Origin of the sequence: Paenibacillus tyrphae (genome assembly GCF_024158745.1) — a bacterium.
In the GTDB taxonomy this organism is placed as follows: domain Bacteria; phylum Bacillota; class Bacilli; order Paenibacillales; family NBRC-103111; genus Paenibacillus_G; species Paenibacillus_G tyrfis_A.
Window position 1 is genome coordinate 1 of record NZ_JAMZAW010000032.1, and the last position, 92738, is coordinate 92738.

65 protein-coding genes, 1 other RNA gene and 5 pseudogenes are annotated in these 92738 nt (G+C 45.8%); 19 read left to right on the forward strand and 52 right to left on the reverse strand.

Translation table 11 applies throughout. The features are described 5' to 3' along the window. The first annotated feature begins 160 nt into the window (after positions 1-160). From NI000_RS32060 to NI000_RS32070, 3 genes and pseudogenes are all read left to right on the forward strand, one after another. Positions 161-565: a DUF6223 family protein gene (locus NI000_RS32060; RefSeq protein WP_253415392.1), complete on the forward strand. Its 405-nt coding sequence runs from the start codon at positions 161-163 to the stop codon at positions 563-565. A gap of 167 nt (positions 566-732) precedes the next feature. Continuing rightward, the gene (locus NI000_RS32065) at positions 733-975 is read left to right on the forward strand and encodes a VOC family protein (RefSeq protein WP_253415393.1); all 243 of its coding nucleotides are present in this window, start codon (positions 733-735) and stop codon (positions 973-975) included. 324 nt (positions 976-1299) lie between these two features. After that, positions 1300-1380: pseudogene (locus NI000_RS32070) on the forward strand (VOC family protein); the annotation flags it as partial. A gap of 52 nt (positions 1381-1432) precedes the next feature. On the opposite strand, the gene NI000_RS37240 reads toward NI000_RS32070, so the two are convergent. From NI000_RS37240 to NI000_RS32095, 7 genes are all read right to left on the reverse strand, one after another. Continuing rightward, positions 1433-2056: a polysaccharide deacetylase family protein gene (locus tag NI000_RS37240; protein ID WP_375541027.1), complete on the reverse strand. Its 624-nt coding sequence runs from the start codon at positions 2054-2056 to the stop codon at positions 1433-1435. Next, positions 2047-2322: a glycosyltransferase family protein gene (locus NI000_RS37245; protein ID WP_375541025.1), complete on the reverse strand. Its 276-nt coding sequence runs from the start codon at positions 2320-2322 to the stop codon at positions 2047-2049. The genes NI000_RS37240 and NI000_RS37245 overlap by 10 nt, the downstream gene beginning before the upstream one ends. A gap of 119 nt (positions 2323-2441) precedes the next feature. Next, positions 2442-3107 (reverse strand): polysaccharide deacetylase family protein, encoded by a 666-nt coding sequence (locus NI000_RS32080; RefSeq protein ID WP_253415395.1) that lies wholly within the window; start codon positions 3105-3107, stop codon positions 2442-2444. Continuing rightward, positions 3104-3343 carry a glycosyltransferase family protein gene (locus NI000_RS37250; RefSeq protein ID WP_375541026.1) on the reverse strand — a complete coding sequence of 80 codons (240 nt, stop codon included), beginning with the start codon at positions 3341-3343 and terminating at the stop codon, positions 3104-3106. The genes NI000_RS32080 and NI000_RS37250 overlap by 4 nt, the downstream gene beginning before the upstream one ends. A gap of 186 nt (positions 3344-3529) precedes the next feature. Continuing rightward, a complete protein-coding gene (locus tag NI000_RS32085) occupies positions 3530-4132 on the reverse strand; it encodes a glycoside hydrolase family 75 protein (protein WP_253415396.1) in 603 nt (200 codons plus the stop codon). Positions 4133-4446: 314 nt separating this feature from the next. Next, positions 4447-4794, reverse strand: a transfer-messenger RNA (tmRNA) gene (ssrA, locus tag NI000_RS37350). Positions 4795-4902: 108 nt separating this feature from the next. Then, complete coding sequence (locus NI000_RS32095) at positions 4903-5241, reverse strand: winged helix-turn-helix transcriptional regulator (protein WP_253415397.1); 339 nt, start codon at positions 5239-5241, stop codon at positions 4903-4905. Between the two features lie 166 nt (positions 5242-5407). Between NI000_RS32095 and NI000_RS32100 the strand changes: the two genes are divergently transcribed. Genes NI000_RS32100 through NI000_RS32110 form a run of 3 tightly spaced genes read left to right on the forward strand, consistent with a single transcriptional unit; the run spans position 5408 to position 7933 of the window. Beyond that, complete coding sequence (locus NI000_RS32100) at positions 5408-6625, forward strand: MFS transporter (RefSeq protein ID WP_253415398.1); 1218 nt, start codon at positions 5408-5410, stop codon at positions 6623-6625. A 17-nt stretch (positions 6626-6642) separates the two neighbouring features. Further along, positions 6643-7191 carry an NAD(P)H-dependent oxidoreductase gene (locus NI000_RS32105; RefSeq protein WP_253415399.1) on the forward strand — a complete coding sequence of 183 codons (549 nt, stop codon included), beginning with the start codon at positions 6643-6645 and terminating at the stop codon, positions 7189-7191. A gap of 28 nt (positions 7192-7219) precedes the next feature. Next, positions 7220-7933, forward strand: coding sequence for an SDR family oxidoreductase (locus NI000_RS32110; RefSeq protein ID WP_253415400.1), 714 nt, complete (start codon positions 7220-7222; stop codon positions 7931-7933). Between the two features lie 532 nt (positions 7934-8465). Here the strand turns inward: NI000_RS32110 and NI000_RS32115 are convergent. Both NI000_RS32115 and NI000_RS32120 read right to left on the reverse strand, forming a co-directional pair. Then, positions 8466-8630 (reverse strand): GH36 C-terminal domain-containing protein, encoded by a 165-nt coding sequence (locus NI000_RS32115; protein ID WP_253415401.1) that lies wholly within the window; start codon positions 8628-8630, stop codon positions 8466-8468. 270 nt (positions 8631-8900) lie between these two features. Next, positions 8901-10190, reverse strand: a complete 1290-nt coding sequence (locus NI000_RS32120) for an MFS transporter (protein ID WP_253415402.1) — start codon at positions 10188-10190, stop codon at positions 8901-8903. 89 nt (positions 10191-10279) lie between these two features. Here NI000_RS32120 and NI000_RS32125 point away from each other — a divergent pair, with 89 nt between their 5' ends. Continuing rightward, positions 10280-11155 (forward strand): AraC family transcriptional regulator, encoded by an 876-nt coding sequence (locus tag NI000_RS32125; RefSeq protein WP_253415403.1) that lies wholly within the window; start codon positions 10280-10282, stop codon positions 11153-11155. 5 nt (positions 11156-11160) lie between these two features. Here NI000_RS32125 and NI000_RS32130 read toward each other — a convergent pair whose 3' ends face one another. Further along, positions 11161-11610 (reverse strand): HIT family protein, encoded by a 450-nt coding sequence (locus NI000_RS32130; RefSeq protein WP_253415404.1) that lies wholly within the window; start codon positions 11608-11610, stop codon positions 11161-11163. Beyond that, positions 11576-12595, reverse strand: coding sequence for a zinc-dependent alcohol dehydrogenase (locus NI000_RS32135; RefSeq protein ID WP_253415405.1), 1020 nt, complete (start codon positions 12593-12595; stop codon positions 11576-11578). The genes NI000_RS32130 and NI000_RS32135 overlap by 35 nt, the downstream gene beginning before the upstream one ends. A 246-nt stretch (positions 12596-12841) precedes the next feature. Between NI000_RS32135 and NI000_RS32140 the strand changes: the two genes are divergently transcribed. Continuing rightward, on the forward strand, positions 12842-13387 hold the full coding sequence (locus tag NI000_RS32140) for a D-lyxose/D-mannose family sugar isomerase (RefSeq protein WP_301292790.1): 546 nt from the start codon (positions 12842-12844) through the stop codon (positions 13385-13387). A gap of 263 nt (positions 13388-13650) precedes the next feature. Here the strand turns inward: NI000_RS32140 and NI000_RS32145 are convergent, their stop codons facing one another. From NI000_RS32145 to xylA, 9 genes are all read right to left on the reverse strand, one after another. Then, the gene (locus tag NI000_RS32145) at positions 13651-15927 is read right to left on the reverse strand and encodes a beta-glucosidase family protein (RefSeq protein WP_253415406.1); all 2277 of its coding nucleotides are present in this window, start codon (positions 15925-15927) and stop codon (positions 13651-13653) included. Between the two features lie 30 nt (positions 15928-15957). Continuing rightward, positions 15958-17292: a glycoside hydrolase family 30 protein gene (locus NI000_RS32150; RefSeq protein ID WP_253415407.1), complete on the reverse strand. Its 1335-nt coding sequence runs from the start codon at positions 17290-17292 to the stop codon at positions 15958-15960. A 46-nt stretch (positions 17293-17338) separates the two neighbouring features. Next, positions 17339-18151 (reverse strand): carbohydrate ABC transporter permease, encoded by an 813-nt coding sequence (locus NI000_RS32155; protein ID WP_253415450.1) that lies wholly within the window; start codon positions 18149-18151, stop codon positions 17339-17341. Positions 18152-18159: 8 nt separating this feature from the next. After that, complete coding sequence (locus NI000_RS32160) at positions 18160-19044, reverse strand: carbohydrate ABC transporter permease (protein ID WP_253415408.1); 885 nt, start codon at positions 19042-19044, stop codon at positions 18160-18162. 91 nt (positions 19045-19135) lie between these two features. Continuing rightward, positions 19136-20446: an ABC transporter substrate-binding protein gene (locus tag NI000_RS32165; RefSeq protein WP_253415409.1), complete on the reverse strand. Its 1311-nt coding sequence runs from the start codon at positions 20444-20446 to the stop codon at positions 19136-19138. Between the two features lie 110 nt (positions 20447-20556). Next, positions 20557-21627: a response regulator transcription factor gene (locus NI000_RS32170; protein ID WP_253415410.1), complete on the reverse strand. Its 1071-nt coding sequence runs from the start codon at positions 21625-21627 to the stop codon at positions 20557-20559. Continuing rightward, positions 21624-23408, reverse strand: coding sequence for a sensor histidine kinase (locus tag NI000_RS32175; protein ID WP_253415411.1), 1785 nt, complete (start codon positions 23406-23408; stop codon positions 21624-21626). Before NI000_RS32175 ends, NI000_RS32170 begins: the two co-directional genes overlap by 4 nt. Before the next feature lie 169 nt (positions 23409-23577). Further along, positions 23578-25068 (reverse strand): xylulokinase, encoded by a 1491-nt coding sequence (gene xylB, locus NI000_RS32180; RefSeq protein ID WP_253415412.1) that lies wholly within the window; start codon positions 25066-25068, stop codon positions 23578-23580. 35 nt (positions 25069-25103) lie between these two features. Beyond that, on the reverse strand, positions 25104-26417 hold the full coding sequence (gene xylA / locus NI000_RS32185) for a xylose isomerase (RefSeq protein WP_253415413.1): 1314 nt from the start codon (positions 26415-26417) through the stop codon (positions 25104-25106). A gap of 155 nt (positions 26418-26572) precedes the next feature. Here xylA and NI000_RS32190 point away from each other — a divergent pair, with 155 nt between their 5' ends. Further along, a complete protein-coding gene (locus NI000_RS32190; protein WP_253415414.1) occupies positions 26573-27775 on the forward strand; it encodes an ROK family transcriptional regulator in 1203 nt (400 codons plus the stop codon). Positions 27776-27861: 86 nt separating this feature from the next. Here NI000_RS32190 and NI000_RS32195 read toward each other — a convergent pair whose 3' ends face one another. Beyond that, entirely contained in the window at positions 27862-32298 is a 4437-nt protein-coding gene (locus tag NI000_RS32195) for an S-layer homology domain-containing protein (protein ID WP_253415415.1), read from the reverse strand. A gap of 289 nt (positions 32299-32587) precedes the next feature. On the opposite strand from NI000_RS32195, the gene NI000_RS32200 reads away from it, so the two are divergent. Both NI000_RS32200 and NI000_RS32205 read left to right on the forward strand, forming a co-directional pair. Beyond that, positions 32588-35638, forward strand: coding sequence for a hybrid sensor histidine kinase/response regulator (locus NI000_RS32200; RefSeq protein WP_253415416.1), 3051 nt, complete (start codon positions 32588-32590; stop codon positions 35636-35638). 26 nt (positions 35639-35664) lie between these two features. Continuing rightward, positions 35665-36789: a response regulator gene (locus NI000_RS32205; protein ID WP_253415417.1), complete on the forward strand. Its 1125-nt coding sequence runs from the start codon at positions 35665-35667 to the stop codon at positions 36787-36789. A gap of 17 nt (positions 36790-36806) precedes the next feature. Here NI000_RS32205 and NI000_RS32210 read toward each other — a convergent pair whose 3' ends face one another. The 5 genes from NI000_RS32210 to NI000_RS32230 all read right to left on the reverse strand — a co-directional run bounded on the left by NI000_RS32210 (position 36807) and on the right by NI000_RS32230 (position 39870). Beyond that, positions 36807-38015 (reverse strand): MFS transporter, encoded by a 1209-nt coding sequence (locus tag NI000_RS32210; protein WP_253415418.1) that lies wholly within the window; start codon positions 38013-38015, stop codon positions 36807-36809. 69 nt (positions 38016-38084) lie between these two features. Continuing rightward, positions 38085-38690, reverse strand: coding sequence for a TetR/AcrR family transcriptional regulator (locus NI000_RS32215; protein WP_253415419.1), 606 nt, complete (start codon positions 38688-38690; stop codon positions 38085-38087). A 120-nt stretch (positions 38691-38810) separates the two neighbouring features. Next, positions 38811-39092, reverse strand: a complete 282-nt coding sequence (locus tag NI000_RS32220) for a TIGR03943 family putative permease subunit (protein ID WP_253415420.1) — start codon at positions 39090-39092, stop codon at positions 38811-38813. A gap of 76 nt (positions 39093-39168) precedes the next feature. Continuing rightward, positions 39169-39492 carry a permease gene (locus NI000_RS32225; RefSeq protein WP_253415421.1) on the reverse strand — a complete coding sequence of 108 codons (324 nt, stop codon included), beginning with the start codon at positions 39490-39492 and terminating at the stop codon, positions 39169-39171. A gap of 33 nt (positions 39493-39525) precedes the next feature. Continuing rightward, entirely contained in the window at positions 39526-39870 is a 345-nt protein-coding gene (locus tag NI000_RS32230) for a hypothetical protein (RefSeq protein ID WP_253415422.1), read from the reverse strand. 144 nt (positions 39871-40014) lie between these two features. On the opposite strand from NI000_RS32230, the gene NI000_RS32235 reads away from it, so the two are divergent. Together NI000_RS32235 and NI000_RS32240 are read left to right on the forward strand one after the other, a co-directional pair. Continuing rightward, positions 40015-42618 (forward strand): LamG-like jellyroll fold domain-containing protein, encoded by a 2604-nt coding sequence (locus NI000_RS32235; protein WP_253415423.1) that lies wholly within the window; start codon positions 40015-40017, stop codon positions 42616-42618. Continuing rightward, entirely contained in the window at positions 42539-45298 is a 2760-nt protein-coding gene (locus NI000_RS32240; RefSeq protein ID WP_253415451.1) for a cadherin-like beta sandwich domain-containing protein, read from the forward strand. Before NI000_RS32235 ends, NI000_RS32240 begins: the two co-directional genes overlap by 80 nt. Before the next feature lie 229 nt (positions 45299-45527). Here NI000_RS32240 and NI000_RS32245 read toward each other — a convergent pair. The 21 genes and pseudogenes from NI000_RS32245 to NI000_RS32345 all read right to left on the reverse strand — a co-directional run. After that, a pseudogene (locus NI000_RS32245) lies at positions 45528-45902 on the reverse strand (sigma-70 family RNA polymerase sigma factor); the annotation flags it as partial. A gap of 34 nt (positions 45903-45936) precedes the next feature. Beyond that, positions 45937-47442 (reverse strand): recombinase family protein, encoded by a 1506-nt coding sequence (locus tag NI000_RS32250; RefSeq protein ID WP_253415424.1) that lies wholly within the window; start codon positions 47440-47442, stop codon positions 45937-45939. A 375-nt stretch (positions 47443-47817) separates the two neighbouring features. Further along, positions 47818-50682, reverse strand: a complete 2865-nt coding sequence (locus tag NI000_RS32255) for a helicase-related protein (protein WP_253415425.1) — start codon at positions 50680-50682, stop codon at positions 47818-47820. 529 nt (positions 50683-51211) lie between these two features. Beyond that, entirely contained in the window at positions 51212-52045 is an 834-nt protein-coding gene (locus NI000_RS32260; protein ID WP_253415426.1) for an endonuclease domain-containing protein, read from the reverse strand. A gap of 738 nt (positions 52046-52783) precedes the next feature. Next, positions 52784-55000, reverse strand: a complete 2217-nt coding sequence (locus tag NI000_RS32265; protein ID WP_253415427.1) for an AAA family ATPase — start codon at positions 54998-55000, stop codon at positions 52784-52786. A gap of 112 nt (positions 55001-55112) precedes the next feature. Continuing rightward, positions 55113-58469 carry a DEAD/DEAH box helicase family protein gene (locus tag NI000_RS32270; RefSeq protein WP_253415452.1) on the reverse strand — a complete coding sequence of 1119 codons (3357 nt, stop codon included), beginning with the start codon at positions 58467-58469 and terminating at the stop codon, positions 55113-55115. 9 nt (positions 58470-58478) lie between these two features. Beyond that, complete coding sequence (locus tag NI000_RS32275) at positions 58479-59648, reverse strand: restriction endonuclease subunit S (RefSeq protein WP_253415428.1); 1170 nt, start codon at positions 59646-59648, stop codon at positions 58479-58481. Next, the gene (locus tag NI000_RS32280; protein WP_253415429.1) at positions 59645-61099 is read right to left on the reverse strand and encodes a type I restriction-modification system subunit M; all 1455 of its coding nucleotides are present in this window, start codon (positions 61097-61099) and stop codon (positions 59645-59647) included. The genes NI000_RS32275 and NI000_RS32280 overlap by 4 nt, the downstream gene beginning before the upstream one ends. A gap of 66 nt (positions 61100-61165) precedes the next feature. Beyond that, positions 61166-62503 (reverse strand): McrC family protein, encoded by a 1338-nt coding sequence (locus NI000_RS32285; protein WP_253415430.1) that lies wholly within the window; start codon positions 62501-62503, stop codon positions 61166-61168. 8 nt (positions 62504-62511) lie between these two features. After that, on the reverse strand, positions 62512-64455 hold the full coding sequence (locus NI000_RS32290) for an AAA family ATPase (protein ID WP_253415431.1): 1944 nt from the start codon (positions 64453-64455) through the stop codon (positions 62512-62514). Positions 64456-64473: 18 nt separating this feature from the next. Further along, positions 64474-67815: a UvrD-helicase domain-containing protein gene (locus NI000_RS32295; protein WP_253415432.1), complete on the reverse strand. Its 3342-nt coding sequence runs from the start codon at positions 67813-67815 to the stop codon at positions 64474-64476. Then, positions 67808-70219: a PD-(D/E)XK nuclease family protein gene (locus tag NI000_RS32300; RefSeq protein WP_253415433.1), complete on the reverse strand. Its 2412-nt coding sequence runs from the start codon at positions 70217-70219 to the stop codon at positions 67808-67810. Before NI000_RS32300 ends, NI000_RS32295 begins: the two co-directional genes overlap by 8 nt. A gap of 593 nt (positions 70220-70812) precedes the next feature. Further along, positions 70813-71766 carry a helix-turn-helix transcriptional regulator gene (locus NI000_RS32305; RefSeq protein WP_253415434.1) on the reverse strand — a complete coding sequence of 318 codons (954 nt, stop codon included), beginning with the start codon at positions 71764-71766 and terminating at the stop codon, positions 70813-70815. Between the two features lie 80 nt (positions 71767-71846). Then, complete coding sequence (locus NI000_RS32310; protein WP_253415435.1) at positions 71847-72203, reverse strand: HIRAN domain-containing protein; 357 nt, start codon at positions 72201-72203, stop codon at positions 71847-71849. 127 nt (positions 72204-72330) lie between these two features. After that, on the reverse strand, positions 72331-73452 hold the full coding sequence (locus tag NI000_RS32315) for a Fic family protein (protein WP_446030840.1): 1122 nt from the start codon (positions 73450-73452) through the stop codon (positions 72331-72333). Positions 73453-73531: 79 nt separating this feature from the next. After that, positions 73532-74107 carry a ribonuclease H1 domain-containing protein gene (locus NI000_RS32320; protein WP_253415437.1) on the reverse strand — a complete coding sequence of 192 codons (576 nt, stop codon included), beginning with the start codon at positions 74105-74107 and terminating at the stop codon, positions 73532-73534. Next, the gene (locus NI000_RS32325) at positions 74104-74313 is read right to left on the reverse strand and encodes a hypothetical protein (RefSeq protein ID WP_253415438.1); all 210 of its coding nucleotides are present in this window, start codon (positions 74311-74313) and stop codon (positions 74104-74106) included. The genes NI000_RS32320 and NI000_RS32325 overlap by 4 nt, the downstream gene beginning before the upstream one ends. Next, on the reverse strand, positions 74310-75263 hold the full coding sequence (locus NI000_RS32330) for a 3'-5' exoribonuclease YhaM family protein (protein ID WP_253415439.1): 954 nt from the start codon (positions 75261-75263) through the stop codon (positions 74310-74312). Before NI000_RS32330 ends, NI000_RS32325 begins: the two co-directional genes overlap by 4 nt. Before the next feature lie 15 nt (positions 75264-75278). Further along, positions 75279-77756 (reverse strand): pPIWI_RE module domain-containing protein, encoded by a 2478-nt coding sequence (locus NI000_RS32335; protein ID WP_253415440.1) that lies wholly within the window; start codon positions 77754-77756, stop codon positions 75279-75281. Beyond that, a complete protein-coding gene (locus tag NI000_RS32340) occupies positions 77731-80820 on the reverse strand; it encodes a pPIWI_RE_Z domain-containing protein (protein ID WP_253415441.1) in 3090 nt (1029 codons plus the stop codon). The genes NI000_RS32335 and NI000_RS32340 overlap by 26 nt, the downstream gene beginning before the upstream one ends. Further along, complete coding sequence (locus tag NI000_RS32345) at positions 80817-81881, reverse strand: restriction endonuclease-related protein (protein WP_253415442.1); 1065 nt, start codon at positions 81879-81881, stop codon at positions 80817-80819. Before NI000_RS32345 ends, NI000_RS32340 begins: the two co-directional genes overlap by 4 nt. A 795-nt stretch (positions 81882-82676) precedes the next feature. On the opposite strand from NI000_RS32345, the gene NI000_RS32350 reads away from it, so the two are divergent. Genes NI000_RS32350 through NI000_RS32360 form a run of 3 tightly spaced genes read left to right on the forward strand, consistent with a single transcriptional unit; the run spans position 82677 to position 86223 of the window. Beyond that, entirely contained in the window at positions 82677-84185 is a 1509-nt protein-coding gene (locus tag NI000_RS32350; protein WP_253415443.1) for a tyrosine-type recombinase/integrase, read from the forward strand. 4 nt (positions 84186-84189) lie between these two features. Further along, positions 84190-85284 (forward strand): tyrosine-type recombinase/integrase, encoded by a 1095-nt coding sequence (locus NI000_RS32355; protein ID WP_253415444.1) that lies wholly within the window; start codon positions 84190-84192, stop codon positions 85282-85284. 12 nt (positions 85285-85296) lie between these two features. Continuing rightward, complete coding sequence (locus NI000_RS32360; protein ID WP_253415445.1) at positions 85297-86223, forward strand: tyrosine-type recombinase/integrase; 927 nt, start codon at positions 85297-85299, stop codon at positions 86221-86223. A gap of 55 nt (positions 86224-86278) precedes the next feature. Here NI000_RS32360 and NI000_RS32365 read toward each other — a convergent pair whose 3' ends face one another. The 5 genes and pseudogenes from NI000_RS32365 to NI000_RS32385 all read right to left on the reverse strand — a co-directional run bounded on the left by NI000_RS32365 (position 86279) and on the right by NI000_RS32385 (position 90652). Continuing rightward, positions 86279-86902 carry a hypothetical protein gene (locus NI000_RS32365; protein WP_253415446.1) on the reverse strand — a complete coding sequence of 208 codons (624 nt, stop codon included), beginning with the start codon at positions 86900-86902 and terminating at the stop codon, positions 86279-86281. A 575-nt stretch (positions 86903-87477) separates the two neighbouring features. Further along, entirely contained in the window at positions 87478-87771 is a 294-nt protein-coding gene (locus NI000_RS32370; RefSeq protein WP_253415447.1) for a hypothetical protein, read from the reverse strand. A 221-nt stretch (positions 87772-87992) separates the two neighbouring features. Beyond that, a pseudogene (locus tag NI000_RS32375) lies at positions 87993-88340 on the reverse strand (sigma-70 family RNA polymerase sigma factor); the annotation flags it as partial. 953 nt (positions 88341-89293) lie between these two features. Then, positions 89294-89674, reverse strand: coding sequence for a hypothetical protein (locus NI000_RS32380; RefSeq protein ID WP_253415448.1), 381 nt, complete (start codon positions 89672-89674; stop codon positions 89294-89296). Between the two features lie 279 nt (positions 89675-89953). Further along, positions 89954-90652 carry a DUF4386 domain-containing protein gene (locus tag NI000_RS32385; RefSeq protein ID WP_010500212.1) on the reverse strand — a complete coding sequence of 233 codons (699 nt, stop codon included), beginning with the start codon at positions 90650-90652 and terminating at the stop codon, positions 89954-89956. A 114-nt stretch (positions 90653-90766) separates the two neighbouring features. Here NI000_RS32385 and NI000_RS32390 point away from each other — a divergent pair. From NI000_RS32390 to NI000_RS32400, 3 genes and pseudogenes are all read left to right on the forward strand, one after another. After that, a pseudogene (locus NI000_RS32390) lies at positions 90767-90964 on the forward strand (ArsR family transcriptional regulator); the annotation flags it as partial. Between the two features lie 85 nt (positions 90965-91049). Next, a pseudogene (locus NI000_RS32395) lies at positions 91050-91415 on the forward strand (arsenic resistance protein); the annotation flags it as partial. 669 nt (positions 91416-92084) lie between these two features. After that, positions 92085-92606: a GNAT family N-acetyltransferase gene (locus NI000_RS32400; RefSeq protein ID WP_088831618.1), complete on the forward strand. Its 522-nt coding sequence runs from the start codon at positions 92085-92087 to the stop codon at positions 92604-92606. The last annotated feature ends 132 nt before the right edge of the window (positions 92607-92738 follow it).

The following is a 92738-nucleotide window of genomic DNA, read 5'->3' on the forward strand; positions in this document are numbered from 1 at the left end:
AGTAAAAATATAATCACCATGAAAAAAGGATATGTTCTCCACAAGTCCTTAACATAGGCTTGATAAGCTATGTTTAGCTTGGAAGGAACGCGGTAACAGGGTGTACATAAATAGAAAATTCAACCCATTCATTATCAAACGAAGGAGGAGTGATTAACAAATGAAAATGAAGCTAGTTTCATTCGTAATACTTTGTGCAATTCTATTTGTTCCAACTATTGCCTCTGCTGAAGTGACCAGCGGTACTGTCGGATACGGATTAACCGCCGGGCGACTCTGGGCCACGATGGATGCGGTAGTGGGGCTGATCAGCGCGGTCATCGGTGGGCTGTCTCTGGCCCGCTCCACTGGTCGCTTCGGAACCGGCTCCGGGCGACGCGGAGCCATCGTGGCCGGGGTGATGGCGCTGATCGTCATAGTCTACGCTGGGCTACATCTGGCCAACTTCACCGGTGGTTTCGGCACCGGCAGTGGGCGAGCCGGGGCCATCGTGGCCATCGTGATGGGGCTGACCGGCATGGTCCTCGCTGGGCTAACTCTTGCCCGCTCCCGCCGCGCCGGCTGACCCGACTATGGTGTCGGGTTCTGCACAGTTATTGCTTACGGACGAGTGTTCTGACAGTTGGAACGTCTACGCCAGAAAAGAGAATCTAGGAGGAGAAGAATACCCCCTATCAAAGCACATCCTGCACTCGGTTTTGCCCTTTGCAGCGAGGTGACTCGAATCTTCTTGTGAATGCCAAAAATGGTCAAGGTAGAGCCGCTCAAGCCATGCCGGATGGGCGAAAACCGGAACCCGGCGGCTGGAATCGGATTCAAATCGAGGTCGATGACCTGGGCGGCTTTGTCGAGACCCTACGTAAAGTAGGCCTACGCTTCCGAAATGATATTGTCACAGGTTTTGGTGGTAAGCAGATCTTACTAGATGACCCAGCAGGTAATCCTATCAAACTCTTCGAGCCTCCAAGCAAATGATGGAAAGAACATTATCTCTGTAAAGGCCGTGTAAATCGCGGCTTTTTTTAATATATAAGAAATTATAAGTTTGAGGGGTTCCCCTTTAAAAACAAAAGCATATTTCTATCCAGTACGGAAAAAAAATATGCTTTAGCTTTTTGTATGGAGCCGAACCGTGGCTTTGCAAATCCACAATTCGCCGCCGCATGATGATTGGGATGTTCGGGGAAGCGGCTTACACGACACTAAATCGAATAATTTGCTATATTTACTACAGTAATGAAGAAGGAGAATCAAAAACATAATAATAGATTTACGGAAATTAAAAATTAGGAGGAGAACATGGGCAGATTAGTTCATTTTGAAATTCATGTAGATTACATGGAGCGTGCTAAGAAGTTCTATGGAGAGATATTTGGATGGAAACGAGGCATAGCGCAGCAACCCCGCAACCCGTAAGGTATCGTCTTTTATTTCACCGAAATCGAACGGTGAAAGAATTTTTAGATAGCGCTCGGAATATAAAGCATTGCCGTCTCAGCCCTTTGATTACAGCCGGCAAGCATTTGGGCGTACTTGGATTGAAATCATGGAAAAGTACGATGATTTTTCGTTTGTTTTTGCTACCGCGCAGAACGTTGCGAATCATAGCTTCCGTGGTAGGACGGGGGACTTCGGAGTCACCGGACTCGACATTCCAATCAAAGTATCGGTATCCTCTTCTTGTCATTACCTGGTTAACCTTGATCATCTTGGACCTATTCCCGTACTTCGGATTCACCGCATTTAGGGAACCCCCGGGAAACCGAAAAATCTTCGGTTTTACATGTACGTAGCGATGCAGTACAGACTCCAACTTGCGGAAATCCTTTAGAAATGCTGGTATGGAGCTGTAAATGACCCGATAATTATGAGAAAACGTATGGTTGCCAATGGCATGGCCTTCCCGGACCATTCTTTTATACATGCGTATTCCATTAAAGGTACGATTGCCGAGGACAAAAAAGGTTGCCTTTACCCGATGATTCCGCAGCTGATCCAGGATTGCTTTCGTATAGCGCGAAGGACCATCATCAAACGTCAGATAAGCTATTTTAATAAACCTGTCCTCCTAAGAATCGCTAACATGCGTTTTGCCCGATTCGTGTAATTATGCCTATCAACTGTGCGTCTCCCCTGTCTGCGGATTCGTTCTCGAGCTAAAGGATGCTTTAGATAATAATTAACTAACCGCACAGTATCGGCAGGCGAGGCAGACACTGCAAAATCGCGTCCGGGTTTACCAATCCGTCTTACCCCCGGCGTGTCGATGGTAAGAAAAAAAACGCCTGAACCTAATATTTCATATGTTCGTTGGATCACCATAAGGCTATCGAACGATCCTTTGGAGAAAGGCTCTTCCGAAAATTATTGACGGATTAAGAACCAAAGGATTTCGGTTCGTCACGATATCCGCACTAATATCCGGGCGATCCATTAAATGATTATTTCCGGTTAGCTTTAGGACGGAGATTAGATAATAGTTCATTTACGGTTACTAATGCGTAACCTTTCTTTTTTATTCCTTTAAGAATAATGGGTAAAGCTTTTAACGTCTGGGTCCAAGGGTCGCATCCGTGGAGCAATACGATCGCGCCTGGATGTATATGAGGAATCACTCGCTGAACGATTTTTTTGACATTCTTGTATTTCCAGTCTAACGAATCCGTATCCCAATGGACAATCGTTTGCTTCATACTCAGCAGCTTCTTGATCACTCGCGAATCGAGGTCACCGCTTGGCGTGCGAATCATATTGGTCTTGATACCGGTTGCGTTGAAAATAGCCCGCTTTGCAGCTTTCACTTCCCGCTCAATCCAAACATTCGAATGAGTCGTATAGTCCTCATGACGATGGCCATGAGAAGCAATTTCATAACCCATCCTTTGAATTCGCTTGGCAATGCCCGGATTGAGCCGCACCCATTCTCCAGTAAGAAAAAATGTCGCTTTTTTTACACCCTTTCTTCTCAATAATGAAAGCAATTGGACAGGAACCAGATAACCGAAAGCAATATTGAAAGTTAATGCGAGGATCCGTTTACGCGTCGGCACATTGTAGATAACGCGATTTATCTCCATGGACGATTCTTCTCTTTCTTTCATAGTCATTTTAGAATTCTTCTTTTCTTTAGCTCAAGTATCATCCGAATTGCACGATACTTGTAAGTATGCTTGGCCACAGCGTACTGTCCGGCTTTACGAATTCGTTCCCTTTTGTCAGGGTGTTTCAGATAATACCGGACAAGCCGTACCGTTTCTTCCGGAAACCTCGAGACAACAAGATGTTCTCCAGGCTTAAAAAGCCGGCGTATCTCCGGTGTATCACTTGTAAGCAAGGATCTCAAGCCGGTAACCTCCTGTTGTTACAGTTCACAGTCATTGCCCGTACGCAATAAGCCTTGATCATAAAATAGCATATGCGTACAGAATACAAAGGAAAGTTGTCCGTTCGCTGCAGACGATGCCTAAATTCGGGCAGCAACAAAATAGGCCGGGCTCTCAGAGACCCGGCTTTATGCTAATATGTTCAACTAACAATTTTTTAGGGTTTTTAAAAGTCGAATCCCTCCCCATTCCCTGAACAGCCTTTGCGTTTTTATTATAATCTCCCCTCGGGAAGGTATGTGTCCATTCCCCCTTCCTGACTTCGGGAAAACTAAATAGAGTACATTTCCACGGTTCCCTGTTCCGCCAGTTCTCGGATTTGAGTTGATGCCCAGCGCTCTAGCTAATGCAATGGATCCTTCGCCAATACTTTGATTAATATCCGCATTCTTATCCGCGTAAACGGCAAAAGCCAATCTTCCATTCTTCATGTTATACACAACGGCCATGTCTCCTAAAACTGCACCAAAGCTTCTCTTTTGAGGTAAAACGATATAGGGGATTTTTTCCGCATTCACGTAAGCGGTTGGATTGGTAAAATGCTTGTTAAAATCACTTAGAGCTGTTTGGGAAACAAAATAGCCTGGGGCGGGATTTGTTCTTTTTTGTATGACCGGCTTTCCCCAGGGCTTATCGTTGTGTGTGACAATCCCTACCCAATGTCCGGGTCTGCCCGCGTTGCGCAAATCGTCGAGCCCTGTATTTTGGGGATTGTAGGCGCGGGGAGAACCATCCGCATCAATGTCCATGATGCTGCAATAAAAAAATGCAGGAGGTTTATGCCCGGGAATCGTATAAATGGATACCTTTTTATTATATCGGTTAACAACGACACCGATTTTACGTAACTTAACAGCGTTAGTGCCTAATTTCCTTCTTATATAGACCACCCCATCCGTTTAAGACCTTCATTACCCATTATATTTTTATTTAGGAAACAAGGTTCCTGTAAATTCTCAAATTTTGAAGTAAAACATTGAGGGGTTCTATGGAGCTAAAAAACTTTTTTAGCTCCCCCAGGATTATAACAACTAAGGTAGTGATTTTTATTTGTGGATTTGGCATATGGAGACGAGGGGATTTGAACCCCTGTCCGATGATAACGCCACAAGAGCTTCTACGAGTGTAGCTACAGTTTTAAAGTCACCCGAGCAACGCCCCGTAACCGGCTCTACGTTGGGTCAGCCTGGTTGTCTTCTTCAGCTCACCGCAGACGGAGACTAGACAGCGTATCCTACTATAGGTTGAGCCCCTATCCTGCCACATGGGCGATGGAAGGTAGAAGCACTCCAGCAGTTTCTTAGGCTGCTAAAAGAGCAGGTTGTTCAGTTCTTTCTCTCGGTCCGTGTTCGCGATTTGAGAGCCGCTAAGCACCAGAACATCAAGAAAAACCGAGGTCAATCCGTTCGACATCGAAAGGGAAGGCGCTGCGTCTTCTTGGGCTTCAGGCATGGAAATCACATTTCCCACGAGCGTCCCCCCTTCTTTTCACGACATTCCCCGCGGAACAATTCTAGTCCTATAACTGCATGCCAAATCTTTTTAATTCGATAAAAATACCTTCCAACCGTCTTCCTTTTTCCGTCAACGTATATTCGACGCGCGGTGGAACTTCCGGATATACCGTTCTTTCCAGCACGCCATGGTCTTCCAATTCTTTCAGACGGAGCGAAAGCGTTTTCGGACTAATGCCATCCATCGATTTCAGCAGGTCGCTGAATCGCATCGTCCCTTCGATCAGCAGATCGCGAATAATTAAAAAGGTCCATTTCGTCCCGATCACATCCAGCGTCTTGGCAATGGGACAAGGCACACCAGGCGTTCCTTTGGTCAGAATGACCGTTTCAAGCTCACTCATCCAAGCACCCTCCCAACTTTTTTCGCTTAATTATTCCCATTGTATCACATAAATATACTTTCGGAAACTATATGAATTAAATATCACTACTTCCGAAAATGAATCTACTACATATATAATATCGTTGTGAGCCGATCATTCCACCCTACCTGAGGAGGTGAACAACATGTCTACGGAAATTCAGCGAAGCAAGCCGCCCTTGGCGCTCGTCGCCCTCTTGATCAGCGCGTTCGCCATCGGCACGACGGAGTTCGTCATTATGGGCATCCTTCCGGAGGTTGCGGCCGATCTGCAGGTCACGTTAAGCGCCGCAGGCTTGCTCGTTACCGGCTATGCGCTGGGCGTCGCCATCGGCGGTCCGGTGATTACCGCCTTTACCGGGCGGCTGCCGCGCAAGTCGCTGCTGTTCGGCCTGATGCTCATCTTCGTCGCCGGCAATCTGATGGCCGCAGTCGCCCCTAGCTATTCGGTTCTGATGATCGCCCGCATCCTGGCTTCCTTTGCGCACGGCACGTTTTTCGGCGTCGGCTCGATCGTGGCGACACGTCTCGTTCCCCGCGAAAAACAAGCGAGCGCAATCGCCATGATGTTTGCCGGACTCACGCTCGCCAACATTCTCGGCGTCCCCTTCGGCACCTTCGTCGGGCAAATGTGGGGATGGCGCTCCACCTTTTGGATTGTGACGGCGCTCGGGATCATCTCTCTCGTCGGGATTGGCGGACTCGTCCCGCGCATCGCACAAGAAGCCGTCACGGGTTTCCGTCAAGAAATTCGCGTTCTTCGCAACAAACAGGTAGGGCTTGCCTTATTGATGACGGTTCTGGGGTTTGGCGGAGTATTCACGGCCTTTACGTACATCGCCCCGATCCTGACCGACATCACGGGATTCGGAGCCGGCGCGGTTACGCCGATCCTGCTTGTGTTCGGAATCGGAATGACCATCGGCAATACCGTCGGGGGCAAGCTGTCCGATTGGAAGCTGATGCCCTCGCTTGCCGGGATGCTGGCGCTCTTGACGGCCGTGCTGGCCCTGTTTACGCTGACCAGTTCCTTCAAAATCGCCACCGTGGTCACCGTGTTCGTCTGGGGCTTCGCGTCCTTCACCATCGTGCCTGCGTTCCAAATGCGGGTGCTTCAGAAAGCAAAGGGCTCGCCGAACATCGCTTCGGCTTTGAACATCAGCTCTTTTAATCTGGCCAATGCTGGCGGAGCTTACTTGGGAGGCTGGGTCATCGACAACGGCCCCGGGCTTCACGCTTTACCCTGGGTAGCCGCCATCGTAACTGCTGCCGGACTCTTGGTTACACTGGCCAGCTGGTCGTTGGACCGGCAGGATGCCGAGTTATCTTCACAAGCCGGGCATGGCCGCACGTTAAACACATAAAAGGAGATGGAGACAAAATGAAAATTCTTATCATTAACGGTCATCAAAAATATCGTTCGGCGGAGGGGAAATTGAATCAAACCTTGGTCGATCGCATGGTGAGCACGTTGAGCGAAAATAACGAGGTCCAAACGACGATTATTCAAAACGGCTACAACATCGAAGAAGAGCAGCAAAAATTTATTTGGGCCGACGTGATCGTTTACCAGACGCCTGTATACTGGTTTAGCGTTCCCGGACTCCTGAAAACCTATATGGACGAAGTGTACGCTTACGGATTATTTTTCAAGGGCGCCGAACAGTACGGCAGAGGCGGTTTGTTAACCGGCAAAAAATATATGCTCTCGACGACTTGGAACGCTCCGAAAGAAGCGTTCAACGACCCGACGCAGTTTTTTAGAGGAGCGGGCCTGGAAGAAGCGTTAAGCCATTTGCACCGGGCACAGGAGTTTCTCGGATTGCAGCCTTTAAAAAGCTTCGCCTGCTACGATGTCATCAAAAATCCGAAGATCGATACGTTCACGGCCGAGCTCGACGCCCATCTGAAATCGGTATTAAATCAATAATTCGCTTACCCAAAAAGGAGGACATCTCATGTTGCAAAATCAAAAAGTGATCATTATCGGCGGCAGCTCCGGAATCGGTCTGGAAACCGCGAAACAGGCGATTGCACTCGGCGCGGAAGTAATCATAGCCAGCCGCTCGGAGCATAAACTGCAAAGCGCCAAAGAGCAGCTCGGACCGAAGGCTGCGGCTTATACGCTGGATACGACGGACGAAGGACAGGTGCAGGCATTTTTTGAAAAAGTCGGAGCGTTCGAACATCTTGTCGTCAGCGCCGCGGAAACTTCGGGCGGGCCGTTCCTTCAAACCGATACGGCGCAATCCCGCAAATTGTTCGAAAACAAATTCTGGGGTCAATACTATGCGGCCAAATACGGCGCGCCGCACATCTCGAAGAACGGTTCGATTACCCTGTTCTCCGGCGTGGTCGCCTACAAAGCGATGGTCGGCTCATCCGCCCTTGGCGCGGTCAACGCGGCGGTCTCGAATCTGGGCCAGACGCTAGCGCTGGAGCTTGCTCCGATCCGGGTCAATATCGTATCCCCGGGGATCATCGATACGCCTTCGCGCAGCAAAATGCCGGAGGATGCGCGCAATCAATTTTACGAAACCGTGGCCGGCAAGCTCCCGGTCAAACGGGTTGGCAAAGCGGAAGATGTCGCACAAAGCGTGCTCTATCTGATCCAAAACGGTTTCGTGACCGGCACCGTTATGCATGTGGAAGGCGGGCATATTTTGACTTAAGCTTATGTGGGGGAAGGGCCAGGCTTCTCCTAGCCCGGTGAGCTTGGTGAGAAAGTGATTACTTAAGGTAGTAGAGGCGTACGAGGGGGTGGGGTATCTCTATTTTTGTAAAAACACACTTTCTCAACACTCCGGCCGGGCTTCTCCTAGCCCGGCATTTTTGTTAGTATCGCTTTAGATGCAACGGTAAAGTGCGTGCGGTAATATTTGGAAATAAATACAACGCTACTTACCTTTAAAAAACTTGTTTAACCCCCACGGCATAAACATTTGTCAAAATGGCGGAAACGACCTCACCCATTATCATATGCACCTCATTCCAAGATACGAAGGCGACGGATTTTCCTGGAGCGAACCATTGCAACCACATGGTGCCGAAAAACGTTTGGGCCAGACTAAGGAAAAGATTTTACGGGCGTTGAACACAGCCTTGTAAAAAAAGGCCTCGAACCTGACAGGATACGAAAGGTTCAAGGCCTACATTATCGTGCTTCGTTCATTTTGTCCCTCTCCCCAAGCTTCCTGACGGCATTCAATTCGCCGCCGACAGCTTAAACCACACGCTCTTATAATCGCCATCAAGCGGTAGAATTGGCAGCCCGATTTGCATAAGGCGGTCTCCGAGATAATGGTCTTCCAAGCCGCTGACCCGGTAATCGAATTCCGCATGCAATCCCTTTAGCCGTAATCGGCGCAAGGGCCGTTAGACACCGCCTACACTTGGAATTAAAATACCACCTCCCTCCGGTCCTCCGAAACGAGCATGCCGTCTCATTGCCGCTGAACGGGCTTTTCAGGCGATACAAGTCGCCGTTTTGGATCAGCACTTCGCCACCATCGTTGCACGGTCGTGATCGATACCGACTTTAAGCAGCGTGCCGTAAGTGCTGTTGCTCGCATCCTTAGATTAAATGAGGTAACCAGATCAAGCTGATCAACCTCTCCACATGCATCTTCCTAAGCTTTTTTAAAGGCATGAGTTCTCTTCTTTCTTTACCGCCAATATTTGAATACAAGTCAGAACCAGCATCAGGGCAAGGAATGCAATACCAATGGTAATATTTCCAGTTGCATCGTTTAACAAACCGATAACATAAGGTCCAACAAATCCGCCGAAGTTCCCGACCGAATTTATTATTCCAATTCCTACTACAGCCGCTTGAGCTGAAACCGTAGCCGATGTAAAGGCCCAGTAGGGACCCGAGAAGCTGTATAGACCAGCAGTAGTTAAACAAATCATACTCACGGAAACAAAAAGATTCGGAGAGAACAGTAGTCCTATTAAACCGATGGCGCCCAGCAATGGTCCAAATGCAGCATGATATTTACGTTCCCCAGTACGATCGGAATGAATCCCCATCAATACCATCGCAATGGCCCCGCAAAGGTACGGGAGCATGGTTATAACCCCAACTTGAGAGTTTGTAAATACATCTGACAAAGATTTTATAATTCGCGGCATCCAGAAACTAATTCCATAAAGCCCTACAACGAAAGTCAGATTCGTTAAAGCAAATCTCCATACAACTCGGTCTCTAAAGACAGCCTTAATAGATAAGCCTTTTTCATTCGCTTTATTATTTTCTTCTTGACGTATGGCATGAGTTAACCATTCTTTTTGTTCATTGGTAAGCCATTTCGCCTTTTCGGGCGTATCTGTCAAGTAGAAAAATGTAAGGATGCCCAGAACAATCGCCGGGATTCCTGCAAGGATAAACAGCCAGCGCCATCCCGGGAGTCCTGCCCAATGGATATTTTCTACGATCCAGATCGAGACGGGAGCTCCAAATGCATTTGCAAGCGGAGGGGCTGTCATAATGAGGGCAACCACTTTTGCACGTTCTTTTGATCTAAACCAAAAGGTGATATAAAGGATAATTCCAGGGAAAAAACCTGCTTCCGCAATGCCGAGAAGAAAACGAAGCATATAAAGGTGCGTTACGCTGTCTGCCCATGCTGTAATCATCGTTACGATTCCCCAGGTTAACAGGATGCGGCCTATCCATTTTCTTGCTCCAAACCGTTTTAACAGCAAATTGCTTGGAATTTCAAACAGAATATATCCAAGAAAGAAAATGCCTGAAATGAAACCAAACATACTGGCTGATATATTTAACGCCTTATCCATACCGCCCATGGAGGAATAAGTTATGCTTACCCGGTCTAGAAAGGCGATCATGTAGCCAATAAACAGATAGGGAATCAGCCTTATGGAGATTTTCTTGATGGTCGTTTGTTCCATCCTTACCTTGTCCATTGTAACTCCTCCTTCAAACAAACGAATGTTTAAATTGTACTTGCTTTCATGTAAAATCATAAATGATAACCGGTGAAGGGTGATTATTCATGCAGAACTCCGTAAGGGACAACCAATTGCGTATGCTCTGGAGCTCAAGAATCGACTATTCCGAGAACAGTGGCGTAAAACCTCATTCCCATGCCGACCTCTACCAGCTTCTACTCATCATCAGTGGAAGCGGGACGGTTCAATTTGGTAATCAGCACCTTCCGATTACATCCAATCAATACATTTTGCTCCCGCAAACGATAGAACATGGATTCCAATTTTCAGAAGACACGACCACATTAGATTTTAAATTTCAGATATTATGCAAAGAGTTCAGAGAGCTTGTAAGCGATTGCAATTTAATGGAACCTGTTGACATCAGCAATCTCGATCAATTCAAACAAGTTTTTAAGCTGTCCATCGCTTACCAGAAAACAAAAGATTCATTGCTGCGGTATCGAATTGATGTAGGGTTCAAAGCTGCCTTCCTATTCCTTTTACATGCACAGCAGTCGGCTAAAAAAAACCAACGCATACCGGAAACATCCGAAGTCGTTTCGGATTCAGCTATCGTTCAATTTTTACGCGAGCATATCCATACGAAAATAACTTTGGCGGAAATTGCTCGTCATTTCGGATTCCACCCGCATTATTTCATTAATTTGTGTCATAAAGAGCTGGGCCTGTCGCCCATGCATTATTTACAACAATTAAGACTGGAAAAAGCAAGGGAATATCTGGAATTTACGAATATGTCCATTGATGAAATTGCAGATACCCTTTCCTTAAGCACCCCTTATTTTTCAAGATTGTTTCGTGAACGCGAGGGCCTGCCGCCTTCTCAATACCGGGAGCAGACCCGCACGCTAGTTGATAAGGACATCATATTGGAACAAGATTTTTCTGTAGAAATGCAGCCTAGACGAAACAACTAACCGTATTACTTTAAATACACCTTTATCCTTTCAATCAGAGAAAGATATGCGGCTGTGTTTATCATTTTCATGTTATCCGTGTTATTGTCAAAAGCTCTTCCCCAGTCGTTTCCGGTTTTGTACTTGGGCACTAAATGAGCATGCAAATGCGATACCAGATCGCCATAAATGGCATAGTTCATTTTGTCCGGAGAGAACGCTTGTTGTATGGCATAAGCGCATTTCGAGACATCCTCCATGAATTGTTGTCTGATGGAAGGTTCCAGATAAAACAATTCGGTTTGATGATCGTTTAACGCGATAATGCATCTGCCGGGATTGGTTTGGTCTTTGGACAAATATAGAGTGGAAACAGGAAACCGGCTCACCTCAATCATTAAGGCATCGAGTTTCGCATCCTTGGTACAATAGAAGCAATCTTTAGGCATGATGTTCACCGTCAGACTGGCAATCAATCATTACATGTATCGTATCCCCCTTATGTTGATTCCTTATGGCAAAAGCCTCATCGATACGCTCAAGAGGAAAAATATGGGTTATGGTTTCTTTCGTGTTAACCAATCCGTCCATAACCAACCGGAGGCCTTCTTCAAATAGCCGTCGATTATCGATATCCCGCTTTGGTTCTGTGGAGAAGATATCCAGACGCTTTTTGTGAATTTTAAAGAAATCGATTGGTTCATGACACGTACCAATACAACCATACATGATAATACGGCCATTTTGGGCTGCGGCATTTATCGCATCTACCATGCCTGAACCCTCAAGCAAACAAGGTATCACGACATCAAAACCGTCCGGAAAATCCTTTCCTACGATATCCATCGTTTTACTGTCTTTGCTCGGCAGCTTATAGGTGTGGGTGGCTCCGTATTTTTTGGCCAATTCAAGCTTTTCATCGAACAAGTCCGTTACCGCCAAGTTGCGTGGGCTGAATAAGCTGATCACTTGTGTCATGGCTAATCCGCTTACACCTTGACCCATAATCAGTACATTTTTACTTGGCGAAATCTGGGCAATCTCCGCCGTGTGGATTAACGGCGGAAGTACTTCAATTAAAGATCCTTCGATTAACGGAAATTCCTTAGGCAAAACTTTGACGGAAAAAGGATCGCAACAAACGTATTCGGCAAAAGCACCCCATACATATCGCAGCGTGACATGATCGCCGACCTTTAAGCCGATCACATGCTCCCCGACTTTATCGATTATTCCTGCCACTTCATGGCCCAGTCGAGTTGGGTAAGTTATAAATTCAGGTTCACGGGCTCCGCGGAAAACCTCGACATCGCTTCCGCAAATCCCAACCCATTTCACTTTGACGCGCACCTCGTTATCCTTCGGGTCCGGAATTAACGCACGCTTGATCATAATTTTTCCAATATCCTCCATAACGGCACACATTTGTGTTCCTTCCCCATCGTAGTCCACTAATTCCATTGGTGGAACCGTCATTTTCCTTACCATTTCCATCCATCCCCTTCTACATTTCGTGTTTGCCTACGTAACAAGTGTATTTCATGAAACCGCAATCATAAATGATCAGAATACTCGACTATTTAACCAAAATTCATGTCTTTAAATGGATATGAATATCGGTTAAATAAAAATGTATTCCCGATATAGAGGTTTAAATGGGAGTCATGTAGGATGGTTTGTAAATGGAGTAAAAGGATGTGAAGGCTTTTGATTCGTAGACAACAATTTCTTGAGGTAAAAAAAGTCTCGCTGGCCTATTTAAAAAAAGCAGGAATTGTTCTGACGCCACAAGAGTCGGACCAGATCGAAATTGCCGATTTCGGTTTGAATCGTTTGGAGGAAATCGGCTTGCAATTGTTCGTTTACATGAATACTGAACGCTGCTGTGCTAAGGAATTGGTGTTATTGCCCGGACAAACCTGCCCTCAACACTTGCATCCGCCTGTGAACGGTATATTGGGTAAAGAAGAGACATTCCGCTGCAGATATGGAACGGTTTACCTCTATGTGCCCGGACCTAAAACCGAGCATCCTCATGCCTCTCCCCCTGCAGGCAGGGAAAAATATTATACCGTATGGCATGAAATTGTTTTAAATCCCGGTGAACAATACACGATTTACCCGAATACTCCTCACTGGTTTCAAGCAGGGCCCGAAGGTGCAATTGTCTCGGAGTTCTCAACAAAAAGCACAGATGAACACGATATTTTTATCGATCCGGCAATTGATCGTGTTCCTAAAATCGCCGACTAACTCATTCAGTAAAACTCGCGCAATCCCCCGTACGTAAGAGTCCTTGCTCAAAACGCGGCGATCCTTCCCGGAATTCGACCGGAGAACGGTCGCCTAATTTTTTTGGAACCGTTCATCGTTATAATACTTCATCTATTCGGCTATCCCTTTTTTGCCATGAAAAAATCCCCCTCGGTGAACAGTGTTGAGTCCGTCATAACACGAACTCTTTTTTCACTGTCTACCGTAAGGGGATAATACATTTCTTCACTTCTTCTCCGCTTCTATTCGCCTATTTCATTTAACCGCCGAAGATCCGCTTCCAGCATCTCTTCCGTCACGGCGCCTTGGCTGAAAGCAGCAAGCACGCGCAGCGGCATATTCCTGACAAACTCCAGCATCATATCCGAACCGTCCGCTTCCAGCGCATGCATCACCTTGTTCTCGCTGTACTTCCGAAGCATCTCGCGAAAGCTCGGCGATAGCCACGGATCGTCCAGCAAATCGCCTACGAGCGAGTTTCGGGTAACGGTCTTCTTTAGTCTGACGGTCGATTGCACGCGAACCGTCTCTTGAAGCACGAGCTCCGCCGACGATTTTCCGATTAAGATTTCAAAATCGCCGTTTTCCACATGCCAGTCCTGCAGCTCGGGATTGTAGTAGGCGAATGCGCGCTTGTCCAATATGAACTCGACGGTCTTTTCCTCGCCGGGCGACAGCTCGATCTTTTCAAACCCTTTGAGCTCTTTTTCCGGCCGGATCACGCTTGCTTCAACATCTCGCACATACAGCTGGACGATTTCTTTTCCGGGGAGTTCGCCCGTATTTCGGACACGAACGCCGATGCGTACCGTCTCGGTATCCCGGATTTCCCGTTTGTCGACGGTCATGCCGGTATATTCGAATGTCGTATAGCTCAAGCCGTGCCCGAACGGAAACAAAGGCTCGATCTGCTTCGCATCGTAATAGCGGTAACCGACAAACAGCCCTTCCTTGTACTCCACCTTGTCCCCTTCGCCCGGGAAATTCAGATGGGAAGGATTATGGCTTAGTTGTTTCGGGAACGTTTCGGCCAGCTTGCCGCACGGATTCGCATCCCCGAACAGCAAATCCGCGATCGCGCCGCCCAGCGCCTGACCGCCCAGATAGCCTTCGAGCACGCCCTTCACGCGATCGATCCAGGGCATCTCGACCGGCGCGCCGTTGCTTAAAACTACGACCACATTGCCTTGCACTTCCGCGACGGCCTCGATCAGCTTCCGGTGATTATCGGGAATCCGCAAATGCTGTCTGTCATACGCTTCGGATTCGTACCGTTCCGGCAGGCCTGCGAAAATGACCGCAGCCTTCGCTTGCGCCGCCGCCAGCTTCGCTTCCTGAAGCAAGCGATCGTCGATGTCGTCGCTTTCCAACGGATAGCCTTCGGCGTATACGATGCTGGCTGCGGCCCCTGCCGTTCGGCGCATTTCTTCATAAATATCGTCCAATCGGGTCGGATTGATGTGGGAGCTTCCGCCGCCTTGATACCTCGGATGTTTCGCCAACGCCCCGATCACGGCGATCGTCCCGTCCTTTTCCAGGGGCAGAATGCCGCCTTCATTTTTTAACAGCACCATACTTTCGCGCGCGACGGTTCTGGCCAGCGCATGATGGGCTTCCGCATCGAACGAAGCATGCTCCTTTTTCCGGTCGACCGCTTGGAAAACAACGCGCAATATTCGTTCCACGGCCTTGTCCAGCGCTTCCTCGGACAGCTTGCCGCTCTTCACCGCGTCTACGATTTTCCGGTCGCCAAGGCCGCTGCTAGACGGCATTTCCAGCTCCAATCCGGCGGCCAATCCCTTCGCCCGGTCGTTCACGGCCCCCCAGTCGGACACGACAAAGCCTTCATGTCCCCATTCTTCCTTCAAAATACGGGTCAGCAACTCCTCATGCTCCGAGCAATACTCGCCGTTGACCTTATTGTAGGCGCACATCACGGTCCAAGGCTGAGCCTGCTTGACCGCTCCTTCGAAGCTTGCCAAATAAATTTCCCGCAAGGTCCGTTCGTCCACGACCGCATCCACGGTCATTCTTCGATGCTCCTGGTTATTCACGGCAAAATGCTTAAGCGAGGTTCCTACACCTTGACTTTGAACGCCCTGGATATGATGAGCCGCCATTTCCGACGATAAATAAGGATCTTCCGAGAAATATTCAAAATTTCTGCCGCAAAGCGGCGAACGCTTGATGTTGGCGGCGGGTCCCAGCAGGATCGCAACGTCCTCGGCCTGACATTCTTCACCCAATGCGATACCTACTTGCTCCATCAGCTTGCGGTCCCACGAGCAGGCCAAGCCTGCCGCCGAAGGAAAGCAGGTCGCCGGTACGCTGTCGGCAAAGCCGAGGTGGTCCAAACCTCCCCGCTGCTTCCGGAGACCGTGAGGACCGTCCGTAAGCATAATCGACGGAATTCCGAGCCGTTCCACCGGCTTCGTTTGCCAGAAGTTCAAGCCGGAGCACAATCCGGCTTTCTCCTCTACGGTCATTTGCGCGATAAGCTGCCGTATATCTCTCTCCATTAGCATCCTCCCCTTACGACGAATCCGATATCACAAAATAATCGTATTGAACGATTCCGGTGCAAGCTCAAAAGCTTGCGTGCGCGTTCCGTCACTTAGACGGAGTTTCCTCGATTCAGCGAACGGATTGGCCACGATCACCGCTTTTTGTCCGTTCGGCGCTGCAAAGGCAAGCGCGTTTCCGGCCCACGGGCCTCTTAACCCGATGCGCGACGAACCCGGAGCAACGAAATGCGAGAAATGCTTCATCACAAAAAACTCGGGATTGTACATGGCCCGCTTGGCGGCAGGATCTGCCGTGATCATCGAATTTTGCTCCCAACCCCACGTGCTTCGCCCTTTCGGCTCCAGCACCATGTTCCAATAAATATAGCTGTTTACGCCGTTCACGAAATAATGCTGGTATAAATTAAATACATATTTCGCATAATCCCATGTATTCAGGCCGTCTCCGCATTCGTTTTCCGTCTGCATGTAGCGTAACTCCGGATAGCTCTGCACGGTTCGTTGAATCGCATATTTGCCCGCCCATTGGTAACCGACGCCTTGAATATATTTGTAAGCTTCCGGATCGCTTAACACGGTATTTGCATAAGCATCGTAATCCGAAGTGGATTTCTGCAGCATTTCCTGCCACGGCTCCGGCGCATTGATTGTTCCCAGCCAAATTTCCGTCTCCAGTCCGTGCTCCTCGAAGGCCGGCCCTAGATAGTCGCGGATGAACTCGCGAAGCTGCTCTCCCGTCCAGACGCACGACGGGAATTTCTGGTCGGCGACCACTTCATTTTGCACATGAATCTGATGAATGGTGATGCCTTCCTGACGATACGCTTCCACAAACTTGACGAAATAAAGCGCATAAGCCTGTAAAATGTCCTTTTCCCAACGCAGCGTTCCATAATTGTAGGCTTTGGGAGACTTCATCCAGGTCGGCGGACTCCACGGGGAAGCAAAAAATTTCAACTCCGGATTGTACGTTAACGCTTCTTTGATATAGGGAATCAAATACTGACGGTCCCGCTCGATAGAGAAATGCTCCATCGCCAAATCTCCGTCCGTCTCGTTCAGACTGTACCATTCGAGCGCGTAATCGCTGGCGCCGATCGGCAGACGGCAGATGCCGAGCTTCAGCTCTCCTTCGGGGTGAAATAAGGAGTGAAGCACGCGTCCCCGTTCTTCGGGCGTCAAGTGGCTTAACGCCGTAAAGCCCAATTCGTTAAAGCAGCCTCCAAAGCCCTCTACCGATTGAAAAATTTCGCCGGTAATCGTGAGGTTGGCGTCGCCTCCGGCTTGACCGGAGACCGGTTTTTCCGTCCAACAAGCGTCTTTCGTGCTTGAAATCCAGCGAATATCGCGATTGCCCATGAAGTAAACCCTCCTATGTTTCTCTCTATGCGTAACTCATAACCCGTTACCCTTTTACGGCTCCGTCCGTAATCCCTTGAATGATCCAGCGCTGGAAAATGGCAAAAAAGACGACGATCGGGATCGAAGACAAAATCAAGGAAGCCAGAATCAAACCCCATTCCCTGCTGTACTTGCCGAAAAACATGTTGATCGTCAAAACGAGCGTATAATTGCGAAAATCGGTAAGCAGCAGCACCGGAAGCAGGAAGTCGTTCCACAGCCAAAGCATGTTTAAAATCACAATCGTAAACGTAATCGGCAGCAACAGCGGAAAAATGATCGTAAAATACGTCCTGAACTCGCCACAGCCGTCGATTTGAGCCGATTCGTCCAGCTCGCGCGGAATGCCTTTCACAAATCCGTGGTACAAAAAAATAGCCATATTGATGCCTAGTCCCGCACATACGATCCCAAGCCCCAGCGGCGAACCTTGCAGCCCCAGCCCTTTGGCCATTTTGGTCAAGGTGACCATGATCGTTTGGAAAGGAATCAGCATCGAAGCGACAAACAGCATAAACACAAAATTGCTTAGTCTGCCCCGCGTCCGGGAAAGCTTATATCCGGCCAAAGAGCTGAAAAAGACGATTCCCGTAATCCCCGTTACCGTGACCACGACGGTATTCCATGCGCTTCGGAGCATGTTCGCTTTCTTGAACGCCTGAACGTAGTTGTCAAATTGCGGACTAGCGGGGAAGCTTAAGACGGAACGGTACATATCGCCCGGCGTTTTCAAGGAATTGATGATCGCCATATAGATCGGGAAAAGAAAGTAGACCGCCAGCAAGGACAGCACGACGAGCGATAAAACGGAATACATGCGCCTGGTCACGCTTCCACCTCCCGTTTCTTCATCACCGACACTTGCACGAGCGTAATGACCAAAATAATCAAAAAGAGGATGATCGCCTTGGCGCTAGCATAACCGTATCGGTAGTTGCGCTGATAAGCCTCCTCCAAAATATTCATCGTGATCACCTGCGTAGCCCGGGCCGGACCTCCTCCGGTCAACGCAAAGATGAGGTCATACACTTTGAACGAACTGTTCAAAGTCAGGAAAATGCAGATCGTCAGCGCGTGAGTGATTAAAGGCAGTGTAATGTACCGAAGCATATGATATGGCTTGGCTCCGTCAATGATGGCCGCTTCCTTCAAATGCTGCGGTATGCCCTGGATGGCGGACATATAAATAATCATCAGGGTGCCTACGCCGCCCCATACGGAAACGAGCATGATGCTCCAGAACGAAACGTTCGGGTCGCCGAGCCAGGATTGACCGAGAAATTTTAAAGCGGCATATTCGGACAGGGCGGGCATCACTTTTGTAAACACGAACACCCACATGAACGTACTGATAATGACGCTGAGCATATTGGGCATGAAAAAGACCGTTCGAAAAAATCCCTTCGCTCTTTTTTGTGATTCAATCAGTAGAGCGAGCAGCAGGGCCAGGGCGTTCTGAAGCACTACCGCAAACACGACATACTTGGCGGTAAATAAAATCGCCGTTCTGAAGTTGGCATCGTCGCGAACGGCTTCAACGAAATTTTGGAGCCCCACGAAGCTGTACGACTTATTCAAGCCGTCCCAATTCGTGAAGCTGTAGTAAGAGCCTTGTAGTACTGGGATAACCAAGAAAATGACATATAGAATAAAAGCAGGCAGTACGAACAAAATCAGAGAAGTCGTTGCTTTGGACGGGCGTTTCAGCATGATGTTCAATCCCTCCTTCGGGGAAGTCGCGCCCTGTTCTCAGCTGAACGGTTGGCTGCGGGAACAGGGCGCGACGCTCTCTTTCGGACACTTATTTTTTATTGGCGGCCGCGTTGGCATCCTTCCAGGTTTTATCCAGATCCTTGATGACGTCTTCTTTGGACATCTTTTTGCTGAAGTAGGCCTGCAGCGCTTTGCCCCCTTCATCTTTAACCGCAGAAGGAATCGACGGATCCTTGTAGGATTTCCCTTTGCTCACATAGCTCGAAGCTTCCTCCACCCAAGGGTAAGGCTTGAAGGTATGGGTTTTGGAGACCGGATTGAACTTCAGGCTTTGATAAAGCTCGTTCGACGCTTGATCGTCCAAAATATAGTTCAGCAAGTCCAGCGACACCTCTTTATTTTTGCCGTTCGGAGCCATCGCCAAGGAGGTGGATACGGATACATTAATCATCGTCGCATTCGGATCGTCATTGATCGGCAGCGGCGCGACCCCAAAATCGAGCTTGTCGTTGACCTTCAGAATGCTGTCGGAATCCCATGGCCCTTGCACCCACATGGCGGCCTTGCCGCTCGCGAACTCGGCGGCCCCGTCATCGTTGCCGATTTCAAAAGCGCGGTCCGTTCCATTCGCGTTCACAAGGTCGATAATGTCGAACATCTCCTTGATCTCCGCGAAGCTGCCCTGTCCCTTGTTCATGTTGTCGATAAAGTCTTTGTGGCTCGTATTGACCAATCCGCCGATCGTAAGCGAAAGGAACAGCTGCGGAATCCAGCCTTCTTTGTAGCTGAGAAGAAATGGCTTAACGTTATTGTCTTTCAGCTTCTGTGTAACCGCCTTCATTTCCGAGAGCGTGGCAGGCGGCTTCAGTCCCAAATCGTTGAATATTTTTTTGTTGTAGAGGTATCCCCATTCCAGGCTTTCCATCGGAACCGCCACCACTTTATTGTCAATCGAAACGATGGGCTTGATCCCGTCGCTCAGCTTGCTTGCCAGCGGCTGGCTGGATAAATCCGACAAATAGCCGGCTTTGTAATAATCCGGAATCTCGTTCACCGCATGGATGGAAAAGATGTCCGGCACATCTCCGGTAGCGAGCCGGGTTTTCAAAATTTGCGGGGCATTCTCCGCCCCCGGATACTCGGAGTTAATCGAGACCTCGATATTTTTCTCTTTCTTTTCCTTCTCGGCAAACTGTGCAAAGTACTTGTCGAATTGATCGCGGAAACGGTCCAGGCCCCCGAGGAAAATTTTCAGCTCGACCTTTTTCGGTGCCCCCGCGGCTTGGTTCCCCTGCGCTCCCGAACCGCCGGCGTTATCGCCGCTTCCTCCGCCCGATGAACAAGCGACTGTAGACCCCAGCATGAGAATAGCTGCTGCTGTTGTAAGTGCTTTCTTCATTGCTTGTATCCTCCCTTTTTCATGATTGGCGCTTACGTGTTTAGTATAATCGGGAGTGCGCCCCGGGCGCATTGGACCGGATTTGCGTCATGGACTGGACGATATTGATATTAGGCTTGTGGCTCCTGCCGGACTTGATTGGGGGTATTCCCGGTTACTTTTTTGAACAGGCGGTGAAAATAAGTGATATCCGAATAGCCTACGGCTTCCGCTGCGCTTTTAATGGAATTGGCCGGATCTAGCAGCAGTTGCTTTGCTTTCTCCATCCGTTTGGAAATGATGTAATCCACGACCGTCGAGCCGGTTTCCTGCTTGAACGTCCGGGACAGATGCTCCTTGCTGACGAAAAATCGGCCGGCAACCGATTCCAGGGTGATCGATTCCGCGAAGGAAACGTCGATATACCGCCTGACTTCGTCAATGTCGATCCGATTCTTGCTTCTTCTCCGGTGAATCCATTGCTCCAGCACAGCAGCGTACGCGGCGGACAACACCTCGATCCACTGTGGCAGAGGCGTATCGTCCGAAACGTAAAAATTATTGGCGCATGCCGGAATCGCGAACGCCGCATCCGTTCCCGCCATGGACGCCTGTTCCTCGAGCAATAAGAGGAATTGCTTGTACAACGTATTGTTAAAGCCGGGCTGGAACGGTTCCCGGGCTCTCAATACTTGCTCCAATTCCTTGAACCGGCCCTGCACGGCCTCTACCTGCATGCCCTGAAAATGGCCTGAAATGATCCGCTTATACTCCGTGATGATCTTCAGCATTGGTTTATCCAGCGGCTGCACGGTATGAAGCCCCCGGGCGATCCGCCATTCCCGGACGGCCTTCTCCAGCGCCATGTTCAGCTCTTCCGGGTGGATCGGCTTCAAAATATATTCATCCACTTTGGATAGTATTGCCTGCTTGGTATAAGAAAAATCGTCATAGCCGCTGATCACAATTTTGCGGATAAACGGGTAGTCCTCCGTCAGCTTCTGCAAAAGCTGGACCCCGTTCATCCCGCGCATCTTCATGTCCGTAATGACAATTTCCGGGCTAATTTCATCGATGATTTTCAACGCGCTCAAGCCGTCCTCCGCTTCCTCGACCCGATCGATGCCGAAACGCGCCCAGTCGGCCAGCTGCCGAATGCTGCTTCGCGTCCAAAATTCGTCGTCAATAACGACAGCCTTCATACGGCTTCCTCCTCTCCCTGCTGCGGGACAGCCGGAATAACGACTTTGACCGTCGTACCCGCTCCTGCCCTGCTATCGATAAACAATCCGTACTCTTCCCCGAAAATAAGCTTGATTCGGGAATGCACATTGCCGAGGCCCAGGCTCTCGCCCAGCTCCCGGTCTTCCGATTCGTCGTTCAACCGGCTGCGCAGCTCTTCCAGCCGCGTTTCCTCCATGCCAACACCGTTATCTTCAATGCTGATCTCGATTTCATCCAGCACCTTCTGCGCCGTAATCGTGATGGACCATTCCGCCATTTTCCCCTCAAGCCCGTGAACAAAACAGTTCTCGACGATGGGCTGCAGGGAGAACTTCGGAATCTGACAGGACCGGCACTCGTCATCGACATCCAGATGAATGCGGATCATGCTCTGAAAGCGCAATTTTTGAATCTGCAAGTAATTGCTCACGTGCTCCAGCTCATCCGCGACCGTGACCAAGTCCGACTTCATTCGGATCGTATAGCGGAACAAATCGCTAATCGCTCGAATATGCTCGTAAATTTCGGGTACGTTCCGCGAGATGGCGATCCCGCCTATGGCTTGCAGCGCATTTTGCAGAAAATGCGGATTGATCTGCGCCTGCATCGCTTTCAGTTGCGCCGTCCGCTTCTCGATCTTGCTTTTGTATTCGATCTGGATCAGCTCTTTGATTCGCTGAAGCATGGAATTAAATCGTCGCTCCAGGGTGCCGATTTCATCGCTGCGTATGTCGCTGACACTGACGTCGAAGTTTTGGAATTCCACTGCTTTCATCGATTTCGTCAGCCGGATGATCGGTTTCGTCGTGTAATAGGCGGTCAAGATCGCGGCCATGATCGCCAGCACAATAAATATAACAGCAGTGAAGAAGCTGAAGCTCAGCGTCGACGAAGCGCCTTTCGTCAAATAATTCATCGGAATAAACTTAACGATTCGGAGCTGGCCCGATACGGCGGGCTGGTAAAAGATTAACCCCTGTTTCAGCTCCATGTGTCCGGGCCCGTCCGAATTCGCGGCAGCCTTCTTCAATACTTCATCGGGCAGAGCCTCTTGCTGCGAATTCGCATAAGGGTTATACATCATATTTCCTTGATTGTCCAAAATCATCACTTGGCTATTCGGTTCGGAATGGATCATGTCCAGCACGCTGTTCATCATATTCCAACGGACATCCAGGGATATCCCGCCAAGAACCTCCCGATTCTCAAACCGGTTCATCGTACGTACTAGGGTAAAATTATTATGTGCCGCATGCATCACCCTGTTAACGCTTTCAAACGATTGATCCAAATCCCCCCAATTTCCGAAGGGAGCATGGAGCTGCCCGGTTGAACTCACCGCATCTTTATCGACGACAAATAAACGGTGCTTGGACTTCAAATAAAGCGAAATCCGCACAATATTTTTATTATTGGCGATATACAAGGATCTCAGCTTCTCTTGAATATAGGAGTCCGCCGCATCCGGGCTATTCACGCCGTTATCCGATCGCCAGATTCCGTTTGGAAACAGGTTATTGTCAAGCAGAAGGGAATAGCTCACCGCCTGCAGCTGATCGAATTTTTCATCCAAATATTTCGCCGCCCAGTCCATTCTGGATTCGTTGGAGCGGATCACTTCCAGGCTCAAAGATTGCTTGGTCGTATTCGCCGCAAAAAGGGTGACCAGGATTAACGGCATAATCGCAATCGTCACCATCAAAAGCATCAGCTTGTACCTCAGGCTCTTCTGAAAACGATGGAAGAGTCGCTTCATCATGGTGCCGGCCTCCCATAAAATCAAATGTCCGCCTTTATTGTAGCAGATTCATTCCGTACCGGCAGCAAAGCGATAAAAATTGTTTATCGGCCCATAGTTTTCCAAATGAAAAAGGGCAAGCCGAATGCCAATTCGTCCGCCCTTTTTTTGCAGTTGTATGATGCTTTGGTTATCGGTACGCCTTTAATCTCCGATTCAAGTCCCGGGTGCTGGCGTAAACCGATTGATAAATTCCGAATAAGTCCTGATACACCGCGGCACGTTTCGGGTCCGGTTCGAACTGCCGGTCATAGCCGACGAACCGGTCTGCGCACTCCGCTATGCTTCCGAACCAGCCGCAGCCGACCGCGGCAAGCATGGCCGCTCCCAAAGCGGGGCCCTGCTCATTGCTCAGCTTCACGACCGGAGCTTGAAAAATATCCGCCTGCATTTGCAGCCAAGCCTCGTTTTTGGCCCCGCCGCCGATGGAGACGATCGTCCCTACTTCGACTCCCGCTTCCCTCAACATCTCCACCGACTCCTGAAGGGAGAACGTAATCCCCTCCATCACCGCCCGAACCAAGTGCTCGCGCCGATGCGAGCCGTCCAGCCCGATAAAGCTGCCTCTGATCACCGAATCCGCATGAGGCGTACGCTCCCCGACGAGATACGGCGTAAACAACAGCCCTCCCGCGCCGGCCGGCACCTCGGAAACCTTCGCCAGAAAAGCGTCATAGCTTTCCCCGGCTGCGATCGTTTTCTTGAGCCAATCCAGACTGTATCCCGCCGCAAGCGTGACGCCCATCGCATAATAGCCGCCTGGCTGCGAGTGGTTAAAGAAGTGGATGTTCCCTGCGAAATCCTTCTCCTGATCCTCGTAGGACAAGATGACTCCCGAGGTCCCAATGCTGCACAAAGCGTCGCCCTTCCTTAAAATACCAGCCCCGACCGCGCCGCACGCATTATCGGCTCCACCCGCATACACCTTCGTATCCGGCGCAAGCCCCGTCCGGTCCGCGATTTCCGGTAACAAGCAGCCGACGAAATCCAGCGATTCCGCAAGCTGCGGACACAGGCTCATGTCGATGCCGAAGGCGCCGCAAATCTCCCGGCTCCATTGCTTCTGCATCACATCGAGCAGCAGCGTGCCGGCCGCATCGGAAATATCCATATGCAGCTTGCCTGTCAGACGGTAGCGCAAATAATCTTTGGGAAGCAGGAACACGGCCGCTTTGCTGAATACCTCCGGTTCATGCTCCTGCACCCACATGATTTTCGGAAGCGTAAAGCCTTCCAAGGCGGCATTTTTCGTAATGCGATAAAGCCTGGGCCCAAGCTTGCTTTCGATCGTTCTGCACTGCGCCGTCGTTCTCGTGTCATTCCATAGAATCGCCGGCCGAAGGACCTGACCCTGATCGTCCAACAAAACCAGGCCATGCATTTGTCCCGAAAAACTGATCCCTTCGATATCCTTGGGCTCCACTCCCGACTCCTGCACCAACGCGCGCAAACTATCCACGGTTTGATCTACCCATGCCTTCGGCTCCTGTTCGCTATATCCGGGCTGCTCGTGCTGCAGCGGATAGCTTCGCGACGTCTCGCAGCTAACTTTCCCTTCTTGATCGACAAGAAGAGCCTTGACAGAGCCCGTGCCTAAATCAATCCCAATAACATATTTCATGCCCTATCCTCCCCAAGGAGTGATCGTTCGCCTGCTTATACGGAAAAGATATACTCGTTCAGCTCGGCTTTGATCCGCTCAAGCCTGCCGGATTTGTTGCCAATCGTTTGGTTGCCGAGCGCATACTGCTCCAATTGGCGGAAATCCGTTTTGCCCGACACAATGTCGAGGCCGATGCCGCTCTTGAAGCTGCTGTAACGCTCATCCGTAATTTTCTCAAAAAAGCGGTCCTCGATCAATTTTGCCGCAACCTTCAAGCCTTTGGCAAACGCATCCATTCCCGCGATATGCGCATGGAACAAATCTTCCGGCTCGAACGACGATCTTCTGACCTTCGCGTCGAAGTTCACGCCGCCCGATCCGAGGCCCCCGTTTTTCAAAATTTCATACATCGCGAGAGTAACCGCATACAGATCGGTCGGGAATTCATCCGTATCCCATCCCACCAGCAGATCGCCCTGGTTCGCGTCGATGGAACCGAGCATGCCATGCAAGCGAGCTACACGCAGCTCGTGCTCGAAGGTGTGTCCGGCGAGCGTCGCGTGGTTCGCTTCGAGATTCAGCTTGAAATGATCCTGAAGCCCGTATTTTTGCAGGAAAGCTATGGTGGTCGCCGCGTCAAAATCGTACTGGTGCTTCGTCGGCTCCTTCGGCTTCGGCTCGATCAAAAATTGCCCCGTAAAGCCGATTTCTTGCGCATAAGCGACCGCCATATGATAAAATCTCGCCAAATTATCGAGTTCAAGCTCCATATCCGTATTGAGCAGCGATTCGTATCCGTCGCGTCCGCCCCAGAATACATAATTTTCCGCGCCCAGTTCAACCGCCGTTTCCAGCCCTTTCTTCACCTGCGCAGCCGCATACGCGTACACGTCCGCATTGGAGGTCGTTGCCGCGCCATGAACGAATCGCGGATTGGTAAACATATTGGCCGTGTTCCACAGCAGCTTCACCCCGCTCGCTTTCATATGCTCTTGGATGGAGGCCACGATCACATCCAGATTGTGATTCGTTTCTTTCAGCGAATCGCCTTCGGGTGCAATATCCCGATCATGGAAGCAAAAATAAGGAGCGCCGATTTTCTCAAAAAATTCAAAGGCCGCCTCGACACGTATTTTCGCCAAGTCCACTCCGGTGTAGTTCGTCCAAGGACGGATGGCCGTATCGGCGCCGAACGGATCGCTGCCCCCGCCCGTCAAAGTATGCCAGTAGGCTACGGCAAAGCGAAGGTGCTCCTCTTGCGTTTTGCCAAGCACGAGTTCCGATTTGTTGTAATGCTTGAACGCCAACGGATTTTTGGAATCTTTTCCCTCGTACTGAATCTTGTTGACCGTATTGAAATAACTCATAACGATTCCTCCCTATGTTGGAAAAATGGCTTAATCTCATGTTAGCATCGGACACTTTGTTTGTCTAGTAGACAAAGTAAGTCCACCTTTTATTTTTTGCAATCCGTGTTATGATAAAGAAAAAGAATCGATAATGGCAGGCTCTGGAGGATGGCATGAAAATCACCGGCGATTTGCAATTGATGAAAAAAATAAACAAATACCTTGTTCTGGATACGATCCGCCACCATTATCCGATTTCCAGAGCGGACATTTCCGTGAAAACCGGTTTAAATAAAACGACGGTATCTTCCCTTGTCACCGAATTGATCGAAAGCCACTTTGTCACCGAAATCGGGCTCGGCGAATCCAGCGGCGGAAGAAAACCGATGATGCTGCTGTTTAACCAACGGGCCGGCTACGCGATCGGCGTCGATCTCGGCGTGAATTATATTTTGGCGATGGTCACCGATTTAGGCGGAACCGTCGTCAAGGAGAAGAAAATCGACATGACCGATTTGAGCGTGGAGACGGTGACGGAAAAACTCAAGAAATGCATTTATTCGCTTATCAAAAAAACGCCTTCGTCTCCGTACGGTATCATTGGAATCGGCGTCGGCGTACCGGGTCTGGTCGACGATCAAGGAAACGTACTGTCCGCACCCAATCTCGGATGGACCGACGTTCCCCTCCAAGAGATGCTGGAGCTGGAATTCAATCTCCCGATCGCCATTGATAACGAAGCGAACGTCGGCGCTTTGGGCGAGAAAGAATTCGGCGCCGGACGTTCCGTCTCGAATATGATTTACCTCAGCGTCGGGATCGGGATCGGCGCAGGAATTATTTTGAACGATGCCTTGTATCGGGGAGTGTCCGGCTTCTCCGGCGAAGTGGGGCATATGACCCTGGCGCAGGACGGGCCCCTCTGCGGGTGCGGCAGCCGCGGGTGCTGGGAAACGTTCGCCTCGGAGAAGGCGCTCATCCAACAAGCGAAATCCCTTCAGCTCGTTGATGAGAAAATCCAGGTCGCCGAGGCGATCGACAAAATCAACCTGAACACTTTGCTGCACCTGGCCAAGCAGGGATATCGTCCGGTCATCGATTTATTTGCAAGTACGGGACATTGGCTGGGGGTCGGCATCACGAATCTGGTGAATGTATTTAATCCCGAGCTCATCGTCATCGGGAACCGCATGTCCTTGGCATCCGAATGGATGGCAGATTCCATCCATGAAACGCTGAATTCGCAAAGCCTCTCGTTCCATCGCCAAAAAATGAACGTCGTCTACGCACAGCTGGGCATGAATTCCTCGGCTGCCGGCGCCGCATCGATTGCGATCAACCGCTTCTTTTCGGCTATGAAGGCTTTGTCGGATTAAAGGTTAGCCCCTCCGCAAGAAAAAGGCCACTCCCCCGCCGATTGTCGACGGTAGGAATGGCCTTCTTTTGCGTGAGCATCATTTCATTATTTCGTGCTTGTCCGTTTTTCTGTCTTATTTTCAATCCTATAACCGTGATGGGTCGAAGCTTCTTCCACATCGCCGTAAGCCCAGTGGCTCGAAGGCACATCCGACCAGGAAGGCGTGTCGACGCCTGTCAGCGGTCCGCGGTTCTGCAGACGGTTGAAGATCGTTATGACCTCTGCGCGAGTCGTGTTTGCCTTAGGCCGGAAAGTTCCGTCCGGATAGCCTGACAAAATGCCCGCTTGACCGGCCGCATTGATTTCCCCGCGTGCCCAACTGTCGGCTATATCCGCAAAGACCTCCTTCTCGCTGCCCTGCAAATGCTTGAGACGAGCGACGATTCCCGCCATTTCTTCCCGGGTGATCGGTTGATTCGGCTTGAACGTACCGTCCGGGTATCCGTTCATATAGCCGGCTTTTGTTACAGCGGCAACTTCGGCCACGCCCCAATCCGCGCTTGTCAGATCCGAATAAATCGCGGCCGGCGAATCCGATTTGGAGAGGTGATACAGCCTGTAGAGCATAGCCGCTACTTCTTGGCGGGTCACGTTCCTTTCCGGCTTAAATGTGCCGTCCGGATACCCTTCAACGTATTTCTCATGCTCGCCTGCTTGTTTGGAGGAATCGACCGATGCGCCTGCTGCACCGTCGGTTCCCGCGCCTGACGGGATGGTTACGGTTAGAGATTGTACAGCCCCGGTTTCGACTCCGTTCACCACCGCTTTGATCGTAAACGGATGATCGCCCTTGGTTAATCCGGTTACCTTGTAGCTGGTGGAGGTAACGCCGGATGCAATAAGTTTACCGTTATCATAAATATTATACGAGCTCGCACCGCCGAATCCGTTCCAGTTCAACGTGACGCCCGTGCTTGTCACATCGCTTGCCGTGACCGAAGGCGATACGAAACCGCCGCCATAGCTCCCACCGGAGCTCGAGCTTGGAATCGCACTCAACGAGAAGTTAAGCGATACCAGGTCTTGACCTACATGAATAATTCCATCCCGGACATAGCTGTCCGAGCCGTTAACGGCAGGAACGGTCGGCTTGGCTTCCAACGAACTGTAGGAACTATAGTCGGGCTTCGTTGCCGTAATATAGTAGTCCCCGTCCGGGAATACCATCCATGCATATTCTCCCGCCTGATTCGTTACTTGCGGGTTGTGGTTTTGATTTGGGGCAAAATCGGGCAGTACAGGCAATTGAACCAACGTATTCGGAGTACGGCCTTTTTGCTTGTTCAGCTCCGTATCTGCCCAATACAAATTCATCGCAACGCCGCTAATCGGTTGGCCCGTTGCTCGATCCGTAACGACCCCGTAAGGGTCGATCAACGAGTAGACTACCCCCATTTCCCCGTTCTGGCTTACCTTCACGAGCGCCGATGGTCCGGCAAGCACCGTTCCATCTTGGGCTTTAATTTGATATGAAACGACATATTGTCCTTGAGGAACATCGCTGATATCAAAGCTTCCATTGGAATCCAGCGCCATCTGAGTCACATACGCATTCCCGTTGGTCCCTTTCACCAGTACCGATACATTTCCTTTGCCAAAGACGCTCTCGACGGTCGGCTGGGTATTGCTTGAGGAACGGTTGGAAACAAACAGCTGGCCGCTAATTTTGTTGGAAGAGACAATCGTTTCGCCCGTGCCGTTCAACTGATCCACATGTACCGTTTGCTTTTTGGTTAACTGGACGGTCTGATTTCCCACTTTAACGGATGCGGTAATATCCACTATATAATCGTAATTGCCCCGAGGTACCGAAATTTGATAAGAGCCGTCCGGTCCCGTCGTCACCGTAGAGACGAAGTCGGTTATGCCGTCTTGATTAAAGTCGGCCGAAACAGATACGGCAGCCCCCGCTATAGGCTGGCCTGTGACTTGATCGATTAAGATTCCCTTAATCGAAGCCGGCATGTAACGAATGTCAATCCCTTTTTGAACCGTTAAACCGGTCATCGGATCGGTTGCAGACGCCGTAATGAGCTCGCGCACAGGAGTCGTGCTCCGAATGTCCGGCGCCGTAAAGGTAACCGACGCAACTCCGCTAGCATCCGTAACGGCCGTAACATCGGCTCCGCCGCCATTGCCGAAATGGAAGACGACCGATTGTCCGGCTACCGGCTGGCCGTTAAGCATCGCTACATTGGCAGAGAGCGTCACTTGCGATTTTCCGTCGCCGACTACGCTGCTTGGCGATGTATTCACGGTTAGCTTGATCTGTGGCGAAGTACTTTGAACAACGATGGTTTCCGTCAAGGTTTTACCGTCATACGAAATCGTGATGGTCGCCGTACCGGGAGCTTTGGCGGTAATGACCCCGTGCGAATCTACCGTCGCAATGGAAGGATCCGAGCTCTGGTAAACCGCCTTGCCGGTCACATCCTGAATGCTCTCGTCCAGATAGACCGCCTGAATTTTCGTCTGATGCGTATCTCCCGCCGCCAAGGTGAAGCTTGATTGATCGGCCTGAAGTTCTCTTAATGTCGACGTTGTAACATTCGAGCCTCCGGAAGCTGACGATTCGATGCCATTGCTCACCGCTGTCACGGTAAAGCGATGCTCTGTTCCGGCAGTCAGTCCGGTTGCCGTATAGGTGGTTCCGGTCACGCCGGAGGCGATCAGCCGCCCGTTTTCATAAATATTATAGGTTTGTGCGCCGGGCACGGCATTCCAGGTCAAGGTAGCGCCCGTGGAGGTGACGTCGCTTATCGAGACTCCTGTCGGCGCACCCAGCGTTACGGTTACCTCCGTTTGGGCGCTGCCACTGGCATAAACCGCTTGAATCACCGTAGTGCCTGCTCCGGTCGCGGTTACAAGCCCGTCCGCATTCACCGTTGCAACCCTGGAATTCATGGATTGATACGAAGCATAAGGAGTGACGTCCATACGGTAGCCGTCCGAGTATACGTAGCTCACCACGGTTTGGTGTGTTTCTCCGACGGATAACGTATAGCTTGCGCTATCCAGACTCAGTCCGGCGAAAACAGGAAGCGTCACACGATTCGAAAAGGCCGATTCAAGCCCGTTTTTGACTGCCGTGACCGTAAAGGTATTGAACGTGCCCTGCGCAAGTCCGCTTACATTGAAAGCGGGTCCCGTTACATTGGATGCGTACAGAACGCCGTTCTTATACACTTTGTAGTAGGAAGCGCCGGGAACCGGGTTCCAGCTCAGGGTCGAGGCCGTTTGGGCCGTTGTGCCGGTTTTCAACCCTGTAGGCGGGGCCGGGATCGAAACCGTTACATAAGCACCGCCAACGGCGACAGCCGTTATATTGCCCGCGACGGTTCCGCCGCCGAAATCCAGGATCGCTTGACCTTGGCCCTGAGTATCCGATGTCAGCGTAGACACGGGATTGCCGTTTGAATCCGTAAGCGTGCCTTGTGTGGATGAAACGGTGATTGGCGCATCCGAAACAGGATTGCCGTCCACATCGTATACCGTTGCGGTAACGCTCATTTTTCCGGGTTCGCCTGTCGGCGTTGTGTTCAACATAACCGTTGTCGGCGCTTGCTTGTACACGACATCCGGTTGGTTCACATCGATAGGATCGAGACGGTTTGTGAAATACCAGGATAAAATATCATGATTTTCCCACGACGAGCCCGTCGCAGAAGTAAAACCGGCATACACGCTGCTCTTGCCGGCGAATATGGCTCCCAAATCAATACCGGAGGCATCGATTTGCTGAACTGCCGTAGAGCGGTTGTTCGTGTTGTTGGTATAGACTCTCATGGTTTTATTTATCCCGTCGTAATCGATCCAGGCATAATGAATGTTGCCGTCTTTCATATCCATCTGGTTTTTGGGAATGGCCTTGTACCAGCTCGGATTCGTATTAGCGACGTTCCCGTTTTGGGCCAGCCCGATATAGTTATCGCTTGGATCGTTATGCTGTCCGGTATAGGTCTTGTTATCGAACGTATCGAACTTTACCGCAAAGCTGGGTTGAATGCCCCCATATCCAATGCCGTCCCCCACGGACCCCGCATTGCTTGACTTCGTCTGGATAGCAAAAGTAAAGCCGTCGGCTCCATCCGGGAAAGTATCATTGGGATACCCGGAAGGGTCACTGATACGGAAAGCAAAGGAGGTGCTGAAAGAGAAGTTATTCGTACTGTAAATCAAGGACTTGTTAAAAGCCGAGCCGAATACTCCGGCCGTGGTTTTCGTCAAACGGAGCACCTTATTGCTGACTTGCGGCGTATTGTCAAAATAGGCAGACGCTTGACCGTTCATGGAAAGAAGATTCGTTTGATTCGGATTGTTAAAATTATCGTACTTAAAGGTGAGCCATTTCGTAACCGGCGTTTGACCGCCTGAGCTGCCCGCGTGGACCTTTGCGGAAAAGGGCTGGACCATGGCCAGGATCATGCAGATGATGACCACCCATGCGGTCACTTTGTTATTGCGTCTTATGTAGTCGAACACGAAGCTTATCCCCCTTATTTCATGTTTAGCCATCAAACTTCAACATCTCAAGTCGGCGGCAATCGAATTCAGAAACACGGCATGGAATCGTTCCCCTTCCTTACAACCATAGACTCAGGACTTTTATCCTAACAATGTTTTTATTATATCGACGTTCGCTTACAAAACGCTTACAAATCGGATTCAAGTCATGGTTCCGGCGATTTTTTATTACAAAATCATCGTTTTTTCGACAAAGTCCTTTATAATAATGATATTCATCGATACTTCCATTCGGAGAGACACGCCTATGAAGGTTTTGCAAAAAAATTCGCTTTATATCATTTTGTTTGCGATTGTCTGTTTCTTGCTTCTCTATTACGGTACGATATTTTTCGGTCAAAACAAGGAATCGGCCCCGCAAATTCAAAATGGCGTGCTTGACCTTTCCAACTGGGATTTTGACAAAAGCGGGCCCGTGAAGCTGGACGGTCCTTGGGAGCTTTATTGGGGAACACTCCTGGAGCCCGGGCAAGCCGCCGTGCCGACCGGTATTTTTCCAATTTTGTCCTACTGGTCCGGCAGCTTGAACCATACCACGCTGCAGGCCAAAGGCATGGCGACCTATAAGCTGCATGTGAAGGTCAAGCCCTCGCCTTCCATGGTCTACGGCATCAGGGTCGTGAACATCCAAATGTCCAGCGCCTTGTACGTGAACGGTCTAAAACTGGGGGGCAGCGGCACGCCCGGACCTTCGAGAAGCGAGTACAGCCCGGAGAACAAGCCCTACATAGCCTACTTCCCTCTTGAAGGGGATACGGCGGACATTATGATTCATGCCGCGAATTACGATTTTATCCAAGGCGGCGTCGCCTCCAGCCTTTATTTTGGAAGCGTCGGGCAGATTAATCGCATCGACAAGCTTTCCACCGGCATCGGCATTGCGCTCGAGGTCTCGATTCTGCTGCTCGGCATTTATCACTTGGGCACTTATGTCACCCGAAAGAAAGAGAAGGGCTTCCTCTATTTCGGAATCTACTGCATTTCCTCGGCGGTCAGCTTTGCGGGCTTGGGCGATAAACCGTTAATGCAAATTTTTGACGGATTCCCTTTTGCGCTTATTCACAAAATTCAAGGGATTTCCATGAATACTTCGATACTCGCCTTGACCTTATTCATAAAGCATGTTTGCTCCGAGCAGATCCCGCGGTGGTTGGTGAAAAGCGTGTTGACCGTCTACGGCGTTTATTCGGTTTATTTCATTCTGGTCCCGTTCCGGGTCTATTCTTACACCACCTTTGTCATGAGCGCCCTGCAGATCGTTATTTATTTCATCATCATCTGGTTGTTGTCCGCCGCTTATATGCGGGGCAACTACGGCAGCTTCAGCAAGCGGAGCCTGCTGATCCTGATTTTGGCCTTCTGTGCGTTGCTGATTTGCATCCTGGACGCTTCCCTTTATCTGCTGCGAATCGTCCCTAAAAATTTTTTGTTCGATTTTTGCGCCATGTCGTTCGTGTTATTCATTTCCTTTATGCTTGCATCCCGATTTTCCGAAGCTTATCAAACGATAGAAAAAATGACCCGCAAGCTTAGCGAAAACGACCGGCTAAAGGACGAGTTTCTGATCAATACCACCCATGAGTTTCAAACTCCGCTCAATGGCATCATCAACATCTCCCAGTCTCTGCTCGAAGGAGCCGCAGGGGATGTAAACGAGAAGCAAAAGGAAAACCTGTCCACGATCGTGGCCGTGTCACAGCGGCTGTCTACGCTCGTTCGCGATATTCTGGATCTGGAGCGGATCAAAAGAAATGAAATCCATTTGCAAACGTCCGCAGTCGATGTGAAAGTGCTGATTTCGATCATTATGGATATGTTCAACTATTTAATTTCCGGAAAAAAAATCAGCCTCATTCAAGATATCCCCGACAACCTGCCTCCGGTGCGTGCGGATGAAAATCGGCTTTGGCAGGTCGTTTACAATGTTGTCGGAAATGCCGTCAAGTTTACCGAACAAGGCGCCGTTACCGTATCCGCCCGTTATCGAAACGGACATGTGGAAATCTCCGTAGAAGATACCGGCATTGGGATCCCGCCGCACAGACAGCAGCGCATTGCAGAGTCGTTCGATCGAGCGGATCGCCAAGCCTATGGCGGCATGGGGCTTGGCCTCTCCATTTCCGGCAAGCTGGTTCAGTTGATGGGGGGAGAGCTTCGTTTGGACTGGTCCGAAGAAGGAAGGGGCTCCCGCTTCCTATTTCATTTACCGGCCGCCGGACCGTTCCGGCTGCAACGGGAGGGGAACACCGCCAGTTTTCGTCTGACCCCGAGCGCCGCGGGCGAAGCCGAACCGGAAACGACGGGCAGGAAATTTACCATCCTGGCCGTGGACGACGAGCCGTCCAACCTGCAGGTGCTTTCGGTTCTATTTGCCGGAGAAGCTTACCGGATGCTGAAAACAACCAGCCCTCAGGAGGCGCTTCAGCTCCTGCAAACCTCCGGCGCAATCGATCTTGTCCTGCTGGATGTCATGATGCCGAATTTGTCAGGGTATGAGGTATGCCGGGAAATTCGCAGACAATACACGCTATTCGACCTCCCGATTGTGATGCTGACGGCCAGCAATACCCCCAGCGAGGTGGCGGCGGGCTTTGAAGCGGGGGCCAACGATTTCATTATTAAGCCTTTTAATTCCTGGGAGGTTCGGGCTAGGGTCAACACCCTGCTGCAGTTGAAGCAATCCGTACAGGATGCCCTTGCTTCGGAAATGGCGTTCCTGCAATCCCAGATCAAGCCGCATTTTTTGTTCAATTCCTTGAATGCGATTTTGTCGTTTTGCCGTACGGATAGCGCCCGGGCCGAGCAATTAATTTCCCATCTGAGCGTTTATTTACGAAGATGCTTCGATATCCCGGGCACGGAAGCTTTCGTCACCTTGGAATCGGAGCTTCAGCTTGTCCAAGCTTACGTCGAGATTGAAAAGGCGAGGTTCGAGGAGAGGTTAACGGTCGTCTACGATATTGACCCCGGGCTGCTGCAAACGCGGCTTCTGCCCCTCACCATCCAGCCTTTGGTGGAAAACGCGATCCGGCATGGCATTATGAAAAAAGAAAACGGGGGCATCGTGAGACTTACCGTTAAAGCCGCCGCCGGTTTGGCGCGCGTGGAGGTATGGGACAACGGGGTCGGTATCCCCGGGGGCAAGCTGGCTGCGCTGACTGAAAAAAATCATGCGCGCGAAACCGGCGGAGTCGGATTGCCGAATATTCACAGAAGATTGATCAACTGGCTGGGAAATGGCCTGCAGATTGAAAGTGCAGAACAAGAATGGACTAAAGTTTCCTTTGATACAAAATAAAACGGTTCAAAAACGAAGGGGCGGCTATGTTAAGAACTATCCTGATTGATGACGAAAAACCTTCATTGAATTGGCTAAGCCGAATCATCGAGGAACGGAAGGAACTGGAGATCGTAGGCTCCTTCACCAGGGTCTCCGAGCTGTTGGAATCTTTTACGGACCTCCGGCCGGAGCTGGTTTTTCTGGACATTGAAATGCCGGGCGTCCATGGCATCGAGCTGGCCTCCCGTTTGACGGAGCTGAATGACGACATCGAAATTGTGTTTGTTACCGCCTACCAGCAATATGCTCTGGAAGCTTTTCGGGTCAACGCGACGGACTATTTGCTCAAGCCGGTGCAGCCCGAGGATTTGCAGCGGACGGTGGAAAGGTTAATGAAAAGAAAGAGACCTGCTGTGCGGAAGCCGGAGTCCGGCAGCCCGGGAATTCACTGTTTTGGCCAGTTTGGGGTGTATACCGCCTTGAATCCGGCCGAGCCGATCCGGTTCCCGACAGCCAAAACGGAGGAGCTTCTTGCCTTCTTCCTGGTTCACGCGGGGGTGAATATTTCCAAGTGGACGCTGTGCGAAAGCTTGTGGCCCGACTTCACGCCTGAAAAGGCCGAGCAAAATCTGCATACCACGGTCTTTCGTTTGAAAAAGACACTAAAGCACTACCACATGCCCGTCACGATTCATTCGCAGCGGGGGGTTTACCGATTCGAAACGGACATGCGCTGCGATTATTTGGAATTCGACCGTCATCTCAAGCCGTACTCCATGGGCGACATGCCGCCGGAACAAATGAAAACCATCCTTCCGTTATTTGAGGGCCTACTGTTCGGCGGCAAAGACTATCCATGGTGTGAAGCGGAGAAAGAACGGGTGTACAGCGCGGCGGTCGACCTGTCGAAAAGGCTGACCTCGCACTATTTATCCCAGGGCGAAGCCGACAAGTCCATCGAGATTTTGAAGCATATGATCGCCGCTGGGCCCTTTCATGAAGACGTTCATGTGCTTCTGCTTAGCGCCTTCCTTCACCTGAAGGATCGCACCGCTTTCATTACGCATTATGATAAATTCGCCAATCTACTAAGAGCAGAGCTGGATATCGAGCCCGGCCCCGCCGCCAAAGAGCTGCATAGACAAATGCTTCTGAGCTCATCCATTTAAACGTGAGCTCTTCCCCATCAGGAGGCGGCATTCACATCCTGCATGTTGTTCTTTTTACCTTTTACCGATACAACAAAACAAATAAACAATATTAGGCACGCCAGGGTATACGGATAATTAACGTCCAGATCGAATAAAAAACCGGCTACGATAGGACCTGCGATATTGCCAAGACTGGTAAAGGCAGAGTTTAAGCCGGCAACATAGCCTTGCTGATCTTTTGCCACCATTGACATTTGCGTACTGATGGCCGGTCGTAAAATATCGATTGCCAGAAATATAATGAAGGTAACGGCAAAAATCAACCAGAATGTGTGAACAAAAAGCGTCAGCAGAATAAACAAACTAGCAAAGATCAGGCAGAGCGATATGATACGTTGCTCCCCGAAACGCTTCATGATCCAGCTGAAGGCCGTAGCCTGGACCACAGCGCCGGCTATCGACCCGAACGTTATGATAAAGGCGATATCTTTAGGCCCAAACCCAAATTTGTGATCCACAAATAGTCCAAAGATCGTCTCAAAATTAGCAAGCCCAAACGACATGACAAAAACGATGATCAAGCTTAAAAAATAGGGCTCTTTATAAGAGTATCTTAATTGCGAGAGAAGACCGCCCCATTCTCTTGCGTCAGATGGAGTATCAGCTGTATTCTCTTTTGAAGGGAGCGATTCCCGAAGAATAAACAATGTAATACATGCAGCAATGATCCCCGCAACCCCCGCGGCGTAAAAGGGCACGCGGATGCCGAATTCGGCAATATAACCGCCAATACCAGGTCCGATAATAAAGCCTGTTGTAATGGCTGCGTTAATGTAGCCCATCCCCGCCGCCCTTTCTTCCTTTGTCGTGATATCCGCCGCGTAAGCCATAACGGCCGGCATAATCATTGCAGCACTAATGCCGCCGAGCAGCCTGGAAACAAACAGTAGAGCAGGTGAACTTGCTATCCCGAACAGCACTTCAGAGAAGGCGAACACGGTCAAGCCGATGACAATCATCCTTTTTCTACCGAAGGAATCGGCCAACCGGCCGGCCAACGGCGAACAAAGAAGCTGTGTCAGTGAAAAAGCCGCAACCAACAGGCCCATAATCCCCCCGGTTATGCCCAAGCTTTCCATGAACTTGGGCATAATGGGGACGATAAGCCCGATCCCCGAGAAAACCAGAAATAGATTGAACACGAGAATCAGTAAGGCGCCCCGATTTTTCGATAATAATTTCATTCTTACATTCCTCCATACTTCTGTAACAAAATACTGAATATTTATTCAGGATAGCGGCAAAAAAAAGGGCTAGCGGGTGCGGGTTGGCTTCGCAATGCCATGCAGAAACACATCCATAGCTAATCGATAGGCCTCCAGCGCTTCCTCTCTTTCCATTCTCCGGCTATGTTGATTCAATCCAAGCATCAAACTATCCAAAATAATGGCGAGCCCGGTAACATTGGTGGTTTCGAATTCATGGTTATCGATCCCCCTCTGCAGCAGCTGCCGATTAAAGTCAAGATAGCCTTTGACCATTTCATGAATTCGCTCCTCTACATCCCGAGCTTTCTCGGAGTTGTTGAAAAATTCATCGGCGGCCTTGGTTAGCGGATGATTAAGTTGATCAAGCGCCAATTGTTCGGCCATGCCATATAATTTATCGATCGTGGTGGGATACAGCGTTTCTTTGTCCAGCCATGTCTTATCCCATTCCGCATTCCACTCTTCAAGTAAATATAAAAAAAGCCCTTCCTTGTTCTTGAAATGATAATAAATGTTCCCGGCGCTGCACCCGGTCGCTTTCACGATATCTTCTATGGATGTTGCTTTATAGCCTTTTTGGGCAAATAAAGCTCTTGCAGCATCGGCGATCTTCTTCTTCGTTTGCTCGGTTTGCTGTTTCTTTTTATTCACATCTACTTCACCACTTTTCTGGATGACGGATTTTTCAAGGCGGACACCGGTATAATACTGAACTTTTATTCAGTATTATAGGCGATGAGAGAAGTCTTTGCAAACCTTATCTTCGTTTCATCAATTACGAAAATATGGATTTCCATGAACGTAAGGGTTTGTAGGCACTTTTCGGGTGTCTATCGATTTAGCATCGATAGCCAATACGCTTTTGCCGTCAAAATTACGTTTTTCAATGGTGCCGAGAGCGACCACATACATATCGTTTTGCCATTGTTCGGGGGTATCGGTTTCTACAAGGATAGCAAGCGGTACGGAGTCGGCGACACAGCACCGCATCGCGAATCTTCCCACGGCAAATTGGTTTTTATTCATACTGTCGAGACGGTAAACATAACGCAAATGCGATCAAGACCGCAGCTCGAATCGTTCGATGCGCAAACGCGGAACTTATTTTCATGATTACCCCGCCTCCATGTTATAAGTGCATATACAGTTGATCGAAGGCGACAGACCCCAACAGAACAACGACCGCTGAAATGATCAGAACCGCAGCGACGGTTTTGAAGCGAAAGACTTTTAGCAGCATCAAAGTGCTTTTGATATCCAGCATGGCGCCAAATACGAGAAAAGCAAGCACTGAACCTAAACTAAAATCGGGAATGAACGTAGCTCCGACAAAAGAATCCGCTGTGGAGCAAATGGAAAGGACATAGGAAAGCCCCATCATAAACAAATGCGGGGTCCAGTCCCCATCACTTAACGCAAGAAGCCACTTCTTGCTTACAACGGTTTGCAGCAAAGCTGACGGTAGCGCCCAAAACTAAATATTTGCCTACATCAAACATTTCAATGGCAGCATGCTCCAACGTTTCATGCAATTTAGTTTTCCATGCTGCGTTTGGCGCTTTGTCGGAATGCGGGGGCTTGATGTTTTTTTGCCTGCAGCGGCCTGTTCATTAGCGTTGCTTACTGTATTACGGAGCGCAGAAGCATGTACTCCCCGAGAAGCCCATAGCCCAATGAAGGCCGATGCGGCAAACGCCAGCACCATGCGGGAGATAGCCATCTCTGGTTGGGCCCGAAAGGCCACGAACGTGGAAAAAGCCCTCTTTTCCTTTACAAAAACATTACCTCTATTTAATCTCACAAAAACAAAATACAAATAAAATGCAATCAAACAATTATAAAAGCAACTAATTAATATGTTTTTATATTGTTTTATAGTTAAAGGAGGGAATGCCTATCTAAGTCATCCGTACGAGCACACATGAAGCTATTTACATCAATCCATCATTCAAGCTTGTAAAAAGGAGGACTTCACTTGTTGAAAACCAAGAAATTTGTATCCGCATTCCTGGCTTGCACCATAGCAACTTCTGTTGTTAGTTCAGCAGGAGCAGGCTCTATACCGGCAGCGATCGCAGCAGCTACAGTCGACACGCCGGTCGTTTCCGTACCCGCAGGACGCTATGAGCAATCTGTTACCGTTGCGCTTAGCTCCACCACATCAGGTGCCGACATCTATTACACGTTGGACGGGACCATGCCTGACGAAACAAGCCTTAAGTTTAACGGAACGCCGATTGTCCTTACGGAGTCGACGAATATCTCAGTGATCGCCTTGAAAGACGGCGTCTGGAGTAAACCCGCCACATACGGCTACATCATCAAAACAACCGAAAAACCGCTGCTGAAATTCGCTGCGATGTCGGATATCCATGTCGGTCCCGGCACGGATGCTGAGAATGCCAAGACACGCGCAAGGTATGCCAGCAATTTCGATGTTCTTTCTTCCATCTTTCCCAATCCGGATGCCATAGTTATCGCAGGCGACATCATCAATGACAACGGCAATGGCAAAGGGCCGGATCATCAGTTTGCACGCGATGTTCTGCAAGAACAATTGGCACGCAAAAATTGGTCGGGCATGCCCGTTCAGATTGCGATCGGCAACCATGACGCAAGCGTAGCCGAAGTGAAAAACTATTACCCGGCGGAATGGTTTACTGATCAGCCGAATGGCTATTACGAGAAAACAATCGGCGGCTATTCGTTTTTCTTTTTGAACGGGAACAATTATAACGACGACACAGGACAAAGAAACTGGCTGAAGGGTCGGCTCGCAGCAATAACAGCCGATCCGGCGAATCTGAATAAGCCTATCTTCATTACTTTGCATCATCCCGTGTCCGGCACCGCCATGGACGGCCAGCAAGGAAGCAATCAGAACCTGTATACGGATTTGAAGGATTATCCGCAAGTCATGGTTTTATCCGGCCATTCGCATTTGAATATTAACGATGATCGTTCGATCTATCAGAAAGATTTTACCGCTATCAATCTTGGATCCATGTCATACATCGAGGTAGATCATGGCTATTCCGCTGTAACGGAGGAAGGATTGATGGATGGGCGATTCGAATTCCCTGTCAACCAATCCCAACTCATTGAGGTTTACAAGGACCGTGTAGAGATTGAACGCGTGGAGTATAACGGAGATCCAGGCTCTATCTATCTGGGTGGCGTATGGCAAGGCAATAATTCCCCAACACCTTATAACAGTGCCGGTGCATTAGCGGGAAAAAAATGGGTAGTGAAATTAACAGGCAATACGAAGGATGAAATAAAAAGCAATTTCACGTATACCTCAAGCAACCGCAACAAAACGGCACCGCAATTCCCGGCGAACCCCGACCTTAAAGTGTTGCCGGGTTCGAATAACGTGCCGATGCTCTCATTCAAGCAAGCCAAGGACGATCAATCCGTGCATCATTATGAAATCAAAGTGTATAACCATCGTACGGCAGAAGTCGCAAAGTCGTACAATGTTTTATCGGACTTTTACTTCTCTCCGATTCCGAACAAAATGAATATCCCGATAGCGGGTCTGAGCCCGGCTACGTCCTACGTCCTTACCATAGCGGCAGTGGATGCTTACGGCAACAAAAGCGAGCCTTTGCAGACTTACTTACGAACGGAAGGCACGGCACCGGAATTGACGCCGATCGATCCTAGTACGATGTGGAAGCAGCTTGTGTCCGACATGAAATTTGACAGCAATTTGAATGATGATGCTGCCGGTGCAACAGGTCTGGCCACCTCTGCCGGTAATGTCACTTATGTGGCAGGCAGATCCGGACATGCGGCCAGCATTGCGGCCGGCAATGCCAATTATATCGATCTTGGAGACAGATCCGACTTGAAGTTCGGTAATGGCGATTTCACCGTATCGTTCTGGCACACCGGCAATTTGGCAGGCGATCAGACGGTAATCTCTAACAAAGACTGGAATTCCGGTAAGAATGCCGGATGGTATATTGGGCCTGCGACTACGAACAACATGACGCTTAACATGGCAGACGGCACCAATCGTATCGATTATTCGGCTCAAAGTGTAGGGACAGAATGGCACCACTTCACCATATCCGTAGACAGGACGAACAAGACGGCCACCACTTACGTCGACGGTGTCATGAAGGCGACCAAAGATATCACCGCACTGGGTACGTCCAGTATGGATACTCCTTATCACGTCATCATCGGTGCAGACGGTAATAAAGGAAACGGCGGAGCAACCGTTACGCTAGACGACTTAAAGATATGGAAGCGCGCCCTATCCGCCACGGAAGCCAAAGCGTTATCCGATTCGTACCAGTCGACGACTTTGTACAACTTTAATCAATTGACAGCTAAAATTCAGGAAGCTGAACAATTCACTGCGTATGTCAAAGGAACTACAGGATTATCACTTCCCGTACAGGCACAAAATGAACTGAAGACTCGACTTGCTAACGCTAAGGTTATTACTTCAGGCGACAGCGCTGCTGCGAGCCTATCTCGATTTGATGTGGGCTTTGCAAACTGCCCGGAATGGCATCATCTATACTTTCATTCCAAAAACGGCTTTCTCTATCCATTCTTTTAGCTCTTATGCAGACAATGAGAACGCTGTTGCCAGCAACATCCTGGACGGTCAAGAAACAACCATCTGGCACTCTAAATGGGAAGCGCCCGCTGCACCATTCCCGCACTGGGTCATTATCGATATGGAGAGCACGTATAAACTGAATGGTATTCAGAGAAAGAGCCGACCTAACCAAAGTGCAATGGAATTTCCGAAAACATTCGAATTGTACGCGTCCGATAACCCGGCCGACTTAAACGATCCTGCTTTCTTGAGCAATGCGGCCAACAAAGCCTCCGGCACGTTTGGGAAAACTTGGACAGGCAACGTATATACAGACTTTGTCTCTTTGGATAAGGCTGTGCAGGGCCGCTACGTAAAATTCGTAGTTACCGGAACCTACAATACGGATCCATCCAAAACATTTACAAGCATGAGCGAGATCGATTTTACCGGTGATAAGGTTGCAAGCGGGAACGCGAACCTGACGGATCTGAAAATTAACGGAGTCTCGGTAGACGGCTTCACACCGAATACATTGGAGTATTCGCTGAACGTTCCGAATACCGTGACGAATGCGAAAGTTACCTTTACGACTTCAGAACCTCAGGCAACGGTAGTAGTCAATGGCGGCTCCAACCTTCAGGCTGGCAATAACGTTGTGACAGTGAACATAACAGCACCGAACGGAAACGTCAGATCGTATGTCATCAATCTGAACCGCGCCGACATATCGCCTGCTTCTTTAAGTGATTTGCGCGTTAACGGGGTGACGTTGAGCGGTTTCGCATGGGATAAGTTTGACTATTCATTATCGGTACCGTATGAGACCACGGTGACAAGCATAACTTATTCAACAGCAAGTCCTACTTCAACCGTGGCGGTTACAGGCGGAGATAAATTAATTGTCGGTAAAAATACGGTTACGGTTACGGTAACAGCTCAAGACGGGACTAAGAGCATTTATAGCATCGTGATTACCAGACAGCCTCAGGGGCTATCGTCCGACAGTTCCTTGCTCGATCTGCGCGTAAACGGAAAGACGTTGGATGGATTCGCTTCAGACAAGCTCAATTATTCATTGTCGGTACCGTATGAGACTACGGTGACAAGCATAACTTACTCAGCAGCAATTCCAGCTGCAACCGTTGTGATTGCCGGTGGCGATAAATTAATTGTCGGAGTAAATACGGTTACGGTTACGGTAACCGCTCAAGACGGAACCAAGAGTATTTATAGCATCGCGATAACCAGACAACCTCAAGCGCTATCGTCCAACGCTAATCTGCTTGATTTGCGTGTCAATCATATCACATTGAACGGATTCGCACCGGACAAGCTGAGTTATACGGTTGATGTCTCCTATGGCACAACGGTAGCGGCGGTGACTTATTCCGCCGAGCATGCCACATCCCGAGTCGTTGTTACTGGCGGCAGCAACCTGCTTGTCGGCTCGAATCGTATCTCTGTCCTTGTCACTGCACAGGACGGAACGACTAAAGAATATGTGATACTGGTTCATCGATTGCCAGATTCGTCGGGGTCATCAGAATCGTCTCCTTCATCTCCAACGGCAGTAGTACCGCCAAAGAAGCCGGAGTTGCCGGGTAACTCAGCTGTGATCAAGGACGAAGACCTGCAAAAGAACTCTGCATCCATATCCGTCGCACTGACGGAAGGACAGAATCGCATTATCATTCCAATCGCGCAGGTAGATCAGCTTAATGGGCGTCCATTACATGTCCAGGCACACGATGTAAAACTGATCGTTCCTGCTGATCTGTTGAAATCCGCAACCAGCTTGCTGCCATCTGTTGACGACTCCGCTGCGATTACGGTGAAAATTGAACCGGTCTCAGCAGAACAAGCGAACCGGACATTAAAAGAAGCGAGCAGCAAGGATAACGGTCTTTATACGCTGGGCGGAAAGGTATTCGACCTCGCGATCTTCGTGACCGATGCAGCCGGGAAGCAGTATGAAATGAGTGAGTTGAAAAAGCCTGTATCCATTACATTCCCGATTCCCGTTGGAATGAATCCGAGGCTGGCCGGTATCTATAAGATTCTGGATAACGGAAGTCTTACGTACTTGGGCGGAACGCTTACAAACCGCAATACCGCAATTGAAGTCGGAATTGACCGTCTCGGCCATTACGCAGTCCTTTCATTGGAAAAAAATTATAGTGATGTAACACGCATGCATTGGGCCTACTCGACGATTCAAGAACTGTCCGCCCGGCATATCGTGAACGGAGTGACGAACTCGAGCTTTGCACCAGCCCAAGATGTTTCCCGTGCTGAGTTTGCATCGCTTCTCGTACGGATACTTCATCTCAAGTCTTCCGAGACGGCTTCATTCGGTGACGTGGCTGGAAACGCATGGTATGCCAAGGAAGTATCCGCCGCTTATAAAGCAGGCATTATCACAGGTGATTCCCGGCAAATGTTCGAACCGAATCGAAGCATTACCAGAGAAGAGATGGCCATTATGCTTGTCCGCGCTTATGAATATCGAACGGGTGTAAAATTAGAAAAAGCTTCAACGGAAATCTCTGATGCTTCAATGGTCAGCGATTGGGCTTTGCCTTATGTTAATAGTGCAATCAAAGCGAAGCTGTTGACGGGACGCCAAGAAGGGCTGTTCGTACCGGCTGAACACACGACACGGGCAGAAGCGGCTCAGCGGTTTACAACTTATTGAAATAAAAAGAACCCCCCCTCAAAGTGGTGCCTTGGCTTCAAAGCGGATTCAGGTACTTTGCGGGGATCCCCGAAATTAAAACTTCTATAAAGTTGATCGCCAACCAGCTGTAGGAGAGGCTGGCTGGCGATCTTCTGCACATCGAGTGGCCCCGCCCGCCTTCGCCCCCAATCGAACAGCAACAAAGTATTGCATAGAGGTCTGCCAACAAGGCAAGCTATTACCGTGTTTATCTCTTCGCCTTATAAAACTCATGATACAGCTTCATGAGAGCTCTTTTCTCAATCCTAGACACATAACTTCGCGATATGCCTAACTCCTTCGCAATTTCCCGCTGAGTCCGCTCTTCTCCACCATGCTCTAGTCCGAACCGCCCTACAACGACTTCTTTTTCGCGGTCGTCGAGAATATCCAGATTTTTATAAATCTTGCTCTTCTCGATCTTGAGCTGCACTTTATCCACCACCTCGTCGGAGTCCGTGCCGAGGATATCGATCAACGTGATTTCATTTCCCTCCTTATCCGTCCCAATCGGATCGTGCAGCGATACGTCCTTGCGCGTCTTTTTCAGCGAACGAAGATGCATCAGAATTTCGATTTTAATGTCATTAGTGATCATGTTCTCAAGAAAAAAGCATCTAAAACGTGTAAATCTCTACAGAGTCTTCGTAAACCCTGATCTCCCTCACGACCTGCCGGATTAAATCACGCTTCTCATCAAAGGTAAGCTCCTCTTGACCTTTCGATAAATAATATTGAACAGCCTCCATCATCACATTCATGTTGTATTCTGTATTATGGGTATTGTTTAATAAGTTCGTCAATTCAAGCAACTGATTGTTTAATGATTCTTCCCTCTGCGTTAACTCCTTCAATTCTTGTCTTATATCCTCTTCTGCAATACCATCTTCACTGGCAGCAAAAAGTTTGATCAATTTTTTTCGAGCGTTTTTTGTCTTCTCAATTTCTTTTTCAATCCTGGCAATTTCTCCTGCTTCAAAAGGCTCTTTAGTTTTTTCTTGTTGCAATGCCGCGGCTATCTCATTGGGATTATTTAACCAGGATGCGACCTGTTCCCAAACTTGCTCCTCGATCATTTGAGCTTTAACCCTTCTACCGCAACCTTTTGCTTTTGCACCAGCTGTATTTTTTATATCTGTATATTCAGGGACTTTTTTGCCCCAATTGTTTGAAAGCCTTCCAGTCATCGTATTACCACAGTCACCACATCTTAAAAGACCACTCAGCAAATAAGGATGTTTGCTTTTCTGTGCCCATCTGCGACGTGATTCAGACAATAGCCTCTGAGCATGTTCAAATTGTGATTCGTCGATAATCGCTGGGCAAGGTATTAAAATCCACTCATTCCTTGGCCTCTCCTTCATTGGAACCTTTTCTTCCTCTTTACGGTGCTTGTTTCCAAGCATACCTTCCGTATTCCAGCGATTTTGATAAAACTCACCAATGTAGGCTCTATTCATAATAATCTGTCTAACAACTTGACGATGCCATACCTGTGCTCCTCGCTTGGTTGGGACATTTTTACTTGTTAAGTATAATGCAATTCCGTTGAGCCCTTGTACCATCGTATTGGGCTGAGTAAACAAATCAAAAATTAAACTGACGATTGCAGCTTCGTCTTCATCAACAATGAATCGCTCTGACTCTTTATCATACCTGTAACCATATACTTGAAAATCGCGTAACACTTTCCCTTGCCGTGCTTTTTCTCTTCTCCCGCGACTCATACGTTCATTAATTTTCGACTTTTCAAACTCGGCAATTGCTCCGCGCATAGAATAAAATAAATTACCTTCTGGAGTTTTAGAATATTCACCATTAACAAAAACAAGCTCAATTCCTCGTCTATCAAACTCATCCGTTATAATTAATTGATTCATCAACTTGCGTGACAAGCGGTCGGGGTCTAGACAAATAATTTTTGAGATAATACCTTCTCTTACGTCTTCACGTAGTTTGGTTAATGCTGGTCGATCCAAAAACTCGCCGGAAACTCCGTCATCTATATATTCTTTAACCTTATTGGTCCCCGCCTTCAGTTGGCACTGACGAACCTGATCGTTCAGGCTGAATCCATGTTTTGCTTGTTCTTCTGTACTGACCCTGGCGTATATCGCGATCATGTTTCTCCCTCCTGAACTTCTCTAGGAGATAATCATAACAGGCAATGCGGATCTTGTCATTAGACTCACCTGTGATAAACTTTACATGCACCCGGCATCCCCTCCTAATGGAGGTTATGCGGATACGGCTTGGACAGTTGATAAAAAAATGATCTTAAACATGTCACAAAACCTTGAAAGGCGTAAGCTGTTCAAGGTTCAGGACTGGACATACTTTAAATTGTGTCATATTCTATCTTTCTAAATGGGATACAGGAAATGGGAGTTTAACCTACCATCTGCGATAATCCGTTGTATATCTAGCATACAACAGATTCTCACTATAACTAATCTAATCGCTCCAGTTGTCGGTTACATTAAAAATTGTTTAAAAAACTATAGGGTTACCGTATCCATCTTATAAACTGACGAATGCACAACATGATCAGAGTTCAGTTTCACTCCGAATAATTCTCGAATAATATGAATAGTCCAGTAATCCTCCAAATAGTAATAATAGTTATTTGGCAGTTTCATATCGTATTTTAAATCGTCTTTCACCCATAATCGCTGAGCACGCTCATCTCTACTGTTCGGATACTCAGAAAAAACAAAATGCATAAACATTGACATATAATTACGAATAGTGAGTTCTTGATTTTGAAGATCTATAAGATTTCTTGATAAACGATTGTATTCATTCAATTCGTCGCGCAAACATGAGTCCGAAACGTGCTCAATTATCTCAAGAGGAATTTCCTTATAATAATTTTCCTTAAAGTGTACTTTCATTTCTTCCGATATCGATGGATGATAAATGATATTTACCATCTGAGTTTTAATATTCTCAATATCAGCGAATATAGAATGATAAACGCTACCAGTACTGTTACTTGAGTCTTTTAGCATTCCAAAGCTGCATACCTCTTTACGAGTAAAATGGTATAGCAACTTTAAAAATTTCGAGGTTGTTACCAACGTTCCAATTTTATTTTTGTTCTCATCGAAATGGTCAGATTCTATTAATACAATCTGCTTGGTTAAATCTTCATGACTCATTGCACGAACTTCGTTTTGAATGTCTGGATAAGCTGGTGTTTGAATATTCTGAAGTTGACTAATTGCTTTAATAAACACATTTCCCGAATAGTTTTTGCGAGTACATAATCGATTACTTATATCGTTGTATCCTCTGCTTATGTCCTCGTTTGTCCTGCTAATATTTCCGACTAGTCGCTCAAACTCCCCAAAAAATACAAAAAGAGGAAGCTTTGGTGCCCAACGATTGATGTTTGTTAAAATAATGTGCATATCAGCTTCTGTTAGTTCCTGTCCAACTTCTTTGGCAAGATACTTAATGGTTTCCTGACAATCAAATACAACCTTCTGATAAGACTGATTGACTGCGATAGGGAACACATATCTTAATAGGTTACCATCAAATACTTTGTAGAAAAAATAATCTAATGCTTTTTTATACTGATTAAAGCGATAATTCGGTGCCAATTCTTGTTCAAATCTATTACGATATGCCGTATACGTATCACATTCACGAATGAACCTAGCCGCATCATTTATAGCATCCAAATCAGATAAGTTCTCATGTGAATCTATACTATTACGATAAAAAATATTGTCCCAAATTGCTGTTTCTGCTGCCACATCATATTTGTTTAGCAACAACTCAGCTAGTTTGGTTCCCGATACGCTTAGCACATCAAATGTACTAACAAGCGCCTCTTGAAGTGTTTTCTTGAAATGATCGATATTATAAGGTTCATCATTAAATTCAAAATCCTCGACTTTTTCATAAAGTGAAAATAAAAGCTGATACGTTATGTCTGCATCATCTTCAGCAGCCTTATCGGCCTTAGCTGAAAAGTATAGTTTCGCTATATGCTCCTGACTTTTCAGTGCTTCATTGAAGATTTCACGTTGTCTCAGAAGAATCGAAGCTGCACTTAAATATGAGGTTAGCGTCTTACGAGACAGTATTGTATTTCGAGACGGTAAAAACTTTAAAAGGTTATTTAAGGAAATAGAGATAGCTGCATAGAAGTTCGAATTATTACTATCGTAAAAATTAGTGGTCAATATGAAACAATTATATATGGCTTCATATTGTTTACCCGACTTAGCTAGGCGGTCAATTCGGCCGTAGCGTTGCTCAATAGCTGAAGGGAAAGCAGGAATATGATAGTTAATCACATGATTATAGCCAGGTAAGTTGACACCTTGTTCAGCAATCTGATAACTAACAACGAGCACGGTCGGCAGTGTATTTTCTTTTGTTTTATTAGAATAATGCGCCAGTTCATAGTTGTTACTCCCCGAAACGACAGCGAAGCTTTTACCCGGTGTCTCTTCCCGGAATTTCATAAAGTCAGCCTCTTCTAAAGCTTTACGAAGTACCTCTGCTTCCTTCTCAATGAAACGTGTGAAAATAACAAAGCGTGAATCATGCTGTTCTTTCAAGCGTGTCTCTATAAATGCAACCGTTTGTTCTGCCTTTTGCTGCTGTGGAGTTCTACTATCTTCGTATTTAATTCCTACTTCATGAATCAATGTTTCATGGCGCTTAATGGCGGTCTTATGGAATTCCCTTATTTGCAAGGACTGGATTGTATCTTTGAAATAACGTGTAACTGGCGAAGTAATATCGAATCTTGAACAAATAAGCGCATCTTTTTCCTTCCCAATCGTTTCAATATTTCGAATCCAATTGTTTGGAATTTCTTTTTTTGTCATATTTTTAGCGATATTAATATACGTTTGTAAGTCATGTTGAGTAGATTTAATAGGTGTTGCCGTTAAAAAAACGACTTTCTCAGAAGTTAATTGTTCAAGAGCTATTCTTTTTTTGGTATCATCTGACAAGAACAAGTGTGCTTCGTCAATTATAATAAGCCCAAAAGCTCTTCTTGCGAGTTTCTCGATATGAGAATAATAGTTATTAATAATATGGACATGATGCGAATATCCCATATCTATAAATGGCAGTTTCTGATACCAATCACCTAAGAACTGCCCCTGATGTTCACCTGCAGAGAGTGCCTTTGTAGTAATAATTAACACATCTTTATGGTTTTGTTCGATATAATCAAGTGCCATTAAGCCGCTCGTAATGGTTTTACCGCTTCCTACTTCATCGAAAATATATATTGCATCGTGTTTTTGCAAGCGATCGCAGTTTACAAATTGTAATGGAAATAAATCGATGAGTTCAGGGTTAACAAACTCTAGCCAATTTCGTTCAATCAAACATTTCACCCCTAAAAGGATTTAAATAATTCCTAACAGCAGACCAGACGATACTTGAAGTTAAAGAACTGCATATATTAAAAAAAGGGACAAGTCGAATAAGAAATCATATATCTTTCTATACTGATACAGGGAATGGGAGTAAAACCTACCATCTGCGATTATCTGTTGTATGTCTGGCATAAAGCGAATTCTTCACTATAACTAATCCTATCGCTCCAGCTTCTCATCCCCACACGAACCCTATCCGTAAATATTTCCAATGACAAAGTGGGCATCGCCATCCACGCGGTGGGAATGCCTTACAAGATACTAAAGAGCAAGAGTCCATCCCAGTGGACTACGTTTGAGAGGCCATCAATAGCGTGAATCCCGTACACTACGCGGTTCGGAACGCTATGCCTCTTGAACCAAAGCCAGCTGGAGGACAACAAAGCATACGGAATGCCAATAAAAGGATAAGGAAATTAAGGTAGCATCCAAAGGGGAATGGGGCTTGGCAGTTGTTGAGTAGTTGTTTGCAGTTATCCTACCACTCGTGCCTTTCTAAGCCAAGTGCTGCTGCTATTGCATAGTCTATATCTTGCCAGCTCACGTTTATCCCCACCATTGAGGTCTCCTCATTGTTTTTCCGCATTAACTTCGTTATTAAGTCTTTGTCACTCAATATCGGTACATAACCTACGTCATCTCCGACTAGGATCAGTTCATCATGCTTCCCTTCGCATTGTTCCATAAGGTCAAATATTGTTGTGACTAGAAAATCAGTAAGTTCCTCAAATACAATGAGTTCACCGCCAGAATACTCTAAGTACTTGATAACATCAAAATCAAATAAACTATTACTGAAATAATCCCACACCCCTACAATAAATACGTTGTAATCGCCATTTAACCGCAAGCATCCGCATATCTCCCTCAGCAAAGATGATAGCGGTGGGATTTTGAGGTTCTTCTCGGGGTATTCGTTTTGATAGTATCTCGTAGTTTTCAACGTTTCCCTTGAGAGAAACAAGAGGTCAACAAAGATAGATTTATTGTGTAATTTATCCACTTCAGTAGATTTGATAAACTGAACTACCTCTTCTATGCATTTTGTAACGTTAGTTGTTACTTCGTTCCCGGTAAACCTTATTACAGTTAAGCCTAGGCGTTGTAAGTACCGCTCACGGACCGCATCATTAGTACGTTGTTCTTTTGTACTGTGGAATTCATGGCCGTCAATTTCGATCACGATTTTTTTACTTCGTAAATAAAAGTCAACTCGGTATCTACCAATCCACACTTCATATTCCAATCCGTGTATCTTCTTTTTTGCATGATCATAAAAAATTTTCTGTGCACCAGTCAATTTGTTTGACATGCATTACCACTTCCTCTATGATTTTTTGTCATTGCATCAATAATGTTCAAGTGAACTATCTTGTCCGCTTGATTTCTGAATTTTGTAATTTTTGCAAACATACCGATCAATGCCGCCATACCGTTGGCGGCTATTCGTAAACTCTTTTATGCAGGGAGTATTGCAAATTAATAGAGGTTGTGGGCATCGTTGTTTCTACCTGATTTAATCAAACAACCTGTATACTAATTGAGAGTAAACGTGATTACATCAGCCCTCACTTCAGATTTCATAAAAATGGTATAGATTTCATGTGGGTATAGCTAGATGGAACATCTCTTTGATGTCTGCACATGCCGAAATGATTAATCCGTCCCTTCCGAATTTAACTCAAATTCAATCCTCGGCAGGTTAAACGATACATCTCATGCTTGTCCGCATAGCTGTCTTCCTCCGAAATACGATAACACTCTATCATATTGAATCGCCTTCAGCATATTGGTGCATTCCGAGCATTTCAGAAATGCCATATCCAATCCCTCCATCACTAATGTCTGCTGATCATATTAAAACACAATGATTAGACAATAGGTTGTCATAGAATATACGTTCCTATGGAATAAAATCCCTTTACTGATAATTCGACAAAATAGGCAGCAAGTCCTGTGGAAATACGAAAAAAACCAAACAAAGCAATAAATAACCGCTTTGTTTGGGTAAATTTCATTGTATATTTTTTAATGAGAAGAACTCAACTGATCATGATACCTGTGCTTGAGGAATCTCATTTGCTTCCTCAATGCCCATCATCATTTTGTAATGTGCATGATGATTTGTAACCTTGAATATTTTCTCAAAAATATTCAAGTACCTAGCATTTGTATCTATTGGGTGCTCAATATATAAATCATCACTTGCAAAATGAGACCCATCATTCGCCCAGGACAAAAGCGATTTACATATTACCTTTTCTTCTTCATCGAATTTATTCAGTATATCATCTTCACTAAAATTGCCAAATACTTTAAAATAATTTTCAATAATCCTACGAATCAAGTTTTGAACCGTAGTTGAAGAACTACTCTGTGTTGCTGATCTAAGTTCTTGCCACATTAACTCATATGAAGTTTTGATTGGATTTGTATCGTAGGGTTTAGCCTCTGTAACATTATTAACTTTTCTAATAATCCAGAATGTTTCATCATGTAATTTAACGCCTTTTGACCGCTTTTTATTAAAAGTTACTTCCTTGTGAAAGTAGACATTATGGGTTAAAACAAATAATTGAACAACATTGTTTTTATTGTTCCTACTATCATCAATAAGTTTCAAAATGAGATTGCTGACGATAAACAATACATTACTATCCAAGCTAGAAATTGGGTCATCTATCACAACGACTTTATTCTCTGTAATAAGATCTCTGTTATTACTTCCATTCAATAAATGCATAAAATATAAAAATGTTACGAATGTCTTTTCTCCTTCACTTAACGTCTGATTTACATCTTCTCCAGTGGATCGTACCAATCGATAATTACCCTGGTTTTGTGTATGCGCAAATTTAAAATTTGTAAAATTATATGCTTTTAACAGACGGTTCATCTCATTAACGGATGGAATTACACTAGTGATTTGAGCCTCCAAACCCTCAACTTCTGAAATTAATCTGTTTTTCTCAGATGTTTTTGACGTAATCCTATCTTTTATCCCCGTTATCGCATTCTTAATGCTAAATTCTTTGCGTACATATTTTTCGTGATTATGCAGATTCTCATTTGCTATGAATCTCCATATCTGATCCTTTAGTAGTTGTTCTTCCTGAGTCCGGTTATCAATCAACCTGTTATGTCCATGAATCTCCTGATTTACCCTCTCAATTTCAAGATTGATATTTTTTACAAATTCATCAACAGGAACTAGTGTCATTCCCTTACTCGGTTCTTTTTGTTTTTGTTCAATCAATTCGAGATTGATTTCATTCTTCGATCTGATTAGTTCAAACTGTTGATTAATTCTCTCTTTATCGATATACGGCAATTCCTTTTCCAATAGGCCTTGGATTGAAGTTTTAAGATTACTATAAGATTCCATGTATTGATCAACACACTTTTTTAATTCCTTCATCTCATTTTCATAAGTTTCATTAAAATACTCTTCTAATTGATGTAGAAAACCATCCGGCAATGACTGTTGACAAAAAGGGCATTTACCTTCTGAATTATGTACATGATCATATCCTCTTTTTACCCAATCGCTTATAGCCAGTCTAGAAATGAGTGCGGCGATATCAACCTCCTGCTTACCAACAATTTGATTTTGGAATATCTGACTTGAACAAGCAGCGTTTAGTTCGTCATTTTTTATTGATTGTATAGCTTGAATTTTCACTAAACTTCCATTGAATAATTTATTTGAACGAGCGCGCAAATTTTCAACATCACATAACATACCTTCAAGTGAATGCGACTGTTTACATTTATTCATAAAGTTAATTTTATTATTTCGAACACCTGAAAAAGCTTGCAAAAACTCGTTATCATATTTTCTTTTCAATTCCCAACAATCATCTATAAATTCATTTTCATTCGAGGTATATTCTTCTTCTTTATTGGATAAGTTAGTGCGCATTCTCCGAATCTCTTCATCTAATTTATCAACTAGCCTCTTCTTTTCAGCAATTTCGTTTTTTATTTCAGTTGACTCCTTACCTAATGTGAATATACCTTTTATGTTCGACTCCTGATGGAAATTTTCCTCAACGAATTTCTGGTTATATACCAATGTTTTTAATGGTTGAGATGCCCAATTAATATTACAATCTGAGAAGTTCTCAATATTTTTCATAACATTTGATAATGATGTTTTCCCACTTCCATTGGAACCGTAAAAAAAATTAATTTTCTTTAATTCACTAAACATAACACCTGTATTATTATAAGTTGCTATTTTCTTAATGGAAATTTCTTTAATCATTACATTTCACCCCGTACTCGGTAATTGAAAAAGGCATAACTAAAATAGATATCCATTTTAGTTACGCCCAGATGTAAGTTATTAATTTAGCAGTATCTATAATTTGTTAAACCTAAGCTCCAACAAACTCTGCGTTCTTATTAATCGCATCAATAATGCCGATAATTGCCCGCGCATCGTCCAGATTACTACTGAACAGTTCCGTGATACTGCCTACCGTACGGAACGGCTCCTCTTGAAGAACGGACTTTTCTATTATACCATTTTTAACTACATATTCGATAATCAGCTTCACAAACCGTAGTTGATTGACATTCAAACGATTTTCTTGAAGAAATATCATGAATGCTTCATTCGCGGCCTCTTGATCAAGCCCCACTATCGTTCGTACAAGCTTAGTTACCGGTAAATCTTTATATTCCCGTTCATAATCTTCTTTGGTTCCAAGCTCTGCCCACAGGATATGTTCAAGCGTCTCCAAGTCTTGTTTTGTGATCGGTTTGTTGTTGCGTAGTTTATAGATAGCTAGTTGATCCTTGTTAGTTTGCAAATATTGGCTAACTTTTTTACGGTAATTTTGCAGGTCATTGGTGTTATAGAAGCCGCGGCTCTCTTCTATGGCAAGCCACTCATCTTTAAAATTCGTATAATAAATTTGCTGCGTTTCACGTTCCAGGAACTTAATAAGATCCCGCAGCGCTTCACGTACTTTCTCCATTTCGAAGATGTCCGCTTCTTCCCAAAACTCTGCCGTCATGACCTTCTCTATTACATTTCGCTGGGCGACGATTTGGGGAATCGTCCCCAACTTGGATAGCTTTTCTGCCGTCTCAATGACTTTGCGAATCGGCTTCACCGATTGCGTTCCCTGAAGTTTAGCCAATTCGATGATTAGCATCATATAGTCAAACCGTTTCGCTAATTCGTCATTGCTAAAAGAAACGGCAAGAGGAGCAATATGTTCCTTCAAATCCCCCATATCGGTATCACTTAAGGAGCGCCATGCAGCGTCATTTTTATATTTATGGACATATTGGATATGCTGTCGAATGCGAAAATGTTCTTCATTCAGCGCCTTCACGCTATCCTTTAGCAATTCCACCAAATCAGTGCGGTGAGCGATATACTCCTGTTCCTGAAAACGTAGTTGCTGGAGTTCACGCACAATCTGTGTACGAACATTGAACAGCTTCTCCGATAAAGTTTCGGTAATATCGCTATCCTTTCCTTTCGGATTGGCCCGGAAATACTCAAAGTTTCGGCAAAAGTCAAAGATCAAGAACTCCTTCTTATCCTCACCAATACCATGCAGGTCTTTACACAACCGCGTCCCTCGGCCCACCATCTGCCAAAACTTCGACTTTGAGCGAACCTTCTTGAAAAATACCAAGTTGACAGCCTCAGGTATGTCTACACCTGTATCCAGCATATCGACAGAAACAGCTATTTGAGGAAGCTTGCTCCATATGGAAAAATCATCAATCAAAGATTGATAATATTTCGTTTTGATATCAATGACCCGCGCAAAATGCCCCTTTAATGCCGGATACAGGCTATCGAATCGATCCACGATCGCAACCGCGTGCCGATGATTTTTGGCAAAAATGATGGTCTTGCCCAGCTTGTCTCCGCCTTCAACCTTCAGGCCACGCTCCATAACAAACTGCAGAACCCGGTCTATCGTATCCTGATTAAACAACCACTCATTTATCGCTGCACTGTCAATATCCCGTGGTTCCTCTTCTTCATCCTCTAGAAGCACTTCTTCGTATTGCTCTTTTTCCTCCTCGGACAAGTCATCGTAGTGGATGCCGTCATCCATAATCTTTGTCGTTGTTTCCACCGTACGATAATCCACTAAGTGTCCTTCTTTGACTGCTTGCTCCAATTCGTAGGCATAGGTCGGAACAGAATTCTCCAAATGGAATACATCATATGTATTTTTGTCGACTTCATCCTTAGGTGTTGCCGTCAAGCCCATTAGGATGGCATCAAAATAATCGAATATGGCCTTATATTTCTTATAGACGCTGCGATGCGATTCATCGATAATGATGAAGTCGAAATGACCAACCGTAAACAGCTTTTTGCCATCCTTCCGCTTGGCCTCGTCGATGGCATTCATCATCGTTGGGTAAGTAGAGAATACGATCCTTGCCGTCTCTGGATTGTCCTTGCTGTCCAGCAGGTTGCACAGTGTCATATCGGGCAAATACTGGCTGAAGCTGTTTTTGGCTTGACGGACAAGCGTTGTACGATCCGCAAGAAATAACACATTCTTAACCCAGTTATATCGACTCAGCACATCCACGATGGCACTCGCGGTGCGTGTTTTCCCACTGCCTGTTGCCATAACAAGCAATGCGGTCCGCTGCCCCTTGTTTAAAGCGTCGCAAACCGAAAGGACTGCTTCATGCTGATACGGGCGATTCACAATGGAATCGTTGATCTGTACTTCCTCTAATGGTTTACGAATCGAACGCCGGTTCATGAGCAATTGCAGCTCATCCTGACTTGCGAACCCGGATACCAGCCGACTAGCATAGTGAAAATCATCCCAGAAGTTCGTTACAAATCCATTCGTATAATAAATCACCGGACGCTGTCCATATCGCTGCTCCAAACAATCCGCATAGAGCTTCGCTTGCTGTTTGCCCACATTAGGATCTGCACTGGTCCGTTTCGCCTCTACCACAGCCAGCGGCTTCCCGTTCTCACCGAATAACACGTAATCGACATAACCGATACCTTGTCCGTTTGGCATACCTTGTACTTCAAACTCTTCCAGCACATTTCTTTGAAACGCCCATCCGGCCAGCTTCAGCTCCAGATCAATGTAACGTTTACGGGTCTCGTATTCACTGATTTCATCCGGTACAAAGTTGTAGTCCTGAATATTCTCTGCCTTACGTGCTGTCAGCAGCTTCCGGAGCTCTTCATTTTCTTTGACCAGGTCCTCCAGCTTACGATCCTTCGAACCCAAGCGGTCGTACAAATCCTGCAGCTCCTGGGGTCTAACTTTATCTTGCTGCTTGTTGTCTTCCAAAAGGAGTTGTTCATCAAAGCTTCTTGCAGTGTATTCGATCGAGTAACAATAATCGATCCAGCTTATGAAGTTATGCAGGTTGCGAAGGGACAGGATCGCCTCGCCGCGGCTGATCGTTGCATTCGAATGAACTGCTACATTGCCCAGCTTTGTAATATATTTCAACTGAGGTAACATGGATTGATCGATTACGCGGAGAAAAGATACATCATGAATAAGGCTCGACAATTTATCTTGATAAGGGACCTTCAAGTCGCTATCGTAGGTAAACAGCCATTTTACAGCAAGTTCCAAAGCCCGCCGACAGAGGATAGCGCTGGTTGCAGGACTGACAACCAACGCTTTTTCCGCCTCGATACATGCGCCAGCAAAGCTAGCGTAGTTCTTTATTTCATTGAGAAATCCAAAGTTCGATAGCTGCATATCACTCATCTAAACCGCTACACCGTCCTTCACTTTCAATTCGCCTTTAAAGGCTTTTTGTAGAAGTGCCTGGAAGTTGGATTCTAGTTGTTGGAGTTGTATAAAATGTTTTTCTTTTTGCTGAATAATTGCCCTATACTTTTTTTCATAACTATCTTGCAATTCCTTTGGTGGAATTAAGATAGAGATGTTTTGCATTTCTTGTGCGTTAATATTGGCCATCCCAATTATATTTTTACACATTTCTTGCAACACTTTCTTGCCGTGCTTTGAATTCAAGTAACCTGAAACAAAGTAAGGATTGCCTTTGTCATTTATCCTTACCCGTATTAGATATCCAGCTATAGCCATTTTTTCATTACTATCAAAGACTGCCGTCTTTCCAACTAATTCTTTACTGTTTGTACGATTAAAAAGCAAATCACCCGTTTGAACAAGATACTTCTCCTGCTCTTTATCATCCAAATCAATGTATTTAAGATTACTATAGTACATGTAACCTTGATAAGTAATATTATTCATACGCAAGTACGGAAATTGACCCGAACCTTCATTTGCTTTCTTACTAGTACCATACTTAGCCTCGATAATCAAATCCTTTATTGTACCTATAGGATAACCTTTTTGATTTGCAGTTGGGTTTCCAAACATATCCAAAAACAAAACTTGAACTAATTCATCAAGTTTGGTTATTGCTTGTTTGCGTTTATCAACTAAGGTTTGAGCTTTATCTAAAATATCTATTATAAATCTCTGCTCACTAATAGATGGTAGTCTAATTTGTATCTTCCTTATATCAGAAACAGAGAGATGCTTGACGGTAACGTATGGAGTCGAATCCTCAATTTTCTTTAATGCATCCGGTAAAATATATAATAAGTATTTTTCTAGCAACTCAGGCGAACTTGATTCAATTTTACATACACGTTGATTTAATAATGAAACTGGTCCTAGCCACTCCGAAATTTTAAACTCCCCATCCATACTTATTAATAAATTACCTTTTGAGACGAGATATTCTTCTTTGTATTCACCATTGTAATAGGTGGCTGGGTTGTTTTGGCCAACATCTCTAATTCTGATTAATGGAATACCATTTTCCTCTTCATTGAACATATCTGACTTAAAAGCAAACCCTGATATAATTTTAACAACCTCACCAACAGTTATAACTCTCATCCCAACAACCCCTTAAGTTCCTCAAGCCCTTCAATTATTTCTTCCTCTAGTTGCTTGATAGAAGCGAGTATGACCTTCGGATCTTCGTATTGAACTTCCTCATACTCCGTTTCTTTGTAGCGATTGATGCTGAGATCATACGCATTGTTACGAATCTCATCTACCGGAACCAAGAAAGATTTCTCTGTACGTTTACACTCCTTCTCTGCATCCTTATTACCAAATCGCTCAATGATGTCCGGTATATCATTCGCCTCAATAGGATTCCGCTTATCATCAAGCGAGTAACCGTCCGCCTTCATGTCATAGAACCAAACGTGATCCGTACCGCCTGCACCTGTTTTGGTGAAAATCATAATAGCTGTCGAAACCCCAGCATACGGCTTAAATACGCCACTTGGCATCGAAATGATAGCTTCAAGCTTGTGATTCTCAACGATTTCCTTACGGATGTCTTTATGAGCTGTGCTGTTACCGAATAGGACACCATCTGGCACGATGGATGCACAACGTCCACCCACTTTGAGCATACGAAGGAACAAAGCAAGGAACAGCAACTCTGTCTTTTTCGTACGAGTCACGCGCAGCAGATCCGCTGCTACCGCATCCGCATCAAGCGACCCTTTAAACGGCGGATTAGCTAAGATTAACGTATATTTGTCTTTGTCTGCATTGTTTTCATTCAAGGAATCGCGGTATTCGATATTCGGATTATCCACCCCATGAAGCAGCATATTCATGGCGCCGATGCGCAGCATCGTACGGTCCATATCGAAACCATAAAACATATGATTGTTGAAATGCTCCTTTAATCCCTGAACCAGAAATAGATCAGCATGATGGTCACGCAAATATTCTCCTGCCGCAACCAGAAAACCCGCTGAACCCGCAGCCGGATCGCAAATAATATCCTCTGGCGTCGGCTTCATCAAAGCGACCATCATTTCGATAATGTGTCTTGGCGTACGGAATTGACCGTTCGTTCCAGCCGTAGCTACCTTAGATAATAGATACTCGTATAAATCCCCTTTGGTATCCCTATCCTTCATGTCAATCGTATCGATGCCCTCGACAATGCGTACAAGCATATTCGGGGTCGGGATCATAAAGATGGCATCGCCCATGTATTTGGCATAGGCTGAATCCTTGTCCCCATGAAGTGACTTAATGAACGGAAATACTTCATTGGAAACAATCTCATACATTCGCTGCGGATCAAAATCCTTAAATTGACTCCAACGCAGATGCTGCTTGTCACTTGGAAACAGCCCTGTAAATGGCACAGACAGCAGCATCGATTCATTTTCCTTACGTGTTTCCGTTTCATCCAGGCCCTTAATGAACAACAAATATGTAAACTGTTCGATTACGCTTAATGGATTAGTAATGCCGCCGGTCCAGAATGTCTCCCAAATCCGGTCTACTTTTTGTCTTAATTCACCTGTAATCATAGCGATCTCCTCTGCATGTAGGTTGTTGTCTAATTATACAACGGACTGTCCTAATATGACATACTTCTAATCATTACCAAGAGCCGTATTTAGCAATTCAACAGATAAGGCATCCACGCACGCTTTTCCAAGGCTCAAATCCAAAAAGGCAACACGAACTTCCACATCGTCCCCGCTGTCATATCCGATAGGCTGTTTTATCATTGAAAGATGAGGTGTCCAGGGATAGAGCAGGTAAACCTTTGTAGCTCCATACTTTTTGCCGTAAGCATATGCTTGATACATATCCGAGTGCGAAATACCGTAGTCCGAGGCAGTAGAGAGCAACTTCCACTTCGTATCCAATACGACAACCCCGGATGGGCCTTGAACGACAATATCCGGTTTCAGTTGGAACCTCGCCGGGTTATGGAACAAACGAAAGGTCCGATCCTGTGTCTTAATCTGCACATGAGGATGTACCAGCACCTTTTGTATAAGTCCAGCCACGTATCGTTCGAACACCTTCTCCATCGGGAACAGTAGGGCGTAAGCTAGAATTTCACCTTTAAACGGTGTGAAACTTTGGCCGGACATGAATAATCTACACCATTCGAGGATCGTCTGGTACTCTTTCATTGCCCTGTCCGTTGAAATGTTAGCCCAATCCTTCTCCAGATGTACGGATCTCTCAATGTTGTCGAATGCAGCCATTAGCGAGTACAAGTCCTTCAGATTATCCGTACTCCCACTAATCCGCATCAATAACTCTATCGTGGTCTTGATCAGCCGATTCTCCGGTCGATTGACACTATACTCGTCATATTCGATATAGAAGCGTTCCTTGTGAGCAGCGTTATTCTTAATATGCTGGGCAACTTGCAGCTTCCCTTTAAAAAAGTACTCGTTGTCACGATGCTCCCGATAATCCGATTTCAGTCCGCGTTTGACTAATGTTATCGTCTCTTCTATAAACATGCGGATGAAGATGTCGAGTAGATGGTTTTTCTCCGCTTGAAGGCTCGTTGGATTGAATTGTTTATTCGGAATATCCTTGATGGACCGAAGCATTTGGATGAAGATGCTCTTCGTTTGTGTGTCGGAGCTTTCCTCATCCCGAGAGTACAATTTCGGAAGAATTTCAATTTGGGTGCCATCCTTCATAGCGATTACACCAACATGGTTTTTGGCGCTGATGATCTTGCCGATTCCTCTCCTGCTTGACAGCGTCATGAATTCAAGAGGTTCCGACGCGTCCTTCGCCCCTCTATTTTCCAGTACAAATTGCTCCAGGCGGTCGAAGGTTGACTCCGCCAGACATTGATAACCAAGCGATATTCCGTCTGCATTCTTGCACAGGGAACCATATTCTTTCATCGTAACTTTGGTACACTTGCCATTCTTGTTACTCAGTCGCATATTCATCTGCACACCTATTCAAAGCTATTGTGGTCGTAGATTTTCCGATAAGAGTCGATCTGACTGAACGCAGCGTGATTGATCTTATAAGTAAAAGTATCCTCCAGATCAAGATCGCCAAAATTACCGAATAGCTCATTCACATTAACCTTGTTCAGTACAATAAACTGCTCCGACTCTGGCTTATTATTGTCACTCAATACAAGGCGAATTTTTTCATAGTTATCATAAAAATACTCCTGCAGCAGTGGAATGATCGTATGCTCAAACAGATGCCCCAACTTCTCCAACGTTGGATCTTTGTATAATTCAAAAAAGTATGCGTGCCCTACAGTATGCTCCCGATCGTATAACGCCTCGATTCGCCGATTTATTGTCTCCAGCATCTTCGGTAGGTTCAACAGTTTACCATTAATCTCTATTGAGGCAAGACAACCGGGATCTGGCATCATTTCGGCAAATGAAAACCTCCGGCGCAGTGCCGTATCCAAACGGGCTATTGAACGATCCGCCGTATTCATGGTAGCCAGCAGGTAAACATTACTCGGAACACCAAAAAGCTCTTGGGAATACGGCAGCTTCAGCATGATTTCTTCCGGCATGCCCATTCGTTTAGTAGGCTCTATTAAGGTGATAAGTTCACCAAATATTTTGGAAATGTTCCCCCGATTGATTTCGTCAATGATGAACACATAGTTTTTGTTGTTCTTTTGGATGACGGAGTTGACGTGACCAGTCTTTTGTTTTTGTAGAATGGAAAGAACATCCGAAAGCGTAATTCGGTTCAGCCGATAGACTGACCCAAGAGTCATAACCGTGTTGTCGTTAAGTTCCATGATGTTCTCCCGGATATCCTTTACTAACCAGGTTACATTTCTAGAACGCTTATAATCATCCATTTCTTCAAGCCACTCATAATCTCCTGTCACCACGCCGATAGCATCTATGGTTTCTTCATCGTACAGGACCAGGACAATATCCCCGTTCCGCATTTCGTTCATAAAACGGGAAAGAATCATCTTTCCTCCATACTGGCTGTAATCCGTTTCTTCGTTTAGGGTTTCACCATAAGAATCCCATCCTATGCGAATTCTGTTGTTGTTGAAACAGTCCCTTTTAACCGGGTTCTCTTTGGACCCTCCCAAGGAAACTTTCCAAATTGTTGGTTCTTTACGGATTCCGTAGTCGTTGCTGGTTTGCACAATTGGTTTTTCAGCTGCCACACAGAACCGTTTAAATACTCCTGCTACAATCTCGTAAGCTACTTCTCCAATCTCGGAATCCGTTTTTTCTTCGGATACTATCCTTGGCTTGATCCCTTCGATAAATTCCTCATAACCATATGATTGATGAAAAGTGGTAAATACCACCTGCCCATTCGCCTTATACGCTTCAAAGCGCCCCTTGATTTGATCATATCCGCCTGCCTCAGCTTCTTGGAGAATGACATTTAATGGCTCACCTTCAATAATGGAAACCGCATATAGAACAGTATGATAGGTTTTCCCGGTTCCTGGTGGGCCATATAAGATGATATTCTTGTCTAGCATCTGATTATTAGATGAATGCACAACTAAATCTCCCGCTGCGGTAATAGATTGTTCGCTTTGTTGGCTTGACGCAGTTTCAGAACCTAGACGGATCTCTCGCTCCCTTAGAAAATCCTCATAATAAACAAGACTGTATTGAAAAGCTTTATTACCAGTTCTTTCGTTCACTAGGTCAAAATTCTCCGCTTGCTCCATGGCTTTTCTCATGTTCCCATACTGACTTGCATCTGCAATTTCGAACACATTGGTCGTTTCAAGTTCGATATTCGACAGCTTTGCCGGTGAAGTGGATAAAGCTGAAACATATTGCATGACAGTACCTTCCGAATAGGGTTGACCGTTCGATTTCTTTTTACGTCTTAACCAGTCGGTATATTCTTTTTTTAGTATTTTGTTCTGATCAACCATTGGGGTTCACCTTTCAAACTATAATTTGACATATTTCATTACACTAACAAAATATAAACCCGATTCCTTTACCGAATACCCGAACGTTCTCGACCATGCTTCGGTGTAAGCCTGCACCTGTGACGCATAGAATTTGACAAACTGCTGCAGCTTTCCATCGTCTAATTGATCCGTCTTGAAGTCGACGATCACCCAGCCATCTTCTTCCTCGAATGCAAAATCTACAACACCTCTTATTAAAAGATATCCTTTATCGGATTGAAGTTCAGACTCAGAAGCAGCAGTCTCGGAAACTGTTTGTTCGTTGACAGACTGATACAATATATCCTGATTACTTTGAACCATCATGATCGGGATTTCAAACAACCGTTGCTTCGCCCGTAGACTACGCTGCCAGAGTTCACTACCTAAAACTTCCTTGAGAATAGGCAGAGCATCCGCTGCGTCCTTCTCCGCAACCTCTTCGATCTGGCAGAGGTATTGAACGTACTCGGGCAAATCGGTCAGCGGGAGACCTTTTCCAACTGCCTCAAGTCCCTTATGAATCATGCTACCAAAGGATTGTCCCCTTCCCGTAGCTGACCATTCCGGCGTGTCGCCAAAGTTCTTCGTCAGTCTCGTAACGGTTGCTTCCGCATAAGTCGGTTGGCGCAACTGATGGAACACCTGCTCTCTTTGGGCCAAGTAAGCCCCTAGATCAATGGATGCTGATTCTGATTCAGATAAACCAGATGAAGCTGTCCCAACTACGACATCTCGTTCAATTTCTCGATCACACTCACCATTCCCGACATCCGCTTCCGGAACATCCAGCTCCCGGATGTGATCCATCCCATCCATTAGCGAGCTCCACGGGCACTTCGCCGGCTGCTCAGGGTAGAGGCTGACAACCAGCATTTGCTTGGCCCGCGTCGCCGCGACGTAGAGAAGCCGATCCCGCTCCGCATGCATGAAGGCTCGCTCTCGCACGCTCATCGCTTCCCAGCCAACCGGTTGAGCAATCGTTTCCTTCTGAAACCCTTTCGCTTGCTGGATCAGGAAATAGCCCGCGGCCGTGGCCTCCGAACGATCAACAAACTGGTCAGCGTCATGATCCTTGTCTCCGCAAGGGCAAGCAAGAAACACGATAGGCGCTTCAAGTCCTTTTGCCTTATGCACATTCATGATCCGTACCGCTTGACCTTTGCCCGCGTAGAGACTGGCGGTTTCCATTCCCTGGCTCTCCCGAATGGCCGAGATCGCATGCGCCAGTTCATGCCAATCCGATGCAAGCAAGGCGTCACGCTGCAAGAGCTCCAGCATCTTAAGCAGAGTTCCCGACCGGTTGGCCCCTGCTTCCTGTACCGTAGAATAAGGTAAAAGACCGGTGTCCTCTATAATGCGGTGCAGGGCCGCCCATGCTGGCATTTCCTTGACCCAGCCAGCATATTCCCGCAATTTCCGGCATGCAGCGGCAACTTGGCTCCCCTGCTCTGCTGCTTCCTCCGGCAGCCGATAGATCGACCACGAATTCCCTTGAGCGCGATACGCCATCAGATCCTTGTCGCTAATACCGAATAGAGGTCCGCGCAAGACGCTCAGCATCGCCACCTGGTCGGACGGATCGGCCAAATAGAGGGACAATTGTCCCAGCGTATGAAGCTCGAGATATAGGGCGGAGCTTCCGACCGTTTCCGCGGCTACGCCCCTTTTCTCCAGTTCTTCCGCGTATAAGTGCAAATAATGCCTTGTTCTTGTCAAAATCAGAAAATCACTGGGTCGCGCCTCCCTAAATACCCAAGATGCTCCTGCTCGCTCCTGAATGTGCAAATTCCCATCTCGGCAAGCCCATGCGATGGTTGCGGCAATACGCTCTGCGTCAACCGCCGCTACTGCATCCTTGCCTCCCGGAATTTTCGGATACGTAAGCGCATATATCCCATGGTTCGCTTTCTTGCTTGCTTTGGGATTGGGTATATTCGTTTCCATCTGGACATACGCCGCTTGAACATCGCTTTCACGAGCGGGAAGCTTGCCGACGAATTGCCCGTTCACAAAAGCGCCGATCCCATCGACGGATCGAAAATTGCTGTTCAAGTGAAGCACATCTCCACATGCCAGAATCCGCGACTTCACCTCGTTATAGATGGAAATATCCGCGCGTCGGAAACGATAGATGGACTGTTTTGGATCGCCAACGACGAACAAGGAGCCGGGCTTGGGCGTAAGCTTTCGCCAATTCCGTTCATTCGGGTCATCGCTGGCTCCCGTTAAGAAAAACATCATTTCCGCTTGGACCGGGTCGGTATCCTGGAACTCGTCGACCATGAGCCGTTGGTAGCGCCCGGCGAAAAATGCGCGAACCTCCGGGTAATCACGTAGCAGACGGCATGCATACACCAAAAGATCCTGGAAATTCAGCTTTCCGGCCTGCAATCGCCGTTCTCTGCAATAATCCAATGCAGGCAAGACAAATTGAATGACCTTGGGATACAGATATTCCCGCCACGATTGAAGAAAGGGGTACAGGACCGTGATCTGCCAATCGTGAAATTGTTCGGAAATGGCTTTGGCTTGCTTCTTATCCGTCCATTTGTACTGCTTCACATCCAGTTTGAAGTCAAACATCTTCACAAGCGTAAGCATCAGCCTATCGTCCTGCTCATCCGATAACCGCAGCATGCGATTAGTAGCACGCAGTTTTGCCTGAAGATTATCCCAACCTTTTTCCGGTTCAGCCGTCGGCAAAAACCTACCTGCTTCTTCAATCATTGGAAGCAGAGAGAGCCGGATCAGGTTGAAATCAGGACGTTGAACCGGTTCGCATGGAATATGAAGGTCCGTAAAAAGAGATACCCGATCATAGACATTTTTCAGAATGCTGACATCGATGTCCACCTCGCCAAAGGAAGCAAGAGCCTCACGATCTTCCTCCTGCAGCCGAATCAGATATTCGTCCCAGCATTGATCGTGGAACGCACGATTCATCTCTTCGTCCATTTCTTCAAAAGAAGGGTCCAATCCGGCCTCAATCGGACGCTCGCGAAGCATGGAGGAGCAGAACGAATGGATCGTTCCGATAAAAATTTGGTCCAGATTGGACAAAGCTTCTTCCAATCGGTCTCTGGTTTCGCCTTCAACATCAGCCGCTTTCCGTTCCAAAGCAATGCGGAAACGCTCCTTCATCTCATCCGCCGCTTTATTCGTAAAGGTGATCGCCGCAATCTGCTCGATCTTAGCCGTATCGGTCTCGATGAGCACCAGTAATCGGCCGACCAAGCTGGTTGTCTTGCCCGATCCTGCACCGGCTTCTACCAGAAAAGTTGTATCAAGCTCTTCCAATATCCTCGTTCTAGCGTGTTGATCGGACGGTTCATTCAAGGTTCTCCACCTCCAGCAGCGTGAGCAGCAGCTCCGTATTCGCTTCATTTTTTCGTTTATGGCCCATCATCTCTGCGTGATCTCCGCATACAGCCGCATAGTCGCAATAACGGCAGACCCCCGTGTCCGATGCAGGAACAAACACTCCCTGTTCCATCGACGAAAGGATTCTCCGGATCACCTCGGTGACCCGATGACGTGCGGTTTGCGACCGTGCAATTACTTGCCCTTGCCCCCGCTCGCTCGGAAAGACATAAGCCGCTTCAAGCACTTTTGCATCAGAATCCAAGTCCGTTTGCTGCATCCAAAGCTCCGTGCCCCAAGCATAAAGCGCGTGCTGAAGTTGCGTGCCGCCAGCGAACACACCATTTTCCTTGTACGGGCGGGGGCTGCCGGTCTTGTAATCGATAATGCGATATTGATGTGGCGCGACTTGATCGATTCGGTCGACGATGCCGCGCAGCGAAATGGTCATGTCGTCTTCAAGCTCAAGGCGCAACGGCTGGCTGTCCACGATGAGCTCTTGTTCGAAAAACCGCGGAGTCGTCTTAGTCTGCAATTCCATTCGATAAAACACTTCAACATCCCGGAGCATCGCTTGCCTCTCTTTCTCAAGCACATGAGGGCTTGGCGCCGGAATCCGCTCGGCGTACGAGAGAATTGTTTCCTCCGCGATCCGAAGCAACCGGGCATGATCGTGCGTAATCGGCATGACATGACTTGCACAGACTTCTGTCATATAACGCCGATAAACCTCGTGCAACAGCGAGCCTCTTTCATTCGGCTTCAGCCAGGAGGTACGATCAAAGGTCACCTGATCTTTCACGCGAATCCCCAATACATATTGGAAAAAATAACGCATCGGACATTCCGCATACTTTTCCAACTGACTGGCACTATGCGTCCGTTCGGACAGGCCTCTCCAATAAGCACTCCATTCTTCCCCCGCTATATATCCGTCATGCTCCGTCACTTGTGTGCAGCCGCGTGCTTCAAGGGCCGTTCTGCCTTGATGGAGCACAGGATAGACCGATTCAATGACGGCTTGCCGGTCCCGCTGAAGGCTTGCATGCGCATGGATATGCCCAAAAACGTAATGAGCTCTGTCCAATGGCAATTCATTTGGTTCAGCAGAGCAAGGCTGTTCTACATCCAAATATCCGATCGGTTCTCCTAAACTACGGTGCAGCCTCTCATAGTCCGCATTCGGCTCCCCCGTTGCTTTTCGGAATACCTGTAGAAGCTGAAAAGCCGGACTTACAGTTGTTCCTTCGGCCAGGTCATACGACGAGAAGCTCAATGTGAGCTCGCCGCTCATCATCCCAAGCCGTCCATCGCGATGGCGCTGCCGTTCCCTTTGTCTCTGCACCGCTGTTTGCAGCTCAGGGCCGATCCGTCTGCATTCCTCATCGAGCAGCATGGGATTTTGCCGGATACTCCCGAACCACGAATGTTCATCCATCCCGAGCAGAAACGTGTGTTTTCTCCCGCTGATCCCCCCATTTGCCAAACTCGATACGTACAAGGAGCCGGGCTTGGGCAACGGTTGCACCTCGACTCGAAGCTCCTGCAGCATGTCCCTGACATACAAGAACCCTTGTTGTAACGGCATCGATTCCGGCACAGGACATTCCTGCAGCTCCTTGCCCAGACCTTTCAGCTCCTGCCGAACGATCGCATCCTCTTCCACTCTGCACACACCAAATCGATCCAGAATTTTAACGAGCCATCCCCAAATGCTTGCAGGAGAGCTGAGCGCCGCTTCGTCTGGAAACAGTTCTTCTAAGAGGTTGGTAAGATGCTTCTTGATTTCGTCATCCCACTGTTGTTGTTCCGTCCGCTCCCGTTCTTCGGGTCTTTCATTTGAATCCCCTTGGGTACGAACATGTCCTGACCCCAGTATTTTGATATACCTCTCTTTTCCCCAGCCAATGCCGCTTTTCTCCAAGGCCCGAATACAATCCGCATTCGTTATTCCTTGGTCACGATCGGAGAAGGTGATCAATTGCTGCTGCAGCATGGATACGAGCTGCCGCACCTGGTAACCGGACTCCAACCAGTTCAGCAGAAAATGTGCGGCTCTTCCCATTCCAGATGTGATCACAGGCAGCCCGTCTGCAAAGGAACAGGGAAGACCCAGAGAAGCACCCATGGTTGAAATGGTCAACGAATATTCTTCATCCGGGACGATCATCTCCACTTCATCCAATGGAATCCGGTCCTGAATGATTCGTCTCAATGCTTCACGAACCTCCGCCAGCTTCCCTGTCGCATGATAGAACTGAACCTCGCCGAACGGCAATGTGGAGTTAACGTCAGTGAAGGAAGCATCCGCTTTTATTCTCGTCATCCGGCCATTGGACAACCGCTCCAACATCTTGGTTGAAACCAGTGGAAGCGGCATAGGGTCTGGCAGGATAAGCTCCACGTTTTCCGGCAATTGGGCTGATATATACGACAAAAGGCCGGGAAAATCGGTCCAGTTTCGCTGCTTCAGGAAAAGCTCATACGCTGACAGTACCTTTCGGACATAGCAGCCTTTTTGCTGGCTCAAAAAATGATCGCTTCGAAGCTCCTCTGCGTTAACACCCGCTCGGCGTAAATCCATAATGGCTTTGTGAACATGCATGGCAATACCAGGCTTTACTTGATCCATGGAGATGTAGGAATCCGGCTCAGAAGCCATTTGTGCCATGACATGATGGACGATCCAAAAGGACCGCTGATCCCCGATCAAGGTCATCCCCTGTATATACAGAGAGAACTCAACTTGACTTCTTACAAAAGACTGAACCGTATGGACCTCGACATTCATAACCGGCCCTAATTCCCGGCATATTCGTATAAGCCAGGACTGCCCTTCCATATAGGAAGGAGCGATCACAATCTTTCGGCGAAACGGCTCTTTGCAGATTGCACCATACAAACGCCATAGAAACGTTCCTTCTATGTTCAAAACGAATCCCTCCCTCTCGTTTCTCGCTCGACATTGGCACCTTACTTCCCGTACAACTGTCCCCAACGTATGAGTTGTTCCTTGAACTTTTCTCTGACAGATGCAGGCTCGATAATCTCCGCTGAAGGGCCATACTGAACTACCCAATTCATAAACTCCCGTTCGTGGTTGACGGTGACCTCGAATAATAAACTTCCGTCCGGCAGGTCGGTCATTTTGGGTCTCACGAACAATTCTTCTTCCTTCACATACCGTACGACATCCGGATGAAATTTGATCTTGAAAGTAATTAAGGAATCCCCGCGTTCAATGGACCAGGTGTGCTTCATATACTGAGCGATGCTAAAATCACCTTTATCGAAACGATTACCTGTCAACTCTACATGCCGGAAACGGCTGATCCGAAACGTGCGAATTTCCCGCTTAGCACGACAATAGCCGATCAAGTAAAATTGTTGATCACGTGGAACCAGGCAATACGGATCAATTTCCCGCTCCGTTAGTTCATTCCGGCTTTGTGTATGGTAAACAGCCCTGATCGTCTTGCTAGCGATGATCGCTTCCATAATGAGTAGCAAGAAGTTGGTATGGTTCTCCCGATAAGCTGGAGTCCCCATTTGAATCATATCCGCGACATTTTCCAATGTATCGTAGTGTTTCCGGGTTTCTTTTACATGGGTCGCCATCACCTTGTCATAGGCGGATTCAAATCCTGGAGGTAATTTGCTGGTGTCGAGCACGGAGGGCAAGACAGAAAACACCAACGCTTCCTGCTCCGTGAAATTCAGCGGGTACATGGCGAAATTCCCAACAAAACGATATCCTTTTCCATAACCTTCATTCGTAATCGGTGCAATCAAATCCAAAATTCTCATATCTCTGTAAATCGTTCGATCCGTGGTCTCGCATTTATCCGCCAGCTCCTTGGCCGAAATTCCCGGATTAGCTTGTATAGCAAGCAGCATTTTATGGAGCCGTATCACTTTATCTGACATATCGTTTCTCCTGCCATGGCATGTGTAATGTAAATCCTTATCATAAATGGAAATTCGACATTCTACCTAGTTCTTCCTGCCTATAGGCAGGGGGAAAACGAAACATCCTCTGTCGTTTTAATAATGTACACTTCCTCTAGGCCCGGCGCAAGTTCAACAATTGCCGTTTCCTTCACGACAAATCGCACCATGCCACAAACATGATGCTCAAACGTATCATAAATACGCCCGGCACTGCGGCATCCTTTGGGTACGGTATGAGGACTGTTGGCGACATAGCCGATTTTGCCTAGTGGGATCATATCTACTTTTATCGCCTCATGGTCATGGGGATTATCAGGATCTTTGATTAAGTGAACAATCTGCCCCGGTTTCAGAAATGCAGCCCCAAAATAGTGCTGTGTGCCTGTGATGGCTATGTATATTGATTGATCCAATGTAATCACTCCCGTATGTCTTTCCTTCATTATGACGGATCACAACGACCATAGAATGTCAGCGAATGTACGTTCTGCCAATTAAAAAAGCACTGCGGTGTCTCAGATTGAGATCGCAGTGCTGCATTCATTTTAGAAAATGGGCAAACTTATCCGGGGAATTTCGAATGTCTTGAGCCAGCTTCTCGTATTCCGCGGATAATTTGACCGAACGAACTCTTTTGGCATCTTGATCGCGCGGCTCTATGAATCCTTCTTCTCTCCAATGACTTACCTTTTCCCTTATTGAACGATCCGACAAACGAAGCAGGTCCCTCATTTCGCTTGTCGTTAGGGTGTCTTGTTTGAAGGTTAATTGAGCGAACACCATTCTTTGCTGGGGATCTAACTTGCGAATCAGATCCGGTTCGATTTTCGTCATTTGGGCGGATTTCTCCGTTACGATGGCTGCGGCTTCTTGAAAAACCTCCGCCAAACCATCAATAAAGAATTCCAGCCAAGGCGTCAAGTCAGCCTCATTCCGCCCAAAATAATAATTGTGATGGAGACCCAACTGGAGTCGGCGATAATATTCAGCCAAGTTGCGGTCATAGAAATTCTCGAGTACAAATAACCCCTTTAAGCCATATCTGCCGCGGCGTAAAAGATATGTCGTGATCATCCGGGCCGTTCGACCATTTCCGTCCATATACGGATGGATCGTCAGAAACTGCCACATGAAAATCCCAGCTTTGATAGGAACCGGAACCGAATAGGTTTCCGGCGAATTCACCCAGGCCACCAGATCCTCCATTAATACAGGGACATCTTTCCATTCCGGCGGCAAATAATAACCAGAAGCATTGCGGCTACCTACTTGATTTTGCTCTTCGCGATAGTCACTAATACGCGGTCTTCGTCCGTGCGATATCCGGATAATGGCATGCAGCTTTTTAATAAATTCCTCTGTGACCGGGAGCTGCCTTTTTTCGGCTTCATCCAGGTATTCCAAAGCTTTCATTAAGTTATAAACTTCCTGCTCTTCATTTTCATCACTGGTTTGGTACAAGACTTTTCGCTTCGTGGCTTCGTCAAGAGTGTTTCCTTCAATTTTCGTTGAAAGAATGACCGTCTTTTCCATCGATTCTTTCTTAAGCAAATCCAGAATAGATGCGGGCAGTGGAAGCAAATCCACTACAACACTGGCGCGTTGTATATCCATTAGTCTGCGGGCAATAGCGTCCGTTATTGAATATTTGGGTGTGAACATAACATCACCTTCCTCAATAACATTATACCATTGCCGCTATTTTGCCGCAAAGCCATTATTTGATGTAGCCATGCGACTTTTATTGGTTACTGTTTTTTTCTCTAAGGATTAAATCGATCCATTCCTTATGTTCACGCCAACCATTCAAGACACGGATGCCTTGGTATGCAAGCTTTTTTACCCATTCGGTTTCTGAACGCAGGGAATCTGCTTTTGTTTGCTGGGTATCAACGATCTGGAATTCCGGTTCGAGGCCATCCTTCCGGATACTGGCAATCCACTTTTTATAGGCTCTATGTTTGTAAGAATCATGTAAATGGCTGATTTTTCGATGTTCCATATCATGGGTTTGTCCAACATAAAAGGGCATCTGTGTTCGAGGATCAATAATTAGATAGGTGTAATAAGGCCCTTGTTCTTCTTCTGCCTCAATAGACTGAATTTCTGTAAAAATCTCTGATTGATCAAAATGATAGTTGGGAGATTGTGTTTCTGGGGACATCTGCGTCCACCAAATTTCTGCCAGTTCTAACGTTGAGAACGATTTATAGACAGCCCCTGTATATCCTTCAACGTTTTGTTTGGCTCCTCCATCCCATTTGTTATATATTCCTGGATTTTCACCCATTACAACGACGTAGAATTTACTTTTCATGGATTTTCCTCCCCACTGGTTTTTGCTCCAGGTCTCTTCGACTTTTTCTCGAGTAGGGCGCGGTTGAACTCCTCATCGGTAATTTCTTCATTAAGCCTCTTCCATATGAGTTCTTTTTCTTCGTCATTCAGTTCAGCATCTTCGTAGGACCAGGAAGCATTCGTCCTCCTAAAGATCTTCTCAAATTCTTGCCGTGTTATTTTCATAGGAGTGGCGTCCGGTACAACGCTTTATTCTCCAGCCCTCGGACCGGCTGTGTCCATAACTCTTTGTCCGAAGTGGCACTCAGTGCGTCCTCCGCCATCTGGAGTTTGGCATCCAATGCATCAATATGATGAAGCGCTACTGCTTCAGCTGTTTGCGGCTGTACTGGGCTTCCCCATTCCCCAAGGTTATGGTGAGAGAGAATCAGGTGCTGCAATCCGATTACTTGTTCCGAATCGTGCGGAAGTTCCAGCCGCAATGCAGCTTCTGTAATCCAACTAGCTGCCATTGCAATATGGCCAATCAACTTTCCCTGGATGTCTGACACGACCCCCAGATGAGCGATCATTTCCTCTGGCTTTGCGATATCGTGTAAGATAATCCCAGCTTTGATCATATCCGCATTTAGAAATGGTCTCTGCTTACAAAGGAACCCTCCTATCTCCAGCATACGTACGATATGATAGGCCAAGCCCGCAAAGTAAGCATGGTGATGCATCTTGGCAGCCGGATAATGAACCAGTTTCTCTCTCACCTTATCAACGCAAAAGCCTACAATATCGCGAGTCATCGCATCCGAAATACTCTCAACGACTCTGTCTATGACCTCTATTAATTCCGTAGATCCCATTGGTGCAGCTCGAATAAAATCGGTTAGAGACACGCCATCCTCGTTCCTTACATTGCGAATCCGGGAGATCTTAACCTGCGGTTTTTCCCGATATAACTGAACGATTCCTTGAACCTTGACAAGCGTCATCGGAGAAAAGTTGTCTCTTTCCGTTTCCTTCACATCCCAATACTTGGCAGGCAGCTGTCCGCTGGCATCACACAGCACCAAATCGAAGTAATCCTTTGCCGGGGAGGTGTTAGTTTGCTTCAACTCCAGTTCTTTCAGCAAATAGAAGCCGACGAATTCATCGTTCGTAATCAGTTCTTTAATCATTGTCATTCTATGCACCCCCGCTTACAACTCCAAAAACTCTGCCTCTGCTTCAGTAACCTCATACTCCTTAAATTTTAAGTATTTCTTTATCGTACTCGTCATTTTCAAAGGATAAGGCTGTGCCGATGTCGATTCCAAGGTAATGCACACTTCACGTAAGCGATGTACCATCCAAGCCAAGCGCTCTCGATCTTGCCTATCCATCGGACCTAATGGCATATATTCCACAACTCGGGGTTGTTGGAAAGCCGTTTCTGGGTTATCGTACTTGGTCATGGCTTTGGCAATATTCATCTGGGTCTTGGGTTTGGTTCCGACACCATAATACAGTCCTGACTCGTTATCGGAATAAACACCAATAGAGAAAGACATGGGACGAAAACCGTAAGCTGGAACATCCTCATTGGAATTGACACGAATAACGGTTATCCCCTGATCGTCCTGTTTCAATCCAGGCAAGTCAGGGTTCTTGTCACAGACAATTTTGTTGTTTTGAATGCCCTCCAACCCTTTATAACGAAGCTCCGCTTCAACTAAAACGATCGGCTCCTTGCCATTCATTCGTTCCATTCTTAACTGCTCTCCGAACCAGCGTGCTATTTCTTTCTTTTGTGCACCCGGGGCTTTGGGAAGCGGATCAAATTGATCTGTTTGTAACACAGCCTCCGATAAAGTCAACCATTCCTCAAGGCCCCGGCTCTTTACCGTTAGTACACCGTCTTCAAATTTCGTAAGAAACGCATAAGTTCCTTTATCACCCGACACCAAATCATAGGCAATGATTGGGCGTTGTTCATTTACATCCATATGTGCCTTGTAATCGATAACTCCCGCATCCCCCAATAAATCCAAAATACAGTTGAAGACTTTGTGAATATAGCTTGACTCAGGTTTATCCTTCTTACGTTTAGACTTTTTTGCACCTTTCTCTGGATAGACGAATTGAGTGATTCTCCCCGTTAATTGAAACCCTTTGCGTACGGCTTGCTTGGGATCTGTTCCTTCACCGAGCTTTTTCCAGTCGTCTTTAGGTAATATCTCGATCAAGGAGCACGTTATGAAATGACTCGCTTTAACATGTTCGATGCTTCGGACGATTTTATTGGTTCGATGTTCATCTGCCAGATTCTTAAACGCTCCGCGATCCAAGCCATCTACATAGTCCCTTCTGTCGCACTTGACAATAACGATGCGGTTTCCAGAGGAAGAGTTCAACCTAAAAACTTCTCCGTCAACTTGTTCAGCCAGCAACTTTCCTTTATATTTTTTAGTCTTCAATGCTTCGACGAGACATTGGTAAAGAGAGTCTGGTCCCCACACTTCAAGCACAAAATCTTTATCGTGACCGCAGTATACAGATGGGATCTGCTCTCTCACTCGCCTTGCTGTCACTTCTCGCTTCGGCTTGGGTACAAGTGGCAACGACGTAAGCGATCTCCAGTCGGATAAATTCTCCCTTACCATCTCGTAAAATCTCATTTTCTCCTGAATACTGATTCCCGCTTCAATATAAAGGGAATTATTAAAGACTCGATTATTATGAACTATCCATATCTTAGGGGAGCCATCTGAGTGATACTTGACTGGATTTGTTAAGATATCCTCAGTCGATAATGGATTGCCCCATAAGACATCGCAAAACAATTCGTCGAGCCCTTCAGACCAACGTGTATAAGGCTCGGTTCCACCCTCTCTGCGGAAGGATAAACTCGCGTACGAACGTAATCCCATTCCCTGGCCTTTTATAAAAGGATTGTCCATGGAAACCAATAATGTGCTATTGATGCCGCCCTTCAGATATTTGGTCTCCTGTGGTTTCGTAATAAACCGCCTTATTCCAGCCGAAACCATCAATAGAAGGCGTTCCGGCTCCCCAGCTCGATATTGTAACCGAAATCGGACGACATAAGAAAAAGTACCGGATCTTGTGGATATGGGTTGTGACATGCACTCAGCCTTTTGCGTGGCATATACCTGCGAGAACGTAAGCTCAACTGGCTCATCCCATTTCTCAAGCAGTAGTTGCTTCGGACTCAAGCAAAATTGATGGGCAACAAGAGCTGGGAACAATTCATATTTTAACCTTGAGTCACGATGCACGATGGAATCCACCTTCTCGCTTCGCCAGCCCATTGTACTCGTTTCAAAATCATCCGGTGCAGCTACGCCTTGCCTAGTTGCTATTTGGTTCATCCATCCCTTAGCGAGTAATAGGATCATTTCAACCGGGACAGGCTGCGTTGCAATGAGCCACGGACGCTTTTCTTCCAGATAAAATTGGTTATTGACAGAGACGATCTGTGGAAATATACTCTGCAGTTTTTTACCTAAGGGCTTGATCGCAAAGGGCAGCTTAACGCCATTATAAAATTGACGAATAAATTCTCGCCAAACCGTTGGAATATCCAGAAGATAGATCTGCTCATTCTTCCAAGCATTTTGATCACTCTCGAAAGCATACAGCTGCAGTAATTTACCAGTCCGACTCATCGGTCTCATTCCTTTCCATCATGACTTTCATACTGTCTATAAAAGGTCCATATAAACTGCGAAATGCTGGATTTGATTCATGATCCAACATGATCTTCAGCCAGTAATCTAACATCGATTCCCCAACGTCCGTGCGCATGGGCTGAGCTAGAAATTTACCATCACAGTAAAACACTCTGGCCGGTGTACCTTTGCGAAGAAGCCTTCCAATCGTTTGCCAGACTGGGATAAAAGTATACCAGGCTATGGTCTTTCTCTCCACAGGATTTAGTACGGACCAATAGTCTGGTTTACGGTACATCCGATGAAGTAAGCTATTACTTTCGCTGCGAATTAAATCCAGTGCCTGTCTATAAAGCTTGCCTTCAAAATCGGCACGTTCAATGAAGTCAGGCAGTTTGGCATGCAAAAGTTGGATTAGATAAGTCATGTCCTGCGGAATCGGATATGGACGTATCATAAAAAACACCGATCCAAATAATGAACCTTTCGTATCATCCAGAATGTTGTAACCGCGACTTATCGCAAGTAAAGGGGCGATCAGCACATCAGCGTTTTCGTTAGCAAACCGCTCTAATTCTGCTCTTGAAAACTCGGCTTCATAGAATGGATCCGGGTTCCTCGTTAACTGGCGGTATCTATTTTTCCAAGAAGAATGGGATGCAAATACGGCTCCGACATCAACAACGTCTTCATATGAGTTGACAATCAACAGTACTTTACGATTAGCTCCAGCATAACGCCACTCCATCAATTCTTGTTCAATCTTGGACATCAACTTGGCGGTTAGCGCACGTAAATTTCGTTCTCTCCTATCCTCAATCTCACCAGATATTTGGATAGGTTTTTCCTTTCCGTGTTCATAGACCGGATAATATTCCTGGTGAATGACTGGAACACCCAAATTGGATTCCAACAGCCACCCGGGTAACGAGGCAATATGATAATGCGCCGACCCAGGAGCCAGACTTGTACCGGAAAGCAGAACAACCGCAGGCCCTTCGTATCCATCAATTCCAGCATAGATCGATTTCCAGTCTTCAAGGAGAAGACGACCGACACTTGAATATTGAACAGCTTTGAAAGTACCTGTTTCATTTCCAGGTTTTACTTCATACAAATACCCGGTCATACGCCCAGTCATCGCTTCTTTCATAATTGCCGAAAATTCACGTTGAATCGAGTAAAGTCCTTCGAATTCAGATAATTTCCCCAACTTGGCTTGAACTAGTGGATAAAGATCCATGAACACTTGTATATCATGATCGATAAGTGCAAGACATAGATATAATTCCAACGAATGAACCGGGAACTTCAATCTTCCTATGGGGGTTGTCTCACCGCCCAACTTATGGAGAATGGCAGTTAAAGCTTGTTCCCGCTCCTTCATTGTTCGCGCTTGCAGCATTTTCGTTACATCTGCATAGATATGGTGTTCCAGCGGATGGTCCGCATAGTTACGCAACTCCTGTTCGATTCTCTCCCGATCTTGTTCATCCTTGGCAAAAGCACCACTGATGCGATAAGCTTCGGTAGAGAGCCGTAATAACTTCCGATACAAAAACTGAGCGAATTCTGGCGATAAATTCAATGTACGATATACGCCGCGACGGATGGTGCTTTCAAGGCGATTAAGGACATCCATCCAATCTTGTACAACCTCGTCATGGGCGTACTTGCCATAATGGCCTATCGTTTTACGGAAAGATTCTAACAAGGTCTTCTCAAAGAGGTGCTGGGAGTTTCCAAACAAAGCAATCTCGGAGACGAAGGAATCGTCGAATTGCTTCTGAACCGCATCGGCTTCATCAACGAAAATGATATCAAGCAAGTCATACATCGCTTCATAGATTGTTCTTTCATAAGGGTCCAGCATAATCGGTAGTTTGGATTTCAATATGCTTGCTGAGGTTGTAACCCAAACTTCCGCATGGATCAGGGCTGCGAAATCGCGATAGATTCCGCAACTGGCAGCATAGGGGCATACGCACTTTTTCTCCTGCTGTATTAACTGACGGCATGGATAATCCGTCGTGTCTTCGTGGTCATTGGCAAGAGCATGAATGATGCAAAAATCGGATACATGTCGGAGTTCCAGATAAGAGTCCTGCCCCCAATCCGTTACATCCCGAATCTGATGGCGACGGGCGGATATATAGTCTTTCTGATGTTTACGGCGGCCCGATCTTCCAATTACAGGAACAGCGTTAATGCCCAATAAACGAAGTTCCTTAACCCGATTTAATACTTGGGGTACACTGCTCTCAATAAATCCGATACGAGCTCCCTCTCGGACTAATCGATCCGTCTCCAACACCATAAGTGTCGATTTACCCGACCCCAGTCCCCCCACGATATGCTGTAAGCCCTTATACTCAAACTGTCGAACACTGGGGTTTGTCAATGATTTTAGTTTAAGCCCAATCCCTGCCCGTTCCTTCCATTCTGAGGCTACCGAAGCTTCTCGCATCCCCTCTGTCTGATAAGTATATTCGTCCCCAAGTTGAAGTGTAAATTCCCCCTTGGTTCTGTATCTCGGAAATGTTGGCGTATTATCCAACGGCGATGGAATTGCTCCGCCATAACGAATGGACTCTTGCTCCTGGTTACATTTGTTGTAGTGGAACTTGCCTGATGTAGCAAAGCGTATGTCTTTTGACTGATGGGCAACAGCTTGTTCTAATAATTGGGTGTACCATTTCCTGCGATCGGAGTACAACGCAGGAGTCCGGAGTCTCCAATGTCTACCGTCGATTTCGTATAATCTATATTCATCCGAAACTTCTTCATATCGTTCGAATAAGCTGTCCCATGTCATCCTTGAGCGAATAGAACTAAATAAGACTCTTAGACGGTGCGCAATCTCCTTCCAAGCATGCTTAGGAAGAATAGGAGAATCGTAACCTGATAAAATCGAATATCCCTCTTGGATATCAATAGCAGGATCGATCATCAAACATCCCGTGACGAATAATTCGACAGTATAAATGGTTTCAATGTTTTGCCGCGGCAATCCAGACGGCAGGAGACGTGAAAGAAACTGCTCAAAATAGGTCCAATACGATACTCTCATCTGTTCATTGCCTCCCCTGCCAAATGCTTCTGAACAACCTGCTCATTTATGACTTTCAGATGACTCGCATGGGCCATGAGTGCTTGTGTAACGAGCCTTGAATAACCGGGGTATATTTTCGTTCGGTATTGTGGAATGACAATATACACATGTGAGTCTCGATATTTCTCTAGTTGGTGGGGTTGCATTTTATTGAAGAAGTTAGCCAGATGTAGGGGATGCTTAAAATCTTTCATATCCAGATAAACGATATGCGTGTCCAATTCAACAGCCAGATCGAAGCGATCAACTTGCGGAAAGAGTGTAACCTTGTAGCCATTCTTCGTTAACCAAGCTTTAGCTGCAAGTTCCGCCAGCCCTGGCAGCATGGTGTAACGATAAATTCCGTAACGCAATCGATGCATCGGCTCCGGGGTTTCCCATTTCTTAAGCTCTCCGCGACTTGCGATTTTCCCGCAAAGGTCTTCGGTTCCACATTGCCAGTGATTATTTCGAAACTCCAGCGTCCATCCGCATCGTGGACATATGCGATATCGTTCTATATCGTCCGTTATTTCTTCATAGCAGCGGCTTAGCCATTTCATCAGTTCCGGATCCTTAAGCTCCAGCCCAAACTCCATTAAACGGTAGGAAGATATCACCGGATTGGTGATAAGGAACGCTCGAAGTTTCCTGTACTTCTCCTCTAACATAGGCATTGTCCCCCGGCAGTAGCGCAATATCTCTACTATTTCTTGTGTCTGAGCTTCTTCCGGTGAATCGTACATGAATTTAAAATCACAAGCATCTGGCGATAGGCCCAGATCAGGAATCAAGAGCGGCGCTTCCTGCGGATAGATACCGGCTACTGAAATCCCCCATTCTTCTGCCGGTTTTTGCAACAATTGAATCAGCGAAGGCAAATCAATTGGAGCTTCTTTTCCCTCCAACATTAGTAGGCGAACAAACTGCATATGCCCTTGACGCAACAGAGCCGGCGGCTCACCGAGTTCTTTCCCCCATTGTTCCAAACCGGCGATTACATTCAGTAGACAATCTCTTACTGCTTGATCTTTTTCCATTTGAGCACCACCTGAAATAGATAAGTCGACCACTTTCCCATCAAATCATGCTTTCAATGTTACCGAATAAATTGATTCTTTGGGATTATTATATCAAAGAGCATTGACCAAATATCGTCAACGAACAAATGTTCCAAACAAATAAACGACTAATTATCTTAGCCGTTTAAACTCTTGAGTTATTGTATTCCCTATCGTGGAGACATTGACAACATGTCCAACAATCTTTTATAGTATGAAACATAGGCAGTGTCATTGGCAGAATTTTCCCCTGTTTTACAGGTATCGCGGAGAATTCCTCTGCTGAATTCTTAATGGTTTAACTGTTAATGAATATAAGTCTCTGGCCACGCGGCGAAAGGGATCCGAATTTCCACAGGTAACTGTGGTACTTTGGGTCCCTTTTTTGTTTTTCTAATGCCTTTTGAAAGAGGTAATGTTTATGGGGCTTGTTACACCTAGGCAAATCAAATGTATTAAAGGCGATCATTTTCAACAAAATGTCCAGTCTGCAATTAAGGCTCTCGTAAAAACAAGATCAAAGAAAAAAGGAATGTATCATTCAAAAACTAAACACGTTTCAGAATGTTAACGGAACTGTTGGATCCGATTTTCGTATCGACATTTTCGACCGTAACTTTAGCCTTCAACAGCTCTATTGCTGACCAGAGTGACTTTTTATGATTATCCCCTGTTATTACTACAATTTTGGTCGGTTCTACTTTTGCCATTTTCTCACCTCTGTCTACTAATTTTTTGAAAGTTTGTGCGAGCCCACATTAAGGAGGTTTCAATATGGAAATTAATGAATTGAATAGTAGCCATATGCCACAAAACGATTTGTGGAAAGGAACAGAATTGTTTCTGTGGAATGCTTCTTCCACAGAAGAATTTATAAATGGAATAAAAAATCCTCACGATGAGCATCTTACAACTGACGCCATTTGGGACGTTAGTAAGAGCAAAGTGAGGAATATTATGGACACACTATTTAATTATGACTACAATGATTCAACTGCTGCGCCCCACCCTAAAAGAAATATCTCTGATTGGTTGTGGGAGCAGGTAATTCAGCCAAACATCAAATTGGATAAAGTTAAATTAATTTTGAAATGGATCCAGACATCAAAGACACCGATCACACTTTATAATTTCTACGAAGTAGCAATGGAATTCCAACAGCGCATCTCTACATACATTAAAAAACCGGTTTGGCAGCTAAATGATCAAGATATTACAAAAATGAATTTTCAGTATTGTTTGAAATACGTCAATTCAGCCTTAGAGAAATCTTTTCTCCTACAATTCGCTAAATTCTATTTCCCAGGCGAAAAATACAATATAGTCAAGCAAAGCAAAAAAACTAGAACTAAGCTGGGGGATCATGAACTGCATCCGTATTTAAAAGCTTTCAATGACCAGCTTAAATCCGAAGGCTGTACAATAGGGCATACGAAGGATGTAAATCGCGCCGTAATGTTGTTTCTAAATTGGCTTGTTGATAATCACGCTAGTTTCAATGAATTCTCAGCGAATTCGATTCCTGTTTGGTTAATTGAAAGAGACCATATTTTAGAATTTGAGAATCACCTTAAACGTTGCCATTCAAAGGGCCTTTACAGCGAAATTACTGTCAGCAATAAATTCTACTGTGTGATTACGTTCTTTAAGTATCTATATGACAACAGAATTATCCCAAAGAATATCGGTTCAATAAGAGGAATTTCAGCAGAGAGGTATTTGCATCGTGATATTCCCAGTAAAGATCAATTATCAGATTTCTTCAGTATTATAGCTAGTTACTCGGATGATCCTGAGTATGATACAGCATTTTTTGGATCTCTTCTTCATCTCGGACTACGATTCTGCGAAGCCGAGCGTCTAAATTGGGATGATATCAATTTCCAAGCAAGGATAATCAAAATCCGAGGAAAAGGTAAAGCCGGAAAACCTGTGCCTTTGCACTTGCCGGGTAAGCTTTATCAATACTTGGAAGCTTTATATAAAGTTCGTTCAGACGAACAAGCGGTTTTTAAGGGAAACCAATCAAAAAGAGTCTTTTATGGAAAGATGTTAAATAAGTACAAGTTATACTCATTGATTTCCGGCTGGACTTTCCCTGGAGGTCTTCATTTGTTCAGACATACATTTATCACAAAACTTAGCCTTAGAAAAAACGTTCATCCGCAAATCATCAAACGTCTAGCTCGACATGACAGACTTGAGACGACCTCAAAGTATTTGCATAGACAAGATCAGGAACTCAAAAATGCATTGCAAAAAATCGATTCTATATGGAGATGATTTTATGTTCAAAGTAGAAGGTAACTCACCTATCGCTAATCTAATGGTCCAATTGCAAAACCTTGCTGCGACCAACAGTCATGATCATATGAAACAAGCTCTAGAAAGAAGCAATCTTATTTTCGTTGAGGAGCCAAAAAAAACAAAAGATGTGACGTTTGAAGAAGCCGTAAGTTGGTATTTACAAAGTTCTGAATTCGGAAGAAAGAGCGAAGCTACTCAAAAAACATATCGATCTGAATTGAACCAGTTTGTTTCATTCATTCATTCGCTGCCGGAAGCTCCATCCTTGCTTTCATTCGAAAAGCATCCCAAAGTACTACTGGATTACCTTAAGCCGGTTAAAACTCAAAATACTCGATCAAAAAAAGCTTCATTTTTAAGGGACTTCTTTACTGTTACCTTTACACGATTTTTTGAGATAGATATTAAAAAAATCAAGGAAACCTTGATAGTTCAGGTTGAGTTTGATGAAGATCTGCCAAAAGCTTTTACGAAAGAACAAGTTGAGGAAATTACAAACTTATCGCGTCTGACCAACGATGGTTTTAGAAATTTTGTCATTTTATGGACCTTTCTTGGCAGCGGTATTCGCCTTAACGAGTTAACCCAACTCCAAATCAGAGATATTTGCTACAACTCACAGAACCTAGAAGTTCGTGTTAAAGGAAATAAACTTCAAAAAGTTCCGCGGAGGATTACAGCTACATCATTAGAACTTCTTAAAAAATATGTAAATTTTAAATATGGAGCACTTAAGAATCAGCCTAATTACACTAATTTGTATGTTTTTTCAACTGATAAAGGAGTTACCCCAATCAGTGACAGTACAATCCAAAAGATGTTAGATGGGTTAATTTCTGAGGCACAGACCATTTCTCCAGAAAAGAAAGAGCGTTTATCTGTTCATTCTTTACGTCATTCTTTCGCATTGTTCGCCTTAGAGGAGGGCGTGGATATTGTCAGTATTTCGAAACTCCTTGGCCATAAATCATTAAAAACAACAACCATTTATTTACAACTCTTTAACAGCATGCTTTTGCAGGCAATCGAAAAACATCCTTTCGCTCGTTCGTTAGCAGCAAATTTATTTGATTGAGGTGAAGTCTGAATGGAACTCTCCGGGATCATATTTGACTCGATTTATTTTAAAACTTGGAAAGAACACTCTGTCCTTAAGAAACCAGCATACTTGACAACCATAAAGGTTCTCGCCACACTTCAGGAATATCTTTTGGAGAGCGGTTTTGAAGGTAATCTAGATTTTGACCGATTCACATATTATGTTGAATCAAATGATTTTGAACCGATTAATAAATCGTTCATTGATCAATTTGTTCAATATCTTGTAACATCCAATCCAGGGCTTTCAAACAAAACCATTTACAATAAAATCAGTTCATTGAAGAGTTTTTTCAACTTTCTTGATAGAGTAAATATGATAAGCCACAACCCCATGGCCCATTATACAAACAAATATTATGAACGAAATATAAATATTAATTTCTTGACTGAAGTTGAGTGTAAAGACCTCCTGAAAGCAGCTCTTCTAGAAGAGCCCTTTTCCAAATATTATTATCTGTTGATTTGGACAGCCATTACAACCGGACTTAGAAACAATGAAATATGTTGCCTTTCATTTGAGCAGATCAACTTTCAAAACAACATGGTGATAATAAATAAAGGTCAAAAAACAAACGCTAGAGGAATCGCTATTCCTGGGTTCCTAACAACTGAACTGAAACACTTCAAACAATATAAGGAAACCATAGAAGAAGATTTTAGTCCACAAGTATTCTCAAGAAAAAAACATAAACTCTCGAATAATAAATTGGTATCTATAGTCAGGTCTATATCTGAAAAAGCCGGGATTAATAGAAAGGTCATTCCCCATGATCTCAGAAGAACTACTGGGTTTCTGATGCTTAAAAGTGGTGCAAACTTGAGGGCAATTCAGCAACAATTAAGGCATGAGCTGTTAGGTACCACGTTGGAATATCTCTCAATTTCGGATAGTTTGATATTAGATGAAGATTAAATAAAATGCCCTTCCTAAGCTAATTTGGAAAGGGCATTCGCATCGTTTGGTAGAATCAATCTATGGCGGTTAAATGTCTCCAAGCCATCTCGACATGTGATTCTTTAAACACTTTCTTTTTACGTTCGTTCCATGCTCTAAAATACTCAACTGTACGTTTTACATCGAGCCTAGCATCCGGATGATGCTTAATAATCCAATCGGTTGTAGCCAGCAATTCAAGTCCGTATGGAGTTTCATACCCTTCAATAATTCGTTTGGTATCCTGAAGTCTTTTATCCGTATTTTCATCGTTTAACTGTTTCAAAAACTCTTCAGCTTCCCTTGCTACTTCAGGTAACAGATAAATCTCAGCATCTCGATTTCGATCCCCATATCCCCGTATATAATGTCCTTCAAGCCTTTGAAGAACATGATTTAAATTATCTGCATACGGTCCATATTGGGCGCTTACAAATCTTAGTCTTAAATCCTCACCACATTCTTGCAAAAAGTAGGCAAGTTTCTGTATTTCCAACATTGATAATTTGTAGCCCGGCGCAGCATAAAGATTCATTAGCATAATCAGCAAAGCTCTTGCACGAGTTAACTGTGGCTTTTCAGTTCCTACACAATTCACCGTATTGACTAGAGCCTCGGCCTCGGATTCCTTCAAGTTATCTTTTTTATACTCAATCACAATCTCACCACCTTAGTAATACCATTCTCGCCGTATATTAACGGGAATATGAATTGAGTCATTTTGTATGATTTTTATTACCTGATCTTGAAAAGCACACTTCGACAAATGATATAAATTCCTTCTAAACCAAATACAGAATACATGTTCTTATTTTTTTGATTGTATCCATTTGCTATGTCAAACAAGCCACAAATACTGAATTGATAACCTTGGTAAAGAACTATCAAGGACTTACTCGAGGTCATCCGGAATATGAAGTTCGCGTTTACACACATCACATTTGACAATAATATAAGTCCCAAGGCCCGATGGTATAAAGGTAAACGCAAACTTGGCCCCGCTAACATCGACTGCTTTACACTGGTCCCACTGATTAATTCTTTCCATCATTTCTTCACTAATCGTAAATGCAAATGAATTCCTTAGAATCATTACAACACTCCTCTGGATATTTCGGCGCAGAGCGCCAATGAGTTAATGAATGAGAGCCACCCTGTTAATGAAATCGAGCCATGTTGTTGATCGTGAACGCCATCTGATGAGTACGTTCGTTAGAATAGAGGAAGTCGTATTTATTCCCACCAACATGGCTTATGCAGTTTTATACGCTCTCGTAAATCACCAATATATATCTGGTTCGGATCATTCGGATCATATTTTCTCTGAAGCGCTTTATGAATTTCGTCAACTTCTCGAGCGAATTCCTTAGCATTCGGCCCAAATCCCATAGTGCGTTTGATAACCCGGTAATGGCGAACAAGGAGTTCTTTTGCTTTGCTTTCAGGGTACCCCAGTATCTGTAGTTCACGTATGACTGCACAGATATACGGCTCATTCATCATATGCAGTTTTATTGAATTCCCCATCTGCTCACTCCTTCCTATACCTCATTATTATTTTACCACTTACCCATTTATAAATCTAAAGGCTGGCTCGAAAAGATCAACAACTAGTCCATATACTCGATAGCCACACTGATTAATTCCTTTCAAACTTCGTTCTTCATCATTGTTAATTACACGAAAAAGCCACATGCTGAGATGTGGCTAAACGAATGAAGGGTTGAAATTACGATGCACACTTATGACATTAGAATCTCATTCTCGATACACCGCGCCGCGAAGGTCGCCAGCTTGGTCCCTTTGTCGGGGGAAAACGATTCAATCGCTTTGATCAAACCGATCGTACCGATGGAGATCAAATCCTCTAGATCCTCACCCGTATTGTCGAATTTCTTGACGATGTGCGCGACAAGCCGAAGGTTATGCTCGATGAGCACGTTGCGCGAGTGTTGATTGCCTTGAGCCATCAGTTTCAAATGTTTGTCTTCTTCATCCTCCGCCAAGGGCTGGGGAAACGCGTTGTTTTTTACATAGGAAACGAGCAAAGTAAGCTGTTTAATAAATAAAGCTACGGCACTAAACAATCCGGGCATTCCAGCCACCCCCTAAGGTGTTTGCCGATCAACGGTCTCAGAAGTCTTCGTGCAAAGATTAGTATTAGTGTATGTGGGCGAAAGCCCGGAAGTGCCTGTACACAAAAGTTTACATCCAACCGAAGAAAAGAGACACTCCCCCGCAAAGGGAGAATGTAGAAAAAAAGGAATACTTTCAGAAAAATAATTGAACATCAAAAAAGAGGGCAAGCTTTTACCCTCCTTACTATTTTCCCAATGTCTCAGATAACGTTTTCTTATACTTAAATCAATGAATTATAATCATAACCTATTTTAACGGTACGTAATTTCTAACTTAATGACGAACCCATTATCTCCATTTTCATTCTGGTGTTCGTGAATAATGATGACCTACTTCAATGTTTCGTCAAATACATAAAAATCCCGCAGAAAAACACTTAAATTATTGATAAAAAACTGTTTGGAACAATGAAACAACTCATTACGTCCCAACATCTTGAGATATATAGTAGTCCCAGAACAACAGCAAATCTTTTGTGTCTATACTATCTAAAACACCCTTAAGTTCATTAGAAATATTGCCTTGTTGTTTAAAGCAGCACCAGAGAAAATATCCGTCTCTCATCATAATAAGCTCTAAGAGCAGCGGTCACAAAATCTATTCTTGAACCAATAATTGTTTCTTCTCTTTTGCAACATAATTTATTTTATGTGGTATTATATTTTTAAACTAGTTGGAGATTAAAAGTACTAGCTGGACTTATCTAAAGTAAGGGAAATTTCCACAACTCTTCTTAGAAAACTTAATGAATTTATTTATCATCGGACTTTCCATCGTAAGAATCAAAAGGTGTTGCAAATTTGCAACACACTTACTAAACAATTAACATTTCTCTATCTACCCCGCTTAAATTGCTAACTTTTTGTTCCTTTTGTTCCATCCTTTAAAACATATCTAAACTGAAGTTCGATTATACTCCCACCATCATAAGAGATAGGATCAAAGAGGCAATAGCTCTTTCTATGTCTACTTTTGGGGTTTTTAAATTGGGTATAACAACCCACTTACTTTTTTTAACATCAATCACATCATTATAATGAATTTCAACTTCTGCGTCTTTATTATTCATTGGGATAATTTGCCTTAAACTCCATCCTTGAATTTGATAATGGACCAGCCACTTAAAATGTTCTTGATTGCGTTTCTCCTTGCCTTTCACGTATCCATGCTGCTTCATAAACTTTTCGTTTCTTTCCCTGTACAATTTTTTGTAAGAAGCAAACCATTTATCAAGATTATCTTCAAACTCGCTTTCATGCCTACTTTCTCCTTCTATTGTAGCTTTAAACATTCAACTCACCCCTCATGAAATGCTAGTTAAGACCTGCAAGTCTCTCGACTTTATTTCTACATTAAAAAGAGGCAGCTTTTCTTAGTTATCCTGCGAATACACGAACCTGCGTAAGTAATCAAATCAAGGGAGTTAACTAATCAGTTTAAAACAATGAATTGGTAAAAGTATTAGACCGAATTGCATATTTCATTTCTTTCGCTTCTGTCCGTTCCAAATAACCTTGAATCCACCCAAATAAGCTACATTAGTTACACCTTCTTTTCTAGAGCATTCATCTTAATTGGATACAGAATCCTGTTCCGCCCGGTTGAATCCTTTAATGATTAGCCATATAGCCAAAACCAATTGTTGAAAGGCTATCAGAATGTTCAACATCATGTAGGTTGCATCCAGACCGATGAAGCGAATCATAAATAATAAGCTTGCCAATATGGACAATGTAGACCCAATAAGACCCGAAGCTGACAACCAACGTGGAACTAATTTTATTTGGTAAAATATGCAGTTAAACAAGAGCATAGCCAAAACAAATGCCAGTGTCGTTGCCACATGGTTCACCAAATCACGTCCTTCCCGTAACAATCCACCCAGGGTCTGAAAATACGATACATTCAGAGTTCCAACTTTTGCAAATTCGTGGCTTAATGTCAATAGCAACAGAAGAATGATTACACCAAAAATAATGAACACACCCGCAATGATGCCGAAAGCAACAGATCCAAGAGCTAAACCATTATTATGCTTACTTAAAATCGGATACATCAAAATAGGAATACCAACATATGCAACAACCATTAACAACTGGAAAAACGCTCCTACAAGTACCTGATTTTCATTTGTAGAAGCCTTGACAAGGTAGTCTGCTCCATCTATAACAGGAACAACACTAAATATACCTGTAACCAACCCAGTTATTAATAACACCCCAGTAATTACTGCAGACCTTCTACCTGAATTTGCACTCTTCCTCAACATATTTTAACCTCCCTATAATACCTAACTTTTATAATAATATGACAGGAAAAGGTAAGATAAAACAGATACTTTAGTATGGTTAGGCCTCTATCGCCATTGAAGAGAACAGCGATACAGCCAGCCATTTCTAAACATGTAAGCCGTCTGAAAACGGCTGAACTGGTCCGCGAAACGAGAAAGGGGCAATGGGTGTTCTATTCGATCAAAGAGAAACGGTTAGAGGAAATTGGTTATGCCTTGTCCCATTTGCCTGATCTATCCGAGGAGCTGCGGAAATTAGAGCAACAAGGGCTGACGGTTACATGCGAGTAAAGGGGGTGTACAGCAGCTGAGCAAGCAAGAGAGAAAGCAGCTTTCTTTTCTGGACCGCTATTTGACGTTATGGATTTTTGTTGCGATGGCGATAGGGATTGGCCTGGGCTACGTATTTCCGAACTTTGTCGCCGGTTTGAATGAATTTCAAGTCGAAACCACCTCCATACCGATTGCTCTTGGTCTTATTTTAATGATGTATCCGCCGCTGGCGAAGGTACGATACGAAGAAATCGACCGTGTCTTCCGAAATGGCAAGGGGTTAACCATTTCATTGATTCAAAACTGGATCATTGGCCCGCTCTTAATGTTTTTCTTGGCCATTATTTTTCTCCAAGGCTATACGGAATACATGGCCGGCCTGATTATGATCGGTTTAGCCCGTTGTATTGCAATGGTTATCGTGTGGAACGATTTGTGCAAAGGGGATGCCGAATACGCGGCGGGACTATGAATAATGTAACCGGTATCGTAATAATTCTTCCTAGCCCTGTGTAAGGAAAGAAATCAATTAATAAATATATAGCTGCCAATGTGGGGACCATGGCTAGCATGAAGGTAATGAGTGATTTCATCATTTAGTTTTCACCTAATCTGGTTTTCTGGAGTTTCACATAATGTCTTATTCACGAACTTCGTAAATAGTTCCATGTGTAGGGTGTTCGCGAAACTTTTGAGCTATCCTGCCCGTTTGTTCAACGATCTGGCCGATTTTAAACAACTTAATTCTTAAATTAAACGACTTTATTATTAGATAACAGTTTTCACATACAATCTATTGCCAATCTTCACCATGCTTGTACAACTCGTTTCCCCCTACTTACTCGTCTTTTATTCATTAAGATAAGCGTCGGGTATGAATCGCATGATACTTGCTCTTGTTTCTGCATCCCATCCAGGATACCCCATGAAATATGTGTTTTATCAGATATTCAAAGCGTGTAAATTAAGTGATGCGAAACATAATTCGAAATTTTCCGCGAAAATAAAATTGTAGACTGAGGGCGGCATTAAGCGAATGGGCAGGATACTTTAATTAAAATCATCCTTAACCTACCATTATAATGAACTAAATTTCATAGTTAAGTTAATGTTTAATCAGTAAAGGAGATAAAAAAAGATGGATATTATCAAAAAGATACTTATTCGAGATGCCATGGAGTCTGAGCAAAACGTAATACGGGCTATAGTTGAAGAGGCATATGTGGAATATGTCAAAAGAATGGAAGAATCAATGCGCGAAGAGTATTATCGGCGACTGTTGACAACACTTGAAACAAAGGGGTTTGTCGAGCGGATTGTCGCTGAATTTGATGGAAATATCGTAGGAAGTGTTCTATTGTATCCCTCGACATCTAGTGCAAATGAAAGAGTAGTTCGCAATCCAGGTTGGGCAGAATTACGATTGCTTGCTGTACTCCCGTCGGCGCGCGGGCAGGGTGTAGGGGCTTCGCTCATACAGGAATGTATACGACGCGCTCGTATTAACGGTGAAAAGACAATAGGATTACATACAAAGGACGAAATGCGTTCCGCTGTGCACCTGTATGAGCGTCTTGGCTTTACTCGTTTTCAAGAGCTTGATTTTAGCCCTGCGACAGGAATCTTAATAAAGGGGTATTGCTATAACTTTGACGAGTGATAAGTCAGACAAAACTTTTAGTGTGTTCTTTGATCGTCAGACCTCAACATGGGTAATTAATCTTAGTTCCTGTTGGATCAGCGACCGGGATTCCTTTATAGATAAGATGTTCCGGTCAAGAACTATCTACAT

Excerpts from the sequence above, each read along its gene's own strand:
- NI000_RS32060 (WP_253415392.1), top strand. The coding sequence starts at position 161 with ATGAAAATGAAGCTAGTTTCATTCGTAATACTTTGTGCAATTCTATTT.
- NI000_RS37245 (WP_375541025.1), bottom strand. The coding sequence starts at position 2,322 with ATGGTGATCCAACGAACATATGAAATATTAGGTTCAGGCGTTTTTTTT.
- NI000_RS32080 (WP_253415395.1), bottom strand. The coding sequence starts at position 3,107 with ATGACTATGAAAGAAAGAGAAGAATCGTCCATGGAGATAAATCGCGTT.
- NI000_RS32085 (WP_253415396.1), bottom strand. The coding sequence starts at position 4,132 with ATGGACATTGATGCGGATGGTTCTCCCCGCGCCTACAATCCCCAAAAT.
- NI000_RS32095 (WP_253415397.1), bottom strand. The coding sequence starts at position 5,241 with ATGAGTGAGCTTGAAACGGTCATTCTGACCAAAGGAACGCCTGGTGTG.
- NI000_RS32100 (WP_253415398.1), top strand. The coding sequence starts at position 5,408 with ATGTCTACGGAAATTCAGCGAAGCAAGCCGCCCTTGGCGCTCGTCGCC.
- NI000_RS32105 (WP_253415399.1), top strand. The coding sequence starts at position 6,643 with ATGAAAATTCTTATCATTAACGGTCATCAAAAATATCGTTCGGCGGAG.
- NI000_RS32110 (WP_253415400.1), top strand. The coding sequence starts at position 7,220 with ATGTTGCAAAATCAAAAAGTGATCATTATCGGCGGCAGCTCCGGAATC.
- NI000_RS32120 (WP_253415402.1), bottom strand. The coding sequence starts at position 10,190 with ATGGACAAGGTAAGGATGGAACAAACGACCATCAAGAAAATCTCCATA.
- NI000_RS32125 (WP_253415403.1), top strand. The coding sequence starts at position 10,280 with ATGCAGAACTCCGTAAGGGACAACCAATTGCGTATGCTCTGGAGCTCA.
- NI000_RS32135 (WP_253415405.1), bottom strand. The coding sequence starts at position 12,595 with ATGGAATTAGTGGACTACGATGGGGAAGGAACACAAATGTGTGCCGTT.
- NI000_RS32145 (WP_253415406.1), bottom strand. The coding sequence starts at position 15,927 with ATGGAGAGAGATATACGGCAGCTTATCGCGCAAATGACCGTAGAGGAG.
- NI000_RS32150 (WP_253415407.1), bottom strand. The coding sequence starts at position 17,292 with ATGGGCAATCGCGATATTCGCTGGATTTCAAGCACGAAAGACGCTTGT.
- NI000_RS32155 (WP_253415450.1), bottom strand. The coding sequence starts at position 18,151 with ATGTATTCCGTTTTATCGCTCGTCGTGCTGTCCTTGCTGGCGGTCTAC.
- NI000_RS32160 (WP_253415408.1), bottom strand. The coding sequence starts at position 19,044 with ATGCTGAAACGCCCGTCCAAAGCAACGACTTCTCTGATTTTGTTCGTA.
- NI000_RS32165 (WP_253415409.1), bottom strand. The coding sequence starts at position 20,446 with ATGAAGAAAGCACTTACAACAGCAGCAGCTATTCTCATGCTGGGGTCT.
- NI000_RS32170 (WP_253415410.1), bottom strand. The coding sequence starts at position 21,627 with ATGAAGGCTGTCGTTATTGACGACGAATTTTGGACGCGAAGCAGCATT.
- NI000_RS32175 (WP_253415411.1), bottom strand. The coding sequence starts at position 23,408 with ATGATGAAGCGACTCTTCCATCGTTTTCAGAAGAGCCTGAGGTACAAG.
- xylB (WP_253415412.1), bottom strand. The coding sequence starts at position 25,068 with ATGAAATATGTTATTGGGATTGATTTAGGCACGGGCTCTGTCAAGGCT.
- xylA (WP_253415413.1), bottom strand. The coding sequence starts at position 26,417 with ATGAGTTATTTCAATACGGTCAACAAGATTCAGTACGAGGGAAAAGAT.
- NI000_RS32190 (WP_253415414.1), top strand. The coding sequence starts at position 26,573 with ATGAAAATCACCGGCGATTTGCAATTGATGAAAAAAATAAACAAATAC.
- NI000_RS32200 (WP_253415416.1), top strand. The coding sequence starts at position 32,588 with ATGAAGGTTTTGCAAAAAAATTCGCTTTATATCATTTTGTTTGCGATT.
- NI000_RS32205 (WP_253415417.1), top strand. The coding sequence starts at position 35,665 with ATGTTAAGAACTATCCTGATTGATGACGAAAAACCTTCATTGAATTGG.
- NI000_RS32210 (WP_253415418.1), bottom strand. The coding sequence starts at position 38,015 with ATGAAATTATTATCGAAAAATCGGGGCGCCTTACTGATTCTCGTGTTC.
- NI000_RS32240 (WP_253415451.1), top strand. The coding sequence starts at position 42,539 with ATGTGGGCTTTGCAAACTGCCCGGAATGGCATCATCTATACTTTCATT.
- NI000_RS32250 (WP_253415424.1), bottom strand. The coding sequence starts at position 47,442 with ATGATCGCGATATACGCCAGGGTCAGTACAGAAGAACAAGCAAAACAT.
- NI000_RS32260 (WP_253415426.1), bottom strand. The coding sequence starts at position 52,045 with ATGTCAAACAAATTGACTGGTGCACAGAAAATTTTTTATGATCATGCA.
- NI000_RS32265 (WP_253415427.1), bottom strand. The coding sequence starts at position 55,000 with ATGATTAAAGAAATTTCCATTAAGAAAATAGCAACTTATAATAATACA.
- NI000_RS32270 (WP_253415452.1), bottom strand. The coding sequence starts at position 58,469 with ATGCAGCTATCGAACTTTGGATTTCTCAATGAAATAAAGAACTACGCT.
- NI000_RS32275 (WP_253415428.1), bottom strand. The coding sequence starts at position 59,648 with ATGAGAGTTATAACTGTTGGTGAGGTTGTTAAAATTATATCAGGGTTT.
- NI000_RS32280 (WP_253415429.1), bottom strand. The coding sequence starts at position 61,099 with ATGATTACAGGTGAATTAAGACAAAAAGTAGACCGGATTTGGGAGACA.
- NI000_RS32285 (WP_253415430.1), bottom strand. The coding sequence starts at position 62,503 with ATGAATATGCGACTGAGTAACAAGAATGGCAAGTGTACCAAAGTTACG.
- NI000_RS32290 (WP_253415431.1), bottom strand. The coding sequence starts at position 64,455 with ATGGTTGATCAGAACAAAATACTAAAAAAAGAATATACCGACTGGTTA.
- NI000_RS32300 (WP_253415433.1), bottom strand. The coding sequence starts at position 70,219 with ATGCCGCTTCCACTGGTTTCAACCAAGATGTTGGAGCGGTTGTCCAAT.
- NI000_RS32305 (WP_253415434.1), bottom strand. The coding sequence starts at position 71,766 with ATGTCAGATAAAGTGATACGGCTCCATAAAATGCTGCTTGCTATACAA.
- NI000_RS32315 (WP_446030840.1), bottom strand. The coding sequence starts at position 73,452 with ATGTTCACACCCAAATATTCAATAACGGACGCTATTGCCCGCAGACTA.
- NI000_RS32320 (WP_253415437.1), bottom strand. The coding sequence starts at position 74,107 with ATGAAAAGTAAATTCTACGTCGTTGTAATGGGTGAAAATCCAGGAATA.
- NI000_RS32325 (WP_253415438.1), bottom strand. The coding sequence starts at position 74,313 with ATGAAAATAACACGGCAAGAATTTGAGAAGATCTTTAGGAGGACGAAT.
- NI000_RS32330 (WP_253415439.1), bottom strand. The coding sequence starts at position 75,263 with ATGACAATGATTAAAGAACTGATTACGAACGATGAATTCGTCGGCTTC.
- NI000_RS32335 (WP_253415440.1), bottom strand. The coding sequence starts at position 77,756 with ATGAGACCGATGAGTCGGACTGGTAAATTACTGCAGCTGTATGCTTTC.
- NI000_RS32340 (WP_253415441.1), bottom strand. The coding sequence starts at position 80,820 with ATGAGAGTATCGTATTGGACCTATTTTGAGCAGTTTCTTTCACGTCTC.
- NI000_RS32345 (WP_253415442.1), bottom strand. The coding sequence starts at position 81,881 with ATGGAAAAAGATCAAGCAGTAAGAGATTGTCTACTGAATGTAATCGCC.
- NI000_RS32350 (WP_253415443.1), top strand. The coding sequence starts at position 82,677 with ATGGAAATTAATGAATTGAATAGTAGCCATATGCCACAAAACGATTTG.
- NI000_RS32355 (WP_253415444.1), top strand. The coding sequence starts at position 84,190 with ATGTTCAAAGTAGAAGGTAACTCACCTATCGCTAATCTAATGGTCCAA.
- NI000_RS32360 (WP_253415445.1), top strand. The coding sequence starts at position 85,297 with ATGGAACTCTCCGGGATCATATTTGACTCGATTTATTTTAAAACTTGG.
- NI000_RS32370 (WP_253415447.1), bottom strand. The coding sequence starts at position 87,771 with ATGGGGAATTCAATAAAACTGCATATGATGAATGAGCCGTATATCTGT.
- NI000_RS32380 (WP_253415448.1), bottom strand. The coding sequence starts at position 89,674 with ATGTTTAAAGCTACAATAGAAGGAGAAAGTAGGCATGAAAGCGAGTTT.
- NI000_RS32385 (WP_010500212.1), bottom strand. The coding sequence starts at position 90,652 with ATGTTGAGGAAGAGTGCAAATTCAGGTAGAAGGTCTGCAGTAATTACT.
- NI000_RS32400 (WP_088831618.1), top strand. The coding sequence starts at position 92,085 with ATGGATATTATCAAAAAGATACTTATTCGAGATGCCATGGAGTCTGAG.